General features: G+C 67.7%; 85 protein-coding genes and 1 tRNA gene. 54 read left to right on the top strand and 32 right to left on the bottom strand.

All coding sequences use genetic code 11. The features are described 5' to 3' along the window. Both QZX62_RS09495 and cyoA read right to left on the bottom strand, forming a co-directional pair. The coding region (locus QZX62_RS09495; RefSeq protein WP_294173952.1) for a cbb3-type cytochrome c oxidase subunit I at positions 1–521 on the bottom strand (521 nt) is incomplete at its 3' end. 18 nt (positions 522–539) lie between these two features. Further along, entirely contained in the window at positions 540–1679 is a 1140-nt protein-coding gene (cyoA, locus tag QZX62_RS09490; RefSeq protein ID WP_294173950.1) for a ubiquinol oxidase subunit II, read from the bottom strand. A gap of 194 nt (positions 1680–1873) precedes the next feature. Here cyoA and QZX62_RS09485 point away from each other — a divergent pair, with 194 nt between their 5' ends. Then, positions 1874–3241 carry an MFS transporter gene (locus tag QZX62_RS09485; RefSeq protein ID WP_294173948.1) on the top strand — a complete coding sequence of 456 codons (1368 nt, stop codon included), beginning with the start codon at positions 1874–1876 and terminating at the stop codon, positions 3239–3241. Positions 3242–3255: 14 nt separating this feature from the next. Here QZX62_RS09485 and QZX62_RS09480 read toward each other — a convergent pair whose 3' ends face one another. From QZX62_RS09480 to QZX62_RS09445, 8 genes are all read right to left on the bottom strand, one after another. After that, positions 3256–3687, bottom strand: coding sequence for a DUF6766 family protein (locus tag QZX62_RS09480; RefSeq protein ID WP_294173946.1), 432 nt, complete (start codon positions 3685–3687; stop codon positions 3256–3258). Positions 3688–3817: 130 nt separating this feature from the next. Then, positions 3818–3976, bottom strand: a complete 159-nt coding sequence (locus tag QZX62_RS09475; protein WP_294173944.1) for a hypothetical protein — start codon at positions 3974–3976, stop codon at positions 3818–3820. A gap of 543 nt (positions 3977–4519) precedes the next feature. Further along, positions 4520–4858 (bottom strand): hypothetical protein, encoded by a 339-nt coding sequence (locus QZX62_RS11885; RefSeq protein ID WP_366926198.1) that lies wholly within the window; start codon positions 4856–4858, stop codon positions 4520–4522. Positions 4859–4952: 94 nt separating this feature from the next. Continuing rightward, entirely contained in the window at positions 4953–6212 is a 1260-nt protein-coding gene (locus tag QZX62_RS09465; RefSeq protein ID WP_294173942.1) for an N-succinylarginine dihydrolase, read from the bottom strand. Continuing rightward, the gene (locus QZX62_RS09460; protein WP_294173940.1) at positions 6212–7225 is read right to left on the bottom strand and encodes an arginine N-succinyltransferase; all 1014 of its coding nucleotides are present in this window, start codon (positions 7223–7225) and stop codon (positions 6212–6214) included. Before QZX62_RS09460 ends, QZX62_RS09465 begins: the two co-directional genes overlap by 1 nt. Then, positions 7222–8430, bottom strand: coding sequence for a hydrolase (locus QZX62_RS09455; RefSeq protein WP_294173938.1), 1209 nt, complete (start codon positions 8428–8430; stop codon positions 7222–7224). The genes QZX62_RS09460 and QZX62_RS09455 overlap by 4 nt, the downstream gene beginning before the upstream one ends. A gap of 47 nt (positions 8431–8477) precedes the next feature. Further along, positions 8478–8942, bottom strand: coding sequence for an RNA pyrophosphohydrolase (locus tag QZX62_RS09450; protein ID WP_294173936.1), 465 nt, complete (start codon positions 8940–8942; stop codon positions 8478–8480). Next, the gene (locus QZX62_RS09445) at positions 8939–9871 is read right to left on the bottom strand and encodes an alpha/beta hydrolase (protein WP_294173934.1); all 933 of its coding nucleotides are present in this window, start codon (positions 9869–9871) and stop codon (positions 8939–8941) included. Before QZX62_RS09445 ends, QZX62_RS09450 begins: the two co-directional genes overlap by 4 nt. Before the next feature lie 150 nt (positions 9872–10021). On the opposite strand from QZX62_RS09445, the gene QZX62_RS09440 reads away from it, so the two are divergent. From QZX62_RS09440 to QZX62_RS09415, 6 genes are all read left to right on the top strand, one after another. After that, a complete protein-coding gene (locus tag QZX62_RS09440) occupies positions 10022–12004 on the top strand; it encodes a 2-oxoacid:acceptor oxidoreductase subunit alpha (protein ID WP_294173932.1) in 1983 nt (660 codons plus the stop codon). 73 nt (positions 12005–12077) lie between these two features. Further along, positions 12078–13097, top strand: coding sequence for a 2-oxoacid:ferredoxin oxidoreductase subunit beta (locus QZX62_RS09435; protein ID WP_294173931.1), 1020 nt, complete (start codon positions 12078–12080; stop codon positions 13095–13097). A gap of 18 nt (positions 13098–13115) precedes the next feature. Continuing rightward, a complete protein-coding gene (locus QZX62_RS09430) occupies positions 13116–13787 on the top strand; it encodes a spermidine synthase (protein WP_294173930.1) in 672 nt (223 codons plus the stop codon). After that, positions 13787–14695 (top strand): metal-dependent hydrolase, encoded by a 909-nt coding sequence (locus QZX62_RS09425; protein ID WP_294173929.1) that lies wholly within the window; start codon positions 13787–13789, stop codon positions 14693–14695. Before QZX62_RS09430 ends, QZX62_RS09425 begins: the two co-directional genes overlap by 1 nt. A gap of 19 nt (positions 14696–14714) precedes the next feature. After that, the gene (locus QZX62_RS09420; protein WP_294173928.1) at positions 14715–16067 is read left to right on the top strand and encodes a deoxyribodipyrimidine photo-lyase; all 1353 of its coding nucleotides are present in this window, start codon (positions 14715–14717) and stop codon (positions 16065–16067) included. A gap of 11 nt (positions 16068–16078) precedes the next feature. Then, on the top strand, positions 16079–17323 hold the full coding sequence (locus tag QZX62_RS09415; RefSeq protein WP_294173927.1) for a cyclopropane-fatty-acyl-phospholipid synthase family protein: 1245 nt from the start codon (positions 16079–16081) through the stop codon (positions 17321–17323). On the opposite strand, the gene QZX62_RS09410 is transcribed toward QZX62_RS09415, so the two are convergent. Then, entirely contained in the window at positions 17320–18024 is a 705-nt protein-coding gene (locus QZX62_RS09410; RefSeq protein ID WP_294173926.1) for an SDR family NAD(P)-dependent oxidoreductase, read from the bottom strand. The genes QZX62_RS09415 and QZX62_RS09410 overlap by 4 nt on opposite strands. A 38-nt stretch (positions 18025–18062) precedes the next feature. Next, positions 18063–19514, bottom strand: coding sequence for an amidophosphoribosyltransferase (gene purF, locus QZX62_RS09405; RefSeq protein WP_294173925.1), 1452 nt, complete (start codon positions 19512–19514; stop codon positions 18063–18065). A gap of 111 nt (positions 19515–19625) precedes the next feature. Here purF and QZX62_RS09400 point away from each other — a divergent pair, with 111 nt between their 5' ends. Next, a complete protein-coding gene (locus tag QZX62_RS09400; protein ID WP_294173924.1) occupies positions 19626–20060 on the top strand; it encodes a hypothetical protein in 435 nt (144 codons plus the stop codon). Positions 20061–20138: 78 nt separating this feature from the next. Further along, entirely contained in the window at positions 20139–21935 is a 1797-nt protein-coding gene (locus QZX62_RS09395) for an acyl-CoA dehydrogenase C-terminal domain-containing protein (RefSeq protein WP_294173923.1), read from the top strand. A 15-nt stretch (positions 21936–21950) separates the two neighbouring features. Here the strand turns inward: QZX62_RS09395 and QZX62_RS09390 are convergent, their stop codons facing one another. The 5 genes from QZX62_RS09390 to QZX62_RS09370 all read right to left on the bottom strand — a co-directional run bounded on the left by QZX62_RS09390 (position 21951) and on the right by QZX62_RS09370 (position 27819). Next, on the bottom strand, positions 21951–24635 hold the full coding sequence (locus tag QZX62_RS09390; RefSeq protein ID WP_294173922.1) for an EAL domain-containing protein: 2685 nt from the start codon (positions 24633–24635) through the stop codon (positions 21951–21953). A gap of 83 nt (positions 24636–24718) precedes the next feature. Beyond that, on the bottom strand, positions 24719–25651 hold the full coding sequence (cysK, locus tag QZX62_RS09385) for a cysteine synthase A (RefSeq protein WP_294173921.1): 933 nt from the start codon (positions 25649–25651) through the stop codon (positions 24719–24721). Beyond that, positions 25648–26928 carry an MFS transporter gene (locus QZX62_RS09380; protein ID WP_294173920.1) on the bottom strand — a complete coding sequence of 427 codons (1281 nt, stop codon included), beginning with the start codon at positions 26926–26928 and terminating at the stop codon, positions 25648–25650. Before QZX62_RS09380 ends, cysK begins: the two co-directional genes overlap by 4 nt. 81 nt (positions 26929–27009) lie before the next feature. Next, entirely contained in the window at positions 27010–27321 is a 312-nt protein-coding gene (locus QZX62_RS09375) for a DUF6481 family protein (protein WP_294173919.1), read from the bottom strand. A 69-nt stretch (positions 27322–27390) separates the two neighbouring features. Beyond that, on the bottom strand, positions 27391–27819 hold the full coding sequence (locus QZX62_RS09370; RefSeq protein WP_294173918.1) for a GNAT family N-acetyltransferase: 429 nt from the start codon (positions 27817–27819) through the stop codon (positions 27391–27393). Positions 27820–27981: 162 nt separating this feature from the next. On the opposite strand from QZX62_RS09370, the gene QZX62_RS09365 reads away from it, so the two are divergent. Next, positions 27982–28809, top strand: a complete 828-nt coding sequence (locus QZX62_RS09365; protein ID WP_294173917.1) for a phytanoyl-CoA dioxygenase family protein — start codon at positions 27982–27984, stop codon at positions 28807–28809. A 65-nt stretch (positions 28810–28874) separates the two neighbouring features. Next, a complete protein-coding gene (locus tag QZX62_RS09360) occupies positions 28875–29114 on the top strand; it encodes a hypothetical protein (RefSeq protein WP_294173916.1) in 240 nt (79 codons plus the stop codon). Positions 29115–29163: 49 nt separating this feature from the next. On the opposite strand, the gene QZX62_RS09355 is transcribed toward QZX62_RS09360, so the two are convergent. After that, the gene (locus tag QZX62_RS09355; protein ID WP_294173914.1) at positions 29164–30045 is read right to left on the bottom strand and encodes an alpha/beta hydrolase; all 882 of its coding nucleotides are present in this window, start codon (positions 30043–30045) and stop codon (positions 29164–29166) included. Between the two features lie 91 nt (positions 30046–30136). Here QZX62_RS09355 and radA point away from each other — a divergent pair, with 91 nt between their 5' ends. Genes radA through QZX62_RS09330 form a run of 5 tightly spaced genes read left to right on the top strand, consistent with a single transcriptional unit; the run spans position 30137 to position 35647 of the window. Next, on the top strand, positions 30137–31501 hold the full coding sequence (gene radA, locus QZX62_RS09350) for a DNA repair protein RadA (RefSeq protein ID WP_294173912.1): 1365 nt from the start codon (positions 30137–30139) through the stop codon (positions 31499–31501). A 9-nt stretch (positions 31502–31510) separates the two neighbouring features. Beyond that, positions 31511–32020 carry a CvpA family protein gene (locus tag QZX62_RS09345; protein WP_294173911.1) on the top strand — a complete coding sequence of 170 codons (510 nt, stop codon included), beginning with the start codon at positions 31511–31513 and terminating at the stop codon, positions 32018–32020. Further along, positions 32017–33435: a cysteine--tRNA ligase gene (gene cysS, locus QZX62_RS09340; RefSeq protein WP_294173909.1), complete on the top strand. Its 1419-nt coding sequence runs from the start codon at positions 32017–32019 to the stop codon at positions 33433–33435. Before QZX62_RS09345 ends, cysS begins: the two co-directional genes overlap by 4 nt. Next, the gene (locus QZX62_RS09335; RefSeq protein WP_294173908.1) at positions 33432–33884 is read left to right on the top strand and encodes an iron-sulfur cluster assembly scaffold protein; all 453 of its coding nucleotides are present in this window, start codon (positions 33432–33434) and stop codon (positions 33882–33884) included. Before cysS ends, QZX62_RS09335 begins: the two co-directional genes overlap by 4 nt. Beyond that, positions 33881–35647, top strand: coding sequence for a monovalent cation:proton antiporter-2 (CPA2) family protein (locus QZX62_RS09330; protein ID WP_294173906.1), 1767 nt, complete (start codon positions 33881–33883; stop codon positions 35645–35647). Before QZX62_RS09335 ends, QZX62_RS09330 begins: the two co-directional genes overlap by 4 nt. Here QZX62_RS09330 and aroB read toward each other — a convergent pair. Both aroB and QZX62_RS09320 read right to left on the bottom strand, forming a co-directional pair. After that, positions 35644–36714, bottom strand: a complete 1071-nt coding sequence (gene aroB / locus QZX62_RS09325; protein WP_294173904.1) for a 3-dehydroquinate synthase — start codon at positions 36712–36714, stop codon at positions 35644–35646. The two genes, QZX62_RS09330 and aroB, sit on opposite strands and share 4 nt — an antisense overlap. After that, complete coding sequence (locus QZX62_RS09320; protein ID WP_294173903.1) at positions 36711–37271, bottom strand: shikimate kinase; 561 nt, start codon at positions 37269–37271, stop codon at positions 36711–36713. The genes aroB and QZX62_RS09320 overlap by 4 nt, the downstream gene beginning before the upstream one ends. 191 nt (positions 37272–37462) lie before the next feature. Here QZX62_RS09320 and QZX62_RS09315 point away from each other — a divergent pair, with 191 nt between their 5' ends. The 4 genes from QZX62_RS09315 to QZX62_RS09300 all read left to right on the top strand — a co-directional run bounded on the left by QZX62_RS09315 (position 37463) and on the right by QZX62_RS09300 (position 42659). Beyond that, positions 37463–39277 carry a hypothetical protein gene (locus tag QZX62_RS09315; protein ID WP_294173902.1) on the top strand — a complete coding sequence of 605 codons (1815 nt, stop codon included), beginning with the start codon at positions 37463–37465 and terminating at the stop codon, positions 39275–39277. Beyond that, the gene (locus tag QZX62_RS09310; RefSeq protein ID WP_294173901.1) at positions 39274–40161 is read left to right on the top strand and encodes a tyrosine recombinase; all 888 of its coding nucleotides are present in this window, start codon (positions 39274–39276) and stop codon (positions 40159–40161) included. Before QZX62_RS09315 ends, QZX62_RS09310 begins: the two co-directional genes overlap by 4 nt. Before the next feature lie 12 nt (positions 40162–40173). Further along, positions 40174–41115: an acetyl-CoA carboxylase carboxyltransferase subunit alpha gene (locus QZX62_RS09305; protein WP_294173900.1), complete on the top strand. Its 942-nt coding sequence runs from the start codon at positions 40174–40176 to the stop codon at positions 41113–41115. 77 nt (positions 41116–41192) lie between these two features. Then, positions 41193–42659: a M48 family metalloprotease gene (locus QZX62_RS09300; protein WP_294173898.1), complete on the top strand. Its 1467-nt coding sequence runs from the start codon at positions 41193–41195 to the stop codon at positions 42657–42659. Positions 42660–42712: 53 nt separating this feature from the next. Here QZX62_RS09300 and QZX62_RS09295 read toward each other — a convergent pair whose 3' ends face one another. Both QZX62_RS09295 and QZX62_RS09290 read right to left on the bottom strand, forming a co-directional pair. Beyond that, the gene (locus QZX62_RS09295; protein WP_294173896.1) at positions 42713–42868 is read right to left on the bottom strand and encodes a Flp family type IVb pilin; all 156 of its coding nucleotides are present in this window, start codon (positions 42866–42868) and stop codon (positions 42713–42715) included. A 102-nt stretch (positions 42869–42970) separates the two neighbouring features. Then, positions 42971–43729: an SAM-dependent methyltransferase gene (locus QZX62_RS09290; protein WP_294173894.1), complete on the bottom strand. Its 759-nt coding sequence runs from the start codon at positions 43727–43729 to the stop codon at positions 42971–42973. Positions 43730–43770: 41 nt separating this feature from the next. Here QZX62_RS09290 and QZX62_RS09285 point away from each other — a divergent pair, with 41 nt between their 5' ends. From QZX62_RS09285 to QZX62_RS09230, 12 genes are all read left to right on the top strand, one after another. Further along, positions 43771–44502: a ComF family protein gene (locus QZX62_RS09285; RefSeq protein ID WP_294173892.1), complete on the top strand. Its 732-nt coding sequence runs from the start codon at positions 43771–43773 to the stop codon at positions 44500–44502. A gap of 31 nt (positions 44503–44533) precedes the next feature. Then, positions 44534–44788: a glutaredoxin 3 gene (gene grxC, locus QZX62_RS09280; protein ID WP_294173890.1), complete on the top strand. Its 255-nt coding sequence runs from the start codon at positions 44534–44536 to the stop codon at positions 44786–44788. Continuing rightward, positions 44785–45618 carry a carbon-nitrogen hydrolase family protein gene (locus QZX62_RS09275; RefSeq protein ID WP_294173888.1) on the top strand — a complete coding sequence of 278 codons (834 nt, stop codon included), beginning with the start codon at positions 44785–44787 and terminating at the stop codon, positions 45616–45618. The genes grxC and QZX62_RS09275 overlap by 4 nt, the downstream gene beginning before the upstream one ends. A 44-nt stretch (positions 45619–45662) precedes the next feature. Then, positions 45663–45739: transfer RNA gene (locus QZX62_RS09270), tRNA-Arg, on the top strand. 25 nt (positions 45740–45764) lie between these two features. Beyond that, positions 45765–46019, top strand: a complete 255-nt coding sequence (locus QZX62_RS09265) for a DUF6356 family protein (RefSeq protein ID WP_294173886.1) — start codon at positions 45765–45767, stop codon at positions 46017–46019. Next, a complete protein-coding gene (locus QZX62_RS09260) occupies positions 46009–47316 on the top strand; it encodes an FAD/NAD(P)-binding protein (RefSeq protein ID WP_294173884.1) in 1308 nt (435 codons plus the stop codon). Before QZX62_RS09265 ends, QZX62_RS09260 begins: the two co-directional genes overlap by 11 nt. Further along, positions 47313–47924, top strand: coding sequence for a GTP cyclohydrolase I FolE (gene folE, locus QZX62_RS09255; protein WP_294173882.1), 612 nt, complete (start codon positions 47313–47315; stop codon positions 47922–47924). The genes QZX62_RS09260 and folE overlap by 4 nt, the downstream gene beginning before the upstream one ends. A gap of 59 nt (positions 47925–47983) precedes the next feature. Beyond that, on the top strand, positions 47984–48922 hold the full coding sequence (fabD, locus tag QZX62_RS09250) for an ACP S-malonyltransferase (protein WP_294173880.1): 939 nt from the start codon (positions 47984–47986) through the stop codon (positions 48920–48922). Then, positions 48922–49662 carry a 3-oxoacyl-[acyl-carrier-protein] reductase gene (fabG, locus tag QZX62_RS09245; protein WP_294173954.1) on the top strand — a complete coding sequence of 247 codons (741 nt, stop codon included), beginning with the start codon at positions 48922–48924 and terminating at the stop codon, positions 49660–49662. Before fabD ends, fabG begins: the two co-directional genes overlap by 1 nt. A 152-nt stretch (positions 49663–49814) precedes the next feature. Next, complete coding sequence (dnaK, locus tag QZX62_RS09240) at positions 49815–51776, top strand: molecular chaperone DnaK (protein ID WP_294173878.1); 1962 nt, start codon at positions 49815–49817, stop codon at positions 51774–51776. A gap of 113 nt (positions 51777–51889) precedes the next feature. Next, positions 51890–53008 (top strand): molecular chaperone DnaJ, encoded by a 1119-nt coding sequence (dnaJ, locus tag QZX62_RS09235; protein ID WP_294173877.1) that lies wholly within the window; start codon positions 51890–51892, stop codon positions 53006–53008. 52 nt (positions 53009–53060) lie between these two features. Continuing rightward, positions 53061–53966, top strand: a complete 906-nt coding sequence (locus QZX62_RS09230; protein WP_294173876.1) for an MBL fold metallo-hydrolase — start codon at positions 53061–53063, stop codon at positions 53964–53966. On the opposite strand, the gene purB is transcribed toward QZX62_RS09230, so the two are convergent. Together purB and radC are read right to left on the bottom strand one after the other, a co-directional pair. After that, positions 53963–55285 (bottom strand): adenylosuccinate lyase, encoded by a 1323-nt coding sequence (gene purB / locus QZX62_RS09225; RefSeq protein ID WP_294173875.1) that lies wholly within the window; start codon positions 55283–55285, stop codon positions 53963–53965. The genes QZX62_RS09230 and purB overlap by 4 nt on opposite strands. 273 nt (positions 55286–55558) lie before the next feature. Further along, entirely contained in the window at positions 55559–56269 is a 711-nt protein-coding gene (gene radC / locus QZX62_RS09220; RefSeq protein WP_294173874.1) for a DNA repair protein RadC, read from the bottom strand. 78 nt (positions 56270–56347) lie between these two features. On the opposite strand from radC, the gene QZX62_RS09215 reads away from it, so the two are divergent. The 8 genes from QZX62_RS09215 (at position 56348) to QZX62_RS09180 (ending at position 62851) form a co-directional block, all read left to right on the top strand. Next, positions 56348–59575, top strand: a complete 3228-nt coding sequence (locus QZX62_RS09215; RefSeq protein ID WP_294173873.1) for a YdbH domain-containing protein — start codon at positions 56348–56350, stop codon at positions 59573–59575. After that, positions 59572–59805, top strand: coding sequence for a YnbE family lipoprotein (locus tag QZX62_RS09210; protein ID WP_294173871.1), 234 nt, complete (start codon positions 59572–59574; stop codon positions 59803–59805). The genes QZX62_RS09215 and QZX62_RS09210 overlap by 4 nt, the downstream gene beginning before the upstream one ends. Then, positions 59802–60185, top strand: coding sequence for a YdbL family protein (locus QZX62_RS09205; RefSeq protein ID WP_294173870.1), 384 nt, complete (start codon positions 59802–59804; stop codon positions 60183–60185). The genes QZX62_RS09210 and QZX62_RS09205 overlap by 4 nt, the downstream gene beginning before the upstream one ends. A gap of 148 nt (positions 60186–60333) precedes the next feature. Continuing rightward, a complete protein-coding gene (locus tag QZX62_RS09200) occupies positions 60334–60669 on the top strand; it encodes an AtpZ/AtpI family protein (RefSeq protein ID WP_294173868.1) in 336 nt (111 codons plus the stop codon). Beyond that, on the top strand, positions 60659–61450 hold the full coding sequence (locus QZX62_RS09195) for a F0F1 ATP synthase subunit A (protein ID WP_294173867.1): 792 nt from the start codon (positions 60659–60661) through the stop codon (positions 61448–61450). The genes QZX62_RS09200 and QZX62_RS09195 overlap by 11 nt, the downstream gene beginning before the upstream one ends. A 30-nt stretch (positions 61451–61480) precedes the next feature. After that, the gene (locus QZX62_RS09190) at positions 61481–61708 is read left to right on the top strand and encodes a F0F1 ATP synthase subunit C (RefSeq protein ID WP_129383163.1); all 228 of its coding nucleotides are present in this window, start codon (positions 61481–61483) and stop codon (positions 61706–61708) included. Between the two features lie 98 nt (positions 61709–61806). Beyond that, entirely contained in the window at positions 61807–62304 is a 498-nt protein-coding gene (locus QZX62_RS09185) for an ATPase (RefSeq protein WP_294173866.1), read from the top strand. After that, positions 62294–62851: a F0F1 ATP synthase subunit B gene (locus QZX62_RS09180; RefSeq protein WP_294173865.1), complete on the top strand. Its 558-nt coding sequence runs from the start codon at positions 62294–62296 to the stop codon at positions 62849–62851. The genes QZX62_RS09185 and QZX62_RS09180 overlap by 11 nt, the downstream gene beginning before the upstream one ends. Before the next feature lie 82 nt (positions 62852–62933). Here QZX62_RS09180 and QZX62_RS09175 read toward each other — a convergent pair whose 3' ends face one another. The 4 genes from QZX62_RS09175 to QZX62_RS09160 form a co-directional block, all read right to left on the bottom strand. Further along, entirely contained in the window at positions 62934–63401 is a 468-nt protein-coding gene (locus QZX62_RS09175; protein WP_294173863.1) for a CBS domain-containing protein, read from the bottom strand. 42 nt (positions 63402–63443) lie between these two features. After that, the gene (gene paaZ, locus QZX62_RS09170; protein WP_294173861.1) at positions 63444–65468 is read right to left on the bottom strand and encodes a phenylacetic acid degradation bifunctional protein PaaZ; all 2025 of its coding nucleotides are present in this window, start codon (positions 65466–65468) and stop codon (positions 63444–63446) included. A 226-nt stretch (positions 65469–65694) separates the two neighbouring features. Then, positions 65695–65886, bottom strand: coding sequence for a hypothetical protein (locus QZX62_RS09165; RefSeq protein WP_294173859.1), 192 nt, complete (start codon positions 65884–65886; stop codon positions 65695–65697). A gap of 66 nt (positions 65887–65952) precedes the next feature. Beyond that, entirely contained in the window at positions 65953–66159 is a 207-nt protein-coding gene (locus tag QZX62_RS09160; protein WP_294168244.1) for a cold-shock protein, read from the bottom strand. A 243-nt stretch (positions 66160–66402) separates the two neighbouring features. Here QZX62_RS09160 and QZX62_RS09155 point away from each other — a divergent pair, with 243 nt between their 5' ends. Continuing rightward, entirely contained in the window at positions 66403–66843 is a 441-nt protein-coding gene (locus tag QZX62_RS09155; RefSeq protein WP_294173857.1) for a DUF4383 domain-containing protein, read from the top strand. Between the two features lie 5 nt (positions 66844–66848). On the opposite strand, the gene paaG is transcribed toward QZX62_RS09155, so the two are convergent. Beyond that, the gene (gene paaG / locus QZX62_RS09150; RefSeq protein ID WP_294173855.1) at positions 66849–67628 is read right to left on the bottom strand and encodes a 2-(1,2-epoxy-1,2-dihydrophenyl)acetyl-CoA isomerase PaaG; all 780 of its coding nucleotides are present in this window, start codon (positions 67626–67628) and stop codon (positions 66849–66851) included. A 51-nt stretch (positions 67629–67679) separates the two neighbouring features. Between paaG and paaA the strand changes: the two genes are divergently transcribed. From paaA to QZX62_RS09100, 10 genes are read left to right on the top strand one after another with little or no spacing between them, the layout of a single operon-like run. Continuing rightward, complete coding sequence (gene paaA, locus QZX62_RS09145; protein ID WP_294173852.1) at positions 67680–68669, top strand: 1,2-phenylacetyl-CoA epoxidase subunit PaaA; 990 nt, start codon at positions 67680–67682, stop codon at positions 68667–68669. Next, positions 68666–68947 (top strand): 1,2-phenylacetyl-CoA epoxidase subunit PaaB, encoded by a 282-nt coding sequence (gene paaB / locus QZX62_RS09140; RefSeq protein ID WP_294173850.1) that lies wholly within the window; start codon positions 68666–68668, stop codon positions 68945–68947. Before paaA ends, paaB begins: the two co-directional genes overlap by 4 nt. Further along, the gene (paaC, locus tag QZX62_RS09135; RefSeq protein ID WP_294173847.1) at positions 68947–69768 is read left to right on the top strand and encodes a 1,2-phenylacetyl-CoA epoxidase subunit PaaC; all 822 of its coding nucleotides are present in this window, start codon (positions 68947–68949) and stop codon (positions 69766–69768) included. The genes paaB and paaC overlap by 1 nt, the downstream gene beginning before the upstream one ends. Positions 69769–69775: 7 nt before the next feature. Then, positions 69776–70849: a 2Fe-2S iron-sulfur cluster-binding protein gene (locus QZX62_RS09130; protein ID WP_294173844.1), complete on the top strand. Its 1074-nt coding sequence runs from the start codon at positions 69776–69778 to the stop codon at positions 70847–70849. 52 nt (positions 70850–70901) lie between these two features. Then, positions 70902–72110 (top strand): aromatic amino acid transaminase, encoded by a 1209-nt coding sequence (locus QZX62_RS09125; RefSeq protein WP_294173842.1) that lies wholly within the window; start codon positions 70902–70904, stop codon positions 72108–72110. Beyond that, complete coding sequence (locus QZX62_RS09120) at positions 72103–74145, top strand: transketolase C-terminal domain-containing protein (protein ID WP_294173840.1); 2043 nt, start codon at positions 72103–72105, stop codon at positions 74143–74145. The genes QZX62_RS09125 and QZX62_RS09120 overlap by 8 nt, the downstream gene beginning before the upstream one ends. Beyond that, a complete protein-coding gene (locus QZX62_RS09115) occupies positions 74145–75371 on the top strand; it encodes a 2-oxo acid dehydrogenase subunit E2 (RefSeq protein ID WP_294173838.1) in 1227 nt (408 codons plus the stop codon). Before QZX62_RS09120 ends, QZX62_RS09115 begins: the two co-directional genes overlap by 1 nt. Before the next feature lie 53 nt (positions 75372–75424). Then, on the top strand, positions 75425–76312 hold the full coding sequence (locus QZX62_RS09110; RefSeq protein ID WP_294173836.1) for an SRPBCC family protein: 888 nt from the start codon (positions 75425–75427) through the stop codon (positions 76310–76312). Positions 76313–76323: 11 nt separating this feature from the next. Then, positions 76324–77544 carry a zinc-dependent alcohol dehydrogenase gene (locus QZX62_RS09105; protein ID WP_294173835.1) on the top strand — a complete coding sequence of 407 codons (1221 nt, stop codon included), beginning with the start codon at positions 76324–76326 and terminating at the stop codon, positions 77542–77544. Positions 77545–77556: 12 nt separating this feature from the next. Continuing rightward, positions 77557–78333: an SDR family NAD(P)-dependent oxidoreductase gene (locus QZX62_RS09100; protein WP_294173833.1), complete on the top strand. Its 777-nt coding sequence runs from the start codon at positions 77557–77559 to the stop codon at positions 78331–78333. Positions 78334–78336: 3 nt separating this feature from the next. On the opposite strand, the gene QZX62_RS09095 is transcribed toward QZX62_RS09100, so the two are convergent. Genes QZX62_RS09095 through QZX62_RS09085 form a run of 3 tightly spaced genes read right to left on the bottom strand, consistent with a single transcriptional unit; the run spans position 78337 to position 81295 of the window. Next, positions 78337–79371 (bottom strand): response regulator, encoded by a 1035-nt coding sequence (locus QZX62_RS09095; RefSeq protein WP_294173831.1) that lies wholly within the window; start codon positions 79369–79371, stop codon positions 78337–78339. Then, positions 79371–79811, bottom strand: coding sequence for a response regulator (locus QZX62_RS09090; RefSeq protein ID WP_294173828.1), 441 nt, complete (start codon positions 79809–79811; stop codon positions 79371–79373). Before QZX62_RS09090 ends, QZX62_RS09095 begins: the two co-directional genes overlap by 1 nt. After that, the gene (locus QZX62_RS09085) at positions 79808–81295 is read right to left on the bottom strand and encodes an ATP-binding protein (RefSeq protein WP_294173826.1); all 1488 of its coding nucleotides are present in this window, start codon (positions 81293–81295) and stop codon (positions 79808–79810) included. Before QZX62_RS09085 ends, QZX62_RS09090 begins: the two co-directional genes overlap by 4 nt. A gap of 78 nt (positions 81296–81373) precedes the next feature. Here QZX62_RS09085 and QZX62_RS09080 point away from each other — a divergent pair, with 78 nt between their 5' ends. The 3 genes from QZX62_RS09080 to QZX62_RS09070 all read left to right on the top strand — a co-directional run bounded on the left by QZX62_RS09080 (position 81374) and on the right by QZX62_RS09070 (position 85572). Beyond that, complete coding sequence (locus QZX62_RS09080) at positions 81374–82432, top strand: AI-2E family transporter (protein WP_294173825.1); 1059 nt, start codon at positions 81374–81376, stop codon at positions 82430–82432. Positions 82433–82435: 3 nt separating this feature from the next. Next, positions 82436–83902, top strand: a complete 1467-nt coding sequence (locus tag QZX62_RS09075; RefSeq protein WP_294173823.1) for an NAD(P)/FAD-dependent oxidoreductase — start codon at positions 82436–82438, stop codon at positions 83900–83902. A 155-nt stretch (positions 83903–84057) separates the two neighbouring features. Beyond that, on the top strand, positions 84058–85572 hold the full coding sequence (locus QZX62_RS09070) for an oligosaccharide flippase family protein (protein ID WP_294173821.1): 1515 nt from the start codon (positions 84058–84060) through the stop codon (positions 85570–85572). Positions 85573–85744: the final 172 nt, after the last annotated feature.

Raw genomic sequence — 85744 nt, 5'->3', positions numbered from 1 at the left:
GAGAACTCGCCGATGAACAGCGAGGCCATGACCAGCAGCGCGGCCGATACGGTCAGCCAGAAGGCCAGGTTGTTGAGGAACGGAAAAGCGACGTCGCGGGCGCCAATCTGCAGCGGCATGACGTAGTTGATGATGCCCGTGATCAGCGGCATTGCCACGAAGAAGATCATGATCGTCCCGTGGGCGGTGAACACCTGATCGAAGTGGTGGGCGTTGAGATAGCCCTCCTCCGCGCCGAACGCATAGGACTGCTGCACCCGCATCATCAGCGCGTCGGTGAAGCCCCTAAGGAGCATCACAACGCTGAGAATGATGTACATGATGCCGATGCGCTTATGGTCGACGGTGGTGAACCACTCGCGCCACAGATAGCCCCATAGCTTGTACTTGGTGACGGCGCCGACCACGGCCACGCCGCCCAGCGCCACCACGGCAAAGGTGACCAGCAGGATCGGCTCGTGGATGGGGAAGGATTCCCAACTGAGGCGGCCGAAGATGATCTTGGCGAGGTTGTCGAACACGGGGCTGGCTCCGAAGGATCAGGCGGTGGCGGCGCGCGGGTCGAGCGGATCGCGCGGGCGCAGGTCGTAGGTCATGTTGCGGTTGGCCGGATCGCCGGGGTTGGTCTGGCCTGGCGCGGCGTTGGGCGTGGCCGGCTTGGTGAAGTGCGGGCTGGTGCCCTTCTCCTGCGGCGACTTGAAGATCGCGCCCTCCGGCTTCTCGCCGTGCAGCGGGGCGGAGTTGCGGCCCGGCGGCATGCCGGCGCCCGGCCGGACGTCGTGCGGCCGACCGCCGCCATGGCCCATGTCGCGCCGCATCACGTCGCTCATGCACGGCTTGCCCGGCTCGACGCAGCGCTCGACGATGCGGCGGAACAAGTCGGGCTGCGCCGTGGCGAAGCGCATCGGAGCAACCTTCTCGCTCGGCTCCACCAGCTTCATGTAGGTCGGCAGGTTAAGCTGCCGCGGCGAGGCTTTCACGTTCGCCACCCAGCCGTTGAACTGCTGGGCGGGCACGCCGCGCAGGAAGAAGCGCATGTCGGCAAAGCCCGAGCCGCTATAGCTGCCCGAATAGCCGATGTCCTCGACCGGACGGCTCAGCACCGCGTGCAGCGTGCTCTGCATGCCCGGCATGGCGTAGATCATCCCGGCCATGGTGGGCGCGTAGAAGGTGTTCATCATGTTGGTGGAGGTGATGTCGAATCGCACCTGCCGGTCGACCGGAAGCACCAGCTCGTTGACCGTTGCGATGCCCTGCTCGGGGTAGATGAACAGCCACTTCCAATCCAAGGACACGACCTGCACCCGCAGGGGTCGCTCGACCTCGGCTCGAGCTTCCTGTCCGGTCGCGACGCGGTTGATCGGCCGGAATGGGTCCAGCAGGTGGGTGCTCGACCAGGTGAGCGCGCCCAGGATGATGATGATCAGCAGCGGCGCCGACCAGATTACCAGCTCAAGCGAAGTGGAATGGTCGAACTCGGGGTCGTAGGTCCCGCCCTTGCCCTTGCGATAGCGCCAGGCGAACACGGCGGTCAGGATCATGACCGGCACGATGATCAGCAGCATGAGACCGGTGGAAATGAGAATGATGTCCCGCTGCTGCCGCGCAACGTCACCCGCCGGGTTCATGACCGCCCGGTCGCAGGCTGCCAGGAGGCCCGCCAGCGAGACAAGCGCCACGGCTCTGAGGCACCGTGCCGAGGGGATCATCCGTTGCAGCATAGGCCCCAAGTAGTAGCGCAGGTGGGCGTTCAACATTGGACATTTTGTCCAATCGGCAAAGGTGAGCGGATGAGGCATAGGCTGTCGGATGTGCTCGTGCGGTGCCCTCGTGCGCGACATACTAGACATGAGTCTGCTGGAGCTTGCCCGCGATGACTGCCCATTCCGCGTCCGACTCGACGCCGCTTGAACGCGACGCCCGGCTGGTCAACGCGCGCCACGGCGAGATCCGCCCGGCCGACATCGCCATCGGCGTCATTATCGGTCGCACCGGCGAGTTCTTCGACTTCTTCGTCTACGCCATCGCCTCCGTGCTGGTGTTTCCTCAGCTGGTGTTTCCGTTCGCCGATCCGCTGACGGGTACGCTTTATTCCTTTGCGCTATTCTCGCTGGCGTTCATCGGCCGGCCGATAGGCACGCTGCTGTTCACCTGGATCGACCATAATCATGGCCGCGGGGTGAAGCTCACCATCGCCATCTTCCTGCTCGGCGGCTCGACCATGGTGATCGCGCTGCTGCCCGGATACGAGCAGGTGGGGGCGATCAGCATCTGGCTGCTGGGCTTCTTCCGGCTGCTGCAGGGCGTGGCGCTCGGCGGCTCATGGGACGGGCTGCCCTCGCTGCTGCAGCTGAACGCGCCGGAGGATAAGCGCGGCTGGTATTCGATGATCCCCCAGCTCGGCGCCCCGCTCGGCCTGCTGGTGGCAAGCGCGCTGTTCGCCTATTTCCTTGCCCTGCTGACGCCGGACGACTTCATCCGCTGGGCTTGGCGCTACCCCTTCTTCGTCGCGCTGGCGATCAACGTGGTAGCACTGTTCGCGCGGCTGCGGCTGGTCGCCACGCCCGAGTTCACGCGGCTGTTCGAGAGCCGCGAGCTGCAACCCTCGCCGCCGTTCCGCACCCTGCGTGCGGAGTGGCGCACGATCCTGCTCGGCGCCTTCGCCCCGCTGGCGAGCTTCGCCTTGTTCCACCTCGTGACCGTGTTTCCACTGTCTTACGTCAACCTGTTCGAAGGCCAGGAGCCCGTCCGCTTCCTGGTGATCGAGGCCATCGGCGCGGTGATCTGCGTCCTCGCGATCCTTGCCTCGGGCCTCATCGCCGACCGGGTCGGCCGTCGCGCGGTACTCGGCGTGTCGGCCGTCCTGATCGGCGCCTACAGCGGCTTCGCGCCCCAGCTGCTCGGTGCCGGTCCGGTCGGCGAGGTCGTCTACATGTTCGCCGGCTTTATCCTGCTCGGCCTGTCCTTCGGCCAGTCGACCGGCGTGGTGAACAGCAACTTCCCGTCGGTCCACCGCTACACGGGCGCCGCGATCGTCTCCAACTCTGCCTGGTTCATCGGCGCCGGCTTCGCTCCATTAGTGGCCTTGTTCCTGGCCAGCCGTGTCGGGCTATGGTCGGTCGGCCTGTACCTTCTGTCCGGCGTGATCTGCACGCTTGCGGCGCTGGCGATCAACAAGGACTGGGCGCGCCGTGAGGCCGACACTGAGCCAAGCCGCCCCTCGGAGACGGCAGCAGCCTGACTGCACGGCGAGGCTCAGGCTCGCCCGATCTCCAGGCCGGCGCGCATGACCAGCTCCTCGTCATGGCCGTGCGGCCGGGCATGCCCGTGCTCGCGCAGATAATGGCGGTCGAGGTCGCGGATCAGCCCATTGGCCTTGTCCCCGCCGATCATCCGCATCAGCGCATCGACCTTCGCCTCCATCCGGTCATCGTTCTCCTTGGACGAAGGCGACCCGACGTAAAGAAAGTAGGCGAGGCCCACGACCTGCCATAGCAGTTGCAGGAACTCGGACTGCCAGTTCTCGAACGTCTCGCGCAGCATTTGATCGACGAACTCGGCGATCTGCGGAGCCTGACCGTGCTGCTCGGCGTCACCCACGAAGGCGCGCCAGCCGAAGAACCAGTGAAGCAGGAGGCTAACAAGGAAGAAGCCCAGCGTCATCCAGGCGTAAGCATATTTGCGCATCGGTCGACCCTCGCACGAGATTGCTTTCGTGCGCGAAACGAGGATGCTGGCATGCGGTGCCACTCGGTGGCGAAGGGCAACGGAACGAGGCTGACCGGCCGGACCGATCCTTCAAGCGCGCCGGCTCAGGTCAGGCGGCGACGACGACCTGCTGGCTCTGGCTTGCCCGATCGGCGAATTGCTGCGCCAGTTGCGCATGCCATTGTCGTGCAGCTTCGGTCATTGCCCGTTGCGCTGCCATCCGCTCTTCCGCTGCCCGGCGGAAGTAAAAACGCTGGTCCGATTCCACTACCCGGCCCTCCGCTAGTCCCCACTGATTACCTACACAATGTGCCGGGCACTTCCTACCGATTGGTAAATATCCACAGCCGAACCGAGTCTCCCGCGCGCCGTCCCGTTGCGGAACAGGGCTGTGGCTCCGGGGTGACAGGCGCGGCCATTCAGCTCAACGATGAAACCGAACGACTCACCGCCCGTTGAACGGTAACTGAGACAAAAGGTCATCCTCATGGGAAGCATGTTCAATCCGCGGCGCGAAGCCTTCAATCCGGCAACCCGGGGCTATCACGCCGTTTACCGCCCCAACGCCGTCAATCACTGCCCCGGTTGTGGGCGGAGCCACTGGCTGATTGGGCGATTGTTGGCCGAGTGCGGGTTCTGCGCGACGGCTCTTCCGCTCAGCGACTCCGCGGTGCGCGGCGCTACACCGGTATTCCAGAGCCGCGGCTCCACACTCACGGATCTCGCTGCCTGATCCCTGATGTCGGGCGGCGCCCATATCGACCGCCCAATATCGATCGTCGCCTCACTGTTCCGCCGCTGAGTGCGGTGGTCAGTGCCGGTGCGTTGACGGGCGAGGGGTCGTGCTGGCCGATCGCCCGAACCGGCGTGAGCGATGGTCGACAGGTGCGTGCCGCCTGGTCCGCCTGACCGCCACGGGTACCGGCTTCGGCTGCTCGATCGGGCGCACCGAGTCCAGCAGCTTGCCGCCCGCCAGGAACACTACGGCAACGCAAGCCAGAAAGAACAGCCAGCCCGTCGCGCCGGGGTAGGTCTCGAGGTAAGCCTTGCCGCGCTCGACCGCGCCCAGCGTGATCGCCCAGATCACCGCCCAGGCTTCCCAGCGGGTTTTGATCGTGAACAGTCGGCCCAGGCGCTTCAGCATCGTCATTTATTAAGCAACGGCTATGCCAGCGGCGGAGTTCCGCGGTTTTCGCCTTAACCATGACTGTTAAACTGTCAGCCTTTCCGACACTCCGTGGGGCTCAGATGGCGGCGAGCTCGCGCAGGTCCAGCGCGTCCAGCAGGGTCATGCGAGCCCGCTCGATTGCGGTGATGAGCGCCGGCTCCTCCAGCTCCGCTGGATCGATGCTCTCCGGCCACGCGCAACCAATGAGGCCGGCCAGCCGGTCGAGCTTCGCTTCATCGACCAGGAAGCGCGGGTCCACCGTTTCGGGATCGGCCACTACCCGCAGGCGCAGGCACGCAGGACCGCCGCCGTTAGCCATCGACTGGCGGACGTCCACCACCGCCACGCGCCGGATCGCACCGTTGCCGGAAAGGTGCCGCTGCAGCCAGTTCCACACCGCTGGCGTTTCCCGCGCCTCCTCCGGGACGATCAGCGTGGTCGCGCCGTCGGGCGGGGTCACCAGCTGGGCATTGAACAGGTAGGAGCGGATCGCGTCCTCCAGGCTGACCTCGTCTGCGGGCACCTCCACATACTCCAGCGCCGGGAATGCCGTGCCGAGCCGGTCGAGGAAGCCGTCGCGGTCCTCGAACGCCCGTTCATGCGCGAACAGCACCCGCTCATTCGCCACCGCAACCACGTCGTTGTGGAAGGCGCCAGCGGCGATCGCTTCCTCCGACTGCTGCACGAACAACGTCCGCTCTTTGTCGAGTCGATGGAGCCTGGCGACCGCCTCGAACGCTTCGCGGTGCTGGCGCGCCGGGTAAGCTCCGCCGCCGACTCCGAAGACGAAGACCTCCACCCCCGGCGCGTCGTGCCGTTCTGCGAAACGCATGTGGTTGGCCGCGCCCTCGTCACCGAAGGCGGGCGGCACGGGACCGTGCACCGCGAAGTGCCGCTCGTCCCGGAACGCCAGCTTGAGCTGCGCCAGCGTCGCGGGCCACTCGTGGCTGCGGTGTGGCATGGTCCGGAGGTTGGCGACGGTCAGATGCGCTCGCCCGTCCGCCGTGTCGGGGGCAGGGGACACGGTCGCCGCGTTGGCGGCCCACATCGACGAGGCCGACATGGCGTTGGCGCGCAGCGACGGGTCGGCTGCTTGCGGGGCCGTACCGAGCGCTTGGAGCCACGCGCGATTGGGGCGCGGCGGCGGCACGAACAGCCCCTGGGCGAGCCCCAGCCGCAGGTTGGCCCGCATCTTCTCCAGCCCCTGCAGCGCGGCGGTGCGAGGATAGCTCACCAGCCCGGCGTTGCGCATCGCCGCCAGGTTGCCGAAGCTGAGCCCCGCGTAATTGTGGCTCGGTCCAACGATCCCGTCGAAGTTGACTTCGGTCACCGGCATCAGCGGGGTGTCGCCAGGATCGTATCGCCCACACCGGCTCCAAGCAGCTCGGCGGTCTCACCTGCCAAGGCGATGCCCTCCGCGGTCCTCCGCGCCGACCCTAGACAAGCGCGGAAGTTCTTCAGCCGGCCGGCGGCGAGCAACATCTTCATCGGTCCGCCTTCGTCGATTTCGGTCACGATCTCCTCACTGCTCTCGCGCACGGTGCGGATCTGGTCCGTCCTGGCGCTGACCGTCGGGCCGCCGTCGAAAATATCGACATAGCGGTCGTAGCCGAACCCTTCCGCTTCCAACATGCGCAGAGCCGCACGGCCGGTCGGGTGCGGCTGGCCGATCACCGCCCTCGCCGCGTCGCTCAGCAAGGACAGGTAGATGGGGGTCTTGGGCATCAGGTCGGCGATGAACTGCGTACCATGCATGGCGTTGAACTGGTCGGCCTCGGGGAAGCTCATGTCGAAGAACCGGCCAGCTAAAGCATCCCAGAAAGGAGAGTTGCCCGCCTCGTCAATCACCCCGCGGAGTTCGGCCAGCACCCGGTCGCCGAAGCGCTCCCGGTGCCGGCGAATGAAGAGGTAACGGCTACGCGCCAGCAGCAAGCCTAGCCCGCCCGCGCGCATCAGCGGGTGGAGGAACAGCCCGCCCACCTCGCTCGATCCTTCAAGGTCGGTGGTGAGGGTCAGCAACTGGTTGCGGAAGGTCTTGCCGAGCTCGGGCGACCACTGGGTCAGCGTGCTGATATGGTAGGAGTAGAACGCCTGAGTGACGCCCACCATGCCGAACACCTGGCAGGTGCCGCGGATCAGCCGCTCGGCCGGGTCCTCCAGCACGAACAGGTAGCAGTCGTTGCCCTGCGCCTCCTCGGTCTTGGCGAAGGCGTCCTCGGACTTGGCGAGCTTCTCGACCAGCGTGCCCTTGTCGGCCGGCAGGTTGGTGAAGCCGCCGCCAGTCAGCTTGGCCATCTCGTAGATGGCGTCAAAATCCTCCGGGCTGGCGGCGCGGACGCGGAAGCTCACACGCCCTCCCCGGCAAGACGGAGGATCGTCACCGCCGACAGGGCTGCCCGCTCGGCGAGCGAGTCAACGATCAGATATTCCTCAGGGCTGTGAATTTTTCCCCCGCGCACGCCCATGGTGTCGACCACCGGCACCCCGCAAGCGGCTATGTTGTTGCCGTCGCACACTCCGCCCGAAGGCTGCCAGCGGATCGGCTGGCCGAGGTCGGCGCCGGCCCGCCGCACCAGCTCAAACAGCCGTTCAGCCTCCGTGTCGAGCGGCTTGGGCGGCCGACCGAAGCCGCCGTGCACGTGAATGCCGACGTCGTGCGCTGCCGCCACCTCCGCGACCGCGCGATCGATGGCCGCTTGCGCCTCAGCCTGCAGCTCCGCCGTGCGAGGCCGCAGGTTGACCCGCAGCACCGCGCCGTCCGGAACGACATTGTTCGGCCCGCCGCCGTCCACCCGCGCAACGTTGACGCTGAGGCCTTCGCGCTTGGCCGCATCCAATTGCAGCGCCAAGTCGGCGGCGGCGACCACCGCGTTGCGCCCGTCCTCCGGGTTGCGCCCAGCATGCGCCGAGCGCCCGATCACTATGACGCTGAAGTTGCCGCTGCCCGGCCGCGCGCCCGCCAGCGTTCCGTCCGGCAGCGCCGCGGGCTCATAGGTCAGCGCCGCCCGCTTGCCCCGCGCGGCCTCCGTCAGCAACGCCGCCGAGCCCGGTGAGCCGACCTCCTCGTCCGAGTTGATCAGCACCTCGTAGCCCAGGTGCGAGGCGAGCGGGCTCGCTTCCACCGCCTTCAGCGCCGCGAGCATCACCGCCAGCCCGCCCTTCATATCGGCCACGCCAGGCCCGCGGAGCGTCCGCTCGTCGTGCCAGCTCAGCGCCTGGAACGGGTGGTCGACCCGGTAGACCGTGTCCATGTGCCCTGTCAGCAGCAGCTGCACCGGGGCGTTCGGCCGTACCGCCAGATGGAGGTTGCGCCCGTGCGCCACCTCCCGCACCCGCCCGTCAGCTTCCACTGTGGACACCGGCTCTGGGTCGCGCAGCCGAAGCTCGCCAGGCAACGCCGAGAGCGCATCGCCGAGCAGGTTCGCAACCCGATCCAGGCCGGGGAGGTTCGTCGAGCCACTGTTCACCGCGGCCCACGCCTGCACCTGCGTCAGCATCGGTTCGGCAGTCGCGCGGTCGACTGCGTCGCGTTCGGTGGTGCTCAACTCCCCCATGGCTCGCTCGCTCTAGCGAGGAGTGCGCCCGAACGCCACACCGCGCCCTACAGATACTCCGCCCATTGCTCGATCAGGCAGCGGTAAAGGTCGCGCTTGAACGGCACGATCAAGTCCGGCAGCTGCTGCGCCGGAACCCACTTCCAGTCGCAGAACTCGGGCTCGGCCGTGGCGATGTTGACGTCGCTCGTGCGCCCGAGAAAGCGGCACAGGAACCAGTCCTGCTCCTGGCCGCGCCACTTGCCGCCCCATAGTTTAGGCTGCAGCTCGTCGGGCAGGTCGTAGCGCAGCCGCTCCGGACACTCAGCGATCTTTTCGACGAGGTGCGGCGGGATGCCCGTTTCCTCTTCCAGCTCGCGCAAGGCAGTGGCCCAGGGCTGCTCGCCCTCGTCGATCCCGCCCTGCGGCATCTGCCAGGCCTCGTCCGTATTATCGATCCGCTTGCCCACCCAGACCTGCTTGTCCGCGTTGAGCAGCATCACGCCGACCCCGCGGCGGTACGCGCCAGTCATTGCCCGTCCTCCAGCAACACCCGCAAATGCTTGGCGCATCGCTCCAGGTCCCCCTGCACGCTAGGCAGCGCCTTGCGCAGGTTCATGAACCCGTGGATCGTGCCGGCGCACTCCAGGTACACTACGGCAACGCCCGCTTCCGCCAGCGCAGCAGCGTAAGCCCGCCCCTGGTCGCGGATCGGGTCCAGCCCCGCGGTGACCACCAGCGTCGGCGGCATGCCTACGTGGTCTTTGAGCAGCGGATCGTAGCGCCAGTCCGCCTTGTTCGGCGCATAGCATTCGTCGAACCAGGCCATGCTCTCGCGCGACAGCATGAAGCCTTCGCCGAACTGGTCCAGGCTGGGGTGGTGCCGGGTGGGGTTGGCCGCCGGATAAATCGGCCATTGGGCTAGCAGGGGTACCTCGGCCGGCTCGTTTCGTAGGGCAAGGGCAGTCACGATCGTGAAGGTGCCGCCGGCGCTGTCGCCCGCCAGCACCAGCCCCGTCGCCTCGCGCCCAAGCTCGGCCGGGCTCCCCGCCACCCAGCGTGCGGCGGCGATCGCGTCCTCTACCCCGGCCGGGAACGGGTGCTCGGGCGCCAGCCGATAGCCGACCGACACCACCGGCAGGTCGGCGAGCCGCGCGATCTCCGCGCACAGCGGCTCGTGCGTGTCGATGTTGCCCAGCACATACCCGCCGCCATGATAGAAGACGAGGCAGGGCCCTGGACCACGCTCACCCTTTGCGTCGTACAGCCGCATCGGGCAGGGACCGCCGGCCAAGTCGCGGATCACCGCCAGCTCGCCGGTCGGTGCATCGAACAGGTGCCTGCTGGCGTGCAGCATACCGCGCGCCTCTTCGAGCGACACGTCAACGGCGCGCTTACCCCCTGCCGCCTCCATCTGCTCGAGCAGGGCGCGGACGTCGGGACGGACGAAGGGCTGGGTCATCCGCCGTCATTGCGAGGAGCAAAGCGACGAAGCAATCGAGTTTTCTGCAGAACCCAACTGGATTGCTTCCCCCGGCTCAGGCCCGGGGTCGCAATGGCGGGAAGAACGGACTAGATAGGTCGCGACATCCAGACATCGCAGGGACCGCGAATGGCCACGGCCACCCACCTCCTCACCCCTGAAGAAGCGCATGCCGACGTGCCGCTCGAAGCCGTGGTCGTCCGCTTCGCCGGCGACAGCGGCGACGGCATGCAGCTGACCGGCGGGCAGTTCACGTTGTCGACCGCGCTTGCCGGCAACGATCTCGCGACCTTTCCGGACTTCCCGGCCGAGATCCGCGCGCCGCAGGGCACGACCTTTGGCGTCTCGGCCTTCCAGATCAACTTCGGCTCCGCCGCGATCGAGACGGCGGGCGACCAGCCGGACGTGCTCGTCGCGATGAATCCGGCGGCGCTCCAGGTGAACGTCGCGCACCTGCGCGAAGGCGGCCTGATCATCGCCGACGAAGGCGAGTTCAACGCCCGCAATCTCGCCAAGGCCGGCTACCAGACCAACCCCTTGGAGGACGACAGCCTCGCCAAGTGGCAGCTGGTCAAGTTCAACATCTCGCAGCTGACCCTCGACGCCGTGAAGCCGTTCGGCCTCGGCAACAAGGAAGCGCTGCGCTGCAAGAACATGTGGACGCTGGGCCTGGCGCTATGGATGTTCGACCGCAGCCGCGAGCCGATCGTCGACTGGCTCAAGACCAAGTTCGCCAAGGCGCCGCAGCTTGCCGAGGCCAACATCGCCGCGCTGAACGCCGGCCATGCTTATGGCGAGACCGTGGAGATGGGCGCGGCGGTCAAGCCGCGGCACATCGCTCCCGCGTCCGCCGAGCCCGGCCTGTACCGCACCGTCACCGGCGCTGAAGCGCTCGGCCTCGGCCTCGTCGCGGGCGCGCAGCTCGCGGGGCTGTCGATGTTCTTCGGCTCCTATCCGATCACGCCGGCCTCGCCGATCCTGCATCACCTCAGCCGCCTCAAGGAATATGGCATCACCACCTTCCAGGCGGAGGACGAGATCGCGGCCATCTGCGCGGCGCTCGGCGCCAGCTATGCCGGGCAGCTTGGGGTGACCTCCTCGTCCGGCCCGGGCATCGCGCTCAAGACCGAGGCGATCGGCCTCGCGGTGATTACCGAGCTGCCGCTGGTGATCGTCAACTCGCAGCGCGGCGGGCCCTCGACCGGCCTGCCGACCAAGACCGAGCAGTCCGACCTGTACCAGGCGGTCTATGGCCGCAACGGCGACGCGCCGCTGCCGGTGATTGCCGCCCGCTCGCCCGCCGACGCCTTCGACTGCGCGATCGAGGCCTGCCGCATCGCTACCCGCTACATGACCCCCGTCATGCTGCTGACCGACGGCTACATCGCCAACGCCGCCGAGCCGTGGCGCGTGCCCGACATGAGCGGCTACGAGCCCTTCCCGGTGCAATTCGCGGACGGCGACGCGCCACGCGCCAACGGCAAGGTCCTGCCGTTCGCGCGCGACGAGCGGCTGGCGCGGCCGTGGATCAAGCCCGGAACGCCGGGCCTCACCCACCGGATCGGCGGGATCGAGAAGAACCCGGGCACCGGCGACATCGACTATTCGCCCGCTGCCCATTCGGAGATGACTCGCCAGCGGCACCAGAAGGTGCTCGGCGTCGCCGCCGACATCCCCGAGCAGGACGTCTGCCTGGGCGCGGCCGGCGCCGCGCTGGCGGTGGTCGGCTGGGGCTCGACCTTCGGACCGATCCACCAGGCGGTGCGGCGGATGCAAGGGCGCGGGCACGACGTCGCCCACGTCCATGTGCGGCATATCTGGCCGCTCCCGGAGAACCTGGGCGAGTTGCTGCGCAGCTTCGGCCGCGTCATCGTGCCCGAGATGAACGCCGGTCAGCTGAAGACCCTGCTCCGAGACCAGTATCTGGTGGACGCCCGCTCCCTGACCAAGGTCAGCGGCCAGCCCTTCCGCATCGCCGAGATCGAGGAAGCGATCGCCGAAGCGCTGGACGGAACGCCGCCCGGAAACCTCCGGCCGGACGCGACGCAGCTGCCCGAAGGCGACTCCGGTCATGACGACGGGCGCATCCTCCGCGAGGGTCTGGCGCGATGAAGCCGATCAACTCGTTCCCGCTGATTATGATGCTGATCGTCGTTCTCTTCCTCATCTACTGGCTGCTGTTCCGATGAACGAACTCACCCCCATTGAGAAAACCACTGCCAAGGACTGGGCAACGGACCAGGAGGTTCGCTGGTGTCCCGGCTGCGGCGATTATGCGGTGCTGAAGGCCGTACAGCGCACCATGCCGGACCTCGGCGTCGCGCGCGAGAAGACGGTGTTCGTCTCCGGCATCGGCTGCTCCAGCCGCTTCCCTTATTACATGGAGACCTACGGCTTCCACACCATCCACGGCCGCGCGCCCGCGGTCGCGACGGGCATCAAGCTCGCCAATCCCGAGCTCGACGTGTGGATCATCACCGGCGACGGCGACGCGCTCTCCATCGGCGGCAACCACACCATGCACGTGCTGCGCCGCAACCTCGACTGCCAGATCCTCTTGTTCAACAACGAGATCTACGGCCTGACCAAGGGGCAATACTCGCCCACCAGCCGCGTCGGCACCCGCTCGCCCTCGACTCCGTTCGGCTCGGTCGACCGCCCGGCCCGGCCATGCGCCTTTGCCCTCGGGGCCGGCGCCCGCTTCGTCGCGCGGGGCATCGATGTGCATAAAGGGCTGCCCGATGTGCTCAAGGCCGCCCACGCCCATCGCGGCGCGGCCTTCATCGAGATCTTTCAGAACTGCGTGGTCTACAACGACGACGTCTTCGCCCCCTTCACCGCCCGCGAGGTCGCGACGGAGATGCAGCTGTGGCTGAAGCCCGGCGAGAAGATGCGTTACGCGAACGGCACCAAGGGCCTGGCGCTGGACCATGACGCGTTGGCGCTAAAGGTGGTGGCGGGCGACGATCCGGCGGTGCTGACCCACAATCCCCAGAACCGCATGCTCGCCCACCTGCTGGTGGAGATGCCCGGCCAGGGCTTCCCGGTCGCGCTCGGCGTTATCTACGACGATCCCGCGCCGACCTTCGAGGAAGCGGTATTGGAACAGAACAGCACGGTCACCGCAGGCAAGAAGCCGGACCTCCAGGCGCTGGTCTCCAGGGGCCAGAGCTGGCAGGTCGAGAAGGAGCCGCGGGCTGAGTAGCCTGACTGCGCTGCCCGCATGATCCCGCGCGAGTTGGTCGCGACCGCCCGCATCCCGGGCGGCGCCGAGATGAAGCTGTATCGCCGCGGGCACGACCACATGATCCTGGTCGACCGCGACGAGCTCATGTCTACCCGGATGAGCGGGTCGGAAGAGGCACTTGCGCGGCTGACGGCGGAGCGCCTGGGAGCGCGCCCGCGCCAGCACTGGCTGATCGGCGGCTACGGCATGGGCTTCACCTTGCGTGCCGCGCTAAAGGTGCTGCCATCCGACGCCCGGGTGACGATCGCCGAACTCGTGCCCGAGATCGTCGGCTGGGCGGAGGCGCCAATGGCGGCGCTCACCGGCGCAAGCCTGCAGGACCCGCGCGTCCGCATCCATATCGGCGACGTCGCCGACGTGATCGCCGCCGCACCGGCCGGCTTCGAAGCCGTTCTGCTCGACGTCGACAACGGCCCCGACGCGCTGGTCCGGCCGGAGAACGACGCGCTCTACTCGCCTGCCGGGCTGGCGCGCACCAGGGCCGCCCTGCGCCCCGGCGGACTGCTGTCGATCTGGTCCGCGGCGCCCGATCCCCGCTTCAGCCGAACGCTTGCGGCCGCCGGCTTCGCGGTCGAGGAGCAGGTCGTCCGTGCCCGCGCCAACGGCAAGGGACCGCGGCACCACATCTGGTTCGCAAGGGCGCGCTGATGGACAATCTGACCCATAGCCTCGCCGGCGCCCTGCTCGGCCAGATGGGCCTGAAGCGCCTGACCGGCCGGGCCATGCCGACGCTGATCGTCGCCGCCAACCTCCCCGACATCGACGCGGTCGCCACGGTGCTCGGGCGCGAAAGCCTCGCCATTCGTCGCGGCATCACCCATGGTCCGATCGCCCTGGTGCTGCTACCACTGCTGCTGACCGGGCTGGTCCTCCTCTACAATCGTTGGCGGCCGTCCGCGCAGCCGGTCCGCCCCGGCTCGCTCCTCCTGCTCGCCTACATCGGCACCCTGAGCCACCCCGCGCTCGATTGGCTCAACAGCTACGGCATTCGGCTGCTCGAGCCGTTCAGCAGCCGCTGGTACGCCGGCGATACGCTGTTCATCATCGACGTCTGGATCTGGGCGACACTGATCGGCTGCTTCATCTGGAGCCGCCGGCGCGAGAAGCGGGGCGGCGACTGGCAGCGTCCGGCCTGGCTCGGCTTCTCCGCCATTTGCGCCTACATCATCGGCAACGGCCTGATCACCGGGCGGGCGGAGGCCCAGACCCACGCCTTGCTGCAGCAACGCGGCCGCCAGCCCGAACTGGTGGTCGCCAACCCGGTGCCGGCCGCCTTCTGGCGCCGCAACATGCTATGGCGCGACCGGCAAGCCCACGGCAGCGGCAGCTACCAGCTGCTCGCCGGGACGCGGCTGCCACCCGCCGCGGAGCCGATCGGCCTCGACCACCCGGCACTCGCCGCAGCCCGGGGCCGACCGGACGTGGACGCCTACCTCTTCTGGTCGCGCATGCCGATCGTGGTCGAACGAAACGGCCGCGCCTTCCTGGCCGACCAGCGCTTCAACTCCAACCTGACCCGCGACCAGTTCCTGGTGCCTTTGGAACCCGATCGCTGATCGAGCGCTTGCCGGTTTCATGACGCAACTTGTGTGGCTTCGACAGGACTTGCGGCTGACCGATCAGCCCGCCTTCGCGGCGGCGGCGAAGGCCGGGCCGGTGGCGGCCCTCTACGTCCTTGATGACGAAATGCCCGGCAAGTGGAAGATCGGCGGCGCGCAGCGCTGGTGGCTGCACCACAGCTTAGCCAGCTTGGCCCGCGACCTGGAGGCGAGAAGGGGCGCGCTCCTCCTTCGCCACGGCCGCTCTTCGGAGGTCGTCACCCAAGTCGCCGAAGAGTGCGGCGCCAAAGCCATCCACGCCACCCGCCACTACGAACCCTGGTGGCGCCAGGCCGAAGCGGAACTCGGCGAACGTCTCACCCTGCACGAGGGGGACGTGCTGCACGAGCCCGCGAACATCCACGCCGCATCGGGCGAGCCGTTCAAGATCTACGGTCCGTATTTCCGTAACCTGTCCAAGCACCTACCGCCGCCCGAACCGGAGCCGGCGCCCAAGGAGCTGCAGGCTCCCGAGAAGCTCCCGGCCAGCGACAAGCTCCAAGACTGGCAGTTGCTGCCGACCCGGCCCAACTGGGCGACCGGCTTCGACGTCTGGCAGCCTGGCGAGGCCGGCGCCGCCGCGCACCTCAAGCGCTTTGCCGCGGAGGCCGGCAGCTACGCCGAGCGCCGCGACCTTCCGGCCGAGGTCGGCACCTCCAACCTCTCGCCCTACCTCCATCATGGCGAGATCAGCCCGCGGCAGGTGTGGTACGCGCTAGACGACGTCGCTGGGGACAAGTTCCGCCGCGAGCTCGCCTGGCGCGACTTCTCCCGCTCCGTGATCCTCGCCGATCCGGAGATCGGCACCCGCGAGCAGCGCCCGCTCGCCCTGCCGCACCGCACCGGCAAGGCTGCGGACGCGGATTTCGTCGCGTGGCGCAAGGGCCGCACCGGCTACCCGCTGGTGGATGCAGGCATGCGCCAGCTGTGGGCGACCGGTTGGATGCACAACCGCGGCCGGCTGGTCACGTCGAGCTTTCTGGTCAAGCACCTGCTGCTCGACTGGCGGCGCGGGACCGACTTCTTCTGGGACACGCTGGTTGACGCGGACTACGGCAACAATGGCCAGAACTGGCAGTGGATCGCCGGCACCGGCTTCGATAGCCAGCCCTTCTACCGGGTCATGGCCCCGCTGCTGCAGTCCGAGAAGTTCGGGGCCGCCGAGTACATCCGCCGCTGGGTGCCGGAGCTGGCGCACCTGCCCGACGAGGACATCCACGATCCTTGGGGCCGCGGCGTCGCGCCGGAGGGCTATCCCGAGCCGCTGATCGATCACCGCAAGGCGCGGGAACGCGCGCTCCGGGCCTTTCGCGAGGCGCGTGCCGCCTGATAGGCAGGGGCGTGGCTACCCGCGGCGAACATCTCCTCAAGGCCGACCGGGTCTTCGCGACCGGGGGCGGCCTGCTCGGACGGCTAGCGGCGCCCGCTTTCGCCCGAGTGCTCGATCAGCTAGACGCCCGGCTGCTGGAGGGTGGCATCCACGCGACGCTGCCCTCCGGCGAGCGCCGCCGCATCGGGTTTCACGCACCCGGGCCCGAGCCGGTCGTCGAGCTTCGGAGCTGGCTGGCGCTGGTGCGGCTCGCGACCTCCGGCAGCGTCGGCTGGTACAAGGCCTGGGAACGCGGCGAATGGGCCTCGCCCGACCCGGTGCCGCTGTTCGACCTTTTCATGCGCAATGCCGCCAGCCTGGGCGATGCCGCCCGCGCCAAGGGGCCGCCGCGGTGGATCAACCGGCTGGCCCATCTCGCCCGCGACAATGCGCCGGGCAGAGCGCGCGAGAACGTCGCGGCGCACTACGACCTCGGCAACGACTTCTACGCCGCCTGGCTCGACCCGAGCATGACCTACTCGTCGGCCGTGTTCGCCCCGGGCGAGGACCTTCAGGCCGCACAGCGCCGCAAGGTGTCGCTGCTGCTCGACCGCCTTCAGATCAAGCCCGGCGACCGCTTGCTGGAGATCGGCTGCGGCTGGGGCACGCTCGCGATAGAAGCGGCCAGGCGCGGCGCTGAGGTCGTCGGACTGACCCTCTCATCCGAGCAGAAGGCCTGGGCGGACCACCGCATCTCCGAGGAGGGCCTATCGGACCGCATCGACATCCGCCTTCAAGACTATCGCGACATCCGCGAGCGGTTCGACGCGGTCGCCTCCGTCGAGATGGTCGAAGCTGTGGGCGAGCGCTGGTGGGGCGCTTACCTCGGTTGCATCGCCGGAGCGCTGGCGCTGGGCGGCCGCGCGGCCCTGCAGTTCATCAGCATCCGCCCCGAGCTGTTCGACCGCTACGCCGCCAGCGCCGACTTCATCCAGACCTACATCTTTCCGGGCGGCATGCTGTTGCATGAGCCGCGTTTCGCCGGGCTGGCTCGGGAGCGTGGCTTATCATGGGAGAACCGTCACGGCTTCGGTCTCGACTATGCCGAAACGTTGCAGCTCTGGCGCGAGCGCTATGACGCGGCGATCGACCGCGGCGCGCTTCCCGGGTTCGACGAGCGCTTTCACCGGCTGTGGCGCTACTACCTCATGTACTGCGAGGGCGGCTTCCGCGGGCAGGGGATCGACGTCGCCCAGGTTACGCTGGTGAAACGCTAGTCCACCCGCACCCGCCGGCCGGTTTCGCCGGCATCCTGCAGCACCTCGAGCAGCCGCGCAGCGACCACCTCCGGGGGCTTCACCTGCTCCGGCTCCTCCCCGGGGAACGCCAGCGCGCGCATCCGAGTCCGCGTCGCGCCGGGATCCAGGATCGTGACCCGCAGCTTGCCGGTGTAGGCGGTTTCGTCCGCATAAGCGCCGAGCAGCGCGTCCAGTGCAGCCTTGCTCGAGCCGTACGCGCCCCAGAAAGCCCGCGCCTCGCGGCCGACCGAGCTGGTGACCGCGACCACCTCGGCCTTGTCGGACCCGCGCAGCAGCGGGTCGAAGGCGGCGATCAGCGCCTGGTTGGCGAGCAGGTTGATCGACAAGATGCGCCCATATTCCTTGGGATCGATATGCTCGACAGGGGTGAGGCTGCCCAGCATCGCGGCATTCAGCACCAGCAGGTCGAGCTTGCCCCAGCGCTCGCTGACCGCGGTAGCGAGCTTGCCGATCGACTCGCCCTCGGTCAGGTCCATTGGTGCGATGGTAGCGCTGCCGCCGCCCAAGTGGATGCGCTCCTCGACCTCCTCCAGCTTGGCCGTGGAGCGCGCAACCAGGATCACGTGCGCGCCCGCGCCCGCCAGCGTCTCCGCGACCGTTGCGCCGATGCCCCGCGAGGCGCCGGTCACCAGCGCGAGCTTGCCTTCGAGTGGCCTCATGGGCGCGCCCTAAACGAAGGGACCGGCCGGCGAAAGCGTCAGCGGCTGGCGACCAGCGCCAGCCCGCTTTCCTCCGCCTTCTTCTCGGTCAGGTCGGTCAGCCGGGTCGGATAGTCACCGGTGAAGCAGGCGTCGCAGCGCTGGGGCGACTGGACGTCGCGGGTGTCGCCAAGCGCGCGGTACAGACCGTCGATGGAGATGAACGCCAGGCTGTCCGCGTTGATGTACTTGGCCATGGCTGCCACATCCATCTGCGCGGCGAGCAGCTTCGCGCGTTCCGGCGTATCGACGCCGTAGAAGCAGCTGTGCCGGGTCGGCGGAGAGGCGATGCGCATGTGCACCTCCTTGGCGCCGGCATCGCGCATCATCTGCACGATCTTTACGCTGGTAGTGCCGCGGACGATCGAATCGTCGATCAGCACGATCCGCTTGCCCTTGATCAGCGCGCTGTTCGCGTTGTGCTTGAGCTTGACGCCAAGGTGCCGGACCTCCTGGTTCGGCTGGATGAAGGTGCGCCCGACATAGTGGGAGCGGATGATCCCGAGTTCGAAGGGCAGGCCCGAGGCCTGGCCGTAGCCAATCGCTGCGGGCACGCCGCTGTCGGGCACGGGGACCACGATGTCGGCCTCGACCGGTGCCTCCCGGGCGAGCTCGGCGCCGATATTCTTGCGGCTTTCGTACACGGACGTGCCGTCCACTACGCTGTCCGGACGGCTGAAATAGACATGCTCAAAGATGCACGGGCGCGGCTGCGCGGCGGCAAACGGGCGGAAGCTGCGCAGGCCGTCCTCGTTGACCACGATCATCTCGCCTGGGGCGACCTCGCGCTCGAAGCGGGCGCCGATCACGTCAAGCGCGACGCTTTCGGACGCGAAGATGATGGAATGGTCGAGCCGCCCCATGACCAGCGGGCGGATGCCGAGCGGATCGCGACAGGCGACCAGTCCCTGTTCGGTCAGCATCAGCAGCGAATAAGCGCCCTCGACCTGGGTCAGAGCATCCACGATCCGGTCGAGCGAATTATTGTGGTGAGAGGTCGCCACCAGGTGGATGATCACTTCCGTGTCGCTGGTCGACTGGAAGATGGAGCCGCGGCGGTTGAGCGTCCGCCGCAGCTTGGTGGCGTTCGACAGGTTCCCGTTGTGCGCTACCGCGAAGCCGCCCTCCGCCAGTTCGGCGAACAACGGCTGAACGTTGCGCATCGCCGACGAGCCGGTAGTGGAGTAGCGGACATGGCCGATCGCCGTCCTGCCGGGCAGCCCGCGGATCACCTCGTCCTTGTCGAAGTTGCCGGCGACGTGCCCCGCCGCGCGGTGCGAGTGGAAGCTGTGGCCGTCGAAGCTGGTCATCCCGGCCGCTTCCTGCCCACGGTGCTGGAGCGCGTGGAGGCCGAGCGCCACGAAGCTGGATGCGACATCGGCGTTCCAGATGCCGAAAACACCGCATTCCTCCCGCAACTTGTCATCGTCGAACGGGTTCGTCGTCAGCATGGGTTGCCTGCGCTGTTGTGAGGACCGCCATATAGGCCGGCTGCGACCTCTTGTCGCCTGCTCGCTGAATAAAGCTTGAAGCCGATGCCGTCCGACCGGAGTTTAATTGGCATGCGGCTCTACTTGTTGCTCCTGGCTCTGCTCCTCACCGCCTGCGGGGAGCAGGATGCCGTCACCACCAACCAGCCGGCCGGTTCGGCGGCAGCACAAAGCGCGATGCAGACCTTTGCTGGCCAGGGCCGCGAGCGTCTGTGCCTTGACGAGCGCGGCGAGCGGGCCGGGCTGATCACCTTCGGCCAGGGCGACGCGAACTGCAGCATCCGGGGTGCGGTTCAGCGAAGCGGCGAGCGGATCACCATCGCGCCGGCTGGCGACGAGAGCTGCCGAGTCGCTGGAACGATTGCGGGCAACCAGGTGACGCTCGGGCCGCGAACGCCCGGGTGCGCTTATTATTGCGGTCCCACCGCCGACTACTCCGGGCGCAGCTTCATGGCTGTCGACGGCGCGGGGCCGGTTACCGACCTTGCTGGCGACCCGCTCTGCTAATCGAGCTGCCGCTTTATTGACGTAAATGTCAGCAAGGCTAGAGACGAGTTCAGCTTCGCAACGCAAAGGACGCCCTGGATGCCCGTCTATACCGCCCCCGTGCGCGATACCCGCTATGTCCTCGACCATATCGTTGGCATGGGCAACCACGGCAATCTGCCGGGCTTCGCCGACGCGACGCCGGATCTGGTCGACGCCATCCTGGCTGAAGGCGCGCGCTTCTGTGAGGAGGTGCTGACGCCCTTGAACCGAATTGGCGACGAGGAAGGCTGCACCCGGCACGAGGACGGCTCGGTCACTACGCCGACCGGCTTTAAGGACGCGTACCGCCAATTCTGCGAGCTTGGCTTCACCAGCCTGTCGGCGCCCGCGGAATACGGCGGGCAGGGGCTGCCGCACGTGCTCGCGACCGCGATGAGCGAGTATGTGCTGTCGGCCAACCAGAGCTTCGAGATGTACAACGGGCTGACGCAGGGCGCGATCGCCTCCATCCTGGTCAAGGGCTCGGAGGAGCAGAAGCAGACCTATCTCCCTAACATGGTCGCCGGCAGCTGGACCGGCACCATGAACCTGACGGAGCCGCACTGCGGCACGGACCTGGGGCTGCTCAAGACGCGCGCCGAGCCGCAGGCGGACGGCAGCTACAGCATCACCGGCACCAAGATCTTCATCTCGTCGGGCGAGCACGACCTCGCCGAGAATATCATCCACCTGGTACTGGCCAAGATCGCGGGCGCGCCGGACAATGTGAAAGGCATTTCGCTGTTCATCGTCCCCAAATTCCTGGTGGGCGAGGACGGCAGCCTAGGATCACGCAACAGCCTGTCGTGCGGATCGATCGAGCACAAGATGGGCATTCACGGCAACTCGACCTGCGTCATGAACTATGACGGCGCCACCGGCTATCTGGTGGGTGAGCCTGAAAAGGGCCTCGCGGCGATGTTCATCATGATGAACGCGGCGCGGCTGGGGGTTGGGCTGCAGGGCCTGGCGCAGGGCGAGGTCGCTTATCAGAACGCGGTGAGCTACGCCAAGGACCGCCGGCAGGGCCGGGCATTGAGGCCGGATGAGCGCGATCCGGATGCACGTGCCGACACGCTGTTCGTCCACCCGGACGTGCGCCGCATGCTGCTGGAAGCCAAGGCGTTCAACGAAGCTGCCCGGGCGCTGGTGCTGTGGGGCTCGCTGCAGGTCGATCTCAGCCGCAAGGCGGAGACCGAAGAGGAGCGGCAGCAGGCCGAGGACATCATCGGCCTGCTGACTCCCGTGATCAAAGGCTACCTGACCGACAAGGGCTTCGAAGCGGCGGTGAACGCGCAACAGGTCTATGGCGGGCACGGCTATGTCCGCGAATGGGGGATGGAGCAGTTCGTCCGCGACGCCCGCATCGCGCAGATCTACGAAGGCACTAACGGCGTGCAGGCGATGGATCTGGTCGGGCGCAAGCTGGCGCAGAACGGCGGCCGCGCGGTCCGCACCTTCTTCGAGGTGGTTGCCCGCGACATCGCGGACGCCCGTGCGGCGGGGGATCCGGCCGGCGTCGCGGCGCCGCTCGAGCGGGCGATGGGCGACCTTCAGGCGGCCACCATGTGGCTGGCGCAGAACGGCATGGCGGACCCGAACAACGCGGGGGCGGGCGCCTACGCCTACATGGAGCTGATGGGCGTGGTGGCGCTCGGCTGGATGTGGCTCAAGATGGCCGGGACTAGCAGCCGTCTGCTGAACGAGGCTGGCGAGGACTGCGCGTTCCACGAGGCCAAGGTCGCCACTGCCCGGTTCTACGCGGCGCGGGAACTCGGCAAGACGGCGGGGCTACGGAGCGAGATCGAGGCAGGCGCCGAGACGTTGATGGCCCTGCCGGCCGAAGCGTTCTGATCCGTCATCCGTCGGTCAGGCCAGCGCAGTCTGGATGTGCCACGGCTTGGCCACCGGCACTGGGTTTGGCTTGACCGGCTTGGACGCGAGCCGCCCGAGGTCGAAGCCTTGGTCGAACTGCATCCCGAAGCGGTCGCGCTGAGCCCAGCGGACCGTTCCGGAGACCGGCCCCACCCCGATGATGTCGAGCGTCAGCTGCTTGCCGGGCGTGACCGGGCGGCTGCATTCCACAAGTCCGCCCATGACCGAGATGTTGCGCAGGCGGACTTCGACCACCGAACCGCCGATCGCGGCCAGAGCCCGGCGCATGAGCCGCTGCCGCGGCTCGCGGGTGCATTGGAGTCCGTCGGCCTCCACCGAGCGGCTGGCGGCAAGCGCCCGCGCTTGCTCGGCGTCGGCTGGCCGGCCGAAGATGTATCCTTGCACTTGGCTGACGCCGAGATCGCGGATGAGGGCCAGGTCGTCGTGCGTCTCCACCCCCTCGGCCACCGTGTCCATCTGCAGGCTGTCGGCCAGGGTGACGATGGCCCGGATGATGGCCGCGTTGCGGGTCGACACCGAGGCTGCGCCGCGGACAAAGCTCTGGTCGATCTTGATCTTGTCGAACGGCGCCCTCTTCAAATAACCAAGCGATGAATATCCGGTGCCGAAATCGTCCAGTGCTAGGCGGACGCCGAGCTGTTTCAGGCTGGTGAAGGTTCCTTCCGTGGCATCGTTATCGGCCAGGAAGACACCCTCGGTGATCTCGAGTTCAAGCCGGTTAGCGGCTATCCCCGCGTCACGCAGCGCGTCCTCCACCATCCCAATGACCCCCGGATCGTTGAACTGGATGGGCGACAGGTTCACCGCTACCCGGACGTTGTCGGGCCACTGGCTTGCCTCCCGAACCGCCGTACGGAGCACCCACTCGCCGATGCGTCCGATCATGCCGCATTCCTCGGCAAGCGGGATGAACTTGGCCGGTGAGATCTGTCCGCGGTGCGGGTGCTGCCAGCGAACCAGTGCCTCGAAGCCGTCCACCTCCTCACCCGCCGTGCGGATGATTGGCTGGTAGTTGACGCTGAGCTCGCCGCGCTCGAGCGCCTGCCGGAGATCATTTTCGAGCAACTGGCGGTCGCTTGCTTCCGAATGCATAGCGGGCTCGTAGAAGACGTGCTTGCCGCGGCCCGCCGCCTTGGCGGCGTACAAGGCGAGGTCGGCATTGCGGATCATGCTGTCGGCGCAACTCCGGCCGGGATCGCCGATGGTGATGCCGACCGATGCGCCGATGCTGACTTTGTGGCCTTCGATCTCGTAAGGTTTGCTTACTTCGCTGATCAAGGTCTTGGCGAGCGACTCCAATAGGCCGATGTCCACGGTTCCGGGCAGCACCGCCTTGAACTCGTCGCCACCGAGCCGACCGATCTTTCCGTGCTCGCCCATCACGGAGGTCAGGCGTTGGGCCACCTGCTTCAGCAGCGCGTCGCCGACTGGATGGCCGAGGGTGTCGTTGACGTTCTTGAATCTGTCGAGATCTATCAGGAACAAGGAACAGCCCCGCTGCCGCCGGGCGGCGTTGCGCAGACCTTCGTCCAGAGTCTGCCGCATCATCGCGCGGTTCGGCAGGCTGGTCAGCGAGTCGAACCGCGCCAGCCGGGTGATCTCCTGTTCCGATCGGCGCTGCTCGGTCAGATCCGTACCGATCCCGCGGAAGCCCAGAAAGCGGCCGTGCTCGTCGAAGATCGGGTTGCCCGACAACGACCAGTGCACGTCCCCGTCGCTGGCCGGGCGGACGACCACATCGGAGAAAGGGAAGCGGGCGGACAGGTGAAAACCGAGCGTGCGCTCCTCTCGGAAAGTGTCGCTGCAGCCCTTGTCGACGGAGAGCAAATCGGTGAACTGCCGGCCGAGCAGCTGTTCAGGTGTGGTCTTGAAGTCGTCTGCAAGCTGCTGGGATACGTAAGACAGCGTCCCGGCCGAGTTGGTTTCCCAGAACCAGCCCCGTCCGGATGCTTCGAATTCCGCAACGAAGTTCTCGGCCTTCTTCGCGAAATAATCGAGCTGCAGGCGGCGGCGTGAGTTGGCCAACATCGTACGCGTTACCGCGACACTGTAGGCGACCGAGAGGAGGCTCAACGCCGAGATGGTGCAGGTAACCAGCGCCTCGGCGGAGAACAAGGCAGCGCCCACGGACGATGCCAGGGCATTCGCGACGGTGAGGGGCGGCGAACCAATCGCCATCAAACTTCTAATCGTGACTCCTGCGCCAAGCACCAGCGGCAGAAAGGTTTGGTCCAGGTCGGCAAAGCTGCGCGCCGCGACGGCGAACAGCATCCAAAGGGCACTTGACCCAAGCAGATAGCATAGCAGCAGTCGGGCAACGGTGTGCGCCGACAGCTGCAGGCGTTCGCGGAGGTGGTGCAATCCTGCCGCCAGCAAGTCGAGCAGCATCGCCAGCAGCAGCGGGAGGGCGGTGGAGAAAACGCCCGTCCAGCCCGAGTCCTGCCGGAAGCCCTGCACCAGGAGCGACAGCCCAACTATCGCGTTCGTCGCGGCGAGTAGCCAAGGGGCATAGGTGAACATGCCCAACCGCCGGCGGGCAAGCGTTTGGTCGCTTTCCGACTCGGGATGGGCAACGTCGAACAGCAACGCTTCGCGAATGGAGGTGCGGCTGGCTGCTGCCTGCCCCTCCATCGCGTTATCGAAGCGCGCCCGACGCATAGCAATCCCGCCTGAAACCGAGTGGGACAGGCTTAGCCGCCAAGCCGTTAACGCAACCCTTCATCCGGAAGGTTGATGAGCGCTTAACCCTCCTCGGGAAGAAAGTCGGGCACGGACAGGTAACGTTCCCCGGTGTCGTAGTGAAAGCCGAGCACCCGTGGCCGTTCACCAAGCTCGGGAAGCTTCTGTTCAATGGCGGCCAAGGTCGCGCCCGACGAGATGCCGACCAGCACGCCTTCTTCGCGGGCGGAGCGGCGGGCCATCTCCTTGGCAGCATCCGGGGTGACCTGGATGACGCCGTCGAGCACGTCGGTGTGGAGGTTCTGCGGAACGAAGCCTGCGCCGATACCCTGGATCGGATGCGGCCCAGGCTGACCGCCCGAGATCACCGGCGACAGGGTCGGCTCAACCGCGAACACCTTAAGCTGCGGCCACTTTTGCTTGAGCACCTGGCCGCAGGCAGTGATGTGCCCGCCCGTGCCGACGCCGGTGATCAGCGCATCGAAACCGCGCTCGTCGCCGCCGAAGTCGCGCAGGATCTCCTCCACCGTCGTCTCGAGATGCACCTGGATGTTGGCCGGGTTGTTGAACTGCTGCGGCATCCAGGAGCCGGGTGTGTCGGCGATGATCTCCTCGGCGCGGGCGATGGCCCCCTTCATCCCCTTCTCGCGCGGCGTTAGATCGAACTCGGCGCCGAACGCCAGCATCAGGCGGCGGCGTTCCAGGCTCATGCTCTCGGGCATGACCAGGATGAGGCGGTAGCCCTTGACCGCGGCGACCATGGCGAGGCCGATGCCGGTGTTGCCGCTGGTGGGCTCGACGATAACACCGCCAGGCTTGAGCCGTCCCGAGCGCTCCGCCTCCTCGATCATGGCCACGGCTATCCGGTCCTTGATGGAGCCCGCGGGGTTGGACTTCTCCGACTTGATCCACACCTCCGCCCGGTCGCCGAACAGGCGATTGACGCGGATGTGCGGCGTGTTGCCGACCGTATCGAGAACCGAATTGGCTTTCATGCAGGTTTCTCCTCTTCGAGGGCCTGAGGGAGCATCTGTGATGGCGGGTCGAAGGTTCGCGTCCGCCGGAGTTCGGGAAAGAGATAGGACCAGGCCCCGGCGATTACGACCGCCGCGCCGCCGCCGAATACCACCGCGCCGACCGGGCCGAGCACGGCGGCGAACAGGCCGGACTGCAATTCGCCCAGCTCATTGGAGGCGGAGATGGCCAGGCCCGACACCGCCGACACCCGGCCGCGCATCATGTCGGGCGTGTGCAGCTGGACCAGGCTGGAGCGGACGTAAACGGACAGCATGTCCGCCGCGCCGAGCAGCGCCAGCACGAACAAGGACAGCGGCAGCGAGCGCGACACGCCGAAGATCACCGTCAGTACGCCGAACGCGCCCACCGCCAGCAGCATCTTGACGCCGACATTGTGCCTGAGCGGCCGGACGGCGAACACGCTGGCGACCAGCGCGGCGCCGACCGCGGGCGCGGCGCGGAGCAGGCCGAGGCCTTCGGTGCCGACGTGGAGGATGTCGCGGGCGAACACCGGCAGCATGGCAGTGGCGCCCCCGAGCAGCACGGCGAACAGATCCAGGGTGATTGCACCGAAGAGGAAGCGGTGACCGCGGACATAGCTTAGGCCATCGACCATCTGCCGCACCGGGTGGACGTCCCGCGCCATGGCGGGGGGCACGATGCGGCGGATCGGGGTCAAAGCAACGATCGGCACCAGCATCAGCGCAGCGGCGGTCCAATAAGGCGCAGAGGGCTCGGCGGCGTAGAGGAAGCCGCCGAGCGCTGGTCCTGCTACCGACGCCGACTGCCAGGCGATGGACGACAGTGCGATGGCCTTGGGCAGCAGCTCGGGCGGCACGATGTTCGGGGTAATCGCCGACATGGAGGGGCCGACGAACACCCGTGCCACCCCGTGCAGCGCCGCCAGGGTGAACAGGAGCGGTAGGGTCAACTGCTCATTCAGAGTGAACCAGCCGAGCGCCAGCGCCACCGTCATATCGATGGCATTGGCGAACCGCGCCACCGTTCGCCGCTCGAAACGGTCGGCAGTCCAACCCGCAACGGGAGTGAGGATAGCAAGCGGCACGAACTGCACCAACCCGAGCAGCCCCAGCATGAACGAGGCTTCGCGGATCGACATGCCATAGTCGGCGCGAGCAACGTCGTAGACCTGGTAGCCGATGATCACCACCATCCCCATGGTCGCCAGCACGGCGCAAAAGCGCGCGATCCAGAACAGCCGGAAGTCGCGGATCGCTAGGGGAGAAGTGGGCACTTGCCGGCGCTTAGCGGTCGGTAGGGCGGGGGGCAACCGAGCCTGGGCCAAGTCAACTATGGTCGGCCCCGGATGTGCAACTTACTTGCGCGCCTTTCTCGCGGCATAGCGCGCATCCCGCGCGGCCTTGCGCTCCGCTTCGGTAGGCGGTGCGGGGACCGCGGCCTTTGCTGCAGCCGCGGCGAGCTTGGCGTCCTTCGCGGCTTGCTGGGCCGCCTTCTTGGCGGCGGACTTCTCGGCATCCTTTCTTTCTCGGTCTGCGCGGGCGGCCTGCCGCTCAGCGAGGGCCCGCTCGTCGAGTGGTGGCTTTGATCGCAGCTGCTCCAGCGCTTCCTTTTTCGCCCGCGCAGCATTGCCGATCCGGTCTTGGAAGCTTGGATCCTTGAAGGACAAATTGATCTCCGATCTTGTAAGGCTCTGGTTGAGTTGGCCGATGGTGAGGTCTGCAATGATCTGCAGTTCTCACATCAGTAGCGATCTTTCAAAGACCACTTCTCCGTCCTGAAGAATGGCGGTCTGCGTCCATCCTGCGCGTTGGTAGAACCGAACTGCGCGACTGCCTTCCTCCGTACTCAAGGAGAGATGGGCGATCCCCTGCTTTCGGGCCCAGTCCAGCATGGTGACGTGCAACGCTCGTCCGATCCCAGCACCCTCGGTGTTGGGGTCGACGAACAACGCCCAGACACTGGTGGCCGGCGCATCGATGATCGCGAACCCGAGAATGCCGTCCTTTGCTTCCGCAACCCAGGCGCTGCCCGCCGCGATGTACGGCGGATAGGATGCTTCAGTGATCCGCGTAAAGTCGGCAAGGCGGTTCTCGCGCACCCTGTTTCGTAGACGATGCATGGCGCCGACGTCCGCGTCGACGGCGCTCCTGATCCTGATGTTCATGAACTGGGCGGTGCCACCGTCGCCCGGTGTCTGCAATAGGCGCAGCGGCCCTCACCTGTGCCGTGGTCGAGGGCGAGGGCCCGGCAGTGCTGGGGACGGTTCTACCTCGACTTCAGTTCTCGACCGGAGCAGACTAGTTCCGCGCTGAACCGGAGTAGGCAAGTGGTTGTGCAAGCGGAGCAATATGACGCCGCCGCCATCATGGGCGGGCTGTACGGCGACGGGGTCATCGGGCTGAAGGGCGCTTTCCCGCGCGAGTGGGCGGACGCGCTGGCGGCGGACATCTGGCGCTCGTTCGACGAGGTCAAGGACCGGCCCGGCGGAGCGCTGCCCCGGGGGCCGCACCGCTTCTATGTCGAGGTTTCGCCGGAGAAGATCAGCGGCTTCGTCGACATTGTCACGCACCCCTGGTTCGTGGCGGTATGCGAGGCGGTGCTGGGACCGGACTACCGGATCGTGGAGGTTGGCTATGACATCCCGTTCCCGGGCGCGGAGGACCAGCCGTGGCACCGCGATTTCCCTTCGCCGCCCGAGACTCTGGTCGGGCGGCGGCTGAACAGCCTGGCGTTCAATCTGACCACCGTCGACACGCGGCCCGAACATGGACCGTTCGAGGTCGCGCCCGGCACACAGTGGGACGATATTAGCGGCGCCAAGGACGACATGTTTCCGGCGCGCGAGCTATGGGGGCGGTACATCGAAAAGGCGCAGCAAAAGCTGCCGCAGCGCGGCGACATCTCGGCCCGCTCGGCGCTGACCATCCACCGTGGTACCGCCAACCGCTCGAACGAGCCGCGGCCGGTGCTGGTGGTGGGGGTAGATGCGCCGGACGGAATCAACGCGCATCATCACGACCTGCAGGTGACGCCCGAGTATCTTGCCGGTCTGCCGGCGCGGGTGCGGGACCACTTGACTTGCCGCGTAGTGGAGCAGGTCGAGATGATCGAGCAACATCATGTTATCGAGGGGCTGCTGCAGCCGACCTACTGAGTAGTGCCCGGGGAACTCCTGCGCTCCGCGTCCGCTGACCCTGCGACAAGCTAAGGAGTTGAAAGATGGCCAATCTACTAGGCGCGCTCATCGGCTACGCGGTCGATCGAGGCGACGGCGACAGCGGGATCAAGGGCCTGATCGTCGGCACCGTTGCGGAGAAGGCGATCCGCGGGATTGCGCCGCTGGTCGCAACCTATGCGCTCGGCTGGGCGGTGCAGTACGGCTTCCGCAAGGGCTGGCATGCGATCACCGGGAACGATCCGGTGGATGCGGGCGGGCGGTTGAAGGCGCGGGCGGTCTGAGGCCTCGTTATTGCGAGCCGCAGGCTTCGCCTGCGGCTCGCAATAACGGCTAGCGCGTCAGCGGGATCGCGCTGGCGCTGGTGTCGGCGGTGGTACCGCGGCTGCCGGCCGTGAGGAACTCGACCACGTCACGGGCGAGTCGTTTCTTGTCGGTCTCGAACAAGCCGTGGGGGCTGCCGTCATACTCGATATATTGTGCGTGGCGGATCGCTTCGGCGGCCTTGCGACCGGTACCGGCGGCGGGCACGTTGGCGTCGCTCGAGCCGTGGATGATCAGCGTCGGCACACCCTGGAAGGCCGGCAGATCGGGACGGAAGTCGGTGGTCGCCCAGGCCTGCGCCGCCGCATAGGTCGGACGCGCACCGGCCATGCTCGCCTGCTGAAAGCTCGCGTCGAGCACGCCCTGGCTGACGGGATGACTGATGATTCCGACGCCATAGAATTGCTTAAGAAAGGTCTGGAGGAAGCCGTAGCGGTCACTCTGCATCTGCTGCGTGATCTCCTGAAGCTTCGCCTGGGGCACGCCGTCGGGGTGGTCGTCGGACTGCGCGACCTTGGGCACGACCGAACCGAGCAGCACGGCATGGCTGACGCGTTGCCGGCCCTGCTTGGAAAGGAAGCGCGCGACCTCGCCGCCGCCCATGGAAAAGCCAACCAGGGCCACCGGCTGCGCGATGCGGGCTTCCTCCAGCACCGCCGCGACGTCGTCGGCGAAGGTGTCGTAGTCGTAACCATTCCACGGCTGGTCCGAGCGGCCGAAGCCCCGACGGTCGGGGATGATGCAGCGCTTGCCGGCCTCGACGAGCTTGATGGCGAGATCGTCGAAGGTGTCGCCGGTGAGCGGCCAGCCGTGCAGGAGGACCACCGGGTCGCCGCGGCCCCAATCCTTGTAGAAGAGCTTGGTGCCGTCCTTGGCCGTGGCGTAGGGCATGGTGGGTCCTTTCGGGTGGAGGTCGGCGGCTAAACGAGCCGTACGGACGAACGTTGCCGTCCCGAAGACCGCACATTAGGTGAAGTGACCGATGGCCAAGCTCAAATCGCGTTACATCTGCCAGGCCTGCGGGTCGGTCCAGTCCCGCTGGCAGGGGCAGTGCCCGGACTGTGCCGAGTGGAACACGCTGGTGGCGGAGGCGAGCAACGTTACTGTCTTCTCGGCCAAGCACGACCTGTCAGCGGGCGGGCGGGCGGTGGAACTTGTCGGGCTGGACGCGGACATCCCGCTGCCGGAGCGGGTGCCGAGTGGGATCGCCGAGCTCGACCGGGCGATCGGCGGCGGGATTGTGCCGGGCTCGGCGATGCTGCTGGCGGGCGATCCGGGGATCGGCAAGTCGACCCTGCTGCTGCAGGCCGCGGCCAAGGTCGCGGCGGCGGGGCGAGGCGCAGTGTACATCTCGGGCGAGGAAGCGGTCGACCAAGTGCGGCTGCGGGCGCTGCGGCTGGGGCTCGGCGGAGCGCCCGTCCAGCTGGCAGCGGTCACTTCGGTGCGGGACATTCTCACGACCGTGGGCAGCGGGCCGGCGCCGGCGCTGCTGGTGATCGACTCCGTCCAGACCATGCATTCCGACCTGATCGAGGGTGCGCCGGGGACGGTCAGCCAGGTGCGGGCGAGCGCGCTGGAGCTGATCCGCTTCGCCAAGGAGCGAGGCACGGCGCTGATCCTGGTCGGGCACGTCACCAAGGACGGCAGCATCGCGGGGCCGCGCGTGCTGGAGCATATGGTCGACGCGGTGCTCAACTTCGAAGGCGAGCGCAGCCATCAGTACCGCATCCTGCGCGCGGTGAAGAACCGGTTCGGCGGGACGGACGAGATCGGCGTGTTCGCGATGGAAGGCGCTGGCCTGGCGGAGGTGCCAAACCCGAGCGCGCTGTTCCTGACCAAGCGCGACGATCCGGTGAGCGGAACGGCGATCTTCCCGGCGCTGGAGGGCACCCGGCCGGTGCTGGTTGAGATACAGGCGCTGACCATGCGGCTGGCGAGCGGGGCGACGCCCAGGCGCTCGGCGGTGGGCTGGGACGGCGGGCGGCTGGCAATGCTGCTGGCGGTGCTGGAGGCACGCTGCGGGGTGAGCTTTGCCAATGCGGAGGTCTATCTGAACGTCGCGGGCGGGTACCGGCTGCAGGACCCCGCGGCCGACCTGGCGGTCGCGGCGGCGCTGGTGTCGGCGCTGGCCGAGCGGCCGGTGCCGGCGGAGGCGGTAGTGTTGGGCGAGGTTGCGCTGTCGGGCGAGGTTCGGCCCGTGGCGCATACCGCGCTGCGGCTTAAGGAAGCGGCCAAGCTGGGGTTCGAGGAGGCCTGGGTGCCGGGTGGGGCGGACAAGTCGAACGGGATCAAGACCGCACGCTTCGGGCAGCTGCGTCAGCTTGTCGATCGCATCCTCGGGCGCTAGCCCGCACCCGTGAGCGCGCTCGACATCTTCGTCATCCTGATGCTCGCCGGCGGAGCGCTGGTGGGGTTCGTGCGCGGGTTCGTGCATGAGCTGCTGGCGCTGGGCGCATGGCTTGCGGGGATCGTTGCGCTGCTACTGTTCCACGAGCCGGTGAGCGCGGGCGTCGCGGGGTGGACGTCGAGCGCTCCGGCTTCGGCGGCGCTGGGGTTTGCAGTCATCTTCCTGCCGGTGTTCATCCTGTTCCGGCTGCTCGCGCGGTCGCTGGGCAAACGGTCCCGCAAGTCGGTGCTGGGGCCGGTTGACCGGTTTCTGGGCGGCGGGTTCGGGATGCTCAAGGGGCTGGTCGGGGCGACGCTGGTGTTCCTGCTGGCGAACCTCGGCACCGACATGGTGTATGGCGCGACGGCCGAGCGGCCCGAGTGGATGCGGCGGTCGCAGACCTTTCCGCTCCTGAACGCCACCGCCCGCGCGATCGTGGACGGGGTGCAATCCTATCGCGGGACCGAAGCCAACCGATGATCCGCCTGTACGATACTATGACGCGCGAGAAGCGGGAATTCACGCCCGGCGAGCCTGGCCGCATCACCATGTATGTGTGCGGGCCGACGGTGTACGGGCGCGCGCACATCGGCAACGCGCGGCCCGCCGTAGCGTTCGACGTGCTCCGGCGACTGCTCAAGCACAGCTACCCCGAGCATCAGCTCACCTACGCCCGCAACATCACGGACGTGGACGACAAGATCATCGAAGCGGTGCGGAGCGAGGGCGTCGCGCCTGAGGTGATCACCGCGCGCTACGAGGCGGCCTACCTCGACGACATGCGCGCGCTCGGCGTCGAGGACCCGGACATCGCGCCTCATGCCACCCAGGAGATCGCGGCCATGGGGGCGATGATCGGCGAGCTGGTCGCGTCGGGCAACGCCTATGCCGCGGAAGGCCATGTGCTGTTCGACGTGAGCTCGGACCCCCACTATGGCGTGCTCAGCCGCCGCGACCGCGAGGCGATGCTGGCCGGCGCGCGGGTCGAGGTTGCGCCCTACAAGCGGAACCCCGGCGACTTCGTGCTATGGAAGCCGAGCGCGACCGACGTGATCGGCTGGGAGAGCCCATGGGGGCGGGGACGGCCGGGCTGGCATATCGAGTGTTCGGCGATGATCCGCCAGCACCTGGGCGAGACGATCGACATCCACGGCGGCGGCATCGACCTCGTCTTCCCGCACCATGAGAACGAGGCCGCGCAAAGCCGCTGCGCGCACGGGGGCAAGCCGCTGGCGCGCTATTGGATGCACAACGGGTTTGTGGATTTCGGCTCGGAGAAGATGTCCAAGAGCCTGGGCAACACGGTGCTGGTGAACGAATTGCTGAGCCAAGGGCACCGCGGCGAGGTGCTGCGGCTGGCGCTGCTGAGCGCGCACTATCGGCAGCCGCTGCCGTGGACGGAGAGCCTGATCGTCCAGAGCAAGGCGACGCTGGAAGGCCTGCAGAACGCCCTGCGCAAAGTGCAAGAAGTCTCGTACATAGAAGACGAGGCGCCGTCTGAACTGACCGACGCACTAGAAGACGATCTGAACACGCCTGCAGCCATTACGGCTTTGGGTAGAATTAGAAAGACGCTTACGACCGCGAACAACGAGGACGCAGTCGGGAAAGCTAAGCATCACATGCACGTTGCCGGTCAGTTGCTCGGTTTCGGATCGCTGATGCGCCCGATCTCGGCCACGATGAACATGACAGTGGAACTGAAGGACTTCCTGAACCCGGCCAAGTTCAGTGACCAAGTCGCCAATGCAGTTATCCAGGCCACCGTTGATGTGCGAACGGAAGCTAAGAAGCGCCGCGACTTCGCGGAAGCTGACCGCATCCGCGACGAGCTCAAAGCCGACGGCATCCTGTTGGAAGATGGGCCCTCCGGCACCAATTGGCGGCGGGCATGAACGCTCCGCTCTATACGACCGAGATCTTGCGGCTGGCCGCGTCCCTGCCACCTGGGACCAGCCTCGCGGAACCGCATGGGCGAGGCGAGAAGAGGTCCGCGACCTGCGGGAGCGTGATCCGGACCGAGGTGCGGCTGGACGGGCAGGGTCGGGTGGCAGAGATTGCGCAGCAGGTGCAGGCCTGCGCCTTTGGGCAGGCGAGCGCGGCTCTGGTGCAGGGCTCTGCGCTGGGACGACCGGCCGAGGATATGCGAGCTGACCGCGCGGCGCTGGCGGCGTGGCTCGGCGGTCAAGGCGACCCGCCGGAAGGTTTCGCTGTCCTTGTCCCCGCCCGCGCCAAGACCGGGCGGCATGGGGCGATGCTGTTGTCGTTCGATGCGCTGATCGCGGCTTTGGACTCCGCCGCTCGGGATCCCGGCCTGCGCCGGGATGACGAGGAGAAGCGATGACCCAGCTCCTCACCGGCATGGCAGTAATGCTGGGGGCGGCGCTGCTCTTCGTGGGCATCTTCCGCCGCCTGGGGCTCGGCGCCACGCTGGGCTACATCGTCGGCGGGGCGGTAGTCGGGCCGCAGGTGCTGGGGCTGGTCGGCCAGCCCGAGACCATCATGAGCGTGTCGGAGATCGGCATCGCACTGCTGTTGTTCCTGGTCGGGCTGGAGCTGCAGCCGAGCCGGCTATGGCGGCTCCGACACGACATCCTCGGGCTGGGCGGTGCGCAGGTGGTGCTGGCCGGGGCGGCGCTGGCGGCTATCGTCCACTTCGGGCTGGGCGTCAGCTGGCAGGTCAGCGTTGCGCTCGGCTTCCCGCTGGCGCTGTCCTCGACCGCGCAGGTGCTGCCGATGCTCCGCTCCACCGGCGAGCTCAACACGCCCTACGGCGAGCGGGCATTCTCGATCCTGCTGTTCCAGGATTTGGCGCTGATCCCGCTGATCACGGCGGTGGCCGCGATGGCGCGGGCGCCGCGGCCGGAGGACCCGGTCGGCTGGGAGCTGGCGGCCTACACGGTGGGCGCGGTGATCGGCCTGGTGGTCGCCGGCCGCTACCTGCTGAACCCGTTATTCCGGCTGATCGGCCGCTTGAGCGAACGCGAGCTGTTCGTGGTCGCGGGGCTGTTCACGGTGATCGCCGCCTCCGCGCTGATGCACTGGCTGCACCTGTCGGTCGCGCTGGGCGCATTCGTCGCGGGGGTGATGCTGGCCGAGTCGCCTTACCGGCATGAGCTGGAAAGCGACGTGGAGCCGTTCCGCTCGATCCTGCTCGGCCTGTTCTTTATGTCGGTCGGCATGTTGCTCGACCTCAGCGTGATCGCGCAGCGGCCCTTCCTGGTGCTGGGGCTGGCGGTGGCGGTGATCGGGGTCAAGGCCGCGCTGCTCTACCCGCTGGCCCGCGCGTTCAGGATGATGCCCGGACGCTCGATCAGCCTGGCCCTGCTGCTGAGCCAGGCGGGCGAGTTCGGCTTTGTGCTGTTCGCCCAGGCCCGGTCGGTTCAGCTGATCGACGCAGCGACCGCCAGCCTGTTCGGCGCAGTGGTCACCCTGTCGATGGTCTCGACGCCGTTCCTGATGCGCCTGATCGAATGGCTCGCCCGCCGCCAGCCCGCCGGTGAAGTCGATCTGGAGGGGCCGGAGTTCTCGCCCGAGACCAACGCCATCGTGGTCGGCTACGGCCGCTTCGGGCAGACGGTGGCGCAGATGCTCCAGGCCAAGCGCATTCCCCTCACCCTGATCGACCTGGGCGCCGAGATGATCGAGCGCGCGGGCGAATTCGGCACCAAGGTCTATTATGGCGATGGCACGCGGCTCGACCTGCTGCGGCAGGCGGGGGCCGAGAGTGCGGAGGCGATCCTGTTCTGCCACGCCGATCCGGAGCTCGGGCCGGAGCGGCTGCGGCCGATCATGGAAGCGTTCCCGCATGCGCTGATCATGGTGCGGGTGTTCGACCGGCGGCAGATGATCGCGCTGGACGGGCTCGGCATTCCATTGATGCAGCGGGAGGTGTTCGAGAGCGCGGTGGTGATGGGCAGCGCGGCGCTGCGGCAGCTGGGCATCGCCGAGCGCGAGGTGGGCCGAGTCGAACGGGAGTACCGCACCCGGGATAGCGAGCGGCTGCAGCTGCAAAGCGAGTCGGGCGATCTCCATGCAGGCAAGGACCGCAGTTTCGGGGCGGAGCGGTCCCTGCCGGACGAGCAGCCGGTCAGGGAGCCTAGCTAGCCAGCGTTGGCGAGGAAGCCGGCGAGGCGCTCCGGCTCCACGTCGGGCGCCAGGAAGGCATTGCCGATCCCGCCGGTCAGGACCAGGCGGAGGCGGCCGCCCTCGTTCTTCTTGTCGGCACCTATCAGCGGGAGGAGCGCGCTGCGGTCGACGCCGGTTTCGCCGATGGTGGTGGGCAGGCCCGCCGACGCGAGATGGCGGCGGACGCGGGCGGCGTCGTCGGCCGGGCAGAGTTCGAATGCCACCGAGAAGTCGAAGGCCAAGGCCATGCCGACCGCCACCGCCTCACCGTGCAGCACCGTGCCCAGGCCCGCGGCGGACTCGATCGCATGGCCAAAGCTATGGCCGAGGTTGAGCAGCGCGCGGAGGCCGGTGCGGTCCTCGGGATCCGCCTCCACCAGCCGCGCCTTGGCCATAAAGCACTGGCTGACGGCTTCCTCCCGCATGGTTCGGTCGCCCGACAGGATTGCCTCCCGATGGTCCTCCAGCCAGTCGAACAGCACTTCATGTCCGATCAGCGCATATTTGACGACCTCGGCATAGCCAGCGCGGAGCTGGCGTTCGTCGAGCGTGTCGAGCAGGGCGACGTCCGCCAGCACCAGCGCGGGCTGGTGAAAGGTGCCGACCAGGTTCTTCTGCCCCTCGGCGTCGATCGCGGTCTTGCCGCCGACCGCGCTGTCCACCTGGGCGAGCAGGGTGGTGGGCACGTGCACGACGGGGCAGCCCCGCTTGAACAGGCTGGCGGCGAGCCCGGTGAGGTCGCCGACGGAGCCGCCGCCGAACGCCAGCAACGGGCTCGTGCGGTCCAGGTTGAGCTCGGCGAAGCGCGCGATCAGCCGTTGCAACTGTCCCCAGCTTTTGGCCGCTTCGCCCTCCGGAACGAATATCGGCTCGACATGCAGCAGATCGGAAAGAGTGGCACCGTGCAGGGCCCAGATGCGCTCGTCCGTCACCACCGGCACGGAACGGCCTCGTGCAAGGTCGCCAAGGCGGCGGCCGGCCTTGGCCAGGGGCCCGACCACCACTTCGTAGCGGCACCCGGCAGCGTCCACGGTAAAGTTCATCATGCGCTTGCAACATGCTCCTGAAGGGCGGTGATGATCGCCTCGACCACCTCCGCGTGGCTGCCCCCGCTGCTGGGGATGCGGATGTGCGCTTCGGCATATTTCGACCCACGCTCGCCGATCAAGCGCTCCAGCGTCTCCGTGCGGTCGCCGTCCTTGAGCATCGGCCGGGTCTCCGGCCGCCGCGCGGTCCGCTGGGCGAGCAGGTCGACCGGCGCATCGAGCCATACGGTGATCGCCCGCTCGTTGAGCAACCGGCGGGTCTCTTCGTTGACGTAGGCGCCGCCCCCTGTTGCGATCACCCGCACCCCGCCGTCCACCAGCCGAGCGACCAGCCGCCGCTCGCCGTCGCGGAACTCGGCCTCGCCGTAGCGCTGGAAGACCTCGCCCGCGGGTAGGCCGACCGCGTCCTCGATCGCCGTGTCGCTGTCCACGAACGGCAGGCGCAGTCGGCGTGCAAGCCGGCGGCCGACCGTGGATTTGCCCGCGCCCATCAACCCGACCAGCACCACCGGCCGGTCAAGCCGCGCGGTCAGCTGGCCATCGTCGCGAACGCTCATCGCGAGGGCTATACAGCGGCGCGGCCACTCGGCAAAAGGCCGCGTCATGGCCATTCACCGCAGACCGCCTCACCCGCTACGCGGACCGCTCATCCTTGTTGTCCTGCTGCTTGTTCTACTTGGCGCAGTGTACTTCATTTCCGGCTCTGCCAAAGAAGTGCCAACCCGCACTATCGAGGTCGACGTCGCCCGTGACCAGTCGAGCTAAGCTGCTCTTGGCGGGCGGCGCGGCGCTTGCCCTGGCGCTGCCGGCAGTGGCGCAGGAGGTCCTGCTGCCGCCCGGCTTCGGCAACGAGGCTACGCCGCCGCCGGCCGAGACCCAGAACCAGCCATCGACGGGCAATACGGTAACGCCGGCGCCGCGTCGCGAGGCTCCGCGGCCGCGACCCCGCCCGGACGCCAGCGCGGGCGAACTAGCCGAGGTGATCGCAGGCGAGCTGGCCGACGGCGAACCGCTCGAGCCGCCCCCGCCTCCGGTCGAGATCCCCGACGAGTCCCGCCGGGACCCGCGCTTCGCCGGGGCGATCGACCCGGTCGCTTGGAGCTTCGGGCAGCAGCCGTGGGGCAGCGCGAACGGCAGCTTCCTGTCAGGGCTGCTGCGCCGGCAATCGACCCCGCTACCCTCGCGCTGGCTGCACATGACGCTGCGCAACGCCCTGCTGGCTAGGGGCGAGGCGCCGCCACAGATCAATCCGGTCGACTGGGCGGCCGAGCGCACCTGGCTGCTGCTGCGCATGGGCGAGGCGGCGGCGGCGCGGATGGTGGTGGCCGCAGTCGATGTCGATAATTTCACGCCCAAGATGACCCAGGTGGCGGTGCAGAGCGCGCTGGCCAATGGCGATCCGGCCGGGCTGTGTCCCTTGCGGGCCGGCGGGTTGGGCGAGGTGGAGCCGCGCATCCTGCCGCTGACGGACGCCATGTGCGCCGCGCTGGAAGGCGAGTCGGCCAGCGCCGCGGCGCAGATCGACCAGGCCCGCCGCCGCGGCCGGGTGCGCGGCATCGACTTGGTGCTGGCGCAGAAGGTGGTCGGCGCGGGCGCCGACACCAGCCGGGCGGTGACGGTGGAATGGGAGCCGGTCAACTATCTGACGAGCTGGCGCTTCGGCTTGGCTACCGCGACGGGGGCGATTCCTCCCGACCGGCTGATGGAACGCGCCTCGCCGCAGGTGCGGGCGTGGCAAGCGCGGGCGCCGCTCCTGTCGCCCGAGCAGCGCTTGCCGGCCGCGCGATACGCGGCGGGTCTGGGCGTGCTCTCGTCGGGCGCGCTGAACGAACTCTATGCGCTGATCTACGACGCAACCGATGCGTCCGACCTGCCCGGCACCGACGCCTGGCGTCTGCGTACCGCCGTGCTCGGCCGCGATCGCGGGGCTCGGCTCGGGGCGATGCGGCAGCTGTGGGAAGCGGCTGACGGGGAGGTCGAGGAGCAGGCAGCACGGGCGATGCTGGCGTTCGCGGCGACGCGGGTCCGGCCGGATCCGGAGCTGGCCCGCGACGCGCCCGAACTGATCGCATCAATGCTGGCCGGCGGCTACGACCGGGAGGCCGCGCGGTGGTCGGCAGCAGTTGGGCAGATGGACGCCGAGCCGGCCGACCGCGCCTGGGCGATGCTGGCGCTCGGCACGACGTCGGAGGCGATGGACGTGAGCTTCGGGCGGATCGACTCCTTTATAAGTCGGGACAACAGCCGCGGACAGCAGCGCAGCAAGCTCTTGGTGGCGGGGCTGGCGGGAACCGGGCGGATCGATACGGCGACGGCGGCGCGGCTGGACGAGCGGCACGGGCTGGGGCTGGGCCGGACCTCGGTATGGAGCCGGATTGCCGATGACGCCGGGCGCCGGCGGCAGGCCGGCTCGGCGGTGCTGCTCGCGGCGATCGGGATGCAGGCGCCGAGCTTTGCGCAGGTGCCGGCGGCGCAGCTGTTGCGTGGCCTATCCGCAATGCGGCGGAGCGGGCTGGACTACGCCGCGCGGATGATCGCGGCCGAGGCGCTAGCGCGGACGTGACGCCTGAGGACCGGGCGCTGGTCGACCGTTTCCTCGACATGATGGCGGCGGAGGCAGGCGCCTCGCGCAACACGCTGATGGCGTATCGCAGCGACCTGGCCGCAGCGGCGGCTGTTGCCGAGCTGGGCACCGCCAATTCCGACAGGCTTGGCGAGCTCGGGCGCGCATGGGCGGGGCTGTCGCCGGCGACTGTCGCGCGCCGCGCCGCGGCACTTCGCCGCTTCTACGGCTTCCTCCACGATGAGGGGCTGCGTCCCGACGATCCGTCCGCCGCCCTGCCCCGACCGGCGACCGAGCGCCCGCTGCCGCGCATCCTAGACCCGAACGAAGTTGAGGCGATGTTCGGAGAAGCGGAGGGCCGGGCGGCGAGCGGCCAGCCGACGGCGTTGCGCAACCTCGCCTTGCTGGAGCTGCTGTACGGATCGGGCCTGCGCGCGACGGAGTTGGTCAGCCTGCCGCGCGGCGCCTTGCGGCGGAGCGAGCCGTTCCTGATCTTGCGCGGCAAGGGCGCCAGGGAGCGGCTGGTGCCGATCTCGGAGCGGGCGCATGCGGCGGTCGGCGGATGGCTGCCGCACGTGCCGGCCAAGTCGGCGTGGCTGTTCCCCGGCGGCAAGAATCACCTCTCGCGGGTGCGGCTGTTCCAGCTGGTGCGGGAGATGGCGGGGGCGGCGGGGATCGCGCCCGACCGCGTCAGCCCGCACGTGCTGCGCCATGCCTTCGCGACGCACCTGCTGTCCGGCGGCGCTGACCTCAGGGTGCTGCAGGCGCTGCTCGGCCATGCCGACATCGCGACTACGCAGATCTACACCCACGTCGACAGCGCGCGGCTGGTGGAGCTGGTCAACCAGCGCCATCCGCTTGCCACTGAAGGCCGCAGTGCCTAGTCCGCGCGGCCAATGAAGACCTTTCTGGATTTCGAGAAGCCGATCGCGGAGCTGGAGACGCGGGTCGCCGAGCTGCGCGAAACGGCGAGCTCGGGCGAGATCGACATCGACGCCGAAATCGAGCGGCTGGAGGCCAAAGCGGCGCGGCTGCTCAAGGAAACCTACGGCAGGCTGACGCCCTGGCAGAAGGCGCTGGTCGCACGTCACCCGGATCGCCCACACTTCAAGGACTATGCGGCCGGGCTGACCGACGAGTTCATGCCGCTAGCCGGAGACCGCGGCTTTGCCGACGACCGGGCGATTGTCGGCGGGCTGGCGCGGATCGAGGGGCGGCGGGTCGTGCTGATCGGGCACGAGAAGGGCGACGATACGGTCAGCCGGCTGCGCCACAACTTCGGCATGGCCAAGCCCGAAGGCTACCGCAAGGCGATCCGGCTGATGCAGCTGGCCGACCGCTTCGGGCTGCCGGTGGTGAGCCTGGTCGATACGCCCGGCGCCTTCCCCGGCGTGGAAGCCGAGGAGCGGGGACAGGCGGAGGCGATCGCCCGATCGACCGAGCAGTGCCTAGCGTTGCGCGTGCCGCTGGTCGCCGCGGTGGTCGGCGAGGGCGGCTCGGGCGGCGCGGTGGCGATTGCTGCGGCGAACCGGGTGCTGATGTTCGAGCACGCGGTTTATTCGGTGATCTCACCCGAAGGCTGCGCGTCCATCCTGTGGCGCACCGCCGACCGGGCTCCGGAAGCCGCGGAAGCGATGCGGATCACGGCGGCGGACCTTGTGACGCTTGGCGTGGTGGACCGGATCATCCCGGAACCGGTCGGCGGCGCGCAGCGAGCCCCCATGGACGCGATCGCGTCTCTCAAGCAGGCGGTTGTCCAGGAATTGGACAGTCTGTCCGGCAGGAGCCCGGAAGAAATTCTGCACCACAGGCGGGAGAAGTTCCTGGCCATCGGCTAGCACGATCGCCCCGGAACCCGTTTCGGCACCGGCCCGTTCAGATTTGCGAAAAGCAATCCAACTTACGGGTCATGTTTATGCGTAACACTTTTCTTCTGCTATCGGCTGCGGCGACCGCGATGGCGCCGGGCATGGCCGCCGCGCAGTCGGCTTACCGCAACCTGTCACCCCGCTATGTGCAGGAAGCGCAGCAGCAGCATACTGAGCTGGTGGCCGAGTTCGGCGGGGCCGAGACCGGGAGCCGCGCCGCGTACGTCGATCAGATCGGCCGGCGGATGGCCGCGCAGTCGGGCGTCAACCCAGGGGCGTTCCGCTTCACCACGTTGAACTCCGCAGTGGAGAATGCGTTCGCGGTGCCGGGCGGCTACATCTACATTACCCGCCAGTTGATGAGCATCATGAACGACGAGGCCGAGCTCGCCTTTGTCACCGGGCATGAGGTCGGGCACGTCGCGGCCAACCACGCGCAGGCGCGCCAATCAGCGAGCCGCACCAACGCGATCGGTGGCATTCTTGGCGCCATTCTGGGAAGCGTGATTGGCGGTGGGATCGGCAGCGCGCTAGGCAACATGCTGCAGACCAGTTCGCAGCTGCGCACGCTGAGCTTTAGCCGCAATCAGGAGTATGACGCCGACCGGTTGGGCATCGGCTATCTGACGCGCGCCGGCTACGACCCTGCGGCCAGCGCCACCATGCTGGCGGCGCTGGCGCGCTCGTCGGCGCTGGAGTCGCGGGTGCAGGGGCAGGACAATCGCTCGACGCCGGAATGGGCGCAGACCCACCCGAACTCCGAGAACCGGGTCCGGCAGGCCGCCGGCATGTCCCAGCAAACCGGCCGCGCCGGGCAGGGTGTGCGCAACCGCGAGGCCTTTCTAAACCAGCTTGACGGAGTGGTGGTCGACGACGATCCCGCGCAGGGCATCATCGATGGGCGGACCTTCACCCATCCGGACTTGCGGCTGCAGTTCACCGTGCCGGTCGGCTATCTGATGCAGAACGGCACCGACGCGGTGACGATCTCCGGCTCGGCAGGCAAGGCGCAGTTCAGCACCGCGCGCTTCAACGGCAATCTCGACAGCTACATTGCCGGGGTGCTGCAGTCGCTGACCGGCGGGCGGGTGCCGATCCAGGTGCTGGATCGCAACCGGACCACGATCAACGGCATCCCGGCGTCCTATGTGGTGGCGCGGGCCAACACCTCGTCGGGGGCGGTGGACGTGAGCGTGTTCGCCTATGCCTTTGGCCGGAGCCAGGCTTACCACTTCGTTGCGCTAACGCAGGGCGGCCGCGGCGTCGGCCAGTTCGCGCCCATGGTCAATTCGCTTCGCCGCATCTCGCCGGCGGAAGCGGCCAACATCCGGCCGCGGGTGATCAATGTGGTGACCGTTCGGCCCGGGGAGACGGTGCAATCGCTGGCGAGCCGGATGGCCTACCGCGACTTCCGGGTGGAACGGTTTCTATCCTTGAACGGCTTGTCCGGCAATGCGCGACTGGTCCCCGGGCAGCGGCTCAAGCTCGTCGTTCACGGCAGTCGGGCGCGCTAGGCCGTAATTCGGCGGTGGTTTCGGAAGGCTTACCGCCCTCCGGGCGGCGCTTGTCACATCGCGTTGCTGACGTTGCTGCTGATGCGGGTCCACATGCCATTGTTGCCGCCGCCCATGGACGACAAGGCGCCAATCGCGGCAACGGAGATGAGGGCGATGATCAGCCCATATTCGATGGCCGTTGCGCCGCCCTGGTCGCGCCGCAACATGCGAAAAAACGATCGGATAGCGTCCAAGCCACCCTCCTCTGGTCCACGTCCACGAGGACAGGTGTACTTACAGAAAGTTAACAGATCGTGCGGAGTGCGGGGTTACGCCGCCGTTAGGGATGCGGGCTGGGTCCACGCCGCGAAGTGGATTAGCTCCACGGTTTCGACGGTTCGCTCGCCGGCGCCGAGCTGTGCGAACTCGGTTCGAGCCGTCGCCAGGGCAGTCCGGAGCAACGGCGTCCGGGAGCGGCCAGACAAGACGTTGGTCGCTCCCATCCCGCGAAGATCTGCAACGAGGTCGTCGAGAGTGCGGTAGCTAAGGCGGACGCGATCGATGTCGACCACCGGCATGACGAAGCCCGCGTCCTGCAGCAGCCCGCCGATAGCCGAGGCTTCGATCCGCGGATGGACGCGCGGGGCGGCACCGGCGCCGCCCGCGCGGTCGGCCGCGAGCATGGCGGCGCGCAGGGCAGGAAGGCTGTTGTTGCCGGGAAAGGCACCGACGAACAACGCTTCCTCCGTCAGCACCGCGCGCAGGATATGCAGCACCGCGCGCAACTCGTTGGCGGTGTCCAGCTGGCCAAGCACCAACAGCAGGTCGAAGCTCCCCGGCGGGAAGCGCGCCACATCGTTGAGGGTTGGAGCGATGATCACCTGCTCAGCCGCGCCCGTCAGCGGCTCCGCCAGCCGCGGGTCCAGACAGCCGACCAGCAGCGCGCGCCCGAAGCGGCGCTGCACCAGGCTCAGCCGGTCGGCCAGGTCCTCGACCGCGCGTTCGGCCAGGAACAGGCGTGGACCCTGCCAAACGGCGCGCTGCCGCCGGAGGGCAAGTGCCTGGTCGTCGAAGATCGGTCCGGTCATCTTTCGCTTGTGCCGCCCGGGGAGACGCGGAACAAGGCGGCATGAGCTTCAGCGCCACTATTCGCCGGGCAGGCCGCTTCGGGCTGTACTTCGCGCTTCCGCCGCGCTGCCCGGCGTGCGGTGCGATCACGGCCGATGTGGATTTGTTCTGCGACGGCTGCTGGGGCGAGGTGGAGTTCCTGGGCGGCGGCTGCACCACCTGCGGGCTGCCGCTGGAGGCAACGGACGCGGAGACCTGCGGCGCCTGCCTGGCCGAACCGCCGCCGCTGGCGCGGATCCGGTCGGCCGTAGCCTACGGCGATACCGCGCGGAGCCTGGTGCTGCGGCTCAAGTACGGGCGCAAGACGGCGCTCGCGCGGACCATGGCCCCTATGCGGCGACCGCTGGGCGAGCTGACGCCGGGCGCGCTGCTGGTCCCGGTGCCGCTCCATCGGCGGCGCTTGTGGGGCCGCGGGTTCAACCAGGCGGCGCTGATCGCGGCCGAGCTGGCCCGCAAGAGTGGGGGCCAAGCGGACCCGCTCTTGCTCCGCCGCTCCCGCCACACCCCGCGGCTCAAGGGCATGAGCGTGTCGGAGCGGCGGCGAGCGGTGCAGGGGGCGTTGGCGGTGCGGGACGAAGGAGCTGTGCGCGGGCGCGACATCATCCTCGTGGACGACGTGTACACCAATGGGAGCACTGCCGCGGCCTGTGCCCGGATGCTGAAACGGAACGGCGCTGCGAGCGTCGAACTGTTGACTTGGGCGAGGGTAGTCCGCCCGACGACCATCCGCTAGAGCCGCGGCTCAAGCCATGGAGGAACCACGAGTGCCCCGCGTCGAGATGTATTCCAAGACCACCTGCCCTTATTGCATCCGCGCGCAGCACTTGCTGCAGCAGAAAGGCATCGCGCCCGAGATCTACAACATCGACGCCGGTGGCCCTAAGCGCGACGAGATGATCGAGCGGGCGGGACGGATGACGGTGCCGCAGATCTTCATCGACGGGCGGCACGTCGGGGGTTGCGACGATCTGTACGCGCTGGAACGTGCGGGCAAGCTGGACACCCTGCTGGCCGCGTGACCCGGATCGCCTTGTTCCAGGCCCGGAGCGGCATCGACCCGGCGCGCAACGCCGCTGCCCTGGTCGGGGCCGTGCGAAGTGCGAAGGGCGGCGGTGCGGCCATGCTGTTCACGCCCGAGATGTCGGGGCTGCTCGACCGGGATCGCCAGCGGGCGGCGGCTCACCTGCGCACCGAAGAAGATGACGAAGTCCTCGCCGCGGTGCGGACGGCGGCGAGGGAGCATCGCCTCTGGGTCCACCTGGGAAGCTTGGCGGTCAAGACGGATCAAGAGCGGCTGGCCAACCGCGGCTTCGTGATCGACGACGGCGGCGAGCTCCGGGCGCGCTACGACAAAATTCATTTGTTCGACGTCGACCTGCCCACCGGCGAGAGCTGGCGCGAGTCGGCGGCGTACCGCCCGGGCGAGCGGCTGGTGGTGGTGGAGGGGACGCCGATGGGGCGGCTCGGCCTGTCGATCTGCTACGACCTGCGCTTCCCCGCGCTGTTCGCGGCGCTGGCGGAGGCCGGGGCCGAGACGATCGCGGTTCCGGCGGCCTTCACCGTGCCGACGGGTCAGGCGCATTGGCAGGTGCTGCTGCGGGCTCGAGCGATCGAGGCCGGGCTGTTCGTGGTCGCCGCCGCGCAGGCCGGGCAGCATGAGGACGGCCGCGAGACCTACGGCCACAGCCTGGTCGCGGGTCCGTGGGGCGAACTGCTGTTGGAGATGGACGGCGAGCCGGGCTTGGCGTTCGCCGAGGTGGACCTCGCGCGTATCATGGAGGTGCGCGGCCGGGTTCCGGCGCTGACGCACCGGCGCCCGATGCCCGCGGTCGAGGTCGTGCCCGGCTGAGACGTTGATTTGCTGCCCGCCCCTCCTGTAGGGCGGTGGGCGACGGCCCCGTAGCTCAGCAGGATAGAGCGGCAGATTCCTAATCTGTAGGCCACAGGTTCGAATCCTGTCGGGGTCACCATCGTTGCGGCAGGCGGGAGGATTAGGTGAACGGAAGGCTGGCATCGCTGTTCACCTCGCACCCGCGCGCGCTCGGGATGAGCTGGCTCGATCATGGCACGGGCGCGGCCAGGATCGGCGCGCAGATGATCGGGGCGGGTGCTGCATGCCTGGTTCATGCGGTCGTGCCGGGCTGGTTCACCGAAACCGCGGGGCGCACGGTGGTTCGCCTCCACGACCATATGCAGCGCCGCCGGGCGGGCGCGACCAATCCCGAGGGCTGGCCAGACTATGAGATCTGACGCCGCCGGGCTTCCGGTGGCGATTGTCGGCGGCGGCTTCTCGGGCACGATGACGGCCGTGCAGTTGGCGCGGCGCGGCGTGCGAAGCGTGCTGCTGGATGGCGGCGGGCGGATGCATCGCGGCGTTGCCTATTCCACAGCCGAGCCGGCGCACCTGCTGAATGTGCCCAGCGGAAAGATGAGCGCCTGGCCCGACCGGGCCGGCCACTTCGCCCAATGGCTGGGCGACGACGGAACAAGTTTCGCTGAGCGACGGGGCTTCGGGCGGTACGTGGAGGGGATCGCCCTGGCACATGACGCCTTGATAGAACGGCGCGAGCAAGGCGCTTCGGCGGCGTCCCCGGCGGACGGCGGCTGGCAGATCGAACTTGCGGACGGATCGGTCGTCCAGGCGTCGGCGCTGGTTCTGGCGAGCGGCAACCAGCCGCCTGCGCCCATGCGGGTTGCCGAGGATGCTGGCGCGCTGTTCGTCAACAATCCGTGGAGCCAGGAGGCAGCCGCGGTCGTCGCCCGGATAGCGGAGGACGGCGGCGACGTGCTGATCCTCGGCACCGGGCTCACCATGATCGACACGGTGCTGTCACTCGCGGCCGCGGGTCACAAGGGCCGGGTGCTGGCGCTGTCGCGGCGGGGGCTGCTTCCGCGCTCACATGCGCCGCACCAGCCGTTTGCGGCGGCGATGGAGGAGGTGCCCGCGGGCAAGGTGCTGCCGTTGTGGCGCTGGCTGCGGCGGCGAAGCGCCGACGTGGGGTTCCGGGCCGCGGTGGACTCGCTGCGGCCGCACAGCCAGGCGCTGTGGCAGGCGTTCCCGCCGGCCGAGCAGCGCCGCTTCCTCCGCCACGCGCGGCCCTGGTGGGACGTGCACCGCCATCGCATCGCCCCCCAGATCGGAGAACAGCTCGCGACGCGCGTCGCCGACTGGGGCTTGGAGATCGTCGCTGGCCGGCTGAGACTCTTGCAGGCGGACGGTGATGGCTTGGCAGCAACCATCATGCCGCGGGGCAGCATCGAACCGCTGCACCGGCGCTTCGCGGCCACCTTCAACTGCACCGGCCCGCTCGGCGACATCAAGCGCACGCGCGACCCGCTGCTGCGGCAGATGCTGAGCGGGGGCCTCGTTCGGCCGGACGAACTGGGAATGGGGCTGGCAGTCGATGAACGCTCGCGCGCCGGGTCGAACGCCTGGGCGGTCGGGCCGCTCACCAAGGGTTGCTTTTGGGAGATCGTCGCCGTTCCGGATATTCGCGGGCAGGCGGAAGCGGTCGCGGCCGACATCGTGCGGGAGCTGACAAGATGAATGGCAGTCCGGAAGACGGCGACCTGGTCGCTTCCCCACCAAAGATCGCGGTGCCCGACGAGGTCGCGGAGGCGGTTCGCACGCTGATCCGCTGGGCGGGGGACGATCCCGGGCGCGAAGGACTGCTCGATACGCCGGTGCGGGTGGCGCGCGCCTGGAAGGAATATGCGCGGGGATACGGCGAGGATCCGGCGGTCCATCTCACCCGCACCTTCGACGAGGTCGGCGGCTACGACGAGATCGTGCTGCTCAAGGACATCCCCTTCCAGTCGCATTGCGAGCACCATTTGGCACCGATCATCGGCAAGGCGGCGATCGCCTATCTCCCCGGCACGCGGGTGGTCGGCATCTCCAAGCTGGCGCGGGTGCTGCACGGCTTCGCCCGGCGGCTGCAGGTGCAGGAACGGCTGACCGCGCAGGTCGCCGACTGCATCTGGGAGCATCTCGAGCCGCAGGGGGTGGCGGTGGTGGTGGAAGCGAGCCATGCCTGCATGTCGGCGCGCGGGGTCAACACGCCCGGCGTGATGATGACCACCAGCCGAATGATGGGCACCTTCCGCAAGGACGAACGCAGCCGGCGCGAGGTGCTGGCGCTGATGGGGTACTAGCCCGCTTGGCATCGGCGGGCTCGCCGCCTAACCGCTCGCACGAACAGCAGGGGAGAAGCATGCGCGCGTTTCTATTTCCGGGGCAGGGCAGCCAGAGCGTCGGCATGGGAGCCGCGCTGGCGGAGGCGAGCCGCACCGCCCGCGATACCTTCGAGCAGGTGGACGAGGCGCTGTGGCAGGGCCTGTCGCGGCTGATGCGCGAAGGGCCGGAGGACCAGCTTACGCTGACGGAGAATGCACAGCCAGCGATCATGGCGCATGCGCTGGCGGTGTTCCAAGTGCTGACGCGCGATTGCGGAATTGAGCTCGGGCGGGCCGCGCAGTTCGTGGCCGGGCATTCGCTTGGTGAATATAGTGCATTGTGCGCGGCAGGCGCGTTCGATCTGCCGACCGCCGCGAAGCTGCTGAAGCGACGCGGGCAGGCGATGCAGGCTGCGGTGCCAGTCGGGCAGGGCGTCATGGCGGCGTTGCTTGGCGCCGATCTCGACAAGGCGCGGACGATCGCCGAAGCGGCGGCTCAGGGCGAAGTCTGCGCGGTCGCCAACGACAACGATCCGAGCCAGGTGGTGCTGTCGGGACACAAGGGCGCGATTGAACGGGCGATCGGCCTCGCCAAGGAGATGGGGGCGAAACGCGCGGTGCTGCTGCCGGTCTCGGCCCCGTTCCACTGCTCGCTGATGCAGCCCGCGGCGAACGCCATGGCCGAGGCGCTAGGCGAGACCGAGATTGCCTCGCCTGCGGTGCCCGTGTTCGCAAACGTGACCGCTGGGCCAGAGCAGGAGCCGCAGCGCATCCGCGAGCTGCTGGTGGAGCAGGTCACCGGCATGGTCCGCTGGCGCGAGAGCGTGGCGGCGATGCGTGAGGCGGGCGTCGACGAGTTCGTTGAGCTGGGCGGCAAGGTGCTCGGGCCCATGGTCAAGCGCATCGCGCCGGATGCGAAGGTGACCAGCCTCCTGTCGATCGACGACATCGAAGCGCTGGCGAAGGAGATCGCATGATGTTCGGTCTGACTGGGATGACCGCGCTGGTGACCGGCGCTTCGGGCGGGCTTGGCTCGGCGATCGCCAGGGCGCTTGCGGCGCAGGGTGCGCGGCTCGCCGTCAGCGGGAGCAATGCTGCGAAGCTTAGTGCTTTCCGCGATGAGCTTGGCGGCGAGCATGTGGCGCTGCCATGCAACCTGGCGGACGGTGCGGCGGTGGACCGGCTCGTGCCCCAGGCGGTGGAGGCGCTCGGCGGCAAGCTCGACATCCTCGTCAACAACGCCGGGGTGACCCGCGACAACCTGCTCATGCGGATGAAGGACGAGGAGTTCGCGGAAGTCCTTCAGATCAACCTGCAGGCCGCCTTCCGGCTGATGCGGGCAGCGGCTAAGCCGATGATGAAGGCGCGCTTCGGCCGGATCGTCTCGGTGAGCTCCGTCGTGGGCGTGACCGGCAATCCGGGGCAGGCCAACTATGTCGCGTCCAAGGCCGGGCTGATCGGCATGAGCAAGGCGGCGGCGCAGGAGCTGGCGAGCCGCAACATCACCGTGAATTGCGTCGCGCCTGGCTTCATGACGTCAGCCATGACCGACGCGCTGAATGAGGCGCAGCGGGCGGCCATCCTAGCCAAGATCCCGGCGGGTGCGATGGGCTCGGGCGAGGACATCGGCGCGGCGGTGGTCTACCTCGCCAGCCGCGAGGCGGGCTACGTCACCGGTCAGACGCTGCACGTGAATGGCGGCATGGCGATGCTCTGAGGCGTCGTTGCAACAGACGCTGAACCAGCCTGCAACAGCGTATCTTGCGACTCCTTGTCGCCGATGAACTCACCCCTATATCGCCTCCGAAACATCAAGGACGGGCGTGCCTGGAAGGGCGTCCGGGGGCTATTGGAAGGTAGTTGAAAACTATGGCGAAAGTGATCGGGATCGACCTCGGCACGACCAACAGCTGTGTGGCGGTCATGGAGGGCGGAACGCCCAAGGTTATCGAGAATGCGGAAGGCGCGCGGACGACGCCGTCGGTGGTCGCGTTCACCAAGGACGGCGAGCGCCTGATCGGCCAGCCGGCCAAGCGGCAGGCGGTGACCAACCCCGACAACACCATCTTCGCGGTAAAGCGGCTGATCGGCCGGCGGTTCGACGACCCGATCACCAAGAAGGACACCGAGCTGGTGCCCTACAGCATCACGCGCGGCGGCAATGGCGACGCGTGGGTCAACGCGGGCGGCAAGGATTACAGCCCGTCGCAGATCAGCGCCTTTATCCTGCAGAAGATGAAGGAAACGGCCGAGGCCTACCTCGGCGAGAACGTCACCCAGGCGGTGATCACCGTTCCCGCCTACTTCAACGACGCGCAGCGCCAGGCGACTAAGGACGCTGGCCAGATCGCCGGCCTTGAAGTGCTGCGCATCATCAACGAGCCGACGGCGGCGGCGCTCGCCTACGGGCTCGAGAAGAACGACGGCAAGACCATCGCGGTCTACGACCTCGGCGGCGGCACGTTCGACGTGTCGATCCTGGAGATCGGCGACGGCGTGTTCGAGGTGAAGTCGACCAACGGCGACACCTTCCTCGGCGGTGAGGACTTCGACGCCCGGATCGTCGAGCATCTCGCGGACGCGTTCAAGCAAGAGAACGGCATCGACCTCAAGCAGGACCGGCTGGCGCTGCAGCGGCTCAAGGAAGCCGCCGAGAAGGCCAAGATCGAGCTGTCGTCGGCCGCGACGACCGAGGTGAATTTGCCGTTCATCACCGCGCGCATGGAAGGCGGCGCGACCACGCCGCTGCACCTCGTCAAGACGATCAGCCGCGCCGACCTCGAGAAGCTGGTCGGCCCGCTGATTGACCGCACGCTGGAGCCGTGCCGCAAGGCGCTTGCCGACGCCGGCCTCAAGGCGAGCGACATCGCCGAGGTGGTGCTGGTCGGTGGCATGACCCGCATGCCCCGCGTGCGTGCAGTCGTGCAGGAGTTCTTCGGCAAGGAGCCGCACACCGGCGTCAACCCCGACGAGGTGGTGGCGATCGGCGCGGCCATTCAGGCGGGCGTGCTGCAGGGCGACGTCAAGGACGTGCTGCTGCTGGATGTGACGCCGCTGTCGCTCGGCATCGAGACCTTGGGTGGCGTGTTCACCCGGATGATCGACCGCAACACGACCATCCCGACCAAGAAGAGCCAGGTCTTCTCGACCGCCGACGACAACCAGAATGCGGTCACCATTCGCGTCTTCCAAGGCGAGCGCGAGATGGCGGCGGACAACAAGGTGCTGGGCCAGTTCGACCTGGTAGGCATCCCGCCCGCGCCCCGCGGCGTGCCGCAGATTGAGGTGACGTTCGACATCGACGCCAACGGCATCGTCAACGTGTCGGCCAAGGACAAGGGCACCGGCAAGGAGCAGCAGATCCGCATCCAGGCGTCGGGTGGCCTCTCCGACGCGGACATCAACCAGATGGTCCAGGACGCCGAGCGCTTCGCCGAGGAGGACAAGCACCGTCGCGCGGGCGCCGAGGCGAAGAACCAGGCTGAAAGCTTGATACACTCGACCGAGGGGCAGCTTCGGGAGCATGGCGATAAGGTCTCGCCCGAGGTGAAGAGCGAGATTGAGACCGCCATTGCCGAGGCCCGAACCGCGGTCGAGGGGGGCGACGCCGACACCATGAACCAGAAGACGCAGGCGCTGACCCAGGCGGCGATGAAGCTCGGCCAGGCGATGTACGAGTCGCAGCAGGCCGGTGCTTCGGGCGCGGGTGCTTCCGGTCCCGACATGGGGGCGGCGGATGCTGGCACTGCCGACGCTGAAGCTTCGTCTGCCGATCAGGAGGAAGTGGTCGACGCCGAGTTCTCGGAAGTCGACGACGAGAAGCGGGCATAAAGGGATGACCTCGTGCGTCATCCCGGCGGAGGTCGGGATTTTAGGCAAAATAGCGATATGCTCGTTGCCTGAGACTCCGACCTCCGTCGGGGTGACGCGCTGGGGGGCACGTCATGGTTGAGACCGACTATTACGAGCTGCTCGGGGTCGAGCGGACAGCCGACGACCGAACCATCAAGGCGGCCTATCGCCGGCTGGCGATGGAGTGCCATCCCGACCGCCACGGCGGCTGCTCCGACCAGGAAGCCAAGTTCAAGGCGATCAACGAGGCTTACGATTGCCTCAAGGACCCGCAGAAACGGGCGGCCTACGATCGCTTCGGCAAGGCGGCGTTCCAGAACGGGGGCGGCGGGTTCGGCGGCGGCAACGGCCAGGGCTTCGACGGCTTTTCCGACATCTTCTCGTCGATCTTCGGCGAGTTCATGGACTCGCGCGGCGCGCGCCAGAACGCTGCCCGCGGCGCCGACCTGCGCTACGATCTCGAGCTGACGCTGGAGGAAGCTTTTTCCGGCAAGCAGGCGGAGATTGAGGTGGAAACGCTGCAGCCGTGCGCGCCGTGCGAGGGCGACGGCTCACGCGGGACCAGCAAGCCGCAGACCTGCCGCACCTGCAACGGCGTGGGCAAGGTGCGGGCGCAGCAGGGTTTCTTCATGGTCGAGCGGGGCTGCCCCGCCTGCTACGGCCACGGCGTCACCATCGCCGATCCCTGTCCGCAATGCGAGGGCGAAGGCCGGGTACTTAAGCGCCGCAATCTGTCGATTCAGGTTCCCGCCGGGGTAGATGAAGGCACCCGCATCCGCGTCGGCGGTGAGGGCGAAGCGGGCGTGCGCGGCGCGCCGAACGGCGACCTCTACCTGTTCGTGCACATGGCCCGCCACCCGCTGTTCGGGCGCGACGGGACGACCTTGGTGGCCGAGTGCCCGGTGACCTTCACCACCGCTGCGCTGGGCGGTCAGATCACCGTGCCGGGGATCGACGGCAACCCGATCGACATCAAGATCCCGCCGGGTATCCAGTCGGGCGAGACGCTGCGCCAGCGCGGGCAGGGCATGAGCGTGCTCAACGGCCGCGGCCGCGGCGACCTGGTCACGCGGGTGCTGGTGGAGACGCCGACCAAGCTGACGGCCAAGCAGAAGGAGCTGCTCGGGCAGTTCCGCGACACCGAGACGGGCGAGGAGTGTCCGGCGAGCAGAAGCTTCTTCAGCCGGATCAAGGAAAAGCTCGGCAGCTAGATTGCGCTAGCGGGTGCTGGCGCTAGGGTTCGCTCCGCAACAGGAGACAACCATGCGCCGACTTGCCTACGCCCTTCTTGTTGCCGCCTCCGTGCCGGCTGCGGCGCAGCAGCAGGACTTCTCGAAAGTCGAGGTGCGGGTGGAGCGCGTCGCGCCGGGCGTGGCGGTGCTGTTCGGTCAGGGCGGCAATATCGGCCTCAGCCACGGCGAGGACGGCAATGTCCTGATCGACGACCAGTTCGCGCCGCTGGTCCCGAAGATCGTCGCGGCGGTGAGCAGCGTCGACCCGGACCCCATCCGGTTTCTGATCAACACGCATTGGCACGGCGACCATACCGGCGGGAACGAGCGGTTGGGCCAGGCCGGGGCGGTTATCGTCGCGCATGACAATGTCCGCCGCCGGATGTCGGTCGAGACCTTTTCCAAGCAGATGAATCAGACCATCAAGGCGACGCCCAAGGCCGGCCTGCCGGTGGTGACCTTCGCCGGCGGGGTGAACTTTCATCTTAATGGCGATCGCATCCAGGTGGTGCATGTACCCAATGCGCACACGGACGGCGATGCGCTGGTCTATTGGACCGGCGCCGATGTCGTCCACATGGGCGACACCTTCTTCCATCGGGTGACCTTCCCCTTCATCGATCGGGAGAGCGGGGGTTCGATCGACGGCATGATCGAAGCGGCCAAGCGCGGCCTGGCGCTGGTGAAGCCCGGCGGCAAGGTCATCCCCGGACACGGTCCGGTCGCCACCCGCGAGGAGCTGAAGGCCTACCATGACATGCTGGTGGACGTGCGCAGCAAGGTCGCGGCGGGCGTCGCAGCCGGACGGACGAGGGCAGCGGTGGTGGCCTCCAAGCCCGCGGCGCCTTACGCAGCGACCGTTGCCGCGGACGGCTTCATCAAGCCCGATCGCTTCATCGAGACCATGTACGACGAGCTCAAGGCCAAGCGGCGCTAGGTGCGGCCGAACACCCGCTCGAAGATCGTGCCGATGTGCTTGAAGTGGTAGCCGAGGTCGAAGCTCTCCTCGAGCCGCCCGGCCGGGATCGCGGCGGTGACCTGTGGATCGGCCTTAAGCAGGTCGAGCAGCGATAGCCGGCCGTCGGACTCCCATACCTTCATCGCATTGCGCTGGACGAGCGCATAGCTGTCCTCGCGGCTGAGGCCCGCCTGGGTGAGCGCGAGGAGCACGCGCTGCGAGTGGACGAGGCCGCCCATGCGGTCGAGGTTCTTTTGCATACGTTCGGGATAGACGAGCAGCTTGTCGACCACGCCCGTCAGCCTCGCCAGCGCGAAGTCGAGGGTAATCGTTGCGTCGGGGCCGATGAAACGCTCGACCGACGAGTGGCTGATATCGCGCTCGTGCCACAGGGCTACATTCTCCAGCGCGGGGACGACGGCGCTGCGGACCATGCGCGCGAGGCCGGTCAAGTTCTCGGTCAGCACCGGGTTGCGTTTGTGGGGCATGGCCGAACTGCCCTTCTGCCCGGGCGAGAAATACTCTTCCGCTTCCAGCACTTCGGTGCGCTGGAGGTGGCGGACCTCGGTCGCCAGCCGCTCGATCGAGGAAGCGATCACGCCGAGGGTGGCGAAGAACATCGCGTGGCGGTCGCGCGGGATGACCTGGGTGGAGGTAGGCTCGGGCGTGAGGCCGAGGCGCCGGGCGACATGTTCCTCCACACGCGGATCGATGTTGGCGAAAGTGCCGACCGCGCCGGAGATGGCGCAGGTGGCGATGTCATCGCGGGCACGCGCGAGCCGTTCGCGGTTGCGGGCGAACTCGGCATGGGCCTGGGCGAGCTTGAGGCCGAAGGTCAGCGGCTCGGCATGGATGCCGTGGCTGCGGCCGATGGTCGGGGTGAGCTTATGCTCGAAGGCGCGGCGCTCCAGTACGGCGAGCAGCTGGTCGAGGTCGTCGAGCAGGATGTCGGCGGCCTGGGTCAGCTGGACCGATAGCGCGGTGTCGAGGACGTCCGAACTGGTCATGCCCTGGTGAAGGTAGCGCTTCTCGGGCCCGAGCCGTTCGCCGATCCAGGTGAGAAAGGCGATCACGTCATGCTTGGTGACCGCCTCGATCGCGTCGATCGCGGGCACGTCCACCGGGTTGATCACCCCGCGGGCGTGCGCGTCGACGATCTTTCGCGCATCCTCCGCCGGGATCATCCCGATCTCGCCCATCGCCTCGGCGGCGTAGACCTCGATGTCGAACCAGATGCGGAAGCGGTTTTCGGCCGACCAGATGGCCGACATGGGGGGGCGGGAATAGCGAGGAACCATGCGGGGGGCGGCTAGCAGGGCCCACTCAAGGCTGCAACGAACGGTGGGCTTGTGTCTGCTGTGGGTGGGAAGCAGATCGTCAATCGCGAGATCGATCGCGCCATTGTCGGACAGCCAGCAGCACGAGTTTGACAGGAATGAAGATCATGACCGCGAATAGCAGAAGCGATAACGCCGCTCCCACAATCAGAAACCACGGGTTTTCATTTCCCACTCAGCAAAGCCTAGCGCCTTCGCGAACGTCCGCAATGGTCGTGAGCTGACATCAACCGTCTAGATCAAGCCCTGCGCCCGCAAGCTCGTCCGCCCCGTTGCGCCGACGATCACATGGTCGTGCACTGTGACCTTCATGTGCCGCCCGGCGTCGACCAGGTCGCGGGTGAGGCGGATGTCGGCTTGGCTGGGGGTGGGATCGCCGCTCGGGTGGTTGTGGACGATGATGATGGCGGTGGCGCCGAGCGCGATGGCGCGGCTGATGACTTCGCGGACGTGGACCGAGGCTTCGTCGACCGAGCCGCGCCACATCGCCTCGTTGGCGAGCAGCAGGTTCTTGGCGTTGAGGAACAGCACGCGGACCTCCTCGACCGGATCGTGCGCCATGGTCGCCTGAAGGTAGTCGCCGAGCGCGTCCCAGCTCGCGATCAGTGGGCGGCCCTCGATCCGGGTCTCGAGCAGCCGCAGGGCCGTCGCCCGGGCGATCGCCAGCGCGCCGATCACCCCGTCGGTCAGGCCTTCCCGCCGGAGCGCGTCGGGCGAGGCGGAAAGCAGCGGCCCGACCCCGCCGAAGCTGGAAATCAGCCGCTTGGCCAAGGGCTTGGTGTCCCGGCGCGGGATGGCCAAAGTCAGCAGATATTCAACCAGCTCATGGTCGAGTAGAGCATCGCCGCCGCCGTCCAGCAGCCGTTGCCGGAGGCGCGCGCGGTGCCCGTCGGACCCGGCCGGCTTGTTGTCTCCCGGCAACAGGTTAGGCTGAACGGACGGCAAGCGGTGGTACTCCTTCGTGCCGGGGGCGGAACGGCCGTAATGATTCGAGGTTAAAACAACGATGGTGGCGCGGACGTAATGGACCAACTGACGGGTGAGCAAGCTCCCCACCAGGAGGTCGTAGTTCGGCGTCGCTGGCCACGCGCGCTCGGCTGGGGGCTGCTTGGGTTCCTGGGCCTGTTGATCGTCGCGCTGGGCGTCTTGTGGACCCAGCGCCGGCCGCTCGCCAATGACATCCTCGCGCGCGAGATGGAGCGCCGCGGCGTGCAGGCCAGCTACCGGCTTGATCGCGTCGGCCTGCGCACCCAGCAGCTCAGCAACCTGGTGATCGGCGATCCCGCCAACCCTGATCTGACTGCGCGCGTCGCCCAGGTGCAGATGCGCATCCACCTGACGGGCCGGGTGGAGATCTTTCGGGTGGTCGCGCGCGGGGTGCGGCTGAACGGCCGGGTGGTCGGCAACCGGGTCAGCTGGGGACAGCTCGACCGGCTGCTCCCGCCGCCCAGCGGCAAGCCCTTTACCCTGCCGGATGTCACCGTCGACGTGGCGGATACCTCCATCGCCTTGGCTACGCCGTACGGTCCGCTGGGGGTGGCTGTGGAGGGCGCGGGCAACCTGACCGGCGGCTTCCGAGGACGGCTTGCGGCCGCGAGCCCGCAGCTGGACGCGGGCCGCTGCACCCTGGCCGACATGCGCGCGAACGTGCGCGTTTCGGTCAGCGCGCGGCGGCCGCGGGTCAGCGGACCGCTGTCGGCCAGCAGCTTCCGTTGTCCGTCGAGCAACATCGCGATCGCTCAGCCGCGGTTCGAGATCGACAGCCGCTTCAGCGAGGCATTCGAGCGCTTCACTGGTCGCGGCCGGATGAGCGCGACCGCCTTGACTGCGGGGGTGAATGGGCTGGCCGGCCTGAACGCGGGCCTGACCTTCGCCGGCGAGCCGACCCGCATCCTGGGCACGGTCAAGCTCGCCGCCCGTGGCGCGCGCCTGAGTGAGATCCAGGCGGAGAGGACGCGACTCGACGGGAGCTACCTGCTGAACGCGGCCCAGGGCAACATCACACTGGTGGCCGACTATGCGGCGCAGAACGCAGACCTGGCGCCCTCCTTGACGGCGGGCCTCACCGATGCGCTCCGCGGCACAAACGATACGCCGTTGGAACCGCTCGCGGCGGCGCTGCGCCGCGGTCTCGAGGGCGCGACCAGGGACATGAACGCTGCTGGCAGCCTGCGGCTGGTCAACTTTCCCGGTGGCGGAGCGGTGCGGATCGAGACCGCCAACGTCCGAACCGCTTCGGGAGCGCGCATCCAGGTCGGCGGGGGCGACGGGATCACCTACTACTGGCCCGGCAACCGGCTGCGGATCGACGGCGACATCGCGACGCAGGGCGGCGGCCTTCCGACCACCCGCATCGCGCTCAATCAGCCCCGAAGCGGGGCGCCGATAAGCGGAACGGTGCGGGTGGCGCCCTATGCCGCCGACGGTGCGCGGCTGGCGCTGGCGCCGATCAACTTCGCCGCGGCCCGCGACGGGTCGACCAACATCCAGACGGTGGCGCTGCTCGACGGGCCGGTCTCGGGCGGCGAGGTGCGCGGCCTGCGCGTGCCGATCAATGGCCGGGTAGGTCGCGGCGGCGCCCTGGAGTTCGGCCGTGGCTGCAGCGACGTGCGCTTCGCTTCGCTGCGGCTGGGCGGGCTGCGGCTGGGCAGCACTAGCCTGCCGGTGTGCGCAACCGGACACGCCATCGTCTATCGTGCGCCCGGCGGTGCAGTGCGGGTCGGTGCGGGGACCAGCAACCTAGTGCTGAACGGCCGGCTCGGCGCCTCGCCCTTCGCGCTGCGCTCGGAGCGGGCGACGTTCACCGGCCCGGAGGACTTCCGGCTGGCCGGGGTAAACGTGCGCATGGGGAGGCCCGAATCGCCGATCCTGCTCAACGCCAATGCGGCGACCGGGACCTTTGGCGGCAGCGGCATCCGTGGCCGCTTCGACGGCGCGGACGGGGTGATCGGCCGCGTTCCGATCGCGCTCAGCGAGATGTCGGGTAACTGGTTGCTGTACAAGTCGCGGCTGACCGTCGACGGGGCGCTGACCGCATCCGACCGCTTGGAGGCGCCGCGCTTCTACCCGCTGCGCACTGAGGACGCGCGCTTCACACTGGGCGACGACCGCATCCGCGCTACCGGCACCTTGCGCCACCCGGCCACCGGAACGCGGGTGACGGAGGTCGCGATCGATCACCGGCTGTCGACAGGGACCGGCGGTGCGACACTCGACGTTCCGGGCATCGCCTTTGGTCCGCGCCTCCAGCCCGAGCAGCTCACCCGTCTCACCGAAGGCCAGATCGCGCTGATCGACGGCACGATTTACGGCCAGGGGCGGATCGCCTGGTACGGCGAGGGGGTGACCTCGACCGGCGAATTCAGCACCGACGACCTTGACCTTGCCGCAGCCTTCGGTCCGGTGACGGGCCTCAAGGGCACCATGCGGTTCACCGATCTGCTGGCGCTCGAGACCGCGCCCGGGCAGACGATGCAAGTCGCCAGCATCAACCCCGGCATCCTCGTCGAGAACGGGATTATCACCTACCAGCTGTTGCCCGGCCAGCAGGTCCGGGTCGAAAGCGGACGCTGGCCCTTCATGGGCGGCCAGCTGGTCCTGCAGGAAACGCTGCTCAGCCTGGGCCGGCCCTCGGCCAAGCGGCTGACCTTCGAGGTTGTCGGGCTCGACGCCAACCGCTTCGTCCAGAGCTTCGGCTTCAAGGAGATCGGCGCGACTGGCGTGTTCGACGGCGTGCTGCCGATGACCTTCGATGAGAGCGGCGGACGGATCGTCGGCGGCAAGCTCGACTCGCGGGCGCCGGGTGGCAGCCTCAGCTACAATGGGGTGGTGAACCGGGCCAACCTCGGCCTGATGGGCAACATCGCGTTCAATGCGCTGCGCGACCTGCGCTTCCGCTCCATGATCATCCGGCTGGACGGCGATCTGGCGGGCGAGTTCGCGACGCGGCTGACCATCGACGGCGTGGCACTGGGCGGCACGACCCGTACGCAGCGGCTGATCCGAAGCGTCACCAGCAAGTTGCCGATCCGGCTCAATGTGACGATCCGCGGACCGTTCCGCGCCCTGATCGCCACCGCCAAGTCGATGCGCGATCCCCGCGCGATCATCTCCACCACGCTGGACCGGCCGCTGGAGGAGATCCCCGGCATCACCACAGAGGTCCGCCGCCGCGAGGAAGCAACCAGCCAGACGCAGACGCCCGTCGACGAACAAGTCACCCCCGAGCCCAGCACGAGGTCCCGCCCATGAAAGTCACTCCCTTGCGCCTGTTTGTTGCCGCGCTGCTCATGCCGGCGCTGACGGGATGCATTTCGGTGAAGACTCCGGAAAAGCCGATCGAGATCAACCTCAACGTGACGATCCGGCAGGAAGTGCTGGTGCGGCTGCAGCGTGACGTGGAGCAACTCATCAACCAGAATCCGGATGCCTTTCCGGGCACAACGCCAACGACTCCTCCCAACCCGGGTTCGACCCGATGAAGCAGTGGCGGCTGATGCTGTTGGCGGCCGTGCTGGGCATGGCGCCGCCGGTGAGCGCGCAGGGCCCGGCGGGGCTGGCGCAGGCGCGAGCGGCGGGTGTGGTCGGCGAGCGCTACGATGGCTATCTCGGCTATGCCGCGCAGCCCTCGTCGGGTCTTGTGCGCTCGCAGACCGAAGCGGTGAACATCCGCCGCCGTGCGCTCTTCACCCGCCTGGCCGGGCGCCGCGGTGTGAGCCCGCAGGAAGTGGGGATCACCGCTGGCTGCACACTGCTCGGGCGGGTGGCGGTGGGCGAATCATATCTGCTGAGCGACGGGGTATGGCAGCGGCGGCTTGCCGGCCAGCGCGCGCCAGTGCCGGAGTATTGCCGCGGCGGCTGAGCCGCTCGCCAGTCGCCGCACGGTTGACGCGCCCGCACGCCCTTTCTAAAGGGGCGGCGCCTTGGCGGGCTCTCACGCCGCCATGTCCCTTGCCTTTCGCGGACAGGCGCTCATTCCCGAGCGTCGCCGCGCACATGGAGAGTAGGTCATGGCGGAAGAGGAGCCCGGGCAGGATCCGAAGCTTCCCCCCGACGCGCGGCTCGACCGGCTGGAACAGCGGCTCGAGCGGGCGCAGCGCGAGGAAGCGGTCAGGACCGGACAGGGGGCGACGGCCGATGCGAACGAGCAGCTCGGCAATCGCGTACTGTCCTATCTCCTGGGGGGCTTGCTTGGTGGTGCGCTGATCGGATGGTTGCTCGATGAGCTATTCGATACGGGGCACCTGCTCTTGGTCGTAGGTCTGGTGCTTGGCACGGTCGGCGGCTTTTGGAGCATCATCAAATTGTCGATGGCGAAGACGAAGGACGACTTAAGTGGCCGCTGAATCGGGCAAGATTGATCCGATGCACCAATTTCAGGTCGAACCTTTGTTCGGCCAGGACTGGCAGATTGCGGGACAGTCGATCGCTTTTACCAACAGCTCGCTATGGATGCTGCTCACGTTAGTGGCCGTGTGGCTGTTCATGCTAGGCGGGATGAAGCGGCAGCTGGTCCCCGGCCGCTGGCAGATGGCCGTCGAGGGCGTCACCGGCTTCATCACCAACATGATGGAGACGAACATCGGCCCGGCCGGGCGCAAGTTCGTGCCCTACGTCTTCTCGCTGTTCATGTTCATCCTGTTTGCCAACCTGCTCGGTCTGCTGCCGCTGGGCGTGATCCCGGGCGTGCACCCCTTCACCGTCACTAGCCACCTGACAGTTACCGCGGTCCTGGCTGTGGTTTCGTTTGCGATCGTGCTGGTCGTCGGCTTCGCCAAGCACGGCTTTCACTTCTTCAGCCTGTTCGTGCCGCACGGCGCGCCTTGGTGGATGATGCCGATCCTGGTGCCGGTCGAGTTCGTGTCCTTCATGGTCCGGCCGTTCAGCCTGGCGCTGCGATTGTTCGTGGCCATGACGGCGGGGCATATCCTCCTGAAGGTGCTGGCTGGCTTCGTGATCAACGGGCTCAATGCCGAGGCGCTATGGGTGGCGCCGGTGGTGAGCCTGCCTTCGCTGATCCTGATGATCGGCATCAGCGCGCTGGAGCTGCTGGTTGCCGCCATCCAGGCCTATGTCTTCGCACTGCTGACGAGCCTGTACCTCAACGACGCGATCAACCTTCACTAACCACAAGATAACACAAAGGGAGTTTTCATCATGGACGCAGAAGCCGCAAAGCTGCTCGGTGCCGGTCTCGCCGCGATCGGCGTCGGTATGGCCGCGCTGGGCGTGGGTAACGTGTTCGGCTCGTTCCTGGAGAGCGCGCTGCGTAATCCGGCCGCTGCCGACAGCCAGCAGGGTCGCCTGTTCATCGGCTTCGCCGCGGCCGAGTTGCTCGGCCTGCTGGCGTTCGTGGTGGCAATGATCCTGCTGTTCGTCGCGTAAGGACAGCCTCCACACAGGCGCTCACGCTGAGCTTGTCGAGGCGTCTCCGGACACCCTCCGACAGGCTCCAGGTGAGCGGTGGATCAAGCGGGAAGCCAATGCCTCAAATTGCACAGATCGGTGAGATCTACGCTTCGCAGCTGTTCTGGCTGGCGATCGTCTTTGGCGCGATCTTCCTGATCGTGGGTCTGGGCATGGTGCCCAAGATCCAGGGCACAGTGGACAAGCGCGACGCTCGGATCGCGGCCGACCTCCAGGAAGCGGCAACCGCTCGCGAGACGGCCGACCGTCTGGAAGAGCAATATCGTGAGCAGATGGATCGCAGCCGGGCGGAGTCTGCCAAGCTAGCGGCGGAGGCCAAGGCCGAAGCGGCACGGGCGACGGAGGCGCGGGTATCGGAAGCGGATCGGTTCGCGGCGGGCAAGCTCGAGCTGGCGAGTCGTCGTATCGCCGAAGCGCGCTCCTCCGCTAAGGCCGAAATCGAGACTGTCGCTTCGGAAGCTGCAGCGGCGATGGTGCAGCGGGTGGCGGGGATGACGGTTGAACCGGCTGTAGCGCAGGTCGCCGTTCAGCAGGAGCTTGCCCGTGGCCGCTGAGATCCAACGCGAGACGCACACTCAGGTCGAGGCCGGGATCGAGCACCAGGTCGACCCGAAGGCGCTCGGCTTCGACGCGACCATGCTGGTCGGGTTGGCGATGTTGATCGTGGTTCTCGCCATGCTGTGGAAGAAGGTGCCCGGCGCGATCGGCAAGAGCCTGGACGCCAAGATCGCGGCCATCCGCGCGCAGCTCGACGAAGCCGCGGCGCTACGGGCGGAGGCCGAGCAGCTCAAGTCCGAGTATGAGGCGAAGTCGCGGGCCGCCGAGGCCGATGCCGCGGCCATGGTCGAGCGCGCACGGCATGAGGCCGACGCTATCCGGACCAAGGCGGAGGCGGACGCGCAGGCGCTGGTCGAGCGGCGGACCCGCATGGCTGAAGACAAGATTGCCGCCGAGGAGCGCTCGGCGGTGCAGCAGCTGCGGGCCACTGCGGCCGATGCGGCGGCGCGGGCCGCAGCGCGGATTATCGTCGAGCGGAACGACGGCTCGACGGACCGCGCGCTGATCGATCAGGCGATCGCCGGGATCGGCCGGGTTCAATAACGTCGTCCCGGCGGAGGCCGGGACCTCAGGTCACCAGCACTCCGCTTGTCGTCTGGTCCCGGCCTCCGCCGGAAAGACGCAACTAGCTCGGCTGGCGCTCGGCGCCGCCCTGCTCTTCGCTCTGGTTGTGCTGGCCGCCGGGATCGGTGACGCCGCCCAGCGCCACGCTGGCCGCTTCGCCCTGGTCCGAGCGGGACACGTCCGCGAGGCTGACAATCCCGACGAGCTTCTCGTTCTGATCGACGATCGGCATGCGGCGGACCTGCTCGTCGCTCATGCGGATGGCGATGTCTTCGATGTCGTCGTCCTCGCGCGCGGTGACCACGCCGTCTGTCATCAGCTCACGCACCGGCGTGTCGGGCCCGCGCCCTTCGGCGACGCCGCGAACTGCGATGTCGCGGTCGGTGATCATGCCGATCACCCGCTCGCCTTCGGTCACGGGAATGGCGCCGGCGTCGGCCTGGAGCATGAAGCCGGCGGCTTCCTGCGCGGTTGACTCGGGGGTGACGGTCTGGACATCGCGGCTCATCACTTCGCTAATCTTGGGCATGGCGGTTCTCCCTCAAGGAAACTCGCCTGCACAACGCGCGGCCTACGGCACATTCTCCGTCAGGAGGTCGTAAGTCGCGACCATCTCGTCATTTTGATTGAAAATCTCCACCGCCCAGCGGACCACGCCCGTGTCCCCGCTCTTCAATGACTTGGCCCGCACGGTCAGCTCCACCCGCATGCTGTCGCCCGGGTAAAGCGGCGTCAGGAAGCGGAGGCTTTCCAGGCCGGTGTTGGCCAACACCGGGCCGGGGTCGGGATCGACGAACAGGCCGGCGGCGAAGCTCAGGATCAGGTAGCCGTGGACGACCCGGCCTTCGAACACCGGCGAGGCCTTGGCCGCCTCCTCGTCCATGTGGGCGTAGAAGGTGTCGCCGGTGAAATGGGCGAAGTGCTCGATGTCCTCGAGCGTGACGGTGCGGCTGGCAGTCTTGAGCGTGTCGCCGATGCTCAGTTCCGACATGCGGCAGCGGAAGGGGTGGACCCCGATCTCGTGCTTCGGGCCACCGGGGATGTACTGATCGGTAATGGCCGCGATCATTCCCGGCGAGGACTGAACCGCCGTGCGCTGCATGTAGTGCATGACACCGCGGACGCCGCCCATCTCCTCGCCGCCCCCCGCGCGGCCGGGGCCGCCATGGGTGAGGACGGGCAGGGGCGAGCCGTGACCGGTCGAGTCCTGGGCGTTGGTACGGTCGATCACCAGCATGCGGCCATGAAAGGCCGCCGCGCCGAGCACGAAATCGCGCGCCGCTTCGGGTGAGTGGGTGAACAGCGACAGCACCAGGCTGCCCCGGCCGCGGTTGGCGAGCTTCACCGCATCGTCGAGGTCGCGGTAGGGCATGACGGTCGAAACCGGGCCGAACGGCTCCACATCGTGGGCGGCAGCGCAGGCCCAGGGATCATCGGCGCGGAGCAGCACGGGCTGGAGAAAGGCCCCGCCGTCCGGGCCGACGCTTGCCTCGGGATCGCCTGCCACCACGCGGGCGCCCGCCGCGGCGATCTCGGCAATCCGCTTCTTTACGTCCTCGCGTTGGCCGACGTTGACCAGCGCGCCCATGCGGGTGCCTTTTTCCCGCGGGTCGCCGACTATGATCTTGGTCAGCCGATCGCGGATCGCCGCCTCAACCGCGTCGAGGTGCTCGGCCGGAGCGAGCGCGCGGCGGATGGCGGTGCATTTCTGCCCGGCCTTGACCGTCATCTCGGTAACGACCTCGCGGACGAACAGGTCGAATTCGGGCGTGCCCGGCGCTGCGTCAGGACCAAGCACCGAAGCATTAAGGCTGTCGCGCTCGGCGACGAAGCGGACCGACTCGCGCGCGATCACCGGATGGGTCTGGAGCTTGAGCGCGGTCGCCGCCGAGCCGGTGAAGCTGACGATGTCCTGCAGAGTGAGATGATCGAACAGGTCGCCGACGCCGCCGACCACCAACTGCACCGCACCCGGCGGGAGCACGCCTGCCTCGATCATCACGCGGAAGGCAACTTCAGTCAGCCAGGCGGTGGCGCTGGCGGGTTTGACGATCGCGGGAACACCGGCGAGCAGGGTCGGCGCGAGCTTCTCCAGCATGCCCCAGACCGGGAAGTTGTAGGCGTTGATGTGGACCGCGACACCCTGCAGCGAGGTGAAGACGTGCTGGCCGACGAAGGCGCCCGACTTGCTCAGCGGCTCCAATTGGCCGTCGAGCAGCACATGCGCGTCGGGCAGCTCGCGGCGACCCTTGGAGGAGAAGGAAAGGAGGGTGCCGGCGCCGCCCTCGATATCGATCCAGCCGTCCTTGCGGGTGCAGCCGGTGGCGTAGTTGAGCTCGTACAGCTCTTCCTTGCGGGCGAGGATCGCCAGGCCCAATGCCTTAAGCATGCGGGCGCGATCGTGAAAGGTCATGCGCCGGAGCGCCGGGCCGCCGACCTCGCGGGCATAGGTTGCCATGCCCGCGAAATCGAGGCCGCCCGACCCTGTCAGCGCGACGGGCGAACCGTCGATGGCCGAAGGCAGCTCGACCAGACTGACCGCGTCGCCGGGCAGCCAGCGGTCGCGGGCATAGTTGAGCAGTTGGGCAGTCTTCATGCGTTCACCTCTTTGCCCCCGTCATTGCGGCCAGCAGGGTTGAAAACGCAATCGCTTCTTGGAAGGCGGCTAGCCCAGCACCTCCAGCACGGCGGCGAGCGCAATGGGGTCGCGCGTAGGCGGCATCGGGTGCGGCCGCTGAGGTCCGCGTTCGGCGCGGAAGTTGAGGGAAAGGGTCGGTCGCTTGTTTCGTGCAATAAGGGAGATGGTAGTTGTCCTTGGGTGATTACTCGCCAGGCGGGTCCTTTTCGACCACATGGGCGTCGCGATAAGATTGCGTGCGCCGAGCACGATCGGCCATGTTTTCCCAGGCCTCCGCGGCACTGAGGCACCGATCGCGGACGTTGGTCAGGGTCGCCTCTTCCGCGTCGCGGCGGCACTCGGCAGCGCGTTCGGTGTAGAACATCAGGGTCGACATGGGCTCTCCTTGGCGCTGGTGGAAGGTCCGCCCCCCGCTGCGAAGCGAAAGGCGGACACCGATCGGTTACGCGCTTTGCAGGTTCACTGCGCTGGCGCGGCCGCGGCGATCTTCCTGGAGCTCGTACTGGACGCGCTGGTCGCGGTCGAGCGTGCGCATGCCGGCGGCTTCCACCGCGCTGATGTGCACAAAAGCGTCGCTGGTGCCGTCCTCGGGCTGGATGAAGCCATAGCCCTTGTCGGCATTGAAGAACTTTACGGTTCCGGTGATCATGGGATGTTTCCTTCGGTGGCGAGCCGCCAATCGGCCCTCCGGTGGCTAGGAGAGGCGAGAGAAGGAACATGGAGCCGCAAAGCGCCGTAGACCGTCATTTGCGACTAGTAGCTACATGCATGTGGGCGGCAGGGGATGGATTACAAGGGCGGCGCCTCTTCTCACGATGAACCTTTTCCATGGGCACCCGTTAGCCTCGGTGACTGGTTCCTGTTTGGCTACCGGTTGCCGTAGGAGGCTGGGTTGAACACGCGCACTTTCGCACTGGTCTGGGGCATCTTGTTCCTGCTGATTGCCGCTTCCGGGTTCATCCCCGGGCTGCTCCAGCCGGCTGGGCCAGGGCATCCGGACATGGCGGTCGACACGCTCTACGGCGACGCGCTTGGGCTATTCCCCGTCAACGTCATCCACTCCGTCCTGCACCTGCTCTACGGCCTGTGGGGCATCGCCGCTTCGCGCAGCTGGAGCGGGGCGCGGACCTACGCCAAGGTGGTGGGCGTCAGCTACGCGCTGCTGACGGTGCTTGGTCTCATTCCGGGCATCAACACGCTGTTCGGACTGGTGCCGATCTTTGGCCACGACGTTTGGCTGCACCTGATCCTGGCGGTTCCAGCGCTCTACTTCGGGTTCATGCGGCGGGACAGTGATGCGGATCGCGCGGCCACGACCGGGACGAGCTACTAAGGGCGTCAGCGGCCGGTGAAGCTTGGCGCGCGTTTCTCCAGGAACGCCGCCACGCCCTCGCGATAGTCCGCGGTGAAGCCGAGCCGGCGCATCTCGTCGCGCTGCAGGTCGAGTTCCTGATCCAGAGTGCGCTCGTCGGTGGTGCGGACTAGGCGCTTGATGGCGGCAAGGCCGAGCGGCGGCAGGCCGGCAAGCTTGTGAGCAAGCGCGTCGACCTCAGTGTCGAGTTGCTCGTCCTCGACGCACTTCCAGATGAGGCCCCATTCGGCGGCCTGGTCAGCCGGCAGGGGCTCGCCGGTCAGCGCCAAGCCGAGGGCGCGGGCCTGGCCGACCAGCCGGGGCAAGTGCCAGCTGCCGCCGCTATCCGGAATGAGCCCTAGCGCCGAAAAGCTCTGAATGAACTTGGCCGAGCGTGCGGCGACGATCAGGTCGCACGCGAGCGCGATGTTGGCGCCGGCGCCGGCGGCCACGCCGTTCACGCGGGCGATCACCGGCTGAGGCAGGGTGGCGAGGCGGCGGACGAGCGGGTTCCAGCTCTGCTCTACCGTCTCGCCGAGATCGACGGCCTCGCGCGGCGCAACCGCGCGGTCGTTGAGGTCCTGACCCGCGCAGAACCCGCGGCCGGCGCCGGTGAGGATGATCACGCGGGCGTCGGCGGCTTCGTCGAGCGCCTGGGTCAGCTCCGCGTGCATCTGCCGGGTGAAGCTGTTCAGCCGGTCGGGCCGGTTCAGGGTGACGCGGGCGATGCCTTCGCGCTGATCGAGCAGGATGGTCTCGTAGGTCATGCCGCTTCCGTCGGGGTGGAACCTTTGCCCGTCAATCGCTATCTAACGTCTATGTACACGACCGAGCTTTCCAAGCAGCCCAACGTCCAGCCGATCGGTCCCGCGGAGGACCCGGAGCGGCTCGCCGCTTTTGAGGCGCGGGTGGCGGCGGACGAGTTCATCGAGCCCAAGGACTGGATGCCCGAGGCCTATCGGCGCACGCTGACCCGGCAGATCAGCCAGCATGCGCACTCCGAGATCGTCGGCATGCTGCCGGAGGGCAATTGGATCACGCGCGCGCCCTCGCTCCGGCGCAAGGCGATCCTGCTCGCCAAGGTGCAGGACGAGGCGGGGCATGGGTTGTACCTCTACTGCGCGGCCGAGACGCTGGGCACCAGCCGCGAAGAGATGATCGAGGCGCTGCACTCGGGCAAGGCCAAGTACTCGACAATCTTCAACTATCCGACGCTAACTTGGGCCGACATTCCGGCAATCGGCTGGCTGGTCGACGGTGCGGCGATCATGAACCAGGTGCCGCTGCAGCGGACTTCGTACGGGCCTTATGCGCGCGCGATGGTCCGGGTGTGCAAGGAAGAGAGTTTCCATCAGCGCCAGGGCTATGAGGCGATGACGAGCCTTGCGAACGGCACGCCCGAGCAGAAGCAGATGGCGCAGGACGCGTTCAACCGCTGGTGGTGGCCCTCACTGATGATGTTCGGTCCGCCCGACGAGAACTCGCCCAACACCGCGCAGTCGCTGCGCTGGCGGATCAAGCGCGAGACCAATGACGAGCTGCGGCAGAAGTTCGTCGACATTACCGTGCCGCAGGCGGAGTTCCTTGGGCTGACGGTGCCCGATCCCGACCTCCAGTGGAACGAAGCCAAGGGCGGCTACGACTTCGGTGAGATCGACTGGGACGAGTTCTACGCGGTGGTACGCGGCGAGGGCCCCGTTGCCCGGGAGCGGATCACGGCACGGCGCGAGGCTTGGGAGAGCAACGCCTGGGTGCGCGAGGCAGCGGCGGCGCACGAGGCGAAGCGGCGGGCCAAGGTCGCGGCGTGAGCGACTGGCCGTTGTGGGAAGTCTTCGTCCGCTCCAAGGGCGGGCTGGCGCATCGCCACTTCGGCAGCGTCCACGCGCCCGACGCCGAGATCGCGCTGCGGCATGCGCGGGATACCTACACGCGGCGGATGGAGGGCGTGAGCCTGTGGGTCGTACGCTCAAGCGATATCGTCGCCAGCGATCCGGATGACGCCGGGCAGCTGTTCGAGCCGGCGGCGGACAAGGTGTACCGGCACCCGACCTTTTACGAGATCCCGGACGAGGTGAAGCACATCTGATGCCTTCTCTTCCGCCGATCCGCCCCGAAGACGTTGCAGTCGCCGAGAAGACCCGCCCACACGGCGCGTTCGACCCGCCGTCCGATGCGCATGATCCGGTGCGGGCGGGTTACTTGATGCGGCTTGGCGACGATGCGCTGATCCTGGGCCAGCGGCTCAGCGAATGGTGCGGGCACGCGCCGAGCGTGGAGGTGGACCTCAGCCTGGCCAACGTGGCGCTGGACCTGATCGGGCAGGCGACGCTGCTGCTGAACGAGGCCGGCGATGCCGATACCCTGGCATTCAAGCGCGACGTGCTCGATTTCCGCAACTGCTGGCTGGTGGAGCAGCCTAACGGCGATTTCGCGCGGACGATGGTCCGCCAGCTGCTGTTCTCGACTTGGCAGCACATGCTCTATCAGCGGCTGACGGCGAGCCGCGACGAGGCGCTGGCCGGGATCGCGGCCAAAGCGGTCAAGGAAGTCGCCTACCATCGCGAGCTTGCGGCCGAGTGGGTGATTCGCCTGGGCGACGGCACTGAGGAAAGCACCAAGCGCACGCTCGACGGCCTGGCTTGGTGCTGGCGCTTCGTGCCCGAGCTGTTCGAGGTAGATGCAGAGGTCGAGGCGGCGGTTTCGGCCGGGATCGCGGTCGATCCGCGCGACTTCGAGGCGGAGTATCGGGCTGAAATCACCCGGGCGCTGGGGGAGGCGGGGTTGCCGGTTCCGGACGACCAGCGCCCGATCCTGGGCGGCCGGCGTGGGCACCATAGCGAGCACCTCGGCCACTTGCTGGCGATCATGCAGTATCTGCCGAGGACCTATCCGGACGCGAAGTGGTGAGCGCCCGTTGAGCAAGGATTTCCACCGGCTCACCATTGCTGAGATCGTGCCGGAAACGGAGGAAGCGCGCTCGATCCGCTTCGCCGTCCCGCCCGAGCTTGCCGACACCTACCGCTTTCGCGCAGGCCAGCACCTCACCCTGCGTACCTTCATCGGCGGCGAGGAAGTACGGCGCAATTACTCGCTGTGCACCGCGCCGCAGGACGGCGAGCTTAAGGTCACGGTGAAGCAGATCGCTGGCGGCGCGTTCAGCAACTGGGTCGCGCGCGAGCTGAAGCCGGGTGACGAACTCGACGTCATGCCGCCGCATGGCTCGTTCACGGTCGACTTCAATCCCGCGCGCAGCGGCCGCTATGTCGGCTTCGCCGGCGGCTCGGGGATCACCCCGATCATGTCGCTGATCCGCACCGCGCTGGGCACGGAGCCGGACAGCCGCTTGACCCTGTTCTACGGCAACCGCGACGCCGGATCGATTATCTTCCTGGAGCAGTTGGCGGCATTGAAGGACCGCTATCTCGGCCGGTTCGAGCTGTTCCACTTCCTGTCGGACGAGGCAGGCGACGTCGAGTTGCTGAACGGCATGCTCGACCAGCCGACTGCGGGGGCGGCGATTGACGCCTTCGTGTCCGAGCCCCGTGAGGTCGACGCCTGGTTTATCTGCGGACCCGGCCTGATGATGAACTCGGCCGAGGCTGCGCTGGTCGAGCGCAGCGTGAGCCATGACCGAATCCATGTCGAGCGCTTTACCGCCGGGCGGCCGTCCGCTGCGCTGGCGGCGGAAATGGCGCAGCTGCAGCAGGCGGCGTCGGGGCTGACGATTGCCGTCACCATAGATGGCCGGACGCGGAGGGTGGCATTCGACGGTAGCAACATCTTGGACAGTGCTCGCAGCGCCGGGCTGCCCGCGCCCTTCGCGTGCAAAGCGGGGGTATGCGCCACCTGCCGCGCCCGGGTGACCGCGGGCGAGGTCAGCATGGCGGTGCACTACGGCCTCACCGACGAGGAGGTCGCGGCGGGCTATGTGCTGACGTGCCAGGCCGTGCCTAAGGGCGCGGGCGTGGCGGTCGATTACGACGCCTGAGCGAAGCTTCGGTCTCTTGCGGGAACGGGAGGCCTGGGTCTAAGCCGAGGCCATGTTGACCCGCACCGCAGCGCCCGCGCTGTCCGCCCTGCCGCCGGTGAGAAGCGACTCGCTGCTGGCCCTGATCGCGCTCGCCAAGGCCGAGAGCCGGCCCGAGAAGATCGACGTGGGCGTCGGCGTATTCCGCAACGGCGAGGGCCGCACGCCGGTGCTCGGGGCGATCAAGGCGGCCGAGCGGCGGCTGCTCGAGGAACAGGACAGCAAAGGCTATCTCGGCGGGGCCGGCGACGTGCGCTTCGCCGAGCTGCTGCGGCCGCTGGTGCTTGGGGCCCACGCGGCGGACGAGCGAGTCGCCGGCGTGCAGGCGCCGGGCGGCACGGGCGCGGTCTATCTCGCGCTGCGGCTGGCCGCCGTTGCCAACCCGGAAGCACGGGTGATCATGGGCGTTCCGACCTGGCCCAACCATCCGGCCCTGACGCACGGAGCGGGGCTCGAGATCGTGGAATATCCCTACTACGACCGCGACCAGACGCAGCTGAACTTCCCTGCGATGATGGACGCGTTCGGTGCGGCCCGGCCGGGCGACATCGCGCTGCTGCACGGCTGCTGCCACAATCCTACCGGCGCGGACCTGGACGAGGCGGGGTGGCGCGCGGTGGTCGACGTGGTCGCCGAGCGCGGCCTGCTGCCGCTGATCGACATTGCCTACCAGGGGTTCGGCCGCGGGCTCGACGAAGATGCGGTCGGCGTCCGCCTGATGCTCGACGCGTGCGACGAAGCGCTGGTGGCGCAAAGCTGCGACAAGAACTTCGGCATGTACCGCGACCGGGTCGGCTGCTTCTTCCTCAAGACCCGCTCAGCCGAGAGCAGCGCGACCGCGATGGCGCACGTGCTGCAGATCGCGCGCGAAGCCTGGTCGATGCCGCCCGACCATGGCGCCGCGGCGGTGCGGACAGTGCTGGAGGACGCGGAGCTGACCGCAGAGTGGCAGGCCGAGCTAGAGGAGATGCGGCTGCGTATCGCCACGGTGCGCGAGCGGATCGCCGCCTCCGACGAGCGGTTGGCCTTCATCGCCGACCAGTATGGCATGTTCTCCATGCTGCCGCTCAGCCGCGCCCGGGTGGTGTCGCTGCGCGAGCGCCACGCCGTCTACATGGCGGACAGCGGGCGCTTCAACGTGGTCGGGATCGCCGACGAGGCCATCGACCGCTTCTGTGCGGCGGTGATCGAGACGATGGATAGCCCGCCGGCCAATGGCTGACGCCGACCCGCATTTTACCACCGATCTCGACTGGCGGGAGGTGGCGCGGCTGGTGCTGACCAGCCGGGAGCTGGACCGGATCGAGGAAGAGGAGCTCGTTCCCGCCAAGCAGGTCATGTACCAGTTCAGCGCGCGCGGGCACGACTTGGCGCAGGTGCTGCTCGGCCTAAAGCTGCGCGATGGGGATGCGGCGTGCGGCTACTACCGCTCGCGGCCGCTGCTGCTGGCGCTCGGCGTGCCGCTGGCGGATGCGCTGGGCTCGGGCATGGGGCGGGCCGGCGGCTACTCCGATGGGCGCGACATTGGGGTCGTATTCAACTACCCCAACCCGGGCGGCTGCCACGCGCTGCCGATGAGCGGCGGGGTGGGGGCGCAGTACACTCCGGCGGTCGGCTGGGCGCAGGCGGCCAAGTACAAGCACGAAGTGCTGGGCGAAGGCCGGGATGGCGCCCTTGCGGTGGTGCTCGGCGGGGACGCGAGCTGCGCAACCGGCGGCTTCTGGTCGGCGCTGACGGTCGCCACCACGCAGCAGCTGCCGCTGCTGCTGTACGTCGAGGACAATGGCTACGGCATCTCGGTGCCCTCGACCTATCAGACGCCGGGGCAGGACATCGCCGCCAATCTCGCGAGCTTCCGCGGGCTGACGATCTTCAACGGCGACGGGACTGACCCGGTCGAGGCGGCGCGGCTGGTCGATGAGGCGGTCGCGCATGTCCGGGCGGGGAGGCCGGCGCTGCTGCGGCTCACGGTCCCGCGGCTCGAAGGGCACAGCTATCAGGACACGCAGACCTACAAATCGCAAGAGGTGATCGCGGCGGAGTGGGCGCGTGATCCGCTGCCGAAGCTCAAGGCGCACTGCGCGGCGCGGCAGATCGGCGACAGCGAGTGGACCCAGCTCGAAGAGGCAGTCGCCTGGGAGGTCGGGCGTGCTCGCGAGGAGGCCGAGGCGCGGCCGGTGCTGCCGATCGAGAAGGTCGCCGATAACGTCTTCTTCTCGGGTGAGCATGCTACCGTAGGCGGTCGCGCCGGGTTGGACACTCCGGTCGTCGATGTGCCTCGGCCCGAGGGCCAGCGCATCAACATGGTGACCGCCATCCGCCGCGTGCTCGACGGGGAGCTGGAGGCGAACCCCCGGGTGCTGGTGTTCGGCGAGGACGTCGGGCCCAAGGGCGGCGTCCATGCGGTGACGCTCGGGCTGCAGGAGAAGTTCGGCCACGACCGCGTGTTCGACACCAGCCTCAACGAGGAAGGGATCGTCGGGCGGGCCGTCGGCATGGCGCTGGCCGGGCTGATGCCGGTGCCTGAAATCCAGTTCCGCAAATATGCCGAGCCGGCGACCGAGCAGATCAACGACTGCGGGACCATGCGCTGGCGCACCGCCAACCATTTCGCAGCGCCGATGGTGCTGCGGGTGCCGGGCGGCTTCTTCAAGTGCGGCGATCCGTGGCACAGCCAGACCAACGAAGTGCAGTTCGTGCACAATCCAGGCTGGCGGGTGGCGGTGCCGAGTAACGCGGAGGACGCGGTCGGGCTGCTGCGCGGCGCGCTGCGCGGCAACGATCCGGTGCTGTTCTTCGAGCATCGTGCGATGCTGGACGACAGCTGGGCGCGGCGGCCGTGGCCGGGCGACGCCTATGTGCTGCCGTTCGGGCGGGCGAAGAAGACTCGCGAAGGCGGCAAGATCACGATCGTGACCTGGGGCGCGATGGTGCCGCGGTGCGAGGCAGCGGCCGAGGGCATCAGCGCGGACGTGATTGACCTGCGCACGCTGATGCCGTGGGACCGGAAAGCCGTGCTGGACAGCGTCCGCCGCACCCGCCGCTGCCTGATCGTGCACGAGGACCTGCGTACCGGCGGCTTCGGCGCGGAGATCGCGGCGGTGGTCGCCGACGAGGCGTTCCTCGACCTCGACGCGCCGGTCGCGCGAGTCACCATGCCGGACATCCCCTCGCCGCATCACCCCTCGCTGCTGGAAGCTGCGGTGCCGAGCGTGGCGCGGATCAGGGCGGAGATCGACCGGCTGGTGGGCTTCTGATGAGCGTCGAGGTTCGCGTTCCCGCTGAGCAGGAAGGCACCAAGGCCGTGGTCCGCGCCTGGCTGAAGCAGATCGGCGACACGGTGGCGGAGAACGACCCGCTGGTGGAGCTCGAGACCGACAAGGTGACCCAGGAAGTGCCGGCGCCGGCGGCGGGGGTGCTGAGCGAAATCCTGCTCGACACGGATGCGGAGGCGGTACCAGGCGCGGTGCTTGGGCGGATCGCTGCTGCCGCTAATGAGGAACGCCGTAGTTCTGAGCCTGTCGAAGGATCGCCCTTCTCCTCACCGGCATCGCAGGAGGGAAGCTCAGCCCTTCTACAAGCTCAGGGCGGCGCGGAAGTGGAGACGAGGCTATCCCCCTCTGTCCGCCGGGCGCTGCTCCAGCACGACATCGACCCCGATCGCGTTCAGGGCACCGGGCGCAACGGGCGGATCACCCGCGAGGACGTGGACCGTGCAGTCGAGCTGGCGACCGTCAGCCATGTCGACGCGGGCGAGAAGCCGATCGCGCAACCGCGCATCGCGGAAAGCAACTGGGCGGCGCAGGACATCCCGCACGACCGCATGCGCTTGAAGATTGCCGAGAACATGGTGCGCGCCGTGGGCGAGGCGCCGCACGTTACCGCGCTCTTCGAAGCCGACTTCTCGGCCATCGCCGCGCACAAGGCGGCCGCAGCGGAACGGGGCAAGAAGCTCAGCTACACCGCCTACCTCATCAAGGCGGCAGCCGAGGCGATGGCCGTCGCTCCAGCCATCAACGGGCGCTGGGCGGAGGACCGTATCGCCGTGTCCCCGACGATCGACATCGGGGTCGGCACCGCGCTCGGCGACAAGGGGCTTGTGGTGCCGGTGGCAAAGAACGCCGGGGCACTCAGCCTAGAGGAGATCGGGGCTAAGCTGGACGATCTCACCCGACGGGCGCGCGAGGGCAAGCTCACCGGCGCGGACGTTTCAGGCGGCAGCTTCACCATCTCCAACCATGGCGTATCGGGTAGCCTGCTCGCCACCCCGATCATCCTCCATCAGGGCCAGGCGGCGATTCTGGGCGTAGGCAAGCTGGAGAAGCGAGTGGTGGTGCGCGAGGTCGGCGGACAGGACGCGATTCTCGTTCGGCCGATGGCTTATGTTACCCTGACCATCGACCATCGGGTGGTGGATGGGCACCAGACCAACGCTTGGCTCACCCGCTTTGTCGAAGTGCTGGAGAACTGGCCAAAAACATAGGCAACCGCTGACCGCCGCTTTCGTTAACGGGGGCAGACAGGAGAAGCGGCGCCATGGCCAACCAGACCCACGACGACGATCGCACCGAAGCGGTCGAGGACGAAGTTGTCCGCAACAACCAGGAAGAGGTCGAACGCGCCCGTGCGAAGGGGCCGGGCGACGACCGCAAGCGGACCAGTCAAGCGAATGCCCAACGCGACAAGCGCGGCGCGTCGGGTGCGGGCGGCAAGAGCGGCGGCGGCGCGGGTAAGACTCTGCTTGGCCTCGGGCTGGTCGCCGCGGGCGCGGGGGCGGCCTATTACTTCACCGGCAACAAGGACTCGCGGCAGGGCCGGGGCAAGGGCGCCGATAGCAATGGCTACCAGGGACCGCTCATCTCTGACGCGCCCGACCATGTGCTGCGGGGCAAGGCCAAGGAGAACTCGCGCAACAACCAGGACGGCAAGGCGCTGGTCGGCCGCACGGTGACCATCGATAAGCCGAAGCAGGAACTCTACGCCGTGTGGCGCGACTTCACCGGCTTTCCCAAGTTCATGGACAACGTCCGGGAGATTACCAAGCTGGACGATGTGCGGTCCGAATGGACCATCGAGGCTCCGGCCGGGGCAACGGTCAAGGTGGCGACCCGGATCGTCGAGGATGTGCCGGGCGAGACCATCGCCTGGGTCAGCGAACCCGACAGCCAGATAGAGACGGACGGCCGGGTCGAGTTCGCCGACGCACCGCCGGGCCGCGGCACCTATGTGCGACTGCTGATCCGCTACAAGCCGCCCGCGGGCACATTCGGCCAGATGATCGCCAAGGTCATGCAGCGTGAGCCGCAGGTGCAGGCGCGCCGCGACCTCCGCCGCTTCAAGCAGCTGATGGAAACGGGAGAGATCCCGGTCAACGCCTCCCCCTCGGGCCGCAAGTCCGAATCCCCGACCGAAGCTCGAGTTTAAGGAGTTTTCCGATGCGTGCACTCACCTGGCACGGCCGTCATGACGTTCGCATGGAGACGGTGCCCGATCCCGAGATCGTCAACCCGCGCGACGCGATCCTGAAGATCACCTCCACCGCCATCTGCGGGTCCGACCTGCACCTGTATGACGGTTACATCCCGACCATGCGGTCGGGCGACATACTGGGCCACGAGTTCATGGGCGAAGTGGTCGAGACCGGCGCCAAGTCGACGCTGAAGAAGGGGCAGCGGGTGGTGGTGCCGTTCACCATCAGCTGCGGCAGCTGCTTCTTCTGTAAGAAGACGCAGTTCAGTTGCTGCGACAACGCCAACCCGGCAGAAACCAGCGATGCTTCCGAGACGCTGATGGGCCACACAATGGGGGCGGCGTTCGGCTATGCCCACCTTACCGGCGGCTATGCCGGCGGGCAGGCCGAATATGTCCGGGTGCCGTTCAGCGACGTGGGTCCGATCGTCATTCCCGACGGGCTGGAAGACGACAAGGTGCTGTTCCTGTCGGACATCCTCCCGACCGGCTGGCAGGCGGCCGAGCAGGCGGACATCGAGGAAGGCGACACCGTTGCCGTCTGGGGCTGCGGCCCGGTCGGCCTGTTCGCCATCCAGAGCGCCTTCGCGCTCGGTGCGCACCGGGTGATCGCCATCGACCATTATCCGAGCCGGCTGAAGCTCGCCAAGCAGATGGGCGCCGACATCCTCGACTACCGCGAAGTCGAGGTGCTCGAAGCCCTGAAGGAGATGACCGGCGGCATCGGCCCGGACGCGGTGATCGACTGCGTGGGCATGGAAAGCCACGGCATGGCGATCGACAACGTCATCGATACGATCAAGGCGCACGCCTATCTGACGACCGAGCGGCCGCATGCGCTGAGGCAGGCGATCATCGCCTGCCGCAAGGGCGGACGGGTCTCAATCCCGGGCGTGTACGGCGGGTTCGCGGACAAGTTCCCGCTTGGCCAGCTGATGGAGAAGGGGCTGCAGGTGAAGACCGGACAGACCCATATGCAGCGCTACCTCCGGCCGCTGCTGGAGCTGATCGGGGAAGGCAAGCTAGATACCACCTTCCTGATCTCGCACCGCGAGCCACTGGAGCGGGCGGCGGAGATGTACCGCCACTGGCACGACGAACAGGACACCTACACCAAGATCGTGCTGAAGCCGGACATGGCCAAGCCGCGGGCGGAACCCGCCCGGCCGGCGATGGCGACGGCGTAAGGAGAGCATATCATGGCCAACAAGCTTGCTATCGTCACCGGAGCGTCGTCCGGCATCGGCCTCGAGCTCGCCAAGCTGGCGGCGGGTGAGGGCTACGACCTGATCGTCGCGTCGGACACGCCGCAGGTCGACGCCGGCGCCGGGCTCAAGGAGACGGGTGCGTCCGTGCAGTCGATCGAGGCCGACCTCGCGACCGAGCAAGGGGTCCGGCAACTGCTCGACTTGGTGGGTGAGCGCCAGGTCGATGTGCTGGTGGCGAACGCCGGGCACGGGTTGGGCGGCGCCTTCCTAGATCAAAGCCCGCAGGAGTGGCGGCATGTGGTCGATACCAACGTCACCGGCACGTTGCTGCTGATCCAGCCGGTGGCCAAGAAGATGGTGCAGCGCGGCGAGGGCAAGGTGCTGATTGTCGGCTCCATTGCCGGCCACCTCGCGGGCTCGTTCCAGGCGGTGTACAACGGCACCAAGGCGTTCATCGACAGCTTCGCCGCGGCACTGAACAACGAGCTCAAGGATACGGGCGTCACCGTTACCTGCCTCAAGCCGGGCGCGACCGAGACCGAGTTCTTCGAGCGCGCGGGCATGGAGGACACCAAGGTCGGCCAGGCCAAGAAGGATGACGCTGCGGACGTCGCCAAGACCGGTTGGGAGGCGATGAAGGACGGCAAGGAGAGCGTCGTCTACGGCCTCAAGAACAAGGCGCAGGTCTGGGCGTCGGGCATTCTGCCTGAGGCTGCCACGGCCGCCATGCACCGCCAGCAGGCAGAACCCGGCAGCGGATCAAACTAAGGCCTAGATCGCCGCTTCCAGCGAAGCGCGGACGCCGCGAGGCGCGGGCGCGTAGTCGACCTTGGCTGAGAGCGCCTTGGCCATGGCGTTGATCAGGCGCGATCCGAGCCCCGTTCCTTGCGGCTCGGCCGACTGGTCGAAGCCACAGCCGTCGTCTTCCACCGACAGGCGGAAGGCGGCCTCACCTGCCCGCCGAAAGTCGACCCGGATTTCCCCCGGCTCGTCCTCGGCATAAGCGTATTTGCAAGCATTGCTGACCAGCTCGCTAACGATCACCCCTAGGCTCATGGCCTTCTCCGCGTGGAGCTTGACCGGCTCGGCAGTGAGGCGGATGTCGCGCGGCGCCTGCTGGCTCGACCAGGTTTCCTCCAGCTGTGCGACCAGGGCGGCCAGATATTCGTCCATGGCGACGCTCTGCACATCATCGGAAGCATAAAGGCGGCGGTGCACCTGGGCGATGGCGAGCACGCGCCGTTCGGTATCGGCCAGGGCGTCGCGGGCAGGGCCCTCGGGGACTAGCCGCGCCTGCATCCCCACCATGTTGGACACGATCTGCAATGAGTTGGCGACGCGGTGATTGACCTCGTGCAGCAGCGTCTGCAGCCGCTCGTTCGAAGCCTTGAGCGCCTCCTCCGCTTCGGCCTTGGCCTGCTGGAGCCGCAAGGTGGCAAGCGCATGCGAAAAGGAGCGCTCGAGCAGGTCGACGAAATCGTCGCCGGTGGATTTCACCACATAATCAAGCGCGCCAGCCTTGAGCGCGGCGACCGCAATTCGGCTTTCCTCCGATCCGGTCACGTAGACGACTGGGGGGCAGTGCGGCAGCTTGCGAAGCTCAGCCAGGGTCGCGAGCCCGTCCATTCCCGGCATGTAATGGTCCACCGCGATCATATCGAATTGCCCGGAGCGCGCGGCCTCGATGCCTTGCGCGCCGCTTGCCGCGGTGACGACCTTGTGCCCCCGCCGAATGAGCAACTTTTCCACCAGCCTGCGAAGGCCGGCGTCGTCGTCGATGTACAGAATCTCGCGGGCTTGATCCATTAGGCCTCGGCGTCGGGCACCTGCATCACCGCCAGGAACAGGCCGAGCTGGCGGATCGCGTCGGCAAAGCTTTCATAGTTGACCGGCTTGGTGATGTAGACGTTAGCGCCAAGGTCGTAGCAACGCTGGATTTCCTGCTTGTCGTCGGTAGTCGTCAGCACCACTACCGGCGTGCGCCGGAGCTGCTCGTCGCCCTTGATCCGGGCGAGGATGTCCGTGCCGCTCATGTCCGGCAGATTGAGGTCGAGCAGGACCAGCGCCGGGCCGTTGCGCCCGGGCCCGTCAGGATGATCGAACAGATATCCGAGCGCGTCACTACCGTTCAGGAAATGGCACAGCGCGTTGGAGATGCCGGCTCGCCGGATGTTCTTTTCGATAAGGCGTGCGTGCCCTTCATCGTCTTCGATCATGACGATGTTCACCGGCCGTTGGTCGTTCAATCCGCTCCTCCCCCGTCGCTGAGCCGCCGCAGTAGCTGTAGGCGGAATGTCGTGCCTTCGCCAAGTGTCGAGTGCAGTTCGATTTTTCCGCCCAATCGATGCACCAGCGCGCGAGCGTGGGCGAGGCCGATGCCTTCACCTGGCTGATCCTGCCGGCCGGCGCGGCGGAACAAGTCGAACACCCGTTCATGGTCGGCCGGGTCGATGCCGCGGCCGTTGTCCTCGACCTCGTACAGCACCCGATCGCCCGTCAGGCTGCCGCGCACCTCGATGCGGCCCGGACGTCCGGGCTGCAGATACTTGATGGCATTCTCCAGGAGGTTGGAGAAGATCTGCTCGACCGCCAGCCGGTCGTTCTCCAGGTCGGGCACCTGCGGGTCGATCGTCAGCGCCGCGCCCGCGTCCTTGAGCCGCTGCTCAAGCGTGGCCGCGATGTCGTCCAGCAGCAGCTTCATCGCCAGCGGTTCCCGGTTCAGGGTCCGCCGGCCCTGACGCGAGAGCTTCAGGATCGCATTGATCAGGCGATCCATCTTCTGGGTAGAGGAACGAATAAATCCGATTGCCTCGGGCAGGTCCTCGCGGGCGTGGCGGACCTCGGCGGTGATGAGCTGGGGCGCCTCCGCCTCGGCCCGGTCGATCAGCTGCCCAATCGCCTGGTCGGCCGCCTCCAGCTCGGCGGTGAACCCGAGCACGTTGACCAACGGTGAGCGCAGGTCGTGACTCACGATGTAGGCGAAGCGCTGGATCTCCTCGTTGGCGCGGGTGAGGTCGGCAGTGCGCAGTTGCACCTGGCTTTCGAGATCGGTATTCAGCAGGTGCAGCCGGTCGCGGGCCTGGGTGAGGTCGTCCGTGTAGCGGCGGACCAGCCAGTAGGTCGCGCCGCCCAGCAGCAGCAGCAGGGTTCCCGCGATGGCGAGCAGCCATTGCAGTTGCGAACGGCGCCGGGCTTCCAGGATCTGCCGCTCGGCCAGCAGGCGTAGCTCCTCCTGATGCATGGCGCGGGCAAGGATGCGTATCTGTTCGATCTGACGGACCTTAACCCGGCGGACGAACTCGCTGCGGGCGGCCACCAGTTCGCCGCGCTCCGAACGGGCCATCATGTCAGCGTCAAGCGCCAGCTGATCCCGGACCTTTGGCATTAGCAAGCGAAGCGCCTCTTGCTGTTGCGGGTTGTCGCGGGTCAACGCATGCACCCTTGCGAGCCGGGGCAGCACCTGGGCGGAGTTCTCGCGGAAGGTCCTCAATCGCCGTGGGTCGGGTGCCAGGAGGTAGCCGCGAGTTGCGGTTTCAGCCCGCTCCATGGCGAGCTTGAATTGCGCCAGTTCCTCGGTAACTCCGTAGGTATGCTGCACCCAGTCGGCCGCACGCTGATTGGCGATCGAGGTGGCGATGATCAGCCCGAACGCGATTAGGACGAGGGCGAATCCCGAGGCAAGGGCGAGAAGCGCAAGCCGGTTGAACCGGCGGTCGTCCAGCTGGAGCATGGCCGAGGGATAGCCGCGCCCGACCAAACCGCAAGTTTCGCTTGCGCAACGTGGCGAAACCCAGTTGTTTCGCAGGTTATGGAACAACGCGCCGGGCTCAGCGAAACCCAGTTCATCCGCCGGGTCCTGATCGTGATCGCGCTGGTCGCGTTGACCCTGCTGCTGTGGACGCTGCGCAGCGTGCTGCTGCTGGTCTTCGGCGCGGTGGTTGCATCCACGCTGTTCCTGTCCTTGGCCGAGCAGTTCAAGCGGTTGCGGCTGCCGCCCGGCCTGGCGCTGACGATGTCGGTGCTCACCATTTTCGCGATCGTGGGCGGAGCGATGGCGCTGTTCGGCGCGCAGCTCGCGGATCAGACCGAGAGCCTCAGCCAAGCATTGCCCAAGGCCTGGGAATCGCTGCAGGTGCGGCTGCAGAGCTGGGGCGTATCGATCGACCTCTCGCAGGTGCAGCCGTCAGGGCTGAGCCGCAGCATCGCCGCCAGCGCCGGGCAGTTCGTGATGTCGCTCGGCGGCGGCGTGGCTAACGTCCTGCTGATCGTCGTGGGCGGCATCTTCATCGCGGCCAGTCCGCGCTTCTATACGGTCGGCGCCGTCAAGCTGGTGCCGGGCGCCAAGCGGCACTTAATGTTCGAAGCGCTGGGCGACAGCGGCAAGGCGCTGCGGCTGTGGCTCAAGGCGCAGCTGGTCGCCATGGCGCTGATCGGCACGCTGACGGGGCTTGGCCTGTGGCTGCTGGGCATGCCGAGCGCCCTGGCGCTGGGCTTGTTGGCCGGGCTGCTGGAGTTTGTGCCCTATGTCGGACCGATCATCGCAGCGATCCCCGCCATCCTGATCGCGATCGCGATCGATCCGCAGCTCGGCCTGTGGACGGTTCTGCTCTACGTGGTCATCCAGCAGGTCGAAGGCTATGCGGTGCAGCCGCTGCTTCAGTCCTGGGCGGTGGAGGTGCCGGGCGCGGTGCTGCTGTTCGCGCTGCTCGCCTGCGGCGGGCTGTTCGGGGCGCTGGGCGTGGTGTTCGCGGCGCCGCTGACGGTGGTGGCCTATGTGCTGATCAAGCGGCTTTACGTGCGGGAAGCGCTGGGCACGCCGACGCCAATCCCGGGCGAGGACCAGCCCGAACCTTCCCCGGCGTCGTAAGACATGGTCGCGGCCGGTCCGCCGACCGAGGTCGATGTGCTGGTGGTCGGCGCCGGCCTGTCGGGCATTGGCGCGGCTTACCACCTGCAGACGCTCTGCCCGGACCGCAGCTACCTGATTCTGGAAAGCCGGGCGGCGATCGGCGGAACCTGGGACCTGTTCCGCTACCCCGGCGTCCGCTCCGACAGCGACATGTACACGCTCGGCTATCGTTTCGAGCCCTGGACGGGGAAGAAGGCGCTGGCCGACGGCGCGTCCATCCTGCGCTACATTCGCGATGTCGCCGCCAAGCACGGGATTGATCGGCGCATGCGCTTCTCCCATCGCGTTCAGGCCGCCGACTGGTCGTCGGAGGACGCGTGCTGGACGGTCACGGCCGAGCGGACCGACACGGGGGACCTGCTCCGCTTCCAATGCAAGTGGCTGCACATGGCCGCGGGCTATTATGACTATGCCGCCGGCCACCTGCCCGACTTCCCGGGGCGCGAGCGATTCGGAGGGCCGGTCATTCATCCGCAGTTCTGGCCCGGGGACCTCGACTATGCCGGCAAGCGGATGGTGGTGATAGGCAGCGGGGCGACGGCGGTAACGCTGGTCCCCGCGCTCGCGGAGCGGGCCAGCCATGTTACCATGCTGCAACGCTCGCCAACCTACATCATGAGCCTGCCCGCCCGCGACCGGATCGCCCATGCGCTCCGCCGGCTGGTCGGCGACCGCCGCGCTTACGCGCTGGTGCGATGGAAGAACGTCCTGTTGCAGATGCTGATGTTCAACGCCGCCCGCCGATGGCCGGAAGCGGTCAAGCGCAATATCGTCAAGACCGTGCGCAAGGAGTTGGGGCCCGACTACGACGTCGCGACCCACTTCACGCCCAACTACAAGCCATGGGACCAGCGGCTGTGCCTGGTTCCCGACAGCGACCTGTTCGCCGCCATGCGGGAGGACCGGGCCGCCGTTGCAACCGGCCACATCGCGACCCTCACAGAGGCTGGCATCCGGCTGAGGGACGGAACGGAGATCCCGGCTGACATCATCATCGCCGCCACCGGCCTCAGGATCCAGCTCCTGGGCGGCGCGGAGGTGACGCTCGACGGGCAGCCGCAAGACTTCAGCAAGGCGCTGCTCTACAAGGGCATGATGTTCAGCGACGTGCCCAACCTGTCGATCAGCTTCGGCTACACCAATGCATCTTGGACCCTGAAGGCCGACCTGATCGCCGCCTATCTCTGCCGCATCCTCAACCGCATGGCGCGCAAAGGTTGCGGAACGGCCGTTGCCCGGCGCGGGCCGGGCGTGGAGGAGGTTCCGTTTGTCGACTTCACCTCCGGTTACGTGGAGCGGGCCCGGGCCATCCTGCCCAAGCAAGGCAGCCGGGCGCCGTGGCGGCTGCACCAGAACTACGCCCTGGACACGGCGGCGGTGAGGTTGGGCAGGATCGAGGATGGAGTGCTCCATCTCGAGCGCTGCTAAGGCAGCGGCGGGCGCTCGCTCCGCAACGAAGTCTTAGCCCATCCGCGCTAGGCCGAAGCGCGGGTAATCGCCTGCGGCGCAGGAAAGTTTCGGTTGACGACAAACATCGCCTTCCGGATGGGCGCCCGTCAACGGAAGAGTGACGGACCGATCTAGTGACCCTCGTCGAGCGTCTCATCAAGAATGCGTCTTTCAGCGTCATCGGCGGGCTGACGATTTCTGCTGGAGGCTTCGTGTCGGCCGCGATCGTGGCCCGCTCGCTAGGCGTTCACGGGACGGCGGCCGTCGCCATGGCCCTGTTGATCGTGTTCTTCGCCACCACGATCGCCGACGTCGGGGTATCGGGCAGCCTCGCCCGCTTCATGACCCGTGAAGCCCAACTCGGCGGGCGGGAGGGCCTGCGCACCTTCGTTTGGGACCGCTTCAAGCTTCTCCTGGCGGCGATCGCCGGAGGCCTGCTGTTGGTGGGCGTGTTTCTGGCCTTCTACTGGTTGGACATCGTCGAGAAGTACGCCGTCGACAGGCAGGAAGCGCTGCTGATCTGCGCCCTGATCATCGTTAGCTTCATCGTGCACATGCTGGTCGCCTTCTCCTTCCAATATCTGCGCGGCTCGCTGCAGTTCCAGGCCATCAGTCGTTATTCGGTGATGGGTGCCGTCCTCCAGGTCGCGGGCGTATTCGCCGGAAGCCAGCAGTTCGGTGTGGTAGGAGCACTTGCAGGGTACCTGCTGGGGAGCTTGCCGATATTGTGGGTGCTGTCTTACCTGCGGGTGGCCGATGCCGTCCTCCCCGCGCCCGAGCAGGTGGCGACGCGTCGCTACGCCCTCAGCTTCTACGTCGCGGCGCTTCTGTCCCCATTGCTCTGGGTCCGCGCCGACCTCCTAATCGTCGACCAGATTGCCAGCGCCGAGGCTGTCGGCCTGTTCGCCGCGGCGGCCACGGTCGCGGCATTGCTAATTCAGCTCTGCCAGATGGTTTGCAACGCCTTGTTGCCCAACATCCTTCAGGCGGCCGCGGAACAGCCGGAAGCTTCCTCCCGGGCAAGCACGATCACCACTCGTTTCGGCATGTTCCTCCTGCTGCCGGCCTGCTTCGTCGGCGCCGCGCTCGCCCCCAACGCGATCGAGCTGGTTTACGGCGCGGAGTTCGCGGGGGCAGGGCCGACCGCGACGTTGCTGGGGTGCGCGGCGGCCGCTTCGGCGATTACGCTGGTGCTCAGCGGAGTGTTGAACGCCGCCGACGCGAATGCCTCCCTGGTCAGGAGCGGTATCGTCGGCGCCGCCCTGACGGTGGTGCTCGGACTCACCTTCGTGTCCCACTTCGGCCTGATCGGCGCGGCCATCGGACGGCTTGGAGCGCAGTCAACCGTCGCCGCGATGAACATCGTCGCCGCCAACCGAGTAGTGCCAGGAGTAGTCCAGCCCGGCTGGTTCATCCGCTACCTGGTCACCAGTGTCGTCGCGGGCTGTGCCGCCTGCCTGGCAGCACATGGTCGTGGCCTGCTCGGGCTGTTGCTCGGCGGGGCTGCAGGCGCGCTGACGTTCCTAGTCATCACCGTGCTTGCCTTACGGTTGGTGACCGATGACCGAAGCGCGCTGCTGCGGTCGATCGCCGGGCAGCCGGCCTGGGTCAGGCGAGCGGCTGCTCTTCTGATCGGGCGACCGGTGTAGCGGCCGAACCGCCCGGCTGACTGACTGCTTGCCCGTCTTAGAGGACCAAGTCACCTGCACTAAGGTTGCTCACGCCAGACAGCTTGATGACGAAGTCGGAGACCCTGTCCCCATCGACGTCCCCGGCGATGTAGTGAACACCGCCGAGGTCATATTCCCTCAGCTGACCCGC

It is taken from the genome of uncultured Sphingomonas sp., assembly GCF_902806265.1.
Lineage (GTDB): Bacteria > Pseudomonadota > Alphaproteobacteria > Sphingomonadales > Sphingomonadaceae > Sphingomicrobium.
The sequence above is the reverse complement of the archived record's forward strand: the minus strand, read 5'-3'. Positions and strand labels throughout refer to the sequence as shown.

Excerpts from the sequence above, each read along its gene's own strand:
- QZX62_RS09435 (WP_294173931.1), top strand. The coding sequence starts at position 12,078 with ATGAACGAACTCACCCCCATTGAGAAAACCACTGCCAAGGACTGGGCA.
- paaA (WP_294173852.1), top strand. The coding sequence starts at position 67,680 with ATGTACACGACCGAGCTTTCCAAGCAGCCCAACGTCCAGCCGATCGGT.
- QZX62_RS09205 (WP_294173870.1), top strand. The coding sequence starts at position 59,802 with ATGAAGCAGTGGCGGCTGATGCTGTTGGCGGCCGTGCTGGGCATGGCG.
- QZX62_RS09085 (WP_294173826.1), bottom strand. The coding sequence starts at position 81,295 with ATGCTCCAGCTGGACGACCGCCGGTTCAACCGGCTTGCGCTTCTCGCC.
- QZX62_RS09200 (WP_294173868.1), top strand. The coding sequence starts at position 60,334 with ATGGCGGAAGAGGAGCCCGGGCAGGATCCGAAGCTTCCCCCCGACGCG.
- cysS (WP_294173909.1), top strand. The coding sequence starts at position 32,017 with ATGATCCGCCTGTACGATACTATGACGCGCGAGAAGCGGGAATTCACG.
- fabG (WP_294173954.1), top strand. The coding sequence starts at position 48,922 with ATGTTCGGTCTGACTGGGATGACCGCGCTGGTGACCGGCGCTTCGGGC.
- QZX62_RS09295 (WP_294173896.1), bottom strand. The coding sequence starts at position 42,868 with ATGTTGCGGCGCGACCAGGGCGGCGCAACGGCCATCGAATATGGGCTG.
- paaG (WP_294173855.1), bottom strand. The coding sequence starts at position 67,628 with ATGACCTACGAGACCATCCTGCTCGATCAGCGCGAAGGCATCGCCCGC.
- QZX62_RS09125 (WP_294173842.1), top strand. The coding sequence starts at position 70,902 with ATGTTGACCCGCACCGCAGCGCCCGCGCTGTCCGCCCTGCCGCCGGTG.
- QZX62_RS09445 (WP_294173934.1), bottom strand. The coding sequence starts at position 9,871 with ATGACCCAGCCCTTCGTCCGTCCCGACGTCCGCGCCCTGCTCGAGCAG.
- QZX62_RS09095 (WP_294173831.1), bottom strand. The coding sequence starts at position 79,371 with ATGGATCAAGCCCGCGAGATTCTGTACATCGACGACGACGCCGGCCTT.
- QZX62_RS09305 (WP_294173900.1), top strand. The coding sequence starts at position 40,174 with ATGAAGACCTTTCTGGATTTCGAGAAGCCGATCGCGGAGCTGGAGACG.
- QZX62_RS09390 (WP_294173922.1), bottom strand. The coding sequence starts at position 24,635 with ATGCGTCGGGCGCGCTTCGATAACGCGATGGAGGGGCAGGCAGCAGCC.
- aroB (WP_294173904.1), bottom strand. The coding sequence starts at position 36,714 with ATGATGAACTTTACCGTGGACGCTGCCGGGTGCCGCTACGAAGTGGTG.
- QZX62_RS09115 (WP_294173838.1), top strand. The coding sequence starts at position 74,145 with ATGAGCGTCGAGGTTCGCGTTCCCGCTGAGCAGGAAGGCACCAAGGCC.
- QZX62_RS09485 (WP_294173948.1), top strand. The coding sequence starts at position 1,874 with ATGACTGCCCATTCCGCGTCCGACTCGACGCCGCTTGAACGCGACGCC.
- dnaK (WP_294173878.1), top strand. The coding sequence starts at position 49,815 with ATGGCGAAAGTGATCGGGATCGACCTCGGCACGACCAACAGCTGTGTG.
- QZX62_RS09430 (WP_294173930.1), top strand. The coding sequence starts at position 13,116 with ATGATCCCGCGCGAGTTGGTCGCGACCGCCCGCATCCCGGGCGGCGCC.
- QZX62_RS09165 (WP_294173859.1), bottom strand. The coding sequence starts at position 65,886 with ATGTCGACCCTGATGTTCTACACCGAACGCGCTGCCGAGTGCCGCCGC.
- paaC (WP_294173847.1), top strand. The coding sequence starts at position 68,947 with ATGCCTTCTCTTCCGCCGATCCGCCCCGAAGACGTTGCAGTCGCCGAG.
- QZX62_RS09370 (WP_294173918.1), bottom strand. The coding sequence starts at position 27,819 with ATGAACATCAGGATCAGGAGCGCCGTCGACGCGGACGTCGGCGCCATG.
- QZX62_RS09360 (WP_294173916.1), top strand. The coding sequence starts at position 28,875 with ATGGCCAATCTACTAGGCGCGCTCATCGGCTACGCGGTCGATCGAGGC.
- QZX62_RS09230 (WP_294173876.1), top strand. The coding sequence starts at position 53,061 with ATGCGCCGACTTGCCTACGCCCTTCTTGTTGCCGCCTCCGTGCCGGCT.
- QZX62_RS09260 (WP_294173884.1), top strand. The coding sequence starts at position 46,009 with ATGAGATCTGACGCCGCCGGGCTTCCGGTGGCGATTGTCGGCGGCGGC.
- QZX62_RS09395 (WP_294173923.1), top strand. The coding sequence starts at position 20,139 with ATGCCCGTCTATACCGCCCCCGTGCGCGATACCCGCTATGTCCTCGAC.
- purF (WP_294173925.1), bottom strand. The coding sequence starts at position 19,514 with ATGCTGACGACGAACCCGTTCGACGATGACAAGTTGCGGGAGGAATGC.
- dnaJ (WP_294173877.1), top strand. The coding sequence starts at position 51,890 with ATGGTTGAGACCGACTATTACGAGCTGCTCGGGGTCGAGCGGACAGCC.
- QZX62_RS09210 (WP_294173871.1), top strand. The coding sequence starts at position 59,572 with ATGAAAGTCACTCCCTTGCGCCTGTTTGTTGCCGCGCTGCTCATGCCG.
- QZX62_RS09290 (WP_294173894.1), bottom strand. The coding sequence starts at position 43,729 with ATGACCGGACCGATCTTCGACGACCAGGCACTTGCCCTCCGGCGGCAG.
- QZX62_RS09480 (WP_294173946.1), bottom strand. The coding sequence starts at position 3,687 with ATGCGCAAATATGCTTACGCCTGGATGACGCTGGGCTTCTTCCTTGTT.
- QZX62_RS09320 (WP_294173903.1), bottom strand. The coding sequence starts at position 37,271 with ATGAGCGTTCGCGACGATGGCCAGCTGACCGCGCGGCTTGACCGGCCG.
- QZX62_RS09330 (WP_294173906.1), top strand. The coding sequence starts at position 33,881 with ATGACCCAGCTCCTCACCGGCATGGCAGTAATGCTGGGGGCGGCGCTG.
- QZX62_RS09105 (WP_294173835.1), top strand. The coding sequence starts at position 76,324 with ATGCGTGCACTCACCTGGCACGGCCGTCATGACGTTCGCATGGAGACG.
- QZX62_RS09420 (WP_294173928.1), top strand. The coding sequence starts at position 14,715 with ATGACGCAACTTGTGTGGCTTCGACAGGACTTGCGGCTGACCGATCAG.
- radA (WP_294173912.1), top strand. The coding sequence starts at position 30,137 with ATGGCCAAGCTCAAATCGCGTTACATCTGCCAGGCCTGCGGGTCGGTC.
- QZX62_RS09465 (WP_294173942.1), bottom strand. The coding sequence starts at position 6,212 with ATGCCGGTGACCGAAGTCAACTTCGACGGGATCGTTGGACCGAGCCAC.
- QZX62_RS09400 (WP_294173924.1), top strand. The coding sequence starts at position 19,626 with ATGCGGCTCTACTTGTTGCTCCTGGCTCTGCTCCTCACCGCCTGCGGG.
- QZX62_RS09425 (WP_294173929.1), top strand. The coding sequence starts at position 13,787 with ATGGACAATCTGACCCATAGCCTCGCCGGCGCCCTGCTCGGCCAGATG.
- QZX62_RS09190 (WP_129383163.1), top strand. The coding sequence starts at position 61,481 with ATGGACGCAGAAGCCGCAAAGCTGCTCGGTGCCGGTCTCGCCGCGATC.
- QZX62_RS09410 (WP_294173926.1), bottom strand. The coding sequence starts at position 18,024 with ATGAGGCCACTCGAAGGCAAGCTCGCGCTGGTGACCGGCGCCTCGCGG.
- QZX62_RS09450 (WP_294173936.1), bottom strand. The coding sequence starts at position 8,942 with ATGACTGGCGCGTACCGCCGCGGGGTCGGCGTGATGCTGCTCAACGCG.
- QZX62_RS09355 (WP_294173914.1), bottom strand. The coding sequence starts at position 30,045 with ATGCCCTACGCCACGGCCAAGGACGGCACCAAGCTCTTCTACAAGGAT.
- QZX62_RS09285 (WP_294173892.1), top strand. The coding sequence starts at position 43,771 with ATGAGCTTCAGCGCCACTATTCGCCGGGCAGGCCGCTTCGGGCTGTAC.
- QZX62_RS09120 (WP_294173840.1), top strand. The coding sequence starts at position 72,103 with ATGGCTGACGCCGACCCGCATTTTACCACCGATCTCGACTGGCGGGAG.
- QZX62_RS09100 (WP_294173833.1), top strand. The coding sequence starts at position 77,557 with ATGGCCAACAAGCTTGCTATCGTCACCGGAGCGTCGTCCGGCATCGGC.
- QZX62_RS09110 (WP_294173836.1), top strand. The coding sequence starts at position 75,425 with ATGGCCAACCAGACCCACGACGACGATCGCACCGAAGCGGTCGAGGAC.
- QZX62_RS11885 (WP_366926198.1), bottom strand. The coding sequence starts at position 4,858 with ATGACGATGCTGAAGCGCCTGGGCCGACTGTTCACGATCAAAACCCGC.
- QZX62_RS09215 (WP_294173873.1), top strand. The coding sequence starts at position 56,348 with ATGGACCAACTGACGGGTGAGCAAGCTCCCCACCAGGAGGTCGTAGTT.
- QZX62_RS09185 (WP_294173866.1), top strand. The coding sequence starts at position 61,807 with ATGCCTCAAATTGCACAGATCGGTGAGATCTACGCTTCGCAGCTGTTC.
- cysK (WP_294173921.1), bottom strand. The coding sequence starts at position 25,651 with ATGAAAGCCAATTCGGTTCTCGATACGGTCGGCAACACGCCGCACATC.
- QZX62_RS09175 (WP_294173863.1), bottom strand. The coding sequence starts at position 63,401 with ATGCCCAAGATTAGCGAAGTGATGAGCCGCGATGTCCAGACCGTCACC.
- fabD (WP_294173880.1), top strand. The coding sequence starts at position 47,984 with ATGCGCGCGTTTCTATTTCCGGGGCAGGGCAGCCAGAGCGTCGGCATG.
- QZX62_RS09335 (WP_294173908.1), top strand. The coding sequence starts at position 33,432 with ATGAACGCTCCGCTCTATACGACCGAGATCTTGCGGCTGGCCGCGTCC.
- QZX62_RS09300 (WP_294173898.1), top strand. The coding sequence starts at position 41,193 with ATGCGTAACACTTTTCTTCTGCTATCGGCTGCGGCGACCGCGATGGCG.
- folE (WP_294173882.1), top strand. The coding sequence starts at position 47,313 with ATGAATGGCAGTCCGGAAGACGGCGACCTGGTCGCTTCCCCACCAAAG.
- QZX62_RS09080 (WP_294173825.1), top strand. The coding sequence starts at position 81,374 with ATGGAACAACGCGCCGGGCTCAGCGAAACCCAGTTCATCCGCCGGGTC.
- QZX62_RS09075 (WP_294173823.1), top strand. The coding sequence starts at position 82,436 with ATGGTCGCGGCCGGTCCGCCGACCGAGGTCGATGTGCTGGTGGTCGGC.
- QZX62_RS09440 (WP_294173932.1), top strand. The coding sequence starts at position 10,022 with ATGGCCACGGCCACCCACCTCCTCACCCCTGAAGAAGCGCATGCCGAC.
- QZX62_RS09455 (WP_294173938.1), bottom strand. The coding sequence starts at position 8,430 with ATGGGGGAGTTGAGCACCACCGAACGCGACGCAGTCGACCGCGCGACT.
- QZX62_RS09160 (WP_294168244.1), bottom strand. The coding sequence starts at position 66,159 with ATGATCACCGGAACCGTAAAGTTCTTCAATGCCGACAAGGGCTATGGC.
- purB (WP_294173875.1), bottom strand. The coding sequence starts at position 55,285 with ATGGTTCCTCGCTATTCCCGCCCCCCCATGTCGGCCATCTGGTCGGCC.
- paaZ (WP_294173861.1), bottom strand. The coding sequence starts at position 65,468 with ATGAAGACTGCCCAACTGCTCAACTATGCCCGCGACCGCTGGCTGCCC.